Source organism: Clostridium sp. C2-6-12 (assembly GCF_009928485.1).
Classification (GTDB): domain Bacteria; phylum Bacillota; class Clostridia; order Clostridiales; family Clostridiaceae; genus Clostridium.
Genome location: NZ_JAABNP010000011.1, coordinates 52,092 through 166,642 on the forward strand (window position 1 = coordinate 52,092; position 114,551 = coordinate 166,642).

100 protein-coding genes, 1 tRNA gene, 1 rRNA gene, 1 other RNA gene, 1 pseudogene and 1 riboswitch are annotated in these 114,551 nt (G+C 29.6%); of the genes and pseudogenes, 78 read left to right on the forward strand and 26 right to left on the reverse strand.

Going from position 1 to position 114,551, the window contains the following annotated elements; genetic code table 11:
- Positions 1-624 (reverse strand): annotated as a pseudogene (locus tag GXK56_RS10930) (hypothetical protein); the annotation flags it as partial.
- Positions 625-929: 305 nt separating this feature from the next.
- Between GXK56_RS10930 and GXK56_RS10935 the strand changes: the two are divergent.
- Positions 930-1,904, forward strand: coding sequence for a phosphotransferase (locus tag GXK56_RS10935; protein WP_243156082.1), 975 nt, complete (start codon positions 930-932; stop codon positions 1,902-1,904).
- Between the two features lie 184 nt (positions 1,905-2,088).
- On the opposite strand, the gene GXK56_RS10940 is transcribed toward GXK56_RS10935, so the two are convergent.
- The 3 genes from GXK56_RS10940 to GXK56_RS10950 are packed head-to-tail and all read right to left on the reverse strand — an operon-like array spanning position 2,089 to position 5,541.
- Complete coding sequence (locus GXK56_RS10940; protein ID WP_160687502.1) at positions 2,089-3,582, reverse strand: oligosaccharide flippase family protein; 1,494 nt, start codon at positions 3,580-3,582, stop codon at positions 2,089-2,091.
- A 13-nt stretch (positions 3,583-3,595) separates the two neighbouring features.
- Positions 3,596-4,549, reverse strand: coding sequence for a phospho-N-acetylmuramoyl-pentapeptide-transferase (gene mraY, locus GXK56_RS10945; RefSeq protein ID WP_160687503.1), 954 nt, complete (start codon positions 4,547-4,549; stop codon positions 3,596-3,598).
- Positions 4,550-4,581: 32 nt separating this feature from the next.
- Positions 4,582-5,541: an MraY family glycosyltransferase gene (locus GXK56_RS10950; RefSeq protein WP_160687504.1), complete on the reverse strand. Its 960-nt coding sequence runs from the start codon at positions 5,539-5,541 to the stop codon at positions 4,582-4,584.
- A gap of 191 nt (positions 5,542-5,732) precedes the next feature.
- Between GXK56_RS10950 and GXK56_RS10955 the strand changes: the two genes are divergently transcribed.
- The 17 genes from GXK56_RS10955 (at position 5,733) to GXK56_RS11035 (ending at position 25,996) form a co-directional block, all read left to right on the forward strand.
- On the forward strand, positions 5,733-6,593 hold the full coding sequence (locus GXK56_RS10955) for a helix-turn-helix transcriptional regulator (RefSeq protein WP_160687505.1): 861 nt from the start codon (positions 5,733-5,735) through the stop codon (positions 6,591-6,593).
- A 305-nt stretch (positions 6,594-6,898) separates the two neighbouring features.
- On the forward strand, positions 6,899-7,372 hold the full coding sequence (locus GXK56_RS10960) for an EI24 domain-containing protein (RefSeq protein ID WP_160687506.1): 474 nt from the start codon (positions 6,899-6,901) through the stop codon (positions 7,370-7,372).
- A gap of 358 nt (positions 7,373-7,730) precedes the next feature.
- Positions 7,731-9,095, forward strand: a complete 1,365-nt coding sequence (locus tag GXK56_RS10965) for a sucrose-specific PTS transporter subunit IIBC (RefSeq protein ID WP_160687507.1) — start codon at positions 7,731-7,733, stop codon at positions 9,093-9,095.
- A 249-nt stretch (positions 9,096-9,344) separates the two neighbouring features.
- Positions 9,345-10,337, forward strand: a complete 993-nt coding sequence (locus GXK56_RS10970; RefSeq protein ID WP_160687508.1) for a LacI family DNA-binding transcriptional regulator — start codon at positions 9,345-9,347, stop codon at positions 10,335-10,337.
- A 110-nt stretch (positions 10,338-10,447) separates the two neighbouring features.
- Positions 10,448-11,908 carry a sucrose-6-phosphate hydrolase gene (locus tag GXK56_RS10975; RefSeq protein WP_160687509.1) on the forward strand — a complete coding sequence of 487 codons (1,461 nt, stop codon included), beginning with the start codon at positions 10,448-10,450 and terminating at the stop codon, positions 11,906-11,908.
- On the forward strand, positions 11,901-12,851 hold the full coding sequence (locus tag GXK56_RS10980) for a carbohydrate kinase (protein WP_160687510.1): 951 nt from the start codon (positions 11,901-11,903) through the stop codon (positions 12,849-12,851). The genes GXK56_RS10975 and GXK56_RS10980 overlap by 8 nt, the downstream gene beginning before the upstream one ends.
- A 282-nt stretch (positions 12,852-13,133) precedes the next feature.
- On the forward strand, positions 13,134-13,583 hold the full coding sequence (locus GXK56_RS10985; protein ID WP_160687511.1) for a nucleoside deaminase: 450 nt from the start codon (positions 13,134-13,136) through the stop codon (positions 13,581-13,583).
- 217 nt (positions 13,584-13,800) lie between these two features.
- Entirely contained in the window at positions 13,801-15,726 is a 1,926-nt protein-coding gene (locus tag GXK56_RS10990; protein WP_160687512.1) for a PRD domain-containing protein, read from the forward strand.
- Entirely contained in the window at positions 15,719-16,045 is a 327-nt protein-coding gene (locus GXK56_RS10995; RefSeq protein ID WP_160687513.1) for a PTS lactose/cellobiose transporter subunit IIA, read from the forward strand. Before GXK56_RS10990 ends, GXK56_RS10995 begins: the two co-directional genes overlap by 8 nt.
- 50 nt (positions 16,046-16,095) lie before the next feature.
- Positions 16,096-16,401 (forward strand): PTS sugar transporter subunit IIB, encoded by a 306-nt coding sequence (locus GXK56_RS11000; RefSeq protein ID WP_160687514.1) that lies wholly within the window; start codon positions 16,096-16,098, stop codon positions 16,399-16,401.
- 2 nt (positions 16,402-16,403) lie between these two features.
- Complete coding sequence (locus GXK56_RS11005) at positions 16,404-17,702, forward strand: PTS transporter subunit EIIC (RefSeq protein ID WP_160687515.1); 1,299 nt, start codon at positions 16,404-16,406, stop codon at positions 17,700-17,702.
- Between the two features lie 76 nt (positions 17,703-17,778).
- Positions 17,779-19,245 (forward strand): family 1 glycosylhydrolase, encoded by a 1,467-nt coding sequence (locus GXK56_RS11010; protein WP_160687516.1) that lies wholly within the window; start codon positions 17,779-17,781, stop codon positions 19,243-19,245.
- A gap of 15 nt (positions 19,246-19,260) precedes the next feature.
- Positions 19,261-20,679, forward strand: a complete 1,419-nt coding sequence (locus GXK56_RS11015; protein WP_160687517.1) for a glycoside hydrolase family 1 protein — start codon at positions 19,261-19,263, stop codon at positions 20,677-20,679.
- 147 nt (positions 20,680-20,826) lie between these two features.
- The gene (locus GXK56_RS11020; protein WP_160687518.1) at positions 20,827-21,747 is read left to right on the forward strand and encodes an AEC family transporter; all 921 of its coding nucleotides are present in this window, start codon (positions 20,827-20,829) and stop codon (positions 21,745-21,747) included.
- 83 nt (positions 21,748-21,830) lie between these two features.
- Complete coding sequence (locus GXK56_RS11025; protein ID WP_160687519.1) at positions 21,831-22,745, forward strand: AEC family transporter; 915 nt, start codon at positions 21,831-21,833, stop codon at positions 22,743-22,745.
- Positions 22,746-23,094: 349 nt separating this feature from the next.
- A riboswitch (M-box (ykoK) riboswitch) is annotated at positions 23,095-23,266 on the forward strand.
- A gap of 235 nt (positions 23,267-23,501) precedes the next feature.
- Positions 23,502-24,758, forward strand: a complete 1,257-nt coding sequence (locus GXK56_RS11030; RefSeq protein WP_160687520.1) for a CBS domain-containing protein — start codon at positions 23,502-23,504, stop codon at positions 24,756-24,758.
- Positions 24,755-25,996 (forward strand): Nramp family divalent metal transporter, encoded by a 1,242-nt coding sequence (locus GXK56_RS11035; RefSeq protein ID WP_160687521.1) that lies wholly within the window; start codon positions 24,755-24,757, stop codon positions 25,994-25,996. The genes GXK56_RS11030 and GXK56_RS11035 overlap by 4 nt, the downstream gene beginning before the upstream one ends.
- A gap of 58 nt (positions 25,997-26,054) precedes the next feature.
- Here GXK56_RS11035 and GXK56_RS11040 read toward each other — a convergent pair whose 3' ends face one another.
- The 3 genes from GXK56_RS11040 to GXK56_RS11050 all read right to left on the reverse strand — a co-directional run bounded on the left by GXK56_RS11040 (position 26,055) and on the right by GXK56_RS11050 (position 27,744).
- Positions 26,055-26,612 (reverse strand): hypothetical protein, encoded by a 558-nt coding sequence (locus GXK56_RS11040; protein WP_160687522.1) that lies wholly within the window; start codon positions 26,610-26,612, stop codon positions 26,055-26,057.
- Positions 26,613-26,708: 96 nt separating this feature from the next.
- Positions 26,709-27,227, reverse strand: coding sequence for a flavodoxin domain-containing protein (locus GXK56_RS11045; RefSeq protein WP_160687523.1), 519 nt, complete (start codon positions 27,225-27,227; stop codon positions 26,709-26,711).
- A 22-nt stretch (positions 27,228-27,249) separates the two neighbouring features.
- A complete protein-coding gene (locus tag GXK56_RS11050) occupies positions 27,250-27,744 on the reverse strand; it encodes a MarR family transcriptional regulator (protein WP_160687524.1) in 495 nt (164 codons plus the stop codon).
- 223 nt (positions 27,745-27,967) lie between these two features.
- Here GXK56_RS11050 and GXK56_RS11055 point away from each other — a divergent pair.
- Positions 27,968-28,057: transfer RNA gene (locus GXK56_RS11055), tRNA-Ser, on the forward strand.
- 139 nt (positions 28,058-28,196) lie between these two features.
- On the opposite strand, the gene GXK56_RS11060 is transcribed toward GXK56_RS11055, so the two are convergent.
- From GXK56_RS11060 to GXK56_RS11090, 7 genes are all read right to left on the reverse strand, one after another.
- The gene (locus tag GXK56_RS11060; protein WP_160687525.1) at positions 28,197-28,688 is read right to left on the reverse strand and encodes a PTS glucose transporter subunit IIA; all 492 of its coding nucleotides are present in this window, start codon (positions 28,686-28,688) and stop codon (positions 28,197-28,199) included.
- A 57-nt stretch (positions 28,689-28,745) separates the two neighbouring features.
- Complete coding sequence (locus GXK56_RS11065; RefSeq protein ID WP_160687526.1) at positions 28,746-30,083, reverse strand: 6-phospho-alpha-glucosidase; 1,338 nt, start codon at positions 30,081-30,083, stop codon at positions 28,746-28,748.
- A 6-nt stretch (positions 30,084-30,089) separates the two neighbouring features.
- Positions 30,090-31,634 carry a PTS transporter subunit EIIC gene (locus GXK56_RS11070; protein WP_160687527.1) on the reverse strand — a complete coding sequence of 515 codons (1,545 nt, stop codon included), beginning with the start codon at positions 31,632-31,634 and terminating at the stop codon, positions 30,090-30,092.
- A gap of 227 nt (positions 31,635-31,861) precedes the next feature.
- Positions 31,862-32,575 carry a MurR/RpiR family transcriptional regulator gene (locus tag GXK56_RS11075; protein ID WP_160687528.1) on the reverse strand — a complete coding sequence of 238 codons (714 nt, stop codon included), beginning with the start codon at positions 32,573-32,575 and terminating at the stop codon, positions 31,862-31,864.
- Positions 32,576-32,767: 192 nt separating this feature from the next.
- Positions 32,768-33,970 carry an MFS transporter gene (locus tag GXK56_RS11080; RefSeq protein WP_160687592.1) on the reverse strand — a complete coding sequence of 401 codons (1,203 nt, stop codon included), beginning with the start codon at positions 33,968-33,970 and terminating at the stop codon, positions 32,768-32,770.
- Positions 33,971-34,012: 42 nt separating this feature from the next.
- On the reverse strand, positions 34,013-35,023 hold the full coding sequence (locus GXK56_RS11085) for an ROK family protein (RefSeq protein ID WP_160687529.1): 1,011 nt from the start codon (positions 35,021-35,023) through the stop codon (positions 34,013-34,015).
- A gap of 180 nt (positions 35,024-35,203) precedes the next feature.
- On the reverse strand, positions 35,204-35,872 hold the full coding sequence (locus GXK56_RS11090) for an AraC family transcriptional regulator (protein ID WP_160687530.1): 669 nt from the start codon (positions 35,870-35,872) through the stop codon (positions 35,204-35,206).
- Positions 35,873-36,068: 196 nt separating this feature from the next.
- On the opposite strand from GXK56_RS11090, the gene GXK56_RS11095 reads away from it, so the two are divergent.
- From GXK56_RS11095 to ffs, 20 genes are all read left to right on the forward strand, one after another.
- Positions 36,069-37,292, forward strand: coding sequence for a maltose ABC transporter substrate-binding protein (locus GXK56_RS11095; protein WP_160687531.1), 1,224 nt, complete (start codon positions 36,069-36,071; stop codon positions 37,290-37,292).
- A gap of 134 nt (positions 37,293-37,426) precedes the next feature.
- Positions 37,427-38,347: a sugar ABC transporter permease gene (locus GXK56_RS11100; RefSeq protein WP_243156087.1), complete on the forward strand. Its 921-nt coding sequence runs from the start codon at positions 37,427-37,429 to the stop codon at positions 38,345-38,347.
- Positions 38,347-39,249, forward strand: a complete 903-nt coding sequence (locus GXK56_RS11105) for an ABC transporter permease subunit (protein WP_202127865.1) — start codon at positions 38,347-38,349, stop codon at positions 39,247-39,249. Before GXK56_RS11100 ends, GXK56_RS11105 begins: the two co-directional genes overlap by 1 nt.
- A gap of 40 nt (positions 39,250-39,289) precedes the next feature.
- A complete protein-coding gene (locus GXK56_RS11110; RefSeq protein ID WP_160687533.1) occupies positions 39,290-41,035 on the forward strand; it encodes a glycoside hydrolase family 13 protein in 1,746 nt (581 codons plus the stop codon).
- Between the two features lie 190 nt (positions 41,036-41,225).
- Positions 41,226-42,167, forward strand: a complete 942-nt coding sequence (locus tag GXK56_RS11115) for an AEC family transporter (RefSeq protein ID WP_160687534.1) — start codon at positions 41,226-41,228, stop codon at positions 42,165-42,167.
- 104 nt (positions 42,168-42,271) lie between these two features.
- On the forward strand, positions 42,272-42,712 hold the full coding sequence (mscL, locus tag GXK56_RS11120; protein ID WP_160687535.1) for a large conductance mechanosensitive channel protein MscL: 441 nt from the start codon (positions 42,272-42,274) through the stop codon (positions 42,710-42,712).
- Between the two features lie 304 nt (positions 42,713-43,016).
- Entirely contained in the window at positions 43,017-46,457 is a 3,441-nt protein-coding gene (locus GXK56_RS11125; protein ID WP_160687536.1) for a pyruvate carboxylase, read from the forward strand.
- A gap of 218 nt (positions 46,458-46,675) precedes the next feature.
- Complete coding sequence (locus GXK56_RS11130; protein WP_243156088.1) at positions 46,676-47,698, forward strand: AI-2E family transporter; 1,023 nt, start codon at positions 46,676-46,678, stop codon at positions 47,696-47,698.
- A 256-nt stretch (positions 47,699-47,954) separates the two neighbouring features.
- Positions 47,955-48,830, forward strand: coding sequence for a response regulator (locus GXK56_RS11135; RefSeq protein WP_160687538.1), 876 nt, complete (start codon positions 47,955-47,957; stop codon positions 48,828-48,830).
- Positions 48,812-49,279: a chemotaxis protein CheX gene (locus GXK56_RS11140; RefSeq protein ID WP_160687539.1), complete on the forward strand. Its 468-nt coding sequence runs from the start codon at positions 48,812-48,814 to the stop codon at positions 49,277-49,279. Before GXK56_RS11135 ends, GXK56_RS11140 begins: the two co-directional genes overlap by 19 nt.
- A gap of 105 nt (positions 49,280-49,384) precedes the next feature.
- Positions 49,385-49,984 (forward strand): TIGR01906 family membrane protein, encoded by a 600-nt coding sequence (locus GXK56_RS11145; RefSeq protein ID WP_279283101.1) that lies wholly within the window; start codon positions 49,385-49,387, stop codon positions 49,982-49,984.
- Positions 49,985-50,299: 315 nt separating this feature from the next.
- Complete coding sequence (locus tag GXK56_RS11150; RefSeq protein ID WP_160687540.1) at positions 50,300-50,989, forward strand: response regulator transcription factor; 690 nt, start codon at positions 50,300-50,302, stop codon at positions 50,987-50,989.
- 1 nt (position 50,990) lies between these two features.
- Complete coding sequence (locus tag GXK56_RS11155) at positions 50,991-51,926, forward strand: HAMP domain-containing sensor histidine kinase (RefSeq protein ID WP_160687541.1); 936 nt, start codon at positions 50,991-50,993, stop codon at positions 51,924-51,926.
- A 123-nt stretch (positions 51,927-52,049) separates the two neighbouring features.
- Entirely contained in the window at positions 52,050-52,601 is a 552-nt protein-coding gene (locus tag GXK56_RS11160) for a ferritin family protein (protein ID WP_160687542.1), read from the forward strand.
- Between the two features lie 189 nt (positions 52,602-52,790).
- Positions 52,791-53,699: an ABC transporter ATP-binding protein gene (locus tag GXK56_RS11165; RefSeq protein ID WP_160687543.1), complete on the forward strand. Its 909-nt coding sequence runs from the start codon at positions 52,791-52,793 to the stop codon at positions 53,697-53,699.
- Between the two features lie 44 nt (positions 53,700-53,743).
- Entirely contained in the window at positions 53,744-54,505 is a 762-nt protein-coding gene (locus tag GXK56_RS11170; protein ID WP_160687544.1) for an ABC transporter permease, read from the forward strand.
- 12 nt (positions 54,506-54,517) lie between these two features.
- Positions 54,518-55,228 (forward strand): ABC transporter permease, encoded by a 711-nt coding sequence (locus GXK56_RS11175; RefSeq protein WP_160687545.1) that lies wholly within the window; start codon positions 54,518-54,520, stop codon positions 55,226-55,228.
- Positions 55,229-55,262: 34 nt separating this feature from the next.
- Positions 55,263-56,519 (forward strand): peptidase S41, encoded by a 1,257-nt coding sequence (locus tag GXK56_RS11180; protein WP_160687546.1) that lies wholly within the window; start codon positions 55,263-55,265, stop codon positions 56,517-56,519.
- A gap of 55 nt (positions 56,520-56,574) precedes the next feature.
- Complete coding sequence (locus GXK56_RS11185) at positions 56,575-56,862, forward strand: ATP-binding protein (RefSeq protein ID WP_160687547.1); 288 nt, start codon at positions 56,575-56,577, stop codon at positions 56,860-56,862.
- Positions 56,863-57,243: 381 nt separating this feature from the next.
- An RNA gene (gene ffs / locus GXK56_RS11190) (signal recognition particle sRNA large type) lies at positions 57,244-57,510 on the forward strand.
- Between the two features lie 199 nt (positions 57,511-57,709).
- Here the strand turns inward: ffs and GXK56_RS11195 are convergent.
- The 3 genes from GXK56_RS11195 to GXK56_RS11205 form a co-directional block, all read right to left on the reverse strand.
- The gene (locus GXK56_RS11195; protein ID WP_160687548.1) at positions 57,710-58,582 is read right to left on the reverse strand and encodes a fumarylacetoacetate hydrolase family protein; all 873 of its coding nucleotides are present in this window, start codon (positions 58,580-58,582) and stop codon (positions 57,710-57,712) included.
- Positions 58,583-58,683: 101 nt separating this feature from the next.
- Positions 58,684-59,178, reverse strand: coding sequence for a dihydrofolate reductase (locus GXK56_RS11200; RefSeq protein WP_160687549.1), 495 nt, complete (start codon positions 59,176-59,178; stop codon positions 58,684-58,686).
- A 19-nt stretch (positions 59,179-59,197) separates the two neighbouring features.
- Positions 59,198-59,989, reverse strand: coding sequence for a thymidylate synthase (locus tag GXK56_RS11205; RefSeq protein WP_160687550.1), 792 nt, complete (start codon positions 59,987-59,989; stop codon positions 59,198-59,200).
- A gap of 203 nt (positions 59,990-60,192) precedes the next feature.
- Here GXK56_RS11205 and dnaX point away from each other — a divergent pair, with 203 nt between their 5' ends.
- The 6 genes from dnaX to GXK56_RS11235 all read left to right on the forward strand — a co-directional run bounded on the left by dnaX (position 60,193) and on the right by GXK56_RS11235 (position 65,129).
- Positions 60,193-61,836, forward strand: a complete 1,644-nt coding sequence (gene dnaX, locus GXK56_RS11210) for a DNA polymerase III subunit gamma/tau (protein WP_160687551.1) — start codon at positions 60,193-60,195, stop codon at positions 61,834-61,836.
- Positions 61,837-61,920: 84 nt separating this feature from the next.
- Positions 61,921-62,259, forward strand: coding sequence for a YbaB/EbfC family nucleoid-associated protein (locus GXK56_RS11215; RefSeq protein ID WP_160687552.1), 339 nt, complete (start codon positions 61,921-61,923; stop codon positions 62,257-62,259).
- A gap of 175 nt (positions 62,260-62,434) precedes the next feature.
- Positions 62,435-63,031, forward strand: a complete 597-nt coding sequence (recR, locus tag GXK56_RS11220; protein WP_160687595.1) for a recombination mediator RecR — start codon at positions 62,435-62,437, stop codon at positions 63,029-63,031.
- 267 nt (positions 63,032-63,298) lie between these two features.
- Entirely contained in the window at positions 63,299-63,577 is a 279-nt protein-coding gene (locus GXK56_RS11225; RefSeq protein WP_160687553.1) for a YaaL family protein, read from the forward strand.
- A gap of 22 nt (positions 63,578-63,599) precedes the next feature.
- Complete coding sequence (locus GXK56_RS11230) at positions 63,600-63,869, forward strand: pro-sigmaK processing inhibitor BofA family protein (RefSeq protein ID WP_160687554.1); 270 nt, start codon at positions 63,600-63,602, stop codon at positions 63,867-63,869.
- 399 nt (positions 63,870-64,268) lie between these two features.
- The gene (locus tag GXK56_RS11235; protein ID WP_160687555.1) at positions 64,269-65,129 is read left to right on the forward strand and encodes an alpha/beta hydrolase; all 861 of its coding nucleotides are present in this window, start codon (positions 64,269-64,271) and stop codon (positions 65,127-65,129) included.
- A 154-nt stretch (positions 65,130-65,283) separates the two neighbouring features.
- On the opposite strand, the gene GXK56_RS11240 is transcribed toward GXK56_RS11235, so the two are convergent.
- Together GXK56_RS11240 and GXK56_RS11245 are read right to left on the reverse strand one after the other, a co-directional pair.
- Complete coding sequence (locus GXK56_RS11240; RefSeq protein WP_202127866.1) at positions 65,284-67,233, reverse strand: insertion element protein; 1,950 nt, start codon at positions 67,231-67,233, stop codon at positions 65,284-65,286.
- Positions 67,234-67,509, reverse strand: coding sequence for a hypothetical protein (locus GXK56_RS11245; RefSeq protein WP_160687556.1), 276 nt, complete (start codon positions 67,507-67,509; stop codon positions 67,234-67,236).
- Positions 67,510-68,041: 532 nt separating this feature from the next.
- Here GXK56_RS11245 and GXK56_RS11250 point away from each other — a divergent pair.
- From GXK56_RS11250 to GXK56_RS11260, 3 genes are all read left to right on the forward strand, one after another.
- Positions 68,042-69,340: a CHAP domain-containing protein gene (locus GXK56_RS11250; RefSeq protein ID WP_160687557.1), complete on the forward strand. Its 1,299-nt coding sequence runs from the start codon at positions 68,042-68,044 to the stop codon at positions 69,338-69,340.
- A 134-nt stretch (positions 69,341-69,474) separates the two neighbouring features.
- Positions 69,475-71,511: a M13 family metallopeptidase gene (locus GXK56_RS11255; protein ID WP_160687558.1), complete on the forward strand. Its 2,037-nt coding sequence runs from the start codon at positions 69,475-69,477 to the stop codon at positions 71,509-71,511.
- A gap of 197 nt (positions 71,512-71,708) precedes the next feature.
- Positions 71,709-71,894: a hypothetical protein gene (locus GXK56_RS11260; RefSeq protein ID WP_160687559.1), complete on the forward strand. Its 186-nt coding sequence runs from the start codon at positions 71,709-71,711 to the stop codon at positions 71,892-71,894.
- An 84-nt stretch (positions 71,895-71,978) separates the two neighbouring features.
- Here GXK56_RS11260 and GXK56_RS11265 read toward each other — a convergent pair whose 3' ends face one another.
- The gene (locus GXK56_RS11265) at positions 71,979-72,233 is read right to left on the reverse strand and encodes a hypothetical protein (protein WP_160687560.1); all 255 of its coding nucleotides are present in this window, start codon (positions 72,231-72,233) and stop codon (positions 71,979-71,981) included.
- 505 nt (positions 72,234-72,738) lie between these two features.
- Here GXK56_RS11265 and GXK56_RS11270 point away from each other — a divergent pair.
- From GXK56_RS11270 to GXK56_RS11305, 8 genes are all read left to right on the forward strand, one after another.
- Complete coding sequence (locus tag GXK56_RS11270) at positions 72,739-73,665, forward strand: ABC transporter permease (protein WP_160687561.1); 927 nt, start codon at positions 72,739-72,741, stop codon at positions 73,663-73,665.
- A gap of 14 nt (positions 73,666-73,679) precedes the next feature.
- Positions 73,680-74,627: an ABC transporter permease gene (locus GXK56_RS11275; protein ID WP_160687562.1), complete on the forward strand. Its 948-nt coding sequence runs from the start codon at positions 73,680-73,682 to the stop codon at positions 74,625-74,627.
- A gap of 14 nt (positions 74,628-74,641) precedes the next feature.
- On the forward strand, positions 74,642-75,649 hold the full coding sequence (locus GXK56_RS11280) for an ABC transporter ATP-binding protein (RefSeq protein WP_160687563.1): 1,008 nt from the start codon (positions 74,642-74,644) through the stop codon (positions 75,647-75,649).
- Positions 75,649-76,629: a dipeptide ABC transporter ATP-binding protein gene (locus GXK56_RS11285; protein WP_160687564.1), complete on the forward strand. Its 981-nt coding sequence runs from the start codon at positions 75,649-75,651 to the stop codon at positions 76,627-76,629. Before GXK56_RS11280 ends, GXK56_RS11285 begins: the two co-directional genes overlap by 1 nt.
- Positions 76,630-76,742: 113 nt before the next feature.
- Positions 76,743-78,434, forward strand: a complete 1,692-nt coding sequence (locus GXK56_RS11290; protein WP_160687565.1) for a peptide ABC transporter substrate-binding protein — start codon at positions 76,743-76,745, stop codon at positions 78,432-78,434.
- A 987-nt stretch (positions 78,435-79,421) separates the two neighbouring features.
- Complete coding sequence (locus GXK56_RS11295) at positions 79,422-79,616, forward strand: hypothetical protein (protein ID WP_160687566.1); 195 nt, start codon at positions 79,422-79,424, stop codon at positions 79,614-79,616.
- 124 nt (positions 79,617-79,740) lie between these two features.
- Complete coding sequence (locus GXK56_RS11300) at positions 79,741-81,933, forward strand: peptidase domain-containing ABC transporter (protein ID WP_160687567.1); 2,193 nt, start codon at positions 79,741-79,743, stop codon at positions 81,931-81,933.
- A 13-nt stretch (positions 81,934-81,946) separates the two neighbouring features.
- Entirely contained in the window at positions 81,947-82,468 is a 522-nt protein-coding gene (locus GXK56_RS11305) for a hypothetical protein (RefSeq protein ID WP_160687568.1), read from the forward strand.
- An 89-nt stretch (positions 82,469-82,557) separates the two neighbouring features.
- On the opposite strand, the gene GXK56_RS28140 is transcribed toward GXK56_RS11305, so the two are convergent.
- The 3 genes from GXK56_RS28140 to GXK56_RS28150 are packed head-to-tail and all read right to left on the reverse strand — an operon-like array spanning position 82,558 to position 83,876.
- Entirely contained in the window at positions 82,558-83,037 is a 480-nt protein-coding gene (locus GXK56_RS28140; RefSeq protein WP_243156083.1) for a hypothetical protein, read from the reverse strand.
- Positions 83,038-83,052: 15 nt separating this feature from the next.
- Positions 83,053-83,535 carry a hypothetical protein gene (locus GXK56_RS28145; RefSeq protein ID WP_243156084.1) on the reverse strand — a complete coding sequence of 161 codons (483 nt, stop codon included), beginning with the start codon at positions 83,533-83,535 and terminating at the stop codon, positions 83,053-83,055.
- Positions 83,520-83,876: a hypothetical protein gene (locus GXK56_RS28150; RefSeq protein ID WP_243156085.1), complete on the reverse strand. Its 357-nt coding sequence runs from the start codon at positions 83,874-83,876 to the stop codon at positions 83,520-83,522. The genes GXK56_RS28145 and GXK56_RS28150 overlap by 16 nt, the downstream gene beginning before the upstream one ends.
- Before the next feature lie 993 nt (positions 83,877-84,869).
- On the opposite strand from GXK56_RS28150, the gene GXK56_RS11315 reads away from it, so the two are divergent.
- The 12 genes from GXK56_RS11315 to GXK56_RS11370 all read left to right on the forward strand — a co-directional run bounded on the left by GXK56_RS11315 (position 84,870) and on the right by GXK56_RS11370 (position 98,575).
- Entirely contained in the window at positions 84,870-85,445 is a 576-nt protein-coding gene (locus GXK56_RS11315) for an FtsX-like permease family protein (RefSeq protein ID WP_160687569.1), read from the forward strand.
- A 522-nt stretch (positions 85,446-85,967) separates the two neighbouring features.
- Entirely contained in the window at positions 85,968-86,876 is a 909-nt protein-coding gene (locus GXK56_RS11320) for a D-2-hydroxyacid dehydrogenase (RefSeq protein ID WP_160687570.1), read from the forward strand.
- 21 nt (positions 86,877-86,897) lie between these two features.
- Positions 86,898-88,154, forward strand: coding sequence for a DUF1015 family protein (locus tag GXK56_RS11325; protein WP_160687571.1), 1,257 nt, complete (start codon positions 86,898-86,900; stop codon positions 88,152-88,154).
- A 686-nt stretch (positions 88,155-88,840) separates the two neighbouring features.
- A complete protein-coding gene (locus GXK56_RS11330) occupies positions 88,841-89,953 on the forward strand; it encodes an alpha/beta hydrolase (RefSeq protein WP_160687572.1) in 1,113 nt (370 codons plus the stop codon).
- 226 nt (positions 89,954-90,179) lie between these two features.
- On the forward strand, positions 90,180-90,941 hold the full coding sequence (locus GXK56_RS11335; RefSeq protein ID WP_160687573.1) for a LuxR family transcriptional regulator: 762 nt from the start codon (positions 90,180-90,182) through the stop codon (positions 90,939-90,941).
- Positions 90,942-91,111: 170 nt separating this feature from the next.
- Entirely contained in the window at positions 91,112-91,459 is a 348-nt protein-coding gene (locus tag GXK56_RS11340) for a P-II family nitrogen regulator (RefSeq protein WP_160687574.1), read from the forward strand.
- Positions 91,460-91,597: 138 nt separating this feature from the next.
- Entirely contained in the window at positions 91,598-92,698 is a 1,101-nt protein-coding gene (locus GXK56_RS11345; RefSeq protein WP_160687575.1) for a spermidine/putrescine ABC transporter substrate-binding protein, read from the forward strand.
- 27 nt (positions 92,699-92,725) lie between these two features.
- A complete protein-coding gene (locus GXK56_RS11350) occupies positions 92,726-93,850 on the forward strand; it encodes an ABC transporter ATP-binding protein (protein ID WP_160687576.1) in 1,125 nt (374 codons plus the stop codon).
- Positions 93,851-93,862: 12 nt separating this feature from the next.
- Positions 93,863-94,726 carry an ABC transporter permease gene (locus tag GXK56_RS11355; protein WP_160687577.1) on the forward strand — a complete coding sequence of 288 codons (864 nt, stop codon included), beginning with the start codon at positions 93,863-93,865 and terminating at the stop codon, positions 94,724-94,726.
- A gap of 1 nt (position 94,727) precedes the next feature.
- On the forward strand, positions 94,728-95,531 hold the full coding sequence (locus GXK56_RS11360; protein ID WP_160687578.1) for an ABC transporter permease: 804 nt from the start codon (positions 94,728-94,730) through the stop codon (positions 95,529-95,531).
- Positions 95,532-95,575: 44 nt separating this feature from the next.
- Positions 95,576-96,949: an amidohydrolase family protein gene (locus GXK56_RS11365; protein ID WP_160687579.1), complete on the forward strand. Its 1,374-nt coding sequence runs from the start codon at positions 95,576-95,578 to the stop codon at positions 96,947-96,949.
- Positions 96,950-97,093: 144 nt separating this feature from the next.
- Positions 97,094-98,575, forward strand: coding sequence for an aldehyde dehydrogenase family protein (locus GXK56_RS11370; protein WP_160687580.1), 1,482 nt, complete (start codon positions 97,094-97,096; stop codon positions 98,573-98,575).
- 134 nt (positions 98,576-98,709) lie between these two features.
- Here GXK56_RS11370 and GXK56_RS11375 read toward each other — a convergent pair whose 3' ends face one another.
- The gene (locus tag GXK56_RS11375) at positions 98,710-99,042 is read right to left on the reverse strand and encodes a YddF family protein (protein WP_243156086.1); all 333 of its coding nucleotides are present in this window, start codon (positions 99,040-99,042) and stop codon (positions 98,710-98,712) included.
- Positions 99,043-99,055: 13 nt separating this feature from the next.
- The gene (locus GXK56_RS11380; protein WP_160687581.1) at positions 99,056-99,820 is read right to left on the reverse strand and encodes a helix-turn-helix transcriptional regulator; all 765 of its coding nucleotides are present in this window, start codon (positions 99,818-99,820) and stop codon (positions 99,056-99,058) included.
- Positions 99,821-100,190: 370 nt separating this feature from the next.
- Between GXK56_RS11380 and GXK56_RS11385 the strand changes: the two genes are divergently transcribed.
- The 7 genes from GXK56_RS11385 (at position 100,191) to GXK56_RS11415 (ending at position 110,428) form a co-directional block, all read left to right on the forward strand.
- The gene (locus GXK56_RS11385) at positions 100,191-101,546 is read left to right on the forward strand and encodes a putrescine aminotransferase (RefSeq protein ID WP_160687582.1); all 1,356 of its coding nucleotides are present in this window, start codon (positions 100,191-100,193) and stop codon (positions 101,544-101,546) included.
- Positions 101,547-101,851: 305 nt separating this feature from the next.
- Positions 101,852-103,156, forward strand: coding sequence for an extracellular solute-binding protein (locus GXK56_RS11390; RefSeq protein WP_160687583.1), 1,305 nt, complete (start codon positions 101,852-101,854; stop codon positions 103,154-103,156).
- Between the two features lies 1 nt (position 103,157).
- Positions 103,158-104,864, forward strand: coding sequence for a methyl-accepting chemotaxis protein (locus GXK56_RS11395; RefSeq protein ID WP_160687584.1), 1,707 nt, complete (start codon positions 103,158-103,160; stop codon positions 104,862-104,864).
- 204 nt (positions 104,865-105,068) lie between these two features.
- Complete coding sequence (locus tag GXK56_RS11400; protein WP_160687585.1) at positions 105,069-106,406, forward strand: potassium channel family protein; 1,338 nt, start codon at positions 105,069-105,071, stop codon at positions 106,404-106,406.
- Between the two features lie 216 nt (positions 106,407-106,622).
- On the forward strand, positions 106,623-107,207 hold the full coding sequence (locus tag GXK56_RS11405) for a TetR/AcrR family transcriptional regulator (protein WP_160687586.1): 585 nt from the start codon (positions 106,623-106,625) through the stop codon (positions 107,205-107,207).
- Between the two features lie 119 nt (positions 107,208-107,326).
- Positions 107,327-108,148 (forward strand): nitroreductase family protein, encoded by an 822-nt coding sequence (locus GXK56_RS11410; RefSeq protein WP_160687587.1) that lies wholly within the window; start codon positions 107,327-107,329, stop codon positions 108,146-108,148.
- Between the two features lie 276 nt (positions 108,149-108,424).
- The gene (locus GXK56_RS11415) at positions 108,425-110,428 is read left to right on the forward strand and encodes a methyl-accepting chemotaxis protein (RefSeq protein WP_160687588.1); all 2,004 of its coding nucleotides are present in this window, start codon (positions 108,425-108,427) and stop codon (positions 110,426-110,428) included.
- 54 nt (positions 110,429-110,482) lie between these two features.
- Here the strand turns inward: GXK56_RS11415 and GXK56_RS11420 are convergent, their stop codons facing one another.
- Positions 110,483-111,175 (reverse strand): 5'-methylthioadenosine/adenosylhomocysteine nucleosidase, encoded by a 693-nt coding sequence (locus GXK56_RS11420; RefSeq protein WP_160687589.1) that lies wholly within the window; start codon positions 111,173-111,175, stop codon positions 110,483-110,485.
- Between the two features lie 621 nt (positions 111,176-111,796).
- Between GXK56_RS11420 and GXK56_RS11425 the strand changes: the two genes are divergently transcribed.
- The 3 genes from GXK56_RS11425 to GXK56_RS11435 form a co-directional block, all read left to right on the forward strand.
- Positions 111,797-112,558 carry a tRNA threonylcarbamoyladenosine dehydratase gene (locus GXK56_RS11425; RefSeq protein ID WP_160687590.1) on the forward strand — a complete coding sequence of 254 codons (762 nt, stop codon included), beginning with the start codon at positions 111,797-111,799 and terminating at the stop codon, positions 112,556-112,558.
- 273 nt (positions 112,559-112,831) lie between these two features.
- Complete coding sequence (locus GXK56_RS11430) at positions 112,832-113,782, forward strand: GNAT family protein (protein WP_160687591.1); 951 nt, start codon at positions 112,832-112,834, stop codon at positions 113,780-113,782.
- Between the two features lie 384 nt (positions 113,783-114,166).
- Positions 114,167-114,551: ribosomal RNA gene (locus GXK56_RS11435) — 16S ribosomal RNA — on the forward strand; the annotation flags it as partial.

Here is a 114,551-nt window from a genome sequence, read left to right on the forward strand (position 1 = left end):
AATAGCAGCGACTTTTTCAGAAGTTAAAGTGCCAGCAGCAACTAAATTATCAAGAGCAGCTTTAGGACCACCTTTACCTTCGGTATTAGAAAGAGCATTAATTATAGCAGTTTCCTCATCAGAAGTAATAGTTCCATCAGAAACTAAAGCGTCAAGTTGAGTTTTGAATCTATCTTCACCTTTATTGCCATCATCATGTCTTTTACCCATAGCATTATCAATAGCAGCGACTTTTTCAGAAGTTAAAGTGCCAGCAGCAACTAAATTATCAAGAGCGGCTTTAGGATCACCTTTACCCTCAGTATTAGAAAGAGCATTAATGATTGCGGTTTCCTCATCAGAAGTAATAGTACCGGCAGAAACTAAAGCATCAAGCTGAGTTTTGAATCTATCTTCACCTTTGTTAGTATCATCAGGTTTTTTGCCCATAGCATTTTCAATAGCGGTTGCTTTATCAGAGGATATAGTGCCGTTTGTTACTAAGTTATCAAGAATATTTTTAAAGCCTCCTTTATGGTCACCATGTGCTTTTCCAAAAGTTTTAGTTCTATTTGTTGATGAATCAGTAGTTGAATTTCCTGTAGCAGCAAATACAGCAGTTGATGATATTATCATACTTGCCATAATAATTCCTGCAAGAATTTTGCTTTTTATACTTTTATTTTTCATATTGAACACTTCCTTTTTTATTTTTTAATAATACAAGTTAATGGCATTTTGTTTTTTTAATTACTAACATTTTTAGAAGTTTGAAAATCATGTTATATGTTTATTTAACTTGTTATATATAATTTAATACATTAACCTGTACAGTTCCTTAACAGAATAAACTTTTTTATAAAAAGTTACAGATGTAATTTAAGGTAAATAATGTTAGTATGTGATTATATGTATAAAATATAATGAAATTTGTATGTGGGGGGATTAACGTGGCAGAAAGCTTAACTAAAAATAGAAAATCAAATGAAGAAATAATTATGATGATACAAAAGGGGTTAGGAAATATAAAGGTAATAAAAATAGAAGAATTAACAGAAGGATTTTTTAACATTGCTTATCTTATAGAATTAGAAAACGAGAGATCGGTTATTTTAAAAATAGCACCACCATCAGAGACAATAATTATGACACATGAAAAGAACATAATGTACAGCGAAGTAACATCTATGAAAATGGTAGAGGAGAAAACTACTTGCCCTGTGGCTAAAATACTTTTTTATGATAATAGTCATACAATTTGTGACGTAGACTATTTTATTATGGAAAAATTAGAGGGAAAAAGTTTTAGTTCAACATTGGACACCTTATCTGAAGAACACAAATATAAAATAAATTACGAAATGGGTATATATAATAAAAAATTAAATTTTATATGTGGTGAAAGGTTTGGATATTTTGGTCAACCTGATAAACAAGGAGAAAATTGGTTTGAAGTTTTTAAAAGTATGATAAGAGATGTTATTTATGACGCAAAAAGACTTTCTGTTGACTTAAAAATTTCAGAAGAACATATTTTAGAACTTTTAGATAGAGATGAAAGTTATTTTGAGGAGATAAAGATTCCTAAATTCGTTCATTGGGATTTATGGGCTGGAAATATTTTTGTTTCAGATGGAAAGATAACAGGACTTATAGACTTTGAAAGATGTTTATGGGCAGATGAGCTTATGGAAGTTGGTTTTAGGACTTATGAATATAATGCCCAATTTTTTCAAGGATATGGTATGGATAATTTTAATAATAATCAACAAATAAGAGCTAAGTGGTATGATGTTTATTTATTTTTGATTTGGAGCATAGAAGGAGCTTATAGGAAATATGAAAACAATGATTTGTACAATTTTGGAACAGATATGCTAAAGAAATGGATTACTGAATTTGAAGAAAGAAGCATACATGAATAGCTCTAACAATATTATTTGAAATAAATAAAGAGCAACATATCATAGGGGAATATGAATGTTGCTCTTTATCTCTATAATTATTTATGGGGTAAATATTTATGAAAAAAAGTTTTATCAATGTTATAAGTATATTATATTTTATTATTGTGTCAGAATAATGACAATTAAAATAAAATATATTATTTTAAGAATATATTTTATTACCTTTAAAATTTCGATATATAAGCTTTACCTTATCTAATATAATGTTTAGCAAATCAAAGAATACACCATCTTTTGTGGCAACAAGTATTATTAAATAAACTAGACAGCATATAACTATATCAATGATACAGGAGAGAATTACATTTGGTATAAATTTATTTATAGTAAATGTTATTGGAATAAATATTAATGAATAATATAGATATTTAATATTTTCAAAAGCAAATAATTTTATATTGAGATTGAGTTCTTTTTTTAACAGCCTATATTCGAGTGCTATAACGACTAGATTTGCTATTAAAGTTGTTCCAATTGCTGTAGTTGGGGTGAAGGTATTGGTAATAACTAAAATTAAGTTTAATATTAAATTTAATACTCCACCAATTAAAACCAACTTTGAATCTTCTTTTTCTTTCCCAAAGATATAAAGTATTTGATCTGCAATAATACGATCGATTCCAACAGTAAGCATATATATTGAAAATACCATGAGTATTGGAGCAGCTGGAAGATAATTATCAGTGCCTCTTCCCATAATGAACATTACTTGATTAGATACACCAAGAAGGCCTATTGATGCTGGGAAAAGTAATAGAAAATATACCTTTATTATTTTGCTCAGGAGATTTAAATAAATTTCCTTTGAATGATTTTCTAAATAATTGGTAAGCCTTGCAATTGAAACTTGAACTATTGTGAACATTAAAATATCTATCATTGACATTACCTTTTGAGCTGTAGTGTAATATCCGGTTTCTATTGAACCTATTAAAGAAGTTATCATCTTTTTATCAAGCCAGGTATATAAAATATATGTATTAGTAAGAATTACAACTGAAAACATTGGTTTTAAATGTTTTTTAAATTCTAAATTTGAAAAATCAAATTGTATTCTTTTCTTAATATATAGAAAACTAGATATATTGTTAATAAAATTTATTCCACAGGTAAGGTAAATATAAAATAAAAAATCTGCTTCTGTTTTTACAAATAAGATGGTTAAAACGTTATAAATTATTTTAACCACCATTGTTTTTATTGTTATAAAATTATAATTTTCTAAAGCTTCATTAATCCATTCAACATTAAAAATATTGAAAATTATATTAAAGCCCATTACCATACAGGTATAAAAATAAGCTTTTTCTTTATCAAAGGAAATCAAGAAAAGAGCATATAAAACTGAAATTATTGTTGTAGTTACAGCTGTAATTACAAATAAACTAGTGATTGTCTGTTTTAGTTTCTTTTCATCATCGCGAACTTTGCTTACCTCTCTTAAACCATACTGGTAAATTCCAAAGCTTGCAAAAATCATAAAAAGTGCCGTGTAGTTTTCACCAACAGATATATATCCATTTAACTGAGGTTTAATGGCATCAAGTACAAAAGGCATAACTATGATGGGTAAAATTATATTAGATATATTTAATACTGTTTTAAAAACAGCGTTTTTTGATATAGATTTAGACATAAACCAATCTCCCTTAGAATAATAAAAATGCAACAAGACATAAAATAATTGTTGTTACTGAAAAAATTGTAACTATTTTAGTTTCGTGAAAGCCGGATAATTCAAAGGCATGATGAATTGGTGCCATTTTGAAAACTCGTCTTCCAAAGAGTTTAAAGGAAGCTACTTGAATTACTACTGATAAGGTTTCGATAACATATATACCTCCAATAATTATAATTATTAGTGGCAGCTTAAGAATCATAGCTACAGTGGCAACAGCTCCGCCAAGGGCTAAAGAGCCTGTATCTCCCATAATAATTTTTGCAGGAAAAGTATTGAAGATTAGAAAAGCTAATAAACAGCCAACTATAATACTGCAAAAAACAGATAAGGAAGAGTGACCTAAAGTATAACTTAGTATTAATAAAAATATCATTACAATTACAGTTACTGTACTACATAATCCATCTAAGCCATCAGTTAAGTTTACAGCATTAGTGGTGCAAAGGTAGTAAAATACTATAAAAGGTATATACATAAGGCTGAGGTCTAGAGAAGTATTGGTAATTGGTATATAAATAGATGAACCAATTGATGGATTCATATATGCATATAAAGTAAAAGGAAATGATGCAATTAATAATAAAAACATTTTTTCCATAGGTTTTAAACCTTCATTTTTTTTATGAAGTTTTTTTAATATATCATCTATTGACCCAATAACTCCAAAGAGTATAAAAGCATATAATGCTATCATTCCCTCACTTTTATAGTCTTTGCATAAAATAATCATCACAACCGCGCTAGATAAAATAAATATAATTCCTCCAAAGGTAGGAGTTCCAGCCTTAATTTGATGACTTTTTGGTCCATCTTCTCTTATGTTTTGACCTAAATTTAAAGATTTTATTATTGGTATAGATAGTTTTCCAATTAAAAATGTAACAAAAAAGCTACTTAGAATTCCTAAAATAATTAATTCCATAATTAATTTCTCCTCAATAAATAAGTAATAAATTAAACTCTTAATAGTAATAAAAAAATTGCACTTAAATTTAAGCAGGCACTAGCAAAGTATAGTAAGTAAACTACCTGCTTTTGAGTAAAGCCCTTTGAGAGCAGCCGAAAGTGTAATTGGCTAGCATCTCCAATGTAAATAGGTCTGCCTTCAGATAGTCTTTTTAACATTACAAATATGTTATCGAAGATAGGAAGACCAAGTATTAAAATTGGAATAAAAATTGATATGACAGTAACTTGTTTAAAAGCTCCATCTAAGGATATAATACCTAAAATAAAGCCTAAAAAAGTTGCGCCAGCATCTCCCATTAAGATTTTTGATGGGAACTTATTGTATTTTAGATATCCTAAGCATATTCCAATTAGGATTATAGCCATTAGTGCAGATGACATATCGTCTTTAAACAGGGCAACTATAAATAATGTACAGGAGGATATACCAGTTATGCCACCAGCTAATCCATCAAGACCATCTGTAAAATTTATTACTGTAGTAACTCCAAATAACCATAAGATAGTTAGAAGAAATTGCAGCCAGGTTGGAAGCAAAACATAGGAACCATCAAAGGGATTTGTAAAGCCTACAAATTTAATGTTTGCACTATATACTAATATACAAGCAAACAATTGAAAAAACATTTTAGGAAGTGCTTTCATATCTCTACCTTTGATTTTAAAGGTATCATCAATCATTCCTATAAGGAAAACTAAAAAAGAACTGACTAAAATAATTAAATTTTTAGTGTCATAAGTTTGACTAATGATAAAATAAGTAACCCAAAACGAAAAGAATAAACCTATTCCAGCTAAGTAAGGCTTAGCCTCTTTATGTATTTTTCTTTCATTATCTAATTGTGGCTTTTCAAGATAATTAATTTTATAGGCTAAATGCATAAGCTTTGGAGTTAAAAATAACATCATTAAAAATGAAAATGTAAAAGCGCGTAAAAAACTCATATAGTCCTCCTTGTTTGTAGTGAATCCCCTAATGTATTTTGAACTTTGCAATATTATGGTAATATAGTAGTTGAATTGTTTCAATTCATATATACAAATGTCTAAGATACTTGAAAAGTATATAATATAAAGTTGAATATAATTCAACTTACTTGATTATCATTAGATGATAACAATATGGAGTGGTGAATTTGAATAAAGATTTAAATGAATTTAGAGAAATAGATAAAAAGCTTAAAAACAAATTGAATTATCTTAAGAACAATCCTCACCTTATGTCAAATAACATAAATGCGATAAAAGCTGTGAAAAATAATATATATGAAAAAACTTCTAAAGTTTTTGTATATAATCTAAAGAAGTTAATTCAATTAGAATCAACGCAAAAAAACTTAGCAAATAAGATTGGAATATCTGAAGATTTGCTTTCTAAGTACAAATCTGGAGATGCGTTCCCTTCAATTGAAACTTTGCTATATATATGTGAAGTTTATAATATGGGAATTCAAAAGTTGATTTCCATACCATTAACTGCAGCAGATATTGAAAATTTAGAAAATAATAATGAAATTGAAATTAATATATTTGAAGAGAAGTATTATGTCTATTTTTTAGTGACTAACATAGCTAAAGAAGGATCTATTCATGAAGGTATTATGGAGATTAAAAATAACAATGTAAACTTCAAAATTTGTTCTCATGATAAAATAATAAAGAGTTTTACAGGGGATTATTCTATTTCTGATAAAATAATATTTTTTGATTTAAAAAGTCCAAGTGATGGAATTACTTATATAAATATGATTAAACCTAATGTAAATAAAAATAAGTATGTTGGAGGCTTGGCTATGATGATGCTGCCTTCAGATGCAAATAGTAAGCCATGTGTTCAAAAAATTTTGATTAGCAAAATTAAGCTGGATAGAGATGAATATTACAGTAAACTAAAGGAAGTCTTGAGTTTTTCAGTAGAAGGAATAAATTTTGGGCATGTTAAAGTATCCCAATGGGAAGATGAAGAAGCTTATAACTTTATATTAAAACATCTTTGAAAAAACATTGATTAAAGTTTATCACATACTGGTATTAGTTAACAGTTAAGCTAAAAAAGCCTTAAGGCTTCTTAATAAATCTAATAATATTTCCAGGGTAATATTGCATTAGATTTTTGATTTATGAATGACAGGCATTAACTTTATAAAAAGATTAGAAGTTCATATGAAATCGATGTGATATTTCACAAAAATATAAAACTAAATACCTTTTACTTTTAGGAAGAGGTATAATATACTTGATATTATTAGTAAATAATTTAAAATATTAATATAAAGCAGAAGTTAAAGAGAGGTATAAAAATATGGAAGTTATTTTAGAACAATTTATCCCATCAGACAAACCGAAGAGGATTAGTAATACACTTAAAAATGTAGCAATTATATTCGGAATACTTGCTATAATGACTATCTTTAACATTCCAGTAATTGGAATAGTACTTGCAGTGGTAGCAGTAATTCTTTTTTTAGGAAGTTATATGATGTATGTTGATTTTGAATATGAATTGTATAATGGCGATATTACTGTAACAAAGGTTTATAATGCTAGTAGAAGAAAAATTGCTGAAAAGATTAATAAAGACAATGTTAAAAGAGTATATCTTACTCAAAGAAATAATGAGTTAAAAAATGGTGCAACAGCATACTTTAACACTAATATAAAAGGATTAAACATATATACCTTTGAATTAAATAATAATAAAGTACTTCAATTAGCTTTAAATGAAGAAATGGAAAAGATAGTTAAGATAATCTATGTTCAAAAGATGACACGTTAATAGAAAAAGCATATATTAGAAACAAGGTGTAATAATCTAGTTATAATTCATAACTATGAAAATTACACTTTATTTTTTTATCTATTTTGTTATATATAAAAATAAAAAAATATGGAACTGATACCTTAAATGAAAGAAAAGTAATTGCCATAATCTAAGAAAATAACAAATCAAGTAAAAATGAATGGTGTGAAGTAAGTAAAGCCAACGAAATAAATAAATTTGTTTAAAAATATAATAAAAAATAAAAATATTTAAAAACATAAAAAAATAATCTTGACAGATATAATATGGAACTGGTATCATATAAACATGAAAACGGTTTAGAGTTTTTTGATGAAAAACTAGGAGGTAAATTATGAAAGAACAAATAGTAGCAAGAGCAATTCTTGAGCACATTGGAGGCAAAGACAATATAAAATCAATGGAACATTGTGCAACTAGGTTAAGACTTATTTTAAAAGATAAAGAAAAAATAGATGAAAAGGCCATTGAAGCAATAGACGGAGTAAAAGGGCAATTTTTTGCAGCGGCTCAATATCAAATAATTCTTGGGACAGGTTTTGTAAATAAAGTTTATGATGCAATCCTAAAAGAAAATGCAGACTTGAATACAGGTAATAACAAAGAAGAAGCTTATAGTCAAATGACAATGCTTCAAAAGATTTCAAGAACTTTTGGTGATGTTTTTGTTCCTATAATTCCAGTGCTTGTTGCAACAGGATTATTCATGGGACTAAGAGGACTCTTACAAAACTTAGGAATACAAATGAGTGACAATTTCGTTTTATTCAGTCAAGTATTAACAGATACTGCTTTCGCATTCTTACCAGCTTTAGTTGCATGGTCAACAATGAAAAAGTTTGGTGGAACACCAGTTATAGGTATAGTAATAGGTTTAATGCTTGTATCACCAAGCTTACCAAATGCTTATGCAGTAGCAGGAGGAACAGCTCAACCAATATATCTTTCGTTACTAGGATTAACTATTCCAGTTGTAGGATATCAAGGATCTGTATTACCAGCATTAGTTCTTGGAATTATTGCAGCTAAAATTCAAAAATCACTTAAAAAAGTGGTTCCAGATGTATTAGATTTAATAGTTACACCATTTATTACTTTATTGATTTCAATGATATTAGGATTACTAATAGTTGGACCAATTATGCACAATGCAGAACAAATAATCTTTGGTACAATTAAAGCATTTATGAGCCTTCCATTTGGATTAGGTGGATTAGTAATTGGAGGAGTTCATCAACTTATAGTTGTTACTGGAGTTCATCACGCATTAAATGCTTTGGAAGTTGAACTACTTGCAAGTACAGGAAAAGATGCATTTAATGCAATGATAACTTGTGGCATCGTAGCTCAAGGTGCAGCAGCTTTAGCAGTAGCATTTAAGACAAAAGATAAAAAGAAGCGTTCATTATATATTTCATCAGCTGTTCCAGCATTTTTAGGAATTACTGAGCCAGCAATCTTTGGTGTTAACTTAAGATTCATAAAACCATTTGCATTTGGTTGCGTTGGTGGGGCTGCTGGAGGTATGATAGCAGCAATACTTAAATTAGCAGGTACAGGAATGGGAATTACAGCACTTCCAGGTATGTTACTATATTCAAACAGTACAAGTAATTTAATTAGTTATATTATAGTAAATGTAGTAGCAATGGTAGTAGCATTTTGTTTAACATACTTCTTCTTCAAGGTAGAAGAATAAAATTATACGTTATGGTATGAAAGTCATTATAGGGTATATATAGGTAGATTTAGCTGAGATATGCTAAGTCTATCTCACTATTTATGCATTTAAAATTAAGAGTTAAGAGTTGAAGATGAAAAGCCCAAGGCTTTTAAGAAATTTAAATAAATTGTAGCTGAAAAAATCATATTAGCCAATAAGTTATTTTTAATAATACCCAATAATGATATATAATAATATTAATTAAAGCTTATGATGGAGGAAAGTATGGATAGAAAAGTTACAATTCAAGACATTGCAAATATGGTCAATGTATCAAAGAGCAGCGTTTCTAGATATTTAAATAATGGGTATGTAAGTGAAGAAAATGCAAAAAAAATAAAAGAAGCCATTGAAAAGACTGGGTTCCAAACTAACTTTTTTGCAAAGAGATTAAAAACTAAAAGAACTGGATTAATTGGAATTGTAATTCCAAGAATAGATTCTGTTACAGTAGGTAAATTTCTAAATGGACTTAATAAAAAATTAGAAGAAAATAATTATCAAGGTATTATCTTAATAAGTGAATTAAATATTGAAAAGGAGCTCGCTAACATTAATAGCCTCCACCAACAAGGTGTTGATGGAATAGTTATTAATTCTATGGCTATCACTAAAAAACATATCGAATTAATAAGTAAACTTAGTATTCCAACTATTTTTACAGGTCAAAAAAATGAATTCACTAATTATATAAAGATAGATGATTATGAAGCTGGCAATATAATGGGCAATTATATTAAGTCTATGGGCCACACAAATATTGCTTATTTGGGTGTAAACGAATGGGATAAAGCAGTAGGTGTTGACAGAAAAAATGGATTTATTGATGCTGTAAAAGAAAATAATCCAAAGTGTGATGTTAAATTTATAGAAACAGACTTTTCATTCATTAATGCATATAACAAAGCAGATGAAGTGTTAAAATATAAGCCAACAGCTATAATATGCGCTACAGATAATATATGTCTAGGAATACTTAGATATTTACATGAAAATAACATTAAGGTACCAGAAGAGGTATCCGTAGCAGGGTTTGGCGGCTATGACATAGGGACTGTTTCTTATCCAACACTTACAACAGTAGCTTTTGATTACGAATTAATTGGAATGAACACTGCTCAAGGAATTTTAGATTTAATTGAAGGAAAAGAATTACAGGAAAATAGTGAAACACTTCTAAGGCTTGTAGAAAGAGAAAGTGTTAAATCTATTAAATAAAATAGTTTTTTAGTGTTTTCTTAGTTCAATTAAATCGTATTTTCTAAAAAATAGTCAAAATCATTTGGCACTTGAAATAGAAAATTAATTAATAGGAGAAGAGGACACTGATGCAAAATGAAAAATCCTACGAAAAAATAGAAAAAGATTTAAATACGTATTATAGTAGTAATAGCAGCAATAATAGATGGAGAAATAATTTTCATATTGAAATGCCATTTGGTTTAGTTAATGATCCAAATGGTCTAAGCTATTTTAATAATAAATTTCATATATTCTATCAATGGAATCCATTTGGATGTGAGCATAAAACAAAACATTGGGGATTAATTACAACAACTGATTTTGTGAATTTTACTAAACCTGAAATAATCTTAAAGCCAGAAGATTGGTTTGATAAAAATGGCTGTTATTCTGGATGTGGATTAGTTAAAGATGATGAATTGAAATTATTTTACACAGGAAATGTAAGAGATGCTGAAGGAGAAAGAGAATCTTATCAATGTGTGGCAACATACTATAAAGATGGAACTCTTGAAAAGCATGGGGCAGTTATTGAAAATCAGCCAGAAGGTTATACAGCTCACTTTAGAGATCCCTTTATTTTTAAGGAAAATGATACTTATTATATGATTTTAGGCGTTCAAAATAATGATTTAAAGGGAAAGGCTTTGATTTATAAATCAGAGGATGTCATGAAGTGGGAGTTGCTTGGGGAATTAAAGACTGATCTTCCTGACTTCGGCTATATGTGGGAATGTCCTAATATGGTAAAATTGGACGACGATAAATATGCATTTATTTTCTCACCTCAAGGGTTAGAAAGCATGGAATTTAAATATCAAAATATATATCAATCAGGATATGTCATTGGAGAGTTAGATTTAAAGGAACTTGAACTTAGAGAACACAGCCAATTTAAAGAAATAGATATGGGCTTTGACTTTTATGCACCTCAGGTATTTAACCATGATAATCAAAATATAATGTTTGGATGGATTGGTATGCCAGATAAGGATTTTGAATATCCTACTTGTGATGATGGCTGGATGTATTCCTTAACTATTCCTAGAGTTTTAGAGTATAAAAATGATGTATTATATCAAAAGCCATTTGAAAAAGTAAAGAATTTAAGGCAAGCTGAAGTTATTAATGTTAAAGATTTTATTTGTGAAGAGTATTCATTAGGATTAGAACCCAGATGTGCTGAAATAAAATTAAATTTAAATATTGCTGAAGCTAATATTACAGAAGTTAAATTTAAATTTAAAGATGAATACATATTATTAGGTTATGACAAGAAAACCAAAGTATGTACTATAGATAGAAATAATATGTGTTTAGGTGGAAAAGGAATAAGAAAATTTATCCTTGAAGCAGAGGAAGAATTAAAGTTAAATATTTTCATAGATAATTCTGTTATAGAAATATACTATCAAGATGGATTAGAAGTAACAACGTTAATGTACTTTCCTAAGAATGATGAATTAGAAATTGAAATTAAAAGTGATGATAAAACTCAAATTAATGAGTTGATTGTATGGAAATTAAGGAGTGTGAAATATGAGTAATAATATTTTCTGTATTGGAGAACTTTTAATAGACATGGTTTGTGTTGATAATAAAGGTTTAAAAAATGGGGAAAAATTTGAAAAGAAAGCAGGAGGAGCTCCTGCAAATGTAGCAGCTAGCATATCGAAGTTAGAAGGAAATGCTTACTTTTTAGGTCAAGTAGGTGCTGATTTTTTTGGTAAATTTCTAATTGAGTTATTAGATAATTTAGATATAAATACTGAAATGGCAATTTCTAAAGGTAGCACGACAATGGCACTTGTTGGCATTGATGAAAATGGAGAACGTAATTTTGATTTCTTAAGAGGAAGTGATGGAGAATACTCTTTTGAAAATATTGATTTATCAAAGATAGATAAATCTGATATAATCCATTTTGGATCAGCAACAGGATTTTTAGAGGGTGAATTAAAGAAAACTTATTTCAAATTATTAGAACATGCAAAGGCTAATGATATATATATATCTTTTGATCCTAATTATCGTGATGCTTTAATCACTCCTGACAAATTGAAGAGATTTGTAGAAGACAGCATAACTTTTATAAAGGAAAGTGATTTCATAAAGCTTAGTGATGAAGAATTATTTCTTCTAACAAACGAAAAAGATACTACAACAGGAGTAAATAAATTGCATGAATTAGGTGCCAAGGTAATTACTGTTACTTTGGGTTCTAAAGGTACTTACTTGAGTGTAAATGGGCAAAATGAAATAATTCCATCTATTACAATAAAGCAAGTTGATTCGACAGGGGCTGGAGATGCTTTTGTTGGAGCTGTATTAAAACAAGTTTCTGATATTGATGATAAGCAAAATATAAGTTTTGAAAAATGGAAAGATATAATTGGATTTGCTAATAAGGTAGGTGCAATTACATGCACTAATTATGGTGCTATATCATCAATGCCTACATTGAGTGATTTGAACTCTTTAAATATGTAATACTGTAATTTAGTTCATTAAAAAATAAGCTAAAATAGTGAAACAAAGAATTTATTACAAATAATTAAATAGATTAAATATAAAACTTAAATATAAGGTGTATTCCTAGAAGATTAGGAATACGCCTTATATTTTTAGGTGTTTTTTAATCATTTTGAGACTATTAATGATACTAATCAATAATGGCCTATTGTTTTATGATTGAAGTGTATGTTACAGTGTTTTAAAAGTAAAAGATATATAGGATTAATTAATAAATTGTTTTATAGGAGTATAAATTATATGTGTGACTTTATGAAATTAGCAAAGGAAGAAGCTAAATTAGCGATGGATAAAGGAGAAATTCCTGTTGGAGCAGTAATTATAAAGGATGGAATTATAATAGGAAGGGCTCACAATTTAAAAGAAACTTTAAATGATAGTACAGCTCATGCTGAAATTCTTGCAATTAAAGAAGCGTCAAAGAATACTAGCAACTGGAGATTAAATGGTGCTGAAATGTATGTGACTTTAGAGCCATGTCCAATGTGTGCCAGTGCAATTTCTCAAAGCAGAATATCTAAGCTTTATATAGGAACCTTTAATAAAGATATGGGGGCTTGTGGTTCTGTAATAAACCTTTTAGATAGTAGAGGGTTGAATCAATTTGTAGAGGTTAAATGGGTCTATGATGAGGATTGCTCAAGATTATTAACAGAGTTTTTTGATGGTAGAAGAAAAAAGCATATATAAGTATAAAATTTTATATATGTAGACATAGAAATTACATTTTATAAATTCGAGAAAAAACTTCCACATATTAAAGTGGAAAAAGTGGTGATTGAGGTTAAAATTACTGGATGTTATTATATGCATATAAAGCAAAGGAAATTAAAAAAATTACGAGTAATATAAACGATATCCTTTGGATATATGGATTATCTCTTTATTTGAAAGGAGTATAGGTCCTATGTTAGATAAACGACTGATGAGCTTATTAAACTTATTATGTGAAAAAGATTATAAAACAGCAGAAAGTTTTTCTGAAAGACTAAACTTAAGCAGTAAAACAATACGAATATTATTAAAATCATTAAATGAAACTTTGATAGATAATGGCGCTCATATAACATCAAAGCACGGGTATGGATATAGGCTTGTAATTGATGATTTGGAGAAGATTAAGAGATTTAAGTTGTTAAATCAAAGACTGTATTTACCGGAAACATCTGAGGAACGCATTCAATATCTACTTGAGTATTTACTTAATTGTAAAGATTATATAAAAATTGAAGACTTAAGTGAAATGTTATATGTATCAAAGAAAACATTAACCAACGATATAAAAGAAGTTGAACATTTAATGGCAAAATATAACTTACAAATTGATAGAAAGCCATATCATGGAATTAGAGTTATTGGAGCAGAATTTGATTTAAGATTATGTATTGCAGAATTTACAGAAAAAAAGATCAAATTTGATTTGGATTATTCAAAAGGAATTAATGAAGAGCTAAAAGAGATAGCACAGATTATTTTAGAAGTCATTGAAAATAGGAGCTACAAAATATCTGATGTTGCGTTTCAAAATTTAATAGTTCATATTCATATAGCAATACAAAGAATTAAATCAAATTTTTATATTCCAGTAGGAAATAATGAAATGAGTGAATTAATTGATGATATAGAATTAAATATTGCTAAAGATTGTGCATGCATTATAAGTAAACGTTTTAATATTGAATTTCCTAAATCAGAAATGGAATATATTGCAGTGCATTTAGCTGGTAAGAAAATGTTGGAGGCTATTAAGGATGGAAAGGATAATATAGTAATTGATCAAGAAATAAATGATGTTGTTAAAGAAATGCTACAAGTTGTATATGATAGTTTTAAGTTTGATTTTAGAAATGATTTAGAATTAATGATGCTACTCGGGCAACACTTAGTTCCATTAAAAGTTCGAGTTAAATTTGATATGACAATGAAAAATCCATTGCTTAAGGATATTAAAGAACGTTTTAGTTTACCATATGTTATGGCAACACAGGCTTGTACAGTTATTACTGAAAGGTATGGAAAAATTTTAAGTGATGATGAAATTGGATACATAGCTTTGACGTTTGCATTAGCTCTTGAAAGGCAAAGAACAAATATTGAAAAGAAAAATATTTTGCTAGTGTGTTCTTCTGGAAAGGGAAGTGCCCAGTTGTTAGCATATAAGCTTAAAGAAGCATTTCAAGAATATATAAATGAAATTGAAATTTGTGATGTTAGAAGTGTTGATAAGGTTAATTTTAATAATATTAATTATGTATTTACAACAGTACCAATAACGGCAAAGGTACCTGTACCTATTCAAGAAGTAAAGTATTTCCTAGAATCTAAAGATATAAAAGCAATGGAAAAGCTTTTTCAATCTGACAAGGTTAGTAGTATTGCTAATTATTATGATAAATCTCTATTTATAGTGGATATAGATTTGCAAAATAAAAAAGAAGTTTTAAAGTATATGTGCAATTATATAAAGAAATTTAAGGATATTCCAGATAATTTTTATGATGCTATTCTAAAAAGAGAAAGGTTAGCAAAAACTGAATTTGGTAATCTGGTAGCAATGCCACATCCTAATATTGCACTTACTCAGGAAACCTTTGTTTGTATAGGTATTCTAAGGCATCCGATTAAATGGGATGAAATGATGGTACAGGTTGTATTTTTAGTTTCCATTGAAGATAAGAGAAATAAAAATTTGCAATCATTTTATAGAATTACTTCTAAATTGCTATCCAATAAGAATTATATAAATGAATTAATTAAGAAAAGAGATTTCCAAGTATTACAGGATCTACTTAAAAAAATACAAGAGGACATGGAGGATGAGAATAATGGATGAAAATAAATATAATACAGCATTTGAACTAATTTTAAGCGCAGGGAATTCGAAATCTCAATCTTTATTAGCGCTTGAAGCTGCAAGAGAATTTGACTTTGAGGAAGCAGAAAAATGCTTAAAGGAAGCAGAAAATGAATTAAGAGCAGCTCACAAAGCACAAGTGGATATGATACAAAATGAGGCGCAAGGAAATCCAGTGGAACTAAATATTATTTTAGTTCATGCACAGGACCATCTTACAATGGCAATGATGGCTAAAGATTTTACGGCAGAATTTGTAAATTTATATAAGACAATTAAAGAATTAAAAGACAAATAAGTTAATTATTAATATTCAATATAATTATATTTTGAAAGGTGGAAGATATTATGAGAATTATGTTAGCATGTTGTGCAGGGATGTCAACAAGTTTAGTTGTTTCAAGAATGGAGGAATCTGCAAAGAACCAAGGAAAAGCTTATAAAATATGGGCAGTAGATCAAACTCAAATTGAAGAGGAACTTGGTAATTTTGATGTATTATTACTAGGTCCACAAGTAAGACATATTTTAAGAAAGGTTACTAAAATTGTAGGAGATAAAGCGCCGATTGCAGTTATTGAAGCAGCTGCATATGGAAGATGTGATGGAGAAGCAGTTCTAAGACAAGCTGAAGAATTAATGGGAGGTGTGTAATCATGTCAAAGTTTTCGGAAAAATTTGAAGATGGACTATTGGTTATAGCTGAAAAGGTAGAAGAAAATAAATATTTAGGCAGTGTAAAAAATGCATTTACAATATTTATGCCATTTGTTATAGTTGGTTCTTTTGCAACTTTGTTCAATTCATTAATTACTAGTAATACAACAGGTCTTGCAAAGTGGATACCAATATTAGAAAAGATAAAACCAGCATTTACAGCAGTTAATTTTGCAACTATGTCTTTTATGACAGTACCAGTTATATTTCTAATTGCAATGCAGATGGCAAAATCAAATAAGGTTCCAGAATACATAACAGGTGTAGTTGCAGTTGCATCTTATATATCTGTAATCCCAGAAGTAGTAACAGTGGTTGTAGATAAAAAGACAGGAACTGCAGCAGGAATACCATCAGCAGCATTAGGTGCTCAAGGTTTATTTATAGGAATGATACTCGCAATATTAGTAGCTGAACTTTTTAGTAAGTTAACAAAAATTGAAGCAATAAAAATTAAAATGCCTCCTTCTGTACCAAAGGGAATTTCAACTTCCTTTAACACATTAATTCCAATAATGATTACTTTAACAATAACAGCTATAGCTGGAAATGTATTTTTTAACTTGACTGGAATGTATGTTAATGACTTTATTTATAAAGCAATACAAGCTCCTTTAGAAGTAGTGTTCCAAAGTCCAGTTGGTATTATTGCAATCGTTATCTTTTCTCAATTATTCTGGTTTTTAGGAATCCATGGCGGGCTTGTAATTTCTCCAATTAGAAATCCATTAATTGCAGCAGCAATTGCAGCAAATATAGCAGCAGTAAATGCAGGTGAAGTTGCAACTCAAGCAGTAACTTATGGATTTTGGTTAAACTTTATAGTAGCAGGTGGAGCAGGAATTACTTTGGCTTTAATATTTGCTATATTCATTTTCTCAAAAAGAGATGATCACAAAATGATTGCAAAGGTAGCTTTCTTACCAGGGCTTTGTGGAATTAGTGAACCTATAGTATTCGGATTACCATTAGTACTAAATCCTACTTTTGCAATACCATTTATATTCAATTCAGGAATAGCTACAGGAATTGCACTTTTTGCAACTAAAATTGGATTTATGCCATGCAATACTGTAGATGTACCTTTTGGAGTTCCAATTCTTATAGGTCCATTTATCGGACATGGCTGGCAAGGTGTGGTGGTTCAAATAATAATTTTTGCAGTATGTACTTTTACATGGGCACCATTTGTATTAATGTCAAATAGACAAGCAAAGGAAGAAGCAAATAAAGCGTAAACCTAAGTAAGAATATAGAATTAAATGAATTTAGGCGGGTTTTATCCCGCCTATTTATAGAAGGAGGAATATTATTATGAAACAAAATAGATTTCCAGAAGGCTTTTTATGGGGAGGTGCTACAGCAGCAAATCAATGTGAAGGAGCATGGAATGAAGACGGTAAAGGAATGTCAGTTGCAGATTGCAGTACATATAAGCCAAAGGTTGACCCCAAAGATTATGTAGCACAGCATGGAATTACAGATGCAGATATTAAAGTTGCCATGGAAAGTGATGATGTATCTCTTTATGGAAAAAGACATGGAATTGATTTTTATCATAGATATAAAGAAGATTTAGATTTATTTGCAGAGATGGGATTTAAAGTACTACGAGTATCTATAGCATGGACTAGAATTTTTCCTACTGGAGTAGAAGAAGAACCAAATGAAAAAGGTCTACAATTTTACGAAGACTTGTTTAGAGAAATGAGAAAGAGAAACATTGAACCATTAGTAACTTTGCACCATTATGAAATGCCATTATATCTTTCTAATAATTATGATGGCTGGTATCAAAGACCTGTTGTTGATATGTTCATCAAATTCTGTAAGGTAGTATTTAATAGATATAAAGATCTAGTTAAATATTGGCTTACTTTTAATGAAATTGATAGTGTTTTTAGACATCCTTTCACTACAATTGGTCTTGTAACAGATCGCTATCCTAAAGAAAAACTAGAAGAGATTATATATCAATCTTTACACCACCAATTTGTAGCAAGTAGCTTAGCAACAAAGTATATGAGAGAAATAATTCCAGGAGCGCAGATGGGATGTATGTTAACAAGAACGCTTACTTACCCAGAAAATTGTGATCCTAGAAATTGTATTCTTGCTTTAAAAGATAATAGAGATAATTACTTCTATGCAGACGTACAAGTTTTTGGAGAATATCCTAAGTTTATTAAGAAACAGTGGGAGAAAAAAGGAATCAATATAAAGATTGAACAAGGTGACGAAGAAATACTAAAGCTTCATACGGTTGATTTTGTGTCATTTAGTTATTATATGTCGTTAGTATCTAGTATAGATGCTGAGAAAAGAGAAAAAGTTAATGGAAATATATCGACAGGAGTTAAAAATCCGTATTTAGATGTAACTGAATGGAATTGGCAGGTTGATCCAATAGGGTTGCAATATTCTTTAATTGATTTGTACGATAGATATCGTAAGCCATTATTTATTGTAGAAAATGGTTTGGGTAATAAAGATAAAGTTGAAGAAGATGGAAGTATTATAGATGATTATCGTATTGCATATTTTAGAGACCATATTCAGGCAATAGCAGATGCAATTGAAGATGGTGTAGATGTAATGGGATATACTCCATGGGGGTGTATAGATTTAGTGAGTATGTCAACTTGCCAAATTAGCAAAAGATATGGATTTATCTATGTTGATGCAGACGATTTAGGAAATGGTACTTACAATAGAAAGAAGAAAAAATCATTTGAGTGGTATAAAAAAGTAATATCTAATAATGGAGCAGATTTATCATAGATTGGAGGAGAACGCATGTCAAAAGAGTTTCCTAAAGGATTTTTATGGGGAGGAGCAGTAGCTGCGAATCAATGTGAAGGTGCACATTTAGATGATGGAAAAGGTCTTGGAATTTGTGATGTTTTAGAAGTTGGAGCTGATAGATTCAAAAATATAAATTTAGAAATAAATGAAAATAAAAAATATCCATCTCACGAGGCCATAAATTTTTATCATCATTATAAGGAAGATGTTAAGTTATTTGCAGAAATGGGATTTAAGTGTTTCAGAACTTCTATTGCATGGGCTAGAATATTTCCAACAGGTGAAGAAGAGAATCCAAATGAAGCGGGTTTAAAATTTTATGATGATCTATTTGATGAATGCTTGAAATATGGAATAGAACCAGTAGTTACAATTTCTCATTATGAGACGCCGTTAGAGCTTACAAAAAAATATAATGGCTGGGCTAGTAGAAAATTGATACCTCTATTTGATAGATATTGTAATGTGATTTTTAATAGATATAAAAAGAAAGTTAAGTATTGGATGACTTTTAATGAAATCAACAATACCATAAGACTTCCTTATTTAGCAGGAGCAATTGACGTGACTGGTGTAGAAAATTGGTTCCCATTAGCGTTTCAAGCAAGTCATAATATGTTTGTAGCTAATGCTAATGCAGTTAAACTTTGTCATGAAATTATGCCTGAGTCACAAATAGGGTGTATGCTGTCTTTAAGCAACACATATCCAAATACATGTAAGCCAGAAGATGTTTTTGAAACCTATAATCTTAGAAGAAGATCTTTATTTTTCTCAGATGTTATGTTAAGGGGTGAATATCCAGGCTACGCAAAAAGATTGATGAAGGAATTGGGAGCTGAACTTGATATTAGAGAAGGCGAATTAGAATTAATAAAAGAATATACAAATGATTATTTAGCTTTCAGCTATTATAGGACATCTACCTTTATTGCAGGATCTACTATGCAATTTAATACTGGTGGCGGAATTGGCTCTGAAAATCCATATTTAAAGAAATCAGAATGGGGTTGGCCAATTGATCCAGTAGGATTTAGATATACTTGCAACGAACTATATGATCGATACAAAAAGCCATTATTTATAGCAGAAAATGGTTTGGGTATGGTAGATAAGATAAATCCAGATGGAACTATTAGTGACAAAGCTCGTATTGAGTACTTAAGAGATCATCTTTTGGCACTTAGAGAAGCTATTGATGATGGATGTGATATTTTTGGATACACTTGGTGGGGACCAATTGATATAGTTAGCGCTGGTACTGGCGAGATGAAGAAGAGGTATGGATTTATTTATGTTGATAAAGACAATGATGGCAATGGAACTTTAAAACGTATGAAAAAAGAATCTTTTTATTATTATAAAGAAGTAATTGAAACAAATGGTAGTCTTCTAGATAAGGAACTATAGTATACATGTTTTGATCAATGTGTTACGCTATAATCAGATATAGTGTATAACATATATGCTTAGCTATTGGAAAATAAATAAAGACATTAAAATAAAGATATAAGATCTAGGTGAGGCTTATCCTCACCTTTTTAGGATGGATGAGATATGGGAGAAACGTTGCTGAAGGCAGGAAGTTTTATTTTAATAATAATAAGTGGCTATTTACTGAAAAAGAAAGGTTTGTTTAATTGCAATGATAATAGAACAATTATGAAACTAATCATGAATGTAACTTTACCAGGTGCTGTAATTGCAAGTTTTTCAAATTTTCAAAGAGATAATAGTTTGATTTTTGTAGCAATGCTTGGATTAGGAATGAATATATTAATGATCGTAATTGGATACTTAATTGCATTTAAGAAAGATAATTCGGAAAAAGCCTTTAATGTTATTAACTATTCTGGCTATAATATCGGTACTTTTGCAATGCCATATTTGCAAAGTTTTTTAGGGCCAACAGCAATTATAGTTACATGTCTATTTGATGCAGGAAATGCACTTATGTGTACTGGAGCAACTTATGCAGTAGCATCAAATATTGTAGGAGGAAAGGATAGTGGAGGTATAAGAATATTCCTTAAAAAAATATTTTCCTCGGTTCCATTTGATGTTTATACAATTATGCTAATTTTTTATTTTGCTGAAATCAGAATGCCACCAGAGGTGTATAAAATAGCAAGTGTTTTTGGTAGCGGCAATGCTTTTCTTGCAATGTTTATGATAGGAGGCGCATTTGAATTAAGCTTTAATAAAAATTTATTAAAAAAGGTAGCAACTAATATTGTAGTAAGATACATATGTGCCGCAATAGCTTCTTGCCTGTGTTATAAATACTTACCATATTCAATAGAAGTAAGACAAGCTTTAGCTATTATTATGTTTTCACCAATAACAGCAATTTCAGTTATTAATACAGTAAGATGTAATGGAGATCATGAAAGAGCTGGAATCACTAATTCCATAACTGTATTGATTAGTTTGTGCATTATTACAACGTTAATTACATACTGGGGATTAGGTAATTAATTAATAAAGTTACATAAACAAAATATAGTTGATAGAGGATAAATTAAAGCCTATTAAATTTTTGGACGAAAGGATAAAAGGATATGGAGATTATTTCTACAATTGCAGGGCAAATAAGTATAATGTATGTATTGATGGTAATTGGTTTTATTGTATATAGAAAAAAATTGATTGATGATGAAGGAGCAAAGCAATTATCTAATTTGCTAGTTTGGATAATCAATCCTCTAATTATGTTAACCAGATATCAGATGAATTTTTCTATGGATAAACTTATTGATCTTGGAATTTCGTTTATAGTATCACTTTTTGCGATGTTAATAGGATTTTTTGTAGGAAAGACTATATTTAAGAAGGAACAGAAAATTGATAAGTTTGCAGTTGGATTTGCTAATGCAGGATTTATTGGTATCCCATTAGTCACCAATATTGTTGGTTTGGATCAAGTTTTCTTTTTATCTGCATATTTAGTTTGTTTTAATATTTTAAGCTATACCTATGGAATTTATCTAGTATCAAGTAATAAAAAATTAATTACAATAAGAAGTATATTATTTAACCCAGGAATAATTGCTGTTGGAATTGGAATTATAATTTTTATATCGCCAATAAAGTTGCCTAAGTTTATTTATGATGCCTTTAATTTAGTAGGACAGACCAATACACCAATAGCCATGATTCTTTTAGGTACATATATTGCAAAAGCCAAAGTTATTACTTTGTTTAATAACAAGTATGCCTATTTTGTGTGTTTTATAAAATTAATTGTCATTCCAATGATTGTGTTGATAATATTTAAATTTCTGCCAACAGATTTGGGAGAAATTAAAAAAGTTGTACTAATAGCTGTTTCAACACCAGTTGGACTTACTGTGCCCATGTTTTCTCAAATGTATGGAGGCGATTATGAATATGGAGCAAAACTAGTAGGACTAAGTACATTATTATCATTGATTACAATTCCCATAATATTATATTTAGCTAATATAATTTGGTAGAAATTGAATTTATATAACGGCATAATAAGTTTTTAAATATGATTATTTGGATAACCAAGGTTAAAATAATATAACTTAAGAAAGAAAATTAGAATTATTGGTAGAAGAAATGGAATATATGTATAACAGATAATCTAGAATTAATATTATCTGCATGAATAATGAAAAATATTTCGAATATAATTAATAATGACAAAATAGTTTAATAGAGATGAGGTAATAGATAATATTGTGTTAGTGTTAGGATATGAACATTTGGAATAAATAAATTTAATCTTTAACATTCGAAAGAAGAGTTTTTTATTGACGTAGCATATATTAGCGTAGTAGAATTAGTATGCAATTAAATATAAGATTTTGTTAGGTGAGGCTCCTATATAGATACATGCTGCTGCCCGGAAACGTCGAGAGACGCCAATGGGTCAACAGGTATTGCCGGATTAAGGTTCTACTTAATGTAGCCGAAAACCCGAAGGTTTTCTATGCTATATAGTGCTAAAACTCAACGAGTGAAGAATGAAATGTAAATATGCTAGGACTATATCTACGTGTATTTGCAATGCAATATTGTGTTTATATCCTTCACCGTGAGTGAAGGATTTTTTTATTTTATTTAAAAGGAGGTGCATCCAATGGAGGGTGACGGTAGTACGGATAATTATTATATGCATTTTTATTTGAATTCAATTAATACTATTTTTATGGGCATTAAATTGGATGCACTTTTTGGTGCCCTAAATTGAAAGGGTGAAGTAAATGGAAAAAGTAACAAATTTCTTTTTTAGCAAAATTCTTAATAAAGAAATTTACAATATTTCAGGGCAAATAATAGGTAAATTAAAAGATGTTATTCTTGATTTTACTAAGGAAAGTCCTACAGTAATGTATATACAAATTAGAAATGGAAGAAAATCCTTTTATGTATCAGCTGAAGCGCTTGATATATCAAAAGATGAAAGAGAAAGATATAAAATCAAAATAAATAGTGAGAGTCTTTTAGTAAAGCTTCCAAATGAAAAAGATATTTTTTTAGTAAGAGATTTTTTAGACAAACAAATAGTAGATATAAATGGTAGGAAAGTAGAACGTGTTAATGATGTAAGACTTGGGCTTATAAACGATAAGTGGAAGCTTATAGCAGTTGATATAGGAACTAGAGGGTTATTTAGACGTCTTGGTGTGGAATATCCATTTATTCTATTGCTAAGCTTATTTAAATATCAACTTAGAAATAAGCTTATTATATGGGATCATGTACAAACTTTAGCTACAGGAATTAATAATTTACAACTTCATATGCCTGCAAGCAAGATTGAAACTCTTCATGCAGCAGATATAGCAGATATAATTGAAGATCTTGATAATAAGAGCAGAGATATATTATTCCACAGCTTAAATAATCAAAAAGCAGCAGAAGTTTTTGAAGAAATTGAAACTGATGTTCAAGTTGACCTTTTAAAATCCATGTCTGATGAAAAGGCCTCAGATATACTTGAAATCATGCCATCTGATGAAATAGCTGATATTTTAGAAGAAATAGAAGAAGATAGAGCTGAAAAATTATTAACTCATATGGATGAAGAAAGTCAAGATGAAATAAGAGAACTTATGGAATATGAAAAAGAAACTGTAGGAAGTATTATGTCAAAAGATTTTATAACCTTCCTTCCAGATGTAACAGTAAAGGACGTTTTTTCTTGGCTAAAAGATAATGCACCAGATGAAGAAGAAAGTTATTATGTATATATTACTAATGATAAAAGCAATCTTATAGGTTCCGTTTCTTTATTTTCACTTATTATGTCTAAGGAAGAAACTAAACTTTACAATATTATGACCACAAGACCTAAGAGTTTAAAAGATACTGATGAAGTTGAAGATGCTATTAGTTTAATGCACAAATATAACCTTGTGTCTATACCAGTTATAGATGAAGAAGATAATTTGGTTGGAGTTGTATCGTTAAATGATAGTATTCATGAGCATAAACTACTAAGGAGGGTTGCAATATGAGAAAAGTATTACCTAATAAATTTAAAAAGTTATTTTTCATAATGACCATCATTGGACCAGGCTTAATTACAGTAAATGCAGGTAATGATGCTGGTGGAATCACAACCTATGCTACAGTTGGTGCTTCATATGGATACAAAATGTTATGGGGATTACTCCTAATTACCTTTAGTTTAGCTGTAATACAAGAAATGAATGCAAGAATGGCAGTTGTAACTGGTAAAGGCTTATCAGATTTAATTAGAGAAAAATTTGGAGTTAAGCTTACTTTTTTTGCTATGTCTATTTTGCTAATTGCAAATATGGGAGTAGTATTTGGAGATTTTGCAGGTATAGCAGCAAGTTTAGAACTCTTTGATATAAGTAAATATATATCAATACCTATTGTTTCTGTAGCTATTTGGTTTCTTGTAACCAAGGGATCTTATAAAAAAGTAGAAAATATATTTTTGTTATTTACCTTTGTATTTTTTACTTATATTATATCTGCATTTTTAACTAAACCTGATTGGGGATACGTTGCTAAATCAATGATTTCACCATCTATTGAGTTAAAAACAGGATTCCTTCTTACTTTTATAGGAATGATTGGAACAACAATTACTCCATATATGCAATTTTATCTTCAATCATCAATAGTGGATAAGAAGTTAAGCATAGCCGAATATAAATATGAAAAACTAGATGTTTATTTAGGTTCTTTTTGGGGAAATGCAGTATCATTTTTTATAATTGTATGCACAGCAGCTACTCTCTATAAAGCTGGAATCACTATAACTTCAGCAGAAGAAGCAGCAATGGCCTTAAAGCCACTAGCAGGAGAATGGGCATTTATACTCTTTGGAGGTGGATTATTTGGAGCTTCTGTTTTAGCAACAGCTGTTATTCCTCTTTCTACATCATATGCAATTTGTGAGGCTTTTGGATGGGAAAGTGGAGTTGACAATGACTATAAAGATGCACCAGCCTTCTTTGGAATATATACTGGAATAATTATATTAGGAGCATTATTTATATTAATACCGGGAATATCGCTTATTAAAATAATTCTTATAACTCAACAAATTGCGGGAATATTATCTCCAATAATATTAACCTTTATGATAATTTTAATTAATGACAAGCGTATAATGGGTGAATATGTTAATAATAAAACCCAAAATATAATATCTTGGGGAACTGTTATATTTATTATAACTTTATCCATAATTTTATTTGTATCATCATTTATAGCATAATTAAATTATAAAAATAAAACATGCATTTAAGTGTAATTGCACTTTTGCATGTTTTTTATTACTTACTTCCAAAATCCTCACCTAAAGATACAGCTTTAGTTTTACTGTTTTCTTTATCTGAATAAAGGAATTTCACTTTTTGTTCAGGCTTTTTGCTTAATAATACTTCTAAATTATTCAATTCATCTAGATTATCTAGTCCTGCACCAGTTGAATATAAGAAAACTTTAGCATTTCCGAAGCTTTGAATGTCTTTAGCGTATTCTTGTAAGGGTGTACCAAGGTTTCCAGCAAGAACAGCACCTCCTAAAATTACTACATCATATTTCGAAACATCTTTTGGTAAGAAATCTCCAGCAGTATTTACTGTAACATTGAAACCTTTATTATTTAGTCCTGTTGCAAAGGAAGCAGCAATTTCTCTTGGAAATTCTGATCTAGAATTTTGAAAGATTACCAAAGCTTCTTTTCCATTAGGCTTTTCACTTTTCATAATAGTTTCTTGGTTAGGTCGCTTACTATCAACACCATTTTTAAATATAATTATAGTGGAAATGGCACATACTATTATCAATAGGATTATAGTAACAATGCTTAATAATATTTTTTTAAACATATTTTATTTCACTCCTCTAAATTGGATCTAAAGCTAATATAGATATGTTAAATATATTGAATAAAAAATCATGGAATCTATTGATTTAGTAAAAAATTATGGATTTAGCATATTGGCAAATTTCGCAATTTTGTCGTTTGAAATAGCTAAAAAATTAGTTTTTCCATCTACTTTAATAGCTGATTCACCTTTTTTATTTTTAGATTTTACAACCATTTTAATTATGAGTTTCTCAAAAAAATTCATCTTGCTGAAATTGAAACCATAGCCTAGGGAATCAATAACAGTTGCATGATTAATTAATTTATTAGAAAAGGATCTTTCCATATATGATTTGATTTCTTCCTCGCCATTTGACATACATGATAGAAATAATGCAAAAGGTTTAGATAAAAGTAAATTAGAATTATCAGCGCAAAAGTTTTTTACTTCGGCTTGTATACTGCCTGCATAAACAGAAGCACCAACAATTATTTTGTCATAATCGGAAAAATTTATATTTTTGTTTTCTTTTAGATTTATGACTGTAACATCGCCAGTCAATTTTTCGGAAAGCAGGTTAGCACATTTCTCTGCTGCACCATATTTTGATGCAAATAATATTAAGAATTTCATAATTAAAATCACTCCTTAAAATTTAAGATTCTAATAAATTTTCTAATTTTCCATAATTAAACCCTACTTTTGATTTTTCATCCATCTCTGTTATAGTATTTAAAAGTTTTGAGAAACATGAATATAAATTAGAAATATCAGTTTTAGTTAAATCTCTAAATAAGTCATCAATGAACGCATTTTCTGCACTTTTTCTTTTTTCAAAAAAAGTACCACATTTTTCAGTGAGTGCTAACTTTACAGACTTTGAATCAGTGGTCATAGTAATTAAATCTTTTGCTTCAAGATTTAAAGCTAATTTTTTTACATTTTGTCTAGAACAGCCCATAAATTCTGCTGCTTCACTTAAAGTTGGTGAACCTGTTTCTGAGTTCAAGATGCAGATGATTAGAAGCCATTGCTTCATAGTTATATCTTTATCAAATCTATCGCCTATAGTTTGAAGTTTATTTGCAAATAAGAATATGCATCCAAATATGAATTTTTCTTTTTCTAGTTCTTTATTTAATGGTTCCATTTAAATCTCCTTTTGTAATTTTTTTATAGGTAATATATTACGGTAACTAGTTACCTATATTGTAGTTTGAAAGAAAGATAGTGTCAACTATAATATTGATATATAAGAAAATATTAAGAAATAATATTCAGTTGAATTGTAAAAATATATGTGCTATCATAAAAAAGCATAAAAGGAAACTCGACTCAAAGAGTAAGTAACCATAATAGATGCATAGACGTATGGAGAGATGTCCGAGTGGTCGAAGGAGCACGCCTGGAAAGCGTGTATAGGGGCAACCCTATCAGGGGTTCAAATCCCCTTCTCTCCGCCAAATGAAAAAATACCTTTAAACTTAGTAAGGATAAGTTTAAAGGCATTTTTATATTTGTGAGTTTTAAATAATACTTCAAAATATTCTTTATAATTTTTAATATCATACGTGTGAAATTTTGGGCCTCATACAAATAAAGTTATTTTAACTGAGTTTCCAATAGTTTTGTTTCTCCAGCTTTAACTTTATTAATATTTTCCCACTTAAAATCAAAACGATTTTCATTACTATTTGTAACAACCATAGGAATAATAGTGCTGCTTGCATTTTCATTAATGAAATCTAAATCAACGTCAACAATGATTTGGCCCTTTTTTACTTTGTCACCCAATTTTACAAAGAAATTAAATCCTTGCCCGTTTAGATTTAAAGTTTCCAGTCCAATATGAATAAGAATTTCTTCTCCAAGAGCAGTTCTTAATGCAAAAGCATGTTTAGTCTCTGCAATTAGTATAATTTCTCCATCTACAGGTGCAAGAATTTGACCATTTGAAGGTAAGATTGCAACACCTTCTCCCATAAGTTTTTTGCTAAAAACAGGATCTGGAACATCTTCAATTTTTACAAAATCTCCAGAAGCATAAGCAAATATAGATTCACGAATATTTTTAGAAAATAATTTTTTAAACACTTATCTTAGCCTCCATTATCACCCTGAATTAGTTATATGATATAAATCAACTAAAATCTAATGAAGTTCATTCCAATATCCTTTGTTTGCTTCCATTAAATCTTGCAATAATTCTTTAGCAATATTAGTATTTACAACTGTACGATTTAATACAAGTGCTTGTAATGCCTTTTGATAGCTTCCTTCTAAGCAGGCATCTACTGACAATTTTTCATACGCATATTGATTTTCCATAAGTCCCTTGTAAAATGCAGGGATACTTCCAACGGCTAATGGCTCAACCCCATTGCTTCCAACACGACATGGAACTTCTATCATCATTCCAGATGAAACATTTTGAATAGCTCCATTATTCTCTATGATTGTTAGAAAAATTTCATTTGTGTTATTAGCAATTGCTGTTGCTAAATCAACTATATACTCTGCGTGGCATCCTACGTCAGTGGTGATTTCAAATTTAGTACCACGCATTTTACCTAGAGATATAATTTCATGTAATCTATCATAAGTTTCTTTTTCGTTTCCATCCATTACTTCGTTAGCTCTTGTGTATTTTGGATTTTCTTTATCTCTCATTTTATTTGGATATAAATAATATTGTAAATATGTGTTAGGTAAATATTCATCATAATCATTAATCATTTGACTCATGAATTCAAATGTTGCTTTCCATGAAGGCTCTTGGAAAAGAGGTTCTGTTTGTACATCTACTGGAGTTTTTAATATTTCTCTTAATTTAGGTAAATAATCTTCTCCAGTTTTTTTGTCTAAAATATGAGTAAACCAGCCAAAATGATTTAAACCAAAATATTTAGGCTCTAAATCGCATCTCTTTAATCCAAGTACACTTGCATAAATGTCCATAATTGCAATTGGCATATCGCAAATGTTGATGATGCGATAATCCCCAGGGAATATTCTTTTTGTTGCTTCTGCAACAATTGCAGCTGGATTTGAATAATTTAAAATCCAACATTCTGGAGAATAAGTACGAATACTTTTTATTAAATCAATAACGGCAGGAACGCTTCTTAATCCATAAGCAAATCCGCCGGCACCACATGTTTCTTGACCAAGGCACCCATGCTTTAATGAAATTTTTTCATCTCTTTCACGCATTTTTAATCTTCCTGCACGAATTTGCATAAGCGCAAAATCTATGTCTTTGAATGCTTCTTTTTCATCAGTAGTATATATAACTTCTTCTAACTCTGGATAATATTCTTTAAGTAGTATTTCAGCATATTTTCCAACTATATTTTGGCGTTCACTTTCATTATCATATAAGACAATTTTCCTTAAAGGGAACCTATCTTTTTGATTACATAACATTGCAAGCATATCGGGTGTATAACGACTACCTCCACCAACGATACAAATTGAATACTTTTTCATTTTACATTACTCCTTTTTTATGTTTAATACATTAACAAGTTTTTCTTTTTCGATTTCTACAGTCATTCCAATAATAATCTGTACGTTATTTCCTTTGATAACAATACCTTTTTGTTTTGCTTTACTAATTATTTCTTTATTTACTTTGTTAATGTCATTTACATCGATTCTTAAGCGTGTAAAGCAGTTGTTTACTTCTACAATATTTTCTGCACCACCTAGCCCTTCAATAAACAATTCAGTATTTTGGTTATCAGAAGCATTAGTTGAAGAGGAATTAGAGTTTGTCTCATTATTAACAGAATTTTCTTCTCTACCAGGTGTTTTAATGTCAAATTTTTTAATTAAGAAAATAAAAGTGAAATACCATACTATAGCCATTACAATACCAACAGCAAAGAAAATATATATTTTGGATAATTTTGGATCTATAACGGAATTACAAATTATAGTATCAAGTAAGCCATAAATCGAATATGTTCTTGAACCTAATACCCAAAGCAACATTTCTGAAAAACCTGTAAGTAACCCATGCACAAGCCAAAGTAATGGTGATATGAAAAGAAATGCAAAATCAAGAGGTTCTGTAATACCTGCTACCATTGAAACGAAGAGTGCTGGTATAAGCAAGCCTTTTACAGTACTTTTATTTTCTGGTCTTGCAGTTTTTATCATAGCAAGAACTATACCTAAACTTGCAAAGATTTTTGCAAATCCAAAAGTAGCAAATCTAATTGAAGGATCAATAGCTGTCAAATTAGCACCACTGGCCATTTCAGCGTAGAAAATGTTTACAGCACCTTGTACAGTAGTTCCATCGATTTGGGTACTTCCTCCAAATCCAGTAAAACAAAATGGCATCCATAATAAATGATGTAATCCTGTTGGAATTAAAAATCTGTTGCCAAATGCATATACAAATACTCCTAATGGACCTGCATCCTTCATGAATACAGATAAACAAGAAATACCGTAGTTTATAACTGGCCATACATAACTAAGTACAATTGCTAATATTAAAGTAATTGGGATCATAATTATGAATACAAGTCGTGATCCGCCATATACTCTAAACATTTCTGCAAATTGTATATTACAAGCTTTGTTGAATACATATCCAGTAATGCATCCGAGTATTATTCCTAAAAATACATTCATGTCTACTACCTGGAATCCTAGAACAAGATTTTGCCCAGTTCCAAATAACCCCATAGCACCAGGTTGAGCTAGCATATTTTGTGAAGTAAGCCATGCATTGTTACCAGCTAAAAAGATAATATACACAATCAAACTAATAATAGCGGCATCTACTTTTTTTGTTTTTGCAAATGCGGTTGCTAGTCCAACACAGAAGATGATGGAAAGATTATTTAGCATAGCATTCATCATAGTCTTTAATAAATTTCCGATGAAAATTACAAATGATGGCATAAAACTGAGTTGCATGATGACGGCAATAGCAAGACCAATTCCCATAATTGCTAAAAACATTATAGGTTGTACTGCAGCTTGCGAAAATTTTTGACTTAATGATAATAATTTTTCTTTCATAAATATGTACCTCCTTTTATTTGTACTAAATATAACCTAGATTATATTTGGTATCAATGGATTTACCGCATCTATGATAATGTTTACCTTTAGTGAAAAAGTTCACTGAGCTGCAAATATAAAAAGGGCTGTTATGAGAGATTTTTGTGTAAATAATTTTACACAAAAATCTACTGTTAACAGACCTTTTATAGCATGTATACTGTATTTAGTTTAGTTCATAAGTATTACTTATGTATATGTGATAAATATTTATTAGAATATTTGCTTAATGCTAATTCCAATAATATTATTAAATTTGAAGTGAAAAAGTTAGGAATATAATGCTCTTTGTCTGATTTTGTTCCAGCAACTTCTATTGTCATATGAGCTGTTTTACCCAATGGTGAATCCTTAGTTGAAGTAAAAGCTACAACCTTAAAATTGCTCTGGATAGCTACGTTAACCTTTTCAAGTATTTCTGACCTTGCCCCAGAATAAGAAAGGAAAAAATAGAGTCCGGATTTATTTTTGTTAAAGGCTTCATAATGATAGCAGCTAGCTGCATCGAAGCCAAATGATAATAATTTTTGTAAATAATATTCCTTAGCACTATCGCAAAAGCCTAGAGAATCAAGATAAATTCTTTTTTCACTATATTCTCTTAGTAATTCTACAAGCATATTAATATGAATTGTTAAAGAGTCACTTTTATATATATCAACTATATTATCAGAAAAGTCTAATTTAAGTGCATGATTAGTAGATGCAAGAGTCGTATAATACATTTCACTATATCCGCTGTACCCCAATTTTTTTGACAATTTTATAATTGCTGCTTTTGAAACAAAACATTCCTGTGAGATTGTGTTTATTCCAACTTTTTCATTTCGGCTAATGTGATCATGTATTTTATTTAGGATTATCTTCTCAAGCTCTGAGAGACTTGTATTGCCTTGCATTTAAAACACTTCCTTCCTGTAACAATAATGCTCATAAAGTTACTTTTTCTTATAGTATATCATTATGCTTGAGTTAAAATCTATATAGCAAGCAAAAAGAGTGTCACAGATAATTATTAGAGCTGTGAAGAATGAAAATGCCTAGAACTTTAAATTTACTAAGGTTCTAGGCATTTTCATATTTAATAAAATTTATGTTTCATTTTCGAAGGTAATCTCATCAATGGATTCATTAGATTTTCGATCGTTTAAAAATAAATTGATCTTTTCTGACCCTATTAGCATAACTATTATACATAAGAATAGGAAGTATGGGAAAATAAAAATGCTTGTTCTAGAAGCAATGAAACCTAAAATAGGAGGCATGAAAGTACTTCCTATATATGCAAAAGCCATTTGCATTCCCATAATTGATTGTGATGCACCTTTTCCGAATCTGTTGGGGGTTTCGTGGAGCATTGCAGGATAAATAGGGGCACAACCAAGTCCTATAAGGATTAATCCAATCAATGAAAAGTAAGTTGGTAATAGTAATAGAGCTGCTCCAGTAATACACATGATTTGTCCAGCTCTAATTAATGTCCGATTAATGAATTTCATAGTGAGAAAACCAGCTAGAAATCTTCCAAGAGTAATGCCGCCGTAAAATAAAGAAATTCCTCTTGCTGCAGCATCAGCAGATAATCCCTTGTAATTTACCAGATAACTGCTTCCCCATAATCCAGCAGTGGCTTCTGTTGCACAATAACATACAAAAGAAATTAAAGCTAATTTAACACCAGGAATTTTTAGTGGATTAATTTTTTCAGTATTTGCTTCTTGATTATAAGAAGATGTTTGATCGTGTTCAAGGTGTTTCCATAATGGTAGTGTTATAAGTAGTACAAGTACTAAAGAAAACTGTATTATAGAAATTGTAAGATAACCTTTTTGCCAACCGTTTTTATTTGCTAAAAATAGAGACATGATAATTGGGCCAGAAGTCGCTCCAATACCCCAAAAGCAATGAAGCCAGCTCATATGTTTAGCTTTGTAATGCAAGGCTACAAAGTTATTTAAAGCAGCATCAACAGAACCAGCTCCAAGACCTAGAGGAATAGCAATTATGCATAGCATTATAAAGGAATGGGAAATAGAGAAACCAAGCAAAGCAAAAGCAGTCATTGTAACGCTTATAAAAGTGATTTTACCAGTCCCAAAGCGATTTATTAATTTCGCGCTAAATAGACTTGAAATAATAGTTCCACCGCAAATTAGCATTGAGATAATTCCAGCACTTGAAGTGCTTACAGATAAATCAGACTGCATAACAGGCCAGGCTGCTCCCAAGAGGGAATCTGGCAAGCCAAGACTGATGAAGGCTAAATATATAATTATTAAAAGTAGTGTTATCATCATATTCTCCTTTTAAACTTGTTAAAATAGTTTTTGTTTGATTTAGTTATTTATAGCTTCTAAAGTTATTGAACTTAAACCGTTTAAATAGTATTTAAGTGTATTATTTTCTAATATAATTTGAGGAATATGTCTTTTTGGAATTATTTCCCTAACAGAATCCTGTATTTCATCTAAAAGAGAATCTGTGAGTAATGTTCCAGTCACAATAATTGTTTGAGGATTAATGATTGCAGATAAAGAACATATGGTTTTTGATACAATTGGGATAATACCTTCTCTATAACTTAAAATTTTCTTTTGCTCTTCGTGAGTACATCCCAAGGGTAGATAAGATACTTCACCAGCAAAGTTTGTGTTTCCGTGGATAATATGTCCATCTACAATAATTCCTGAGCCAGGCCAATTATCTTTAAAAAATGCGACTACAGCTATAGATGCATTTTCGTCATAGTCTCCTGCTTGATAAAAACCATAAGCAGTTAAATTCATATCATTTTCTATCACAACAGATTTACCAAATCTATTTGTTAATTGTTCAGCTAAAGGACAGCCAGATAATTCTTCAATATCACAAAAGTCAATAATATTAGATTTTGTTACAACACCGGGAATACCGATTCCTATACCCTCAATATTAGGATACTTGGCTATAAGTATTTCAATTAAATTTTCAATTTCAGAATAATCGATAGTTTCTTTTTCTATGGATTTTTCTTCTATAACGGTGCCCAATAGATTTACCATAGCATAATTTAAGATTTTTTTATTATTTTCATAGACCATATAAAGGCAGCAGATATATGAATAGTTTTCATTGAATTTATAAGCCTTAGCAGGTCTACCTACGCTACTGGAAGATTCGATTTCTACTTCTAAAATTTCTCCTGAAGCATCTAATTCATTTAAGATGGTATTGCAGGTAGCAACACTTAGTCCTGTAATTTTAGAAATAGTATTTTTAGTTCCGCTTGGAAGAGCTTTTAATGCGTTTTTAATTATTCTTGTATTATAATTTTTAACGTGAGCAGTATTGCTAACAATAGGTTTCATAGAATTACTCCTTTATTATAATAATTATTATAAAAGTTATTATTACAATTATTATAATAGTTATAATAATTAACGTCAATGTGATTTATGGATGTTTTTTGGAAAAAGAATCGAGGATTTATTAGAAGTGAATTAAAATTTTAAATAAACTTAGCTGTATTTAGTTATTTATTTAATTTACTAATGATGAGTATTTCTATACTCCATAGGAGTCATTCCAACTGTTTTTTTAAATACCTTTGAAAAATTTCCTTGATCACAAAAACTAAGCTGGGATGAAATTTCTAAAATTGTTTTGTCTGTACTTTTTAATAAAGTCTTAGCCCTATCTATTTTTATATTCTTAAAATAAGTCATTACCGATACATGCATATTCCTTTTAAAGCATTTTGATATATATCCAACAGAAACATTTAATTCTTCTGATATATCTTGAAGTGTTAAATGATCTTCTAAGCGAATATATAAAAGCCCAATAACCTTGTTGATTACAAAATTATCTGTTACCTCTACAAAATCAATCAGTATGTTTAGATAGCAGGTTGCAATGTCTATTTCTAATTTTTGGAGCTGCTCTAAGTTATTAAGGGTTTGGATGGTCCTATAATACTTGTTATAGATAGTATGAATAAATTGCTTAGAAGAACCTTGCTTGATAATTTCTCGTACAAATATAACATTCCACATAAGAAGATCATTCTTTTTAGTAGTTATAGGGATGTATTCTTTATTTTCTTCTATATGTTTTGATTTGATTATATGGAGTATGGCTTCTTTATTTTTTTGTTCTAATAAAAAAGCTATTTCATTACTAAAAAAATAACTATCTGAATCATATGCATCATACATGAAAAATATCCCCCCATTAAAGTAAAAAATTTTCTTTGGTTAAATTATACAATAACTGTTAGAAGTTTGTACATTTAAAAACAAAAAAGATTAATTTTAAACAAATTAAGAAATATAAAGTTGCTATAATATGCTTGTAAGGGTTGCAACCGTTTACCGATGAAGTTTATGTTTATAAATATTTGGAGGGGTTAAAATGCGTAAAAAATTAAAACTTATAAATATGTTAATTGCAGGTATTTGCTGTACTTCGATGTTTGTTGGATGTGGAAAATCAAGTCAAGGTTCAACAGAGAAAGAAAGTAAGGAAATAGTAGTTTGGTCATATTTAATGGACAATGAAGTTGAAGAATTAAATAATATTGCTCAAGAATGGGCAAAAGAAAATAATAAAAAAGTAAAGGTAATTAAAGACAATTCACAATTTCAATCTTTTTTGCAAGCAGCAAATTCATCAAAGGGTCCGGATTTAGTTTTTGGATTAACCCATAACAACTTAGGAACATTTCAACAAGCTGGATTACTTTCAGAAGTTCCACAAGATTTTGCTAATAAAGAGGACTATATAAATAGTGCTGTATGGGATGCTGTATCCTATAATGGAAAGGCATATGCGGTTCCGTTATCCATGGAGACTTATGCTTTATTTTATAATAAAGATAAAGTTAAAGAGATTCCTAAAACAATGGAAGATTTGGTAACACAAGCAAAAGCTTATGGTCCATCAGGATTCCAATTCTCAATGAACGAGTTTTATTATGGTGCAGCTTTTGTTCAATCATATGGTGGATATATATTTGGAGGAGAGAAAGGAAATATTAAAGCAGATGATATAGGGCTAGCAAATGATGGAGCAATAAAAGCTTATAAGTTTTTACAAGATTTAGTTCAGAAGGATAAGCTTATGCCGGCAGATATAACAGCTGATATAGCTAATAGTTCATTTAAAACAGGCGATGCAATATTTTATATAGGTGGTCCTTGGGATATTAGTGGTTTTAAAGATGCAGGTGTAAACTTTGGAGTTACTAAACTTCCTAAAATAAATGGTGTAGAAGCAAAAACGCTCATGGGAGTACAAGCTGCCTTTGTAAGTAGTAAATCGCCAATACAAGATGATGCATGGAAGTTAATGAAGTATTTGGCTAATAATTCAGGAGAAAGATTATATAAAGTGGGAAATAGAATACCTGTGCTTAAGACAGAAATAAATAAAGATCAAATAAAGAATAATGAATTTACACAAGGATTCATAGCTCAAACTAATTCAGCAATTCCAATGCCTAATGTACCTGAAATTGAAGCAATATGGAAGCCTATGGAGAATATGACAAGAATATTGCAAGGAGAAGATCCGGCAAAAGTAGCTAAGGATATAAAGCAAGCTGTTGAGGATGGTATTAAAGTTAGTAATAATTAATAACACTGCTGAAATTCCAAGGTTTAGATAAAATATAGTCTTTGCTAAGTCTTGGAATTATCAGAATGAAACTAGTTAATAAAGAAGGTGAAATTTTGGCTAAAGCAAAAAATAATATTACATTAAGAGATAATATGAGAAGTTATAAATATCTTTCACCAGCTATAATAAGCATAATCATATTATGTGTGTTACCAATGCTTTACACAATATTTATAGCATTTACTAATTACACATTGAAAAATCAAAATTATGGATATGGTACCGCTAATGGTTGGAGAGTAGTTGGTCTTTATCAATTTCAACAGATATTAGCAGGTTCATTAAAGGATGAGTTTTTCCCGTTGCTTGGATGGACATTGATTTTTACAATAATATCTACACTAGGAGCATTTTTCTTAGGACTTATATTTGCAATGGCATTAGGAGATAAAAATATGAAAGAATCTTTTATATATAAAGGATTCTTAATAATTCCTTGGGCATTGCCAGGAGCAATAACAATAATTTCGTTTAAGGGATTATTCAATAGTCAATATGGTGCTATTAATGGAATCTTAATGCAGCTCCATTTAATAAATGATCCGATCTTATGGCTTACAACTCCATTAGCAGCTAGAACAGCTGTGATTTTGGTGAATTTATGGCTTGGATTTCCTTATATGATGAATGTATGTATTGGTGCATTATCAGCTATACCAGATACGTATTATGAAGCAGCCAATATTGATGGAGCAACAAGGTGGCAAAAGTTTAAGAAAATAACTTTACCATCATTGGCTAATGTGTCATATCCACTTTTAATATCCAATTTTGCATTTAATTTTAATAACTTTAATTCAGCGTTCTTATTAACAGATGGAGGACCATCAAAAGCAGGATCATCTTTTGCAGGATGGACTGATATTATTGGATCTGCAACTTTTAAAATGTCAGTAGATAAAGGTAATTTTGGTCTTGGTGCGGCTATGTCCATATTAATATTTGTAATAATAGCCACATTATCAATAATTAATATGAAAATGTCAGGCCAATTTAAAGAGGTGGAGGATTAATGGCAGAAATTATAATTGATAAGAAGGAACATACTTCGGAGATAGAAGAAAAATTAGTTTATAAGAAGAGAATTTCCAAAAGGGAAAGATTAGAGTTATGGGGAAAAAGAATATTTTTAATAGTGTCAATCTTAATAATAATTTTCCCTATATTTGCAATAATATCAGCGTCTCTTTCTACTGGGACAAGTTTTATGCAAAAAAATCTTATACCTACAACTATAACCTTTGAAAATTATACGAAAGCATTAAGTGAAAATGTTGGATTTGTGAAATGGATGATAAATACTACTTTTGTTGCAGTATTAGTTTCAACTATTCAATTAGCAATGACATTGCCAGCAGCATTTGCTTTTTCCAGATTAAAATTTAATGGAAGAAAAAAAGGTTTGATGCTATTGCTAATACTTCAAATGTTTCCAACAATAATGAGTGTGCCAGCAATATTAGCAGTTGCGTATAAATTACCTTTTGGTATGGATAATTTAATATTTTTATCACTGATTCTTTCTGCAGGAAGCGCTTATAATATTTGGCTTATGAAGGGATATATTGATGGACTTCCAAAGGAATTAGATGAAGCTGCAAGGGTTGATGGGGCTACTATCTGGCAGGTGTTTATTAAAATAATATTGCCATTAACTAAGTCCATGTCTGTAGTAATATTTTTCTTTTCTTTCATAGCAATATACGGAGAATTTGTATTTTCAGCATCATTGCTTAAGGATAAAGATTTGAAAACATTAGTAATAGGCTTAAAGTCATTCACGGCAGGAAAATTGACAGACTGGCCTATGTATTCAGCATGTTCAATAATGGTATCCATTCCACTTGCAGTACTTTTTGTAGCAATTCAAAAGTTTATTTCAAAGGGATTAGTTTCGGGAGCAGTAAAAGAATAATACTATTTATAATAATATACAAAGCAGGAGGATTAAAAAATTGAATAAACATGCAATATATCATATATTAGATACACCATATGCATATGCAAAAAATAAAAATACTTTATCAGTAATGTTAAGAACTGCTAAAGATGATATAAAAACATGTCTCATACATTATAAGACTAGATATGATTGGGAAAATAATTTTTATATAAAAAAGATGGAGTTAAAGGACTCGAATAGTTTATTTGATTTCTTTAGTGCTAATATTTCTGTAGAGAGAAATAGGTATAGATATTTCTTTGAGTTAGAGGATCATGAAGGAAATAAAATTTTTCTTGATGAGAGAGGAATTAGAAGTGAAGAAATACCAAGAAAAGAAGCAACAGCTTTTCAATATCCGTATATAGCAAAACCAGATGTGTATAAAGAAGAAAAGTGGCTTCAGGAGGCAGTTGTTTATCAAATTTTTGTAGATCGTTTTAGGAATGGAGATGAGAGTAATGATCCTAAAAATGCATTGCCTTGGGGAGAAGAAGTAAGTCAGACTTCCATGTTTGGAGGTGATATTCAAGGAATAATTGATAAACTAGATTATTTAAAAGATCTAGGTGTTGATATTCTGTATTTAACACCTATTTTTAAATCTTCATCAAACCATAAATATAATACTGCTGATTATTATGAAATAGATCAGCAATTTGGTACTGTGGAGAAAGTAAAAGAATTAGTAGAGAAATGTCATGAAAGAAATATGAAAATTGTTTTTGATGCAGTATTTAATCATTCGGGAGCAGATTTCTTTGCATTTGAAGATATACTAAAAAATCAGGAAAAATCTAAATATAAAGACTGGTACTTTATAGATAACTTTCCGGTAGAATTTCAAAAATCAAATTATTATACTTTTGCAGATCATGTACCAACTATGCCAAAATTTAATACGGCTAATGAAGAGGTGAAAAAATATTTATTAGATGTAGCTAAGTATTGGATAGATGAAGTGAAGATTGATGGATGGAGACTGGATGTATGTGATGAAGTTGATCATAGCTTTTGGCGAGAGTTTAAAAAGGTTGTAAAAAAACATAAGAAGGAAGCTATAATTATTGGAGAAATAATGCATGAAGCTAGCTCATTTTTAAAGGGAGATCAGCTTGATGGTATTATGAATTATCCGTTTAAAGGAGCTATGGTGGACTTTTTTGGAAATAGGATAATAGATGCAAAAATGTTCAGTGAAATATTATCAACAAATAGGAATGTTTATATGGACAGTATAACAAAACAAATGTGGAACTTAATTGGAAGTCACGATACAAAAAGATTTTTGACAGAGTGTGATGGAAAAATAGAAAGAATAATGTTAGCAATTGCATTTCAATTCACATATTTAGGCGTTCCATACATATATTATGGAGATGAAATTGGACTTTTTGGAGGAGAAGAGCCGGAATCCAGAAGGTGTATGATATGGGAAGAAGAAAAGCAAAATAGAGAATTATATTGTTTGTATAAAAAATTAATTTATATAAGAAAAAATAATCTTGAATTAATTCATGGAAGATACAAAACGCTATTTTGTGAAGGAAATGTATTGATATTCGAAAGAAATTATAATAATGAAAGTATAATTGTTTTTATTAATAACGAGGAAATAGAAACAGAAGTAGAATTGTCGATTAATAAGTATGTTAGAAATCTTATTACATTAAAAGAAGAATATATTGGTAAAAGCGTATGTTTAAAATCAATGGAATTTAGAATATATAAAGTAATAACTGGTGAAAATGTACATTAAGAGCAGAAAATTTTGAATTAAAGGTATATATATTTATTTAATTTGATTAGATTAAGTATATATACCTTTATTTTTTTAGATTATTATAAAAGTTATTAAAAATCCATTATGGTAAAATGTGATAAAATATACTATGAAGTTATAGAATAAAATAAATAGTTTAAATTAACGACAGGAGAAGAAATTTGTAATGGTTATTTTTAGTGCTGTGGGCAGTGTGCTCAGTATAGTTATTATGATTTTTATGGGTTATGTATTAACTGCAAAAAAATGGTTTGATGAAGGCGCCTCAAAATTATTTTCAAAAATAGTGTGCAATATAGCACTTCCTTGTTTAATGGTGTCTGATTTAGTTGGGAATTTTGATAGAAAAAAATTAGAAGGATTAAGTAGCGGGTTAATAGTACCTTTTTTATCAATGGGGATATGTTATTTTATCGGAATTTTGGTGTCAAAATTAATTAAGGTTAAAAAGAACAGAAAAGGAACCTTTAGATCTATGTTTTTTGTATCCAATTCAATATTTATAGGATTACCTATTAATATGGCTTTGTTTGGAGAAAGCAGTATACCATATGTATTGCTATATTACATTGCAAATACAACTTTCTTTTGGACCATTGGAGCTTATGGGATAAGTAAAGATGGAGATGCTAATAATAGTAATAAAATATTTTCAAAAGAGACTTTAGCTAGATTGGTTTCACCTCCATTATTAGGATTTGTATTTGGTATTATTCTTATAATCTTTAATATTCAGCTACCAAAGTTTGTGCTTAATACATGTAAATATTTTGGGAATTTGACAACTCCTCTATCAATGCTTTTTATAGGAATAATAATTTTTTCAGTAGATATTAAGAGAATAAAACCTAATTTAGAAATGGCAGCAATTTTTGTAGGGAGATTTTTAATTTCACCTATAATAATCTACTTTTTTGGGAAACATATTGGGATACCTATACTTATGGAAAAGGTGTTTGTAATACAAGCAGCTATGCCCGTCATGACAAATACCTCTATTGTGGCAAAGCAATATAATGCAGATTACGAGTATGCAGCAGTTATGACTGTAGTTACAACTATTAGCAGTTTAATATTCATACCTATTTATATGTACTTATTAGGGTAAGCTTTTGTAATATAATAATTTTAGTTATATATGGGAACTAGTGATTAGCTAATAAAAATCAATATTTTAGGAATATTAAGATTAACAAAAGGAGAGATTTAAATATGTTAAAAGAATTTAAAGAATTTGCAATGAAAGGTAATATAGTTGATTTGGCAGTAGGTGTTATTATTGGTGGTGCTTTTGGGAGAATAGTTACATCTTTAGTCAATGATGTTGTAATGCCTCTTGTTGGTCTACTATTAGGTAAGGTTGATTTTTCAAATTTATTTATTGCTCTTGGAAGCGGAGATTTTAAAACAATACAGCAAGCAAAAGAAGCAGGTGTAGCTACTATAAACTATGGTTTGTTTATAAATAATGTAATAGATTTTTTGATAGTAGCATTTTCTATTTTTATAGTAATAAAACAAATTAACAAATTTACAAAGAAGAAAGAAGAAAAACCAGCAGAAACTAAGAAAACTTGTCCTTATTGCTATAGTGAAATTCATACTCATGCAAAAAGATGCCCCAATTGTACATCAGAATTAAATGAAAAGTAAAAAATAAAATGTAAAAATATCCCACAGAAATGAAAGAAAAAAAAATAAGAATTTCATATTTTGCAAAAAAAATATCTTGTCATTATGGTGAAAATCGTGTAAAAATTAATAGGAAACATAAATAATATCTGTTAAATACGATGAAATATGTTATAATCTAATAAGTTAGATTTGAATAAATAAAATTTAAATTATGACAAAGTATGAGTTATAAAAATTGCATTAATAAGTTTTGTTGAAATTTAGTTGGCAAGTGTAATTCATATGAGATATAAAATAAAGATTTAAAGGAGTTGTATTTTAATTGGGGAAAAAATTTAAAAGAGTGCTGGTTGCCAATAGAGGCGAAATAGCAATAAGAATTTTCAGAGCATGTCATGAACTTGGCATAAGAACAGTGGCTATATATACAGAAGAAGATAAGTTCGCATTATTTAGAACTAAGGCTCATGAAGCATATCAAATAGGAAAAAATAAGGGGCCAGTTGAAGCGTACTTAAACATTGATGAAATAATAAGCCTTGCATTAAAGAAGCATGTAGATGCTATACATCCAGGGTATGGATTCTTATCAGAAAATGCTGACTTTGCAAGAAGATGTGAAGAAGCAGGAATTGAATTCATAGGACCAAAATCAGAAATGATGGAAAGTTTAGGAGATAAGATTCAATCCAAGATAGCTGCTAAAAAAGCAGGTGTTCCAGTAATACCAGGTGTTGATAAAGCAATAGCTTCAGAAGAAGAAGCAATTGAAGTAGCTAACATGTGTGGATACCCTGTAATGGTAAAAGCTGCTGCCGGTGGTGGTGGTAGAGGTATGAGAATTGTAAGAAGTGAAGAAGAACTCCTTACTGCCTTTAGAAGTGCTAAAAACGAAGCTAAAAAAGCTTTTGGTATAGATGATATGTTTATTGAAAAATACATAGAAGGTCCAAAACATATTGAAATCCAAGTGTTAGGAGATAAATATGGTAATGTAGTTCATCTTTATGAAAGAGACTGCTCTATTCAAAGAAGACATCAAAAGGTTATTGAAATTGCGCCAGCATTATCTTTAACACAAGAAAAAAGAGAAGAAATATGTGAAGATGCATTGAAGATAGCTAGATCTGTAAGTTATAGAAGTGCAGGAACTCTAGAGTTCTTAGTTGATATGCATGGAAACCATTATTTTATAGAAATGAATCCAAGAGTTCAAGTTGAGCATACTATTACGGAAATGACTACAGGAATAGATATTGTTCAAAGTCAGATATTAATAGCTGAAGGATATAGATTAGATTCAGAAGAAATCGGAATAAAATCTCAAGCTGATATAAAGCCAAGAGGATATGCTATTCAATGCAGAGTGACAACAGAAGATCCATCAAACAACTTCTCTCCAGACACAGGAAAGATTGATGTTTATAGAACTGGATCAGGTTTTGGTATAAGACTTGATGGTGGTAATGGATATAGCGGAGCTGTAATCAGTCCATATTATGATAGTTTGCTTGTAAAGAGTACAGCATATTCAAGAACTTTTGATGATGCTGTTAGAAAATCTATACGTGCAATTAAAGAATTAACTATTACAGGTGTTAAGACTAACGTAGATTTTTTAATAAATGTATTAAATAATGAAAAATTCCAAAAGGGTGAATGTGATACTAACTTTATATCAGATAACCCACAATTATTTGATATAACTCCAAGAACTGATGAAGAACAAAGAATTCTAAGATTCATTGGTGAAAAAATAGTAAATGAAACTAAAGGTCTTAAAAAAGAATATGATGTTCCAGATATTCCAATCATAACTTCTTTAGATGGATTAAGTGGTACTAAGCAAATATTAGATGCAGAAGGTCCAGATGGAGTAGTTAAATGGATTAAAAATCAAAAGAAATTACTTCTTACAGATACAACAATGAGAGATGCTCAGCAATCATTAATGGCTACTCGTGTTAGAACTCAAGATATGAAGAATATTGGAAAGGCAACAGCTGTTTATGGAAATGACTTATTCTCTCTTGAAATGTGGGGAGGAGCTACTTTTGACACAGCTTATAGGTTCTTAAAAGAATCACCTTGGAAGAGACTTGAATCATTAAGAAAGAGAATTCCAAATGTTATGTTCCAAATGCTTATTAGAGGAGCAAATGCTGTAGGTTATAAAAACTATCCAGATAATGTTATAAGAGAATTTATCAAAGAATCTGCTGAAAGCGGAATAGACGTATTTAGAATTTTTGATTCACTTAATTGGTTAAAAGGGGTAGAAGTATCCTTAGATGAAGTGTTGAAATGTGGAAAAGTAGCAGAAGTAGCTTTATGTTACACTGGTGATATCTTAGATGAAAGCAGAGATAAGTATAACTTACAATATTATGTAAATAAGGCTAAAGAAATTGAAAAAATGGGTGCTCATATACTTGCTATAAAAGATATGTCAGCATTACTTAAACCATATGCAGCTAAGAAGCTTATAACTGCTTTAAAGGATGAAATTTCAATTCCAATTCATCTTCATACACATGATACTACTGGTAATGGTGTTGCTACAGTATTAATGGCAGCAGATGCAGGGGTTGATATAGTTGATACAACCTTCAACAGTATGTCAGGACTTACAAGTCAGCCAGCATTAAACTCAATTGTAGCTGCTCTTGGAAATACAGATAGAGATACAGGAATTGATTTAAGCGAAATTCAAAAGTTATCTGACTATTGGGATACAGTAAGACCAGTATACAGCCAATTTGAATCAGATTTAAAATCAGGAAGCGCTGAAATTTATAAGTTTGAAATTCCTGGAGGTCAATATTCAAACTTAAAGCCGCAAGTTGAAAGCTTTGGGCTTGGGCATAGATTTAATGATGTAAAACATATGTATAAGAAAGTTAATGATATGCTTGGAGATATAATAAAGGTTACACCATCATCAAAAATGGTTGGTGATATGGCTATCTTTATGGTTAAAAATGATTTGACTCCAGAAAATATACTTGAAAAAGCTAAGAATATGGCATTTCCAGATTCTATAGTTTCATACTTCAAAGGAATGATGGGTCAACCAGAAGGAGGCTTCCCTAAGGAATTACAAGAACTTGTTTTAAAGGGTGAAGAGCCTATAACTGTTAGACCAGGAGAACTATTGCCACCAGAAGACTTTGATAAGATTGCAGAATACTTAAAGGATAAATATAAATTTACTCCATGTAAGAAGGATATAATAAGTTATGCATTATATCCAGATGTATTCGAAGCATATATAAAATTTGTTTTAGAATTTGGTGATGTAAGTCGTATGGGTAGTGATGTATTCTTCCATGGACTTGCAGAAGGAGAAACTAGCGAAATCGAAATAGCTGAAGGAAAGACTATGATTGTTCAATTAATTGAAATTGGAAAACTTGATGCAGAAGGTAACAGAACTTTAGATTTCGAAATTAATGGTAATAGAAGAGAAATTAAAATAAAAGACAAAACAGAAAGAATTACAGGTGGGTTAAAAGAAGATAATAATTCTAAGATGGCTGATCCAGAGAATAAATTAGAAGTTGGAGCAAGTATTCCAGGTACTATAATTAAAGTGCTTGTAAATGAAGGGCAAGAAGTTAAAGAAGGTGAAAGCTTGCTTGTAATAGAAGCAATGAAGATGGAAACAAACATTGTTGCTGCTACTTCTGGAATTGTTGAAGCTGTACTTATAAAAGAAGGTCAACAAGTTAAGACTGGTGAATTGTTAATGAAACTAAAATAAATATCTGAGTTTTATAAGTTAAAATAATATAGCACGATTTACATTACTATAAAGAGTTTTAAGAAATGTAAATCGTGCTTTTATAGAAGGTAAAATCATTTACATACCAAAGTAAAACTGATAGTATAAGTATATAGATGTTCATAAGAAAATTTTAACAAAAGAATACTAAAAAAAATTAAAATATACGAGGAGTAATAGTTTAAATGGCCAATATGATGCATATTTTTAAAAGTCACGGATTTAAAAGATTTCTAACATTATTATTTATTTTTGTATTTTTGTATTTAATGCGAGGCATGCTTAATTTAATGCTTTTAACTTTTGTCTTTATATATTTAATTAATAGTGTTTCAAAGTTTTTAATAAAAAGGCTTGAAGGAAAAATAAATTTGAATTATAAAGTAATGATAGTAATTGTAGCCTTATTTGTTACAGCAATGTTGTTTATAATAATAATAGATTTCTTACCATTAGTTACAGGTGAGTTTAATCAAGTTGTTAGCCAGATAAGAGAATTATATGTTAAAGTTCCTAATAATGAGATTATTAATATGGTAAAGGATAAATTAGATCAGGTTTATGCACATATATTTTCAGCAGAAGGTATAACTTATATAGTTCAGTCTATTTCCAATATAAGTAAATTAGCGATTAATATTATGATAGCTCTAATTTTAAGTATTTTCTTCCTTTTAGAAAAAGATAAGATAAGTGATTTTACATATAAGTTTAAGCAAAGTAAGTTAGCTGGAATATATAGCGAGTTTGAATTCTTTGGAAGAAAATTTCTTTCTTCTTTTGGAAAGGTTATAGAAGTTCAAATTGTTATAGCTACAATTAATGGATTGCTTTCAACCATTGGGTTAGCTATAATTGGGTTCCCTCATTTGTTGGGTTTTGGAATGATGGTTATGCTTCTAGGACTTATTCCTGTAGCAGGAGTTATAATATCTTTAGTTCCATTAAGTATTGTTGCTTTCAGTACCGGAGGAATTATGAGGGTAGTATATGTGCTTGTAATGATTGCATTACTTCATGCTTTTGAGGCATACATATTAAATCCTAAGTTAATGTCGGATAAAACTAAGCTTCCAATATTTTATACGTTGAGTATACTTATCGTGTCAGAGCATATAGCAGGAGTTTTAGGATTGGTGGTTGGAATTCCTGTATTTATGTTTATATTAGATATTGTAGAAGTTCCATATGGTAATATATCAAAAAAGGATGGCGAATAATGTTAAATTTAGTTTGTAATCATAGTATTTAAACATAGAAATATTATTATAACATTCTGAAATTTGTTGAATAGTAGTGGATTTTAAAATATAATAATATTAGGGTTAATTTATAATAAATAGATTTATTGGCTTTTGGTGGAAGAAGTATATTTATTATGAAGAGAATATTGTTGTGAAGAGAATAATTAATAGAATGTATCAACAAGGTATATGAATTAATTATATTTCTATAGATAAAGAGGTAGGTGGAATTATGAAAAAAGTAAATATTGTTATAGTTGATGATTCGGCTTTTCAAATTGCTTTGTTGAGAGATTTGTTAACTGAAAATGGGTTTAATGTTGTAGGAGAAGCGAGTAGCTTGGAAGAAGTAATTGAAGTGGTTGGTAATACAAAGCCTGATTTAGTGACAATGGACATGACCATTCCAGGGACTGATGGATTTGAATGTACTCAGGAAATACACAAAATTGATCCAAATATAAAGGTGATAATTGTAAGTTCTATGATGGATGATGAAATTGTAAGAAAGGCTAAAAAGCTTCATGTATCAGGATATGCACAAAAACCTGTTGACGGAGAAGAGTTATCTCTGTTAATTAATAGAGTTATGGCTGATGTGGAATTATTTTCTGAATTAAATGAAATATATTCATCAATTTTTAAAGAAGCATTATTAGATGTATTTAATAAGCTTACTAAGACGCTTCCAGAGATTACTGGAGAGAGCAATATTAATGTTGAAACATCTAGTCATGGAATTTCAATTGTAATGGGGATAATAGGAAAGTATTCAGGAAGAGCAATCTTCGATATGTCATTTGATACTGCAAGTGCTTTAGCAAAAGTTTTACTAAGAAGAGATCCAAAAAATAATGATGAAATCCTTAATGTTATGTCTGAATTATCAAATATGACAGCAGGAAATGCATGTTCGATGATTAATAAGAAGAATAAGATATTCGGATTAAGAGTTGCACCACCAACAACATTTCATGGTGAGTCAATTAGTATATCCAAAGCTGTATTAGAAGCAGTTTATTCAGCAAATGCAAAGACTCAGTTTGGTGATTTATCAATAAGTATAGGATTTGGAAGAGGTGAAGGGGAATGGATGTCAATTATATAAATCCTATTTTAGCTTCTTTTGCCAACGTATTACCACAATTGGGGATATCAAAGGTAGAAAAGAAGGGAATAAGCTTAAAGGGAAAATTTATAGAGAGTCCTGGTGTTGTCATCATAGTAGGTATAGTTGGTGATATTAAAGGAAATGTTATATATGGAATGAGCGTAGATGACGCTAAAAAAATTGCATCGGCAATGATGATGGGTATGCCTGTAAATGATTTTGATGAATTAGCTCAAAGTGCAATTTCAGAACTTACTAATATGCTTACTGCCAATGTGGCAACAAATTTTTCAAATGATAATATAATTATCAATATATCAACACCAACACTTATACATGGAAAGTTTACTGCAAATGCAACTACAGATAAAGTTGTTTGTGTTTCGATGGATGTAGGTGGAATGACTGTTGAAGTTAACATATCTATGGAAAAGAATACACTGTAAATCCAGCTATAGGTATTATTAAGGAGTGAAGACAGAATTTTTAAACATGATTATTTTAAGGTTCCCATAATAATTCTTAAGCTTTTTAGAGATATATTTTATTCGATTTCAATTATTTCAATTGTAGTCCTAAGCGTTTTAAATACAACAATTGTATATAGATATGTTATAGATAAATATGAGTTAGAAAAGTATACTTTATTACCCAAAGATGTGTTGATGGATAATTATCAAAGAGTAATTTCTTATGTTCAAAATCCATTAGATCATGAGTTGATTTTAAATAGATTACCAATGAGTGAATTTGGGAAAACACATTTCTTTGAGGTGAAGAGAATTTTTATTGCATTATATATTTTTGGCATTGTTTTTATTATTATGATGATTTCGAAAATAGTAATGAATAAAAGAAAAGATTTATGGAAAAGACTTATAGAAAGTTTTAATAGATGTGTAAATATAATAGCTATAGTATTTATATCTATTTCTATAATGATGATGATAAATTTTTCTAAAGCATTTTATTACTTTCATAAAATATTCTTTAGAAATGATTATTGGATTTTTGATCCTAATAAAGATCCTATAATCAATGCATTACCAGAAGAACTTTTTATGATTGAAGCAATATTGATAATAATTTTATTGTTAATATTCACTGTAATAATTAAAATTCTTTATTTGAGAAATAAAAAAGTAAAATAAATTTAAGGGATAAGCTTTCGCTGCAAATTTTTTATCACAACCATATGATAGAAAATTGAAATGAAAACTTATCCCTTTGTTTTTAATAATTTTTTTCCTTAACTAATAATTTTATGAGTTTTTAAAAACTATAAAAAAATTATCATTATTTTTATTTGTTGGAAACTTAAATATATAGGTGAGTTGAATTTAGTGATTTACATATCGTGATTTATGGTAAAATAAATTGTAAGTAAATAGGAATTATATAAGTTTGTATACATATGTGGAATATTGCACTACAAGTTTATTAAAGTAGCTTTTGGAGGAATAAATATGGACATACCTAACATATTAATTGTGGAAGATGATAAGGAAATAAATAATTTGATTTGCGAAGCATTAAAAAAAGAGAATTACAATATTATTCAGGCTTTTGATGGGAAAGAAGCTACTGAAAAATATAACGAGAATATTCAGCTGATAATACTAGATTTAATGCTTCCATTTGTTGATGGAATAGAAGTATTAAGGATTATAAGAGAAAAGAGTAATTTACCAGTAATAATTCTTTCTGCAAAGGAGGAAGAAACTGATAGAATAATTGGACTTAGTATGGGTGCCGATGATTACATGGTAAAGCCATTTTCAGTAAGGGAATTAACGGCAAGAGTAAAGGCTCAGCTTAGAAGATATATAAATTATAATGAAAAAAAGGAAGAAAATTCTGTTTTACAATATAATGATTTAAAATTAGATACTTTGAACTATAAGGTATATAAGGCAGAGGAAGAAATAAACTTAACTAAAAAGGAATTTGAACTTTTAAAGTTATTCCTTTCAAATCCTAATAGAGTATTTACAAAAGCTAATATATTTAATAGTGTGTGGGAAAATGAATATTTAAATGATGATAATACTGTAATGGTTCATATAAAAAGACTTAGAAATAAGATTGAAAGCGATCCTAATACTCCAAAGTATATAATCACAGTGTGGGGAATAGGATATAAACTTGGTGAATAGTATGAGTATATTAAATTATATTTTTATAGTCATAATATTAATTCTTATAGTAATATTAATATCTTCATATAAAAAAATAAATTATATAAGTACAATATTAGAAGAGATTTTTGAAGGAAACTTTAATCAGAGGGTAAGACAGCAAAATCATATAAAGCCGTTAAAGATATTAACTATAAATATAAATAAAATAATAGAAAGACTTCAAAAGATTAATGAGGAAAACAAGAGGAGTGAAGAATCACGAAAGAAAATGATATCTAATATATCCCATGACCTTAGAACTCCATTAACATCAATGTTAGGATATTTAGAACTTATCTTGGAGGATAGAAATATAGACATTAGTGATACTTTGAGTGAGAAACAAAAGGAAGAATATCTAAGGATAGTATATAATAAGGGGAATTATTTGTATGATCTTATGGAGGAGTTTTTTCAAGTTTCTAAGCTTGACTCAAATGATATTAGACTAGAAATAAAGAAGGTAAATATATCTGAAATTATTAGAGAAAATATAATTTCCTTTTTTAATGAAATAAAGAAGCTTGATATAAAGCCAAAAATAAATATTCCAGATGAAGATGTTTATGTATTGGGAGATGAAAAAGCTCTAAATAGAATTTTTACAAATTTAATTAATAATGCATTAAAGCATGGGGTGAAAGCAACTATTATTGGAGTAGAACTCAATTACGATGAGAAAAATATTTCTATAGATATCTACGATAATGGTGCTGGTATACCAGATGATGAAATAAACTATGTATTCGATAGATTATACACAGTTGAAAAATCAAGAAGTTTAAATGCAAAAGGTAGTGGACTTGGCCTTACTATAGTTAAGAAATTAATAGAAGCTCTAGATGGTAAAATTACTGTATCCAGCAGTTCTTTTGAAAAAACCACATTTACAGTCATATTTCCTAGATTGTGATAGAGACAAATTTATGAAGCAGCCGCTTTTTGATATATATTTGTTTTGTAATGTCTTAAGGCAAATTTTCAATTAGAAATATATATGTTAAAATGTATATGAAAAATAAAGGCGGTGGATTATTTGAAGTGTAGAATTTGTGGTATGGAAATAAACGAAAAAAATTATAATTTTAACGAGGCAGCTTTTACAAGTAAAAACTCTATAGATAATATTTTGTATTGTCCATTTTGTGGAGTTGGTAAAGAATATTTAAGTAAGAATAATGAAATTATTGCAATTGAGACAAGCTTACTTGATGAGAATACATTGAAAATTTTAGATCATGCTGTTAAATTAGAAATGTTTAACGGAGATTTTTACAATACAGCAGCTAAAATGGCAAAGGATTCTGAAGTTAAGAAAATATTTGAAGCTTTATCGAAGATAGAAATATTCCATTCAAAGCTTCATCAAAGGCTAGGAGGATTTGATAAAGCTCCTGAATTAAGTAAAGTTAATTATGATAGATATGATAGTGATAATGCTCTTTTAGATTTAGCAAGGCAAAAAGAAGAGCATGCAGTAAGCTATTATGAAAGATATAAAAAAGAAGTTAACGATGAGACTTTGGTTAAGGTTTTTGAAGCTTTAGCAGCAGTAGAAAGAGAACATATTATTCTTGTTGAAGAGTAATTAGTAGCTGGCAATCATATATTGAAATATGAAATGCTTACATAATTTAAATCTTAAAAAGTTAAGGAATTTGTAAGAACATATTAAAAGTGGTGTAAGGACTATGTTGTATATTTAAAACATAGTCCTTTGTGTTGCGATAAAAAATTAATTAATTTGCGATAATAAAGATTTATGGAGGAGATAGATATGGAATATGTTTTAAGAACTCACAACCTAACAAAAGAGTTTAAGAAGTTTTCAGCAGTGAACAATGTTAATATGAACATTAAGCAAGGAGAAATATATGGTTTTTTAGGAGAAAATGGAGCTGGAAAAACTACAACTATAAGAATGATTATGGGACTTATGAAAGCTAATTCTGGTGAAATAGAGTTGTTTTCTCAAATGCAATCTAGAAAGAGTAGGGAGTTATACAAAAGAATAGGATCTATTATAGAGTATCCAGGCTTTTATCCCAATTTAACTGCACAAGAAAATTTAGAGATACATAGAAGGATGATGGGAGTGGAGGACAAAGAAAGTATTAGAAATTCTTTAAAAATAGCAGGAATAGAAGAGGTAAAGGATAAAAAGGTTAAGGAATTTTCCCTTGGTATGAAGCAAAGGCTTGGAATAGCAAGAGCAATTTTGCATAATCCAGAATTTTTAATTTTAGATGAGCCTGTTAATGGACTTGATCCAAGTGGGATAAAAGAGATTAGAGAATTAATATTAGATTTAAGAAATAAGCATGGAATTACGTTTCTAATATCAAGCCATATATTAAGTGAAATTCAGCAAATGGCAACAAAAATAGGAATAATTCATAAGGGTAAATTACTTGAAGAAATAGATTATGACGAGCTTCAAAAGAGAAATAGGCATTATATTAATATAAAAGTAAATGATGATAAAAAGGCAGCATTTATATTAGAACAAAAATTAAATATAAAAGATTATGTGATATGGGAAAAAAATAACTTGCGAGTATACGAAAATTTGCAAGGGGCAGCTGAAATAAATAATACTTTGATTTCAAATGATATAAATATTGATGAGCTTTGTGTAAGAGCAGATAGTTTAGAAGATTACTTCTTAAAGCTTACAGGAAAATAAAAAGAAGAATTTTTGTAATATATCTTTAGCATAGGAGGATGCAAATGTTTAATATAATATATTCAGAATTTTTGAAATTAAAAAAATCATATATTTTAATTATAACTTTAATTAGTGGATTATTAATGCCAGGAGTGCAATTTGCAGGAACATGGGGAAATGAAATAGCTAAAGTTCCAGAGGAATTAAAAGAGAGACATTTGATGAATCATATATTAAATATAGAAATGATGTCATTTCACTTTATATATATTGTTATATTTTCATTAATAGTAGCTTATATATTCACAAGAGAATTTACAGATAAAACTACTAACATTTTATATTCATATCCAATTGATAGGGTTCAAATATTAATCGGGAAGTATATAGTAGCATGCGTATTAGTGTTGGCTGTATATGTAATTCAATTTATAGCCTCATATTTAGGTTTGTATATAGTTTGGAGGCAGCTGCCTTCAGCAGGATTTATTAGTAATGATATAAAAGTAAATATGTATTCAGCGTTATTACAATTTATTTTAATACCTATTCCAATATTTATTGGGAATATTACAAAGAATATTATATTTCCAATTGTCTATGGAGTTTTAGGCGTAGCGGCAGGAATGGTATTACTTCTGTTTATGTCTAAAGGAAGTATATATGGACAAATTTGTCCGTTAATATTGCCATCATTACCACTATATTATTATCATATTGGAGATCCAATTGATTATGTTATAGCAATTGGAAGTGGAGTAATTACTTTTGTTTTATTTACATTTTTGTGTATTTATAATTGCAGAAATGTAGATGTGAATTAAGGAGGGAGCTATTTGTTAAATTCAATATATTGTGAATTTTTAAAGTTAAAAAAATCCTATATTTGGATTGTAATTTTAGTTAGTGGACTAGCTGTGACATCATTTTTAGATTTAATTATATTAATACTTAAGGACAAACGAACCTTTGAAAGTTATGCATCTAATACAGAAATGGCCAATTTTTTACTGCTCTATACCATTTTATTTTCTTTGATTGTAGGATATGTATTTTCTAGAGAACATGAAGAAAAAACTTCAAATATATTATTTTCCTATCCAATTCCTAGAATAAAAATTTTTATGGCTAAATTTATAACTATAGATATATTAATTTTTTGCGTTTATTTAATAGAACTTATATCTATATATTTAGGATATTATTTTTTGTATAAAAAGTTACCAGAAAGTACTTTTATAGTTAATCATATTATTCAAAATATATACTCCTTAATATTTCAGTACTTATTAATACCTATTCCAATATTAATTACAAATATAAGTAGAAATATTATGGCTCCAGTAGTGTATGGAGTAATAGTGGAGATACTTATGGGAACTATAGCAAATGAATATTTCCCATTTTTTGCACCATATTATTTTGCTTTGGAAACATTTAAGCCTAAATTAACAAATGTAACTTACAGTGCAGTTGGGAGTGTTATTTGTTTTATCATATTTATGAGTATAAGTATTTATCATTATAATAAAACTGACATTATCTAAGGCATAATTAAAATTTTAGGTTAAGGAGATAAACATGAGGAAGATTATAAATATTTGTGTAGGTTCATTTTTAGTCTTTTTGATATTGTGGACAACTGGCTGTGAAAGTCAGTATTTAGGTGGAAATAGAAATTCTAAATGGGTAAAAGATTTGAATTATCTACAGAAAGCATTACCTAAAAAACATGCAAATTTATTTTTTAGAGTTAGTGAAGAACAATTTAATGATCAAATAAATGAATTAAAAAAATCAGTAGACAATTTAAACGATGATGAAATATTGGATGAGATTTATAAAATAGTTGCTTTAATAGGCGATGGGCATACAAAAGCTCAAAGAGAATTTTCACGTTCATATCCATTTCAATTTTATTATTATAAAGATTCAATATATGCAATTAATACAATAGATGAATATAAGCAAGCTTTAAATTGTGAACTTATAAAAATAAATGGACAAGATATTAAAACAATTGCAAATAAACTTTCACCATTAATTTCCCGGGAAAATGAAGTGACTATTAAAAAAGTTTTGCCTAATTACTTATCAAGACCAGAAATTCTCCATGGAGCAAAAATAATAGAAGATATAGATTCGCCAATTAATTTTACTTTTAAAGATAGAAGTGGAAAAATCTTCGATTTAAAGGTAGACGCCTTAGACGCTACTATAGATAATGGAAAAAACTTTTTAATAAGTAGAGAGTATGATGAAACGTATCCCCTATATATGCAGAAATCTGATTTAAAATATTGGTATCAATATTTAGAAAAGGATAAAATGGTCTATTTGAAATATAATGCATGTTCTGAAGATGAAAAAGTTGGAAGGCTAGAGGATTTTAATAATGAGATGTTAAGTTTTATACAGAATAATCCTGTTGATAAATTTGTGATTGATATGAGAAATAATTCTGGTGGAGGAGAAAACAGACTGGATGGAATAATAGAAGGAATAAAAAATAGTAATTTAAATGATAAGAAAAGATTTCTTGTTATAGTAGGAAGACAAACATTTTCAGCTGCTATAATAGATGCAGTTAAATGGAGAAATGAAACTAATGCAACTTTTATTGGAGAACCAACTAGTGGTAAGCCTAATCATTATGGAGCAGTTAAGAATTTTTTACTTCCAAATTCAAATCTTAAAATTCAGTATTCAACTACTTATGCAAAGACTAGTAATGATGAAAGAGATTCATTTATACCAGATAAGACAATTGAATTATCAATAGATGATTATGTTAATAAAAAAGATCCTGTATTAGATTATATTATAGGTGAAAATTAAGAAAAATTCGAAGATAGATTGATTTTTCAAGATCAATCTATCTTCGAATTAAACAATGGTTATATTTAGCAATGAAAATGGAGTTATAGAGTTAAGAACAGAGGAAAAAGATAATTCAGTAAGTATTTCTGCAATAGATAATGGAATAGGAATAGATAAAAGTTATATTGAAGATATTTGGGGAAGGTATTATAAAAATAAAGAAAGTGGAGGTATGGGCATAGGGCTGGCAATATGTAGTGAGATATTAAAACTGCATAATTTCCAATATGGCGTTATTAGTGAAAAAGGAGAGATGACAGAATTTTATTTTATAGTTCCAAAGATAAAGAAGTATTTGTAGAAGAAGGTAAGAATGAACATATTATTTTTTCTGACAAAAGTTATTTATAACCCAATCAATACATTTAATATGAAAAATAGAAAAGATGTTTTTGTTTTTTTAGTTGTATAATGAAGTAAAAATTTACTTGATTTCTATCTAATATAATAAAAAAGCTAATTAGGGAAAATGAAATAGTAGTGGAATAAATTTAATATAAAGACAAATAGAATACCCTTGTATTTCAAGTTTTTATATGGTATTATAAACAAGTATCGAAAAAGGTACTTGTTTTGAGTATTTTTATCGAAGCAATGATTAATATGGTTTGGCGTCCACTGGGGACGAGGATTTTCCAATATGAAAATCTTAGAGGTTCAATGCCTCAGCAATCCACCATTGCCATGCTAGATGGGGAGTCAGCGGTGCCCTGTAACCTGCAATCCGCTATAGCAGGATTTAATTCCTCGCCTAGATATTAGTAATCTGTAGTCTGCCTTTTGTAAGTGGTGTTGATGACTGGGTCCCACGCAATGGAAGCCCATGAACCTCGTCAGGTCCGGAAGGAAGCAGCGATAAGTGGTCACTTTCATGTGCCGTGGATCAATCTGGTCTGAGCTAACTGCAGAAGTAACGTATGGAGAGCTAATAACAAAGCGAGGTGCATGGTTTATTTTGATGTTTGATTATATAATCAAGAAATTAAATTAGGTTATTCTTCAATAGGATTAACATAGGACAGACAATAGGATAAGAAAGTGAGGGCATTTCATTACGAAATACCCTCATTTTCTTTTGTTTTTTATTTTAAAGGAAATTTGATTAGGGTTTATTAACTGATAAGTTGCCCAAAACAAAAAATCTTTTATTACTTAACGATGTTTTTTAAGATTCCAATACCCTCGATTTCGCATTCAACTATATCACCAGCTTTTAAAAATTTTGGCGGATCAAAGCCCATACCTACACCAGCTGGAGTACCCATCGCAATTATAGTGCCAGCCTTTAAAGTAACTCCTTGAGATAGCTCATGAATTACATCTTCAATAGACGTGATCATAAGATCAGTTGTACTGTTTTGTCTTAATTCTCCATTGACTCTTGAGCAAATTTTGAGTACAGGTGGATTTGAAAATTGGTCTTTAGTAACTATACAAGGCCCCATAGGAGTGAAACCATCTAAGCTTTTACCGAAGTACCATTGTTTATGTCTTGTTTGAAGGTTTCTTGCACTTACATCGTTCATAATAGTATAACCAAATATATAATCATAAGCATCTTCTTTAGCTACATTTTTAGCATCCTTTTTAATTATAACAGCTAATTCAGCTTCATAATCTAGGCTGTCAACAATGTCAGCATAACTTGGAATAAAATCACCATCAGCAGTTGCTACATTCACTCTTTTTGAAAAATAAACTGCATAAGGTCTATCTCCGTCAAAGGCTTCCTTTTTATATCTTGCGGATTCTACCGCATGAGCCATGTAGTTGATACCTAAACAAATAACATCTTGTTTAGGATTTGGAATTGGAGCCATTATGGTGACAGTTTCAGTTGAAATAATTTCTTTAGACCCTGATTCAACAGCTGATCTTAAAAGATCCATTTCTTTATCAGTTATATTTTCTATTAAATCATTCATACAATTATAATTTTTTATTGGATAAATACCTTGCTCATCTTTTGTTAAAATTCCTATTTCCTCTTTGTTGTTGTGTTTAAAAGTTAAAAGTTTCATAATGCCCCCTTTTAATTAGTTAAGAGTTCACAGTTAACAGTTTTGGAATTTATAGTTTCTGATTTCCTGATTGTTAAGTGAACAATTAATTATCTTATTACTTATTTTGTTCTTATTAAGTCTATAAATGTGTAGTGAAGTCCGTTTTTTTCATCAGTGAATTTTTCTGATGTATATTCTGGTTTGAATTCGTTGTAGTTGATTTCTGGAAAGTAAGTGTCACCTTCGAAGTTTTCTTCTATTTGTGTTAAATAGATTTTATTTATGTAAGGAAGAAATTGTTCGTAAATTTCAGCTCCTCCAATTACAAACACTTCTTCATCGCATTTTGAATATTTTTCAACTAAGGAATTTAAATCATATTCAATTTCTACCATGTTTGAATCAACTTTGAAGTTTTGGTTTCTAGTTATGATTATATGTTTTCTATTTGGCAGAATTCCTGGTAGTGATTCAAAGGCTTTTCTTCCCATTATCATTTTTTTATCAGAAGTTATTCTTTTAAACCTTTTTAGATCTTCTGAAATATGCCATGGTAAGGTATTATTTATGCCTATTACATTATTTTTTGCAACAGCAACACTTATTGATAACATTAATATTCCTCCTTAAGAATTATACTGAGACTTCCATTTTTATTGCTTCATGATGTTTGTATTCTTCAAGCTTTATATCATCAGGGGTAAAATCGTAAAAGTCTTTAATTTCAGGATTAATCCATAACTTTGGTGCTCTATAAGCATCGTTTTTTCTGCTTAGCTGAATTTTCATTCCTTCAACTTGATTTTTGTAAATATGAGCGTTATTTATAACATGTGTAAATAATCCAGGTTTATGACCAGTAACTTGAGCTAGTAAATGAACTAATACAGCATATTGGCTTGTATTAAACGGAACACCAAGAGGCCAGTCTCCACTTCTTTGTACAAGCATACAGTTAAGCTTTCCATCTGTTACATCCCACATTGTAAGGAAGCAGCATGGATAAAGAGCACCGCCATCTAAATATGGTATTTGCCATAAATTAAGCATCATTCTTCTATCTTGAGGATTGTTTTTTAAAGCATCTATTAATTTATCTATTTGATTGAATTTTTTTACTACCCAGCCATAAGAAGTTCCAATGGTTCCATCCTCCATCATCCATTCATCCCAAATCTTTACGTTTTGTGCTTGAAGATCTTTTACACTATTTGATTGATCTTTAAAAATCCATAAAAGTTCTTTAACAGCAGTTTTAAAAGCTACAAATTTAGTCGTTAATATAGGAAATTCTTTTTCTAGATTAAATTGCATAATTTGATGTGGTAATTTATAAGTCGGCATTCCAGTTCTATTATTGTCGAAATATCCATTTTCTAATATATCATTAGCTATAGATAAATATTTATCATCATATAAGCTCATTTTGTGTATTCCTCCTATTTATTTGTTCTTAAAACTATAAAAAACAAGTTATTCTTCAATTATTTTAGCATATTAATATGAAGTTAACAAAGTTAATATTAAGTATATAAATTAATCCATTTACATGACATTATACTAATTGTGGTGTTAATGGTGTATAATAAAGTTATGTTTAATTTAAGAAAATAGAGAGGTGAAAGCCTGTGAGTTATAAAGCACTATATAGAGAGTGGAGACCTAGGATTTTTGAAGATGTTGTTGGCCAGGAACATATAACCACAACATTAAAGAATGAGATTATAAATGATAGAATAGCACATGCATATCTTTTTTGTGGAACAAGGGGAACAGGAAAAACTTCTACAGCAAAGGTAATGGCAAAGGCATTAAATTGTCTTAATCTGCAAAATGGTGAACCTTGCAATGAATGTGAAATGTGCAAAAAGGTAGATGAAGGGTTAGCGATTGATGTAACAGAACTTGATGCAGCTTCAAATAATGGTATTGATAAAATCAGGGATATTATAGATGATACTAAGTATCCTCCACAAGAAGCTAAATATAAAATATATATAATGGATGAGGTTCATATGCTTTCTGTAGGTGCGGTAAATGCATTTTTAAAGACATTGGAAGAACCTCCTAAGAATGTAATATTTATATTAGCAACAACAGATCCGCAAAAATTGCCTATAACAATTTTATCTAGATGTCAAAGATTCGATTTTAAGAGAATAAATCAAAAAGAAATTTCAAGTAGATTAAAGAAAATTACTGAAGCACAAAATATAGATTATGAACAAAAAAGCTTAGATTTAATTTCAAGAGTTTGTGATGGGGCTTTAAGAGATGCTGTAAGTATACTAGATCAAGCAATTGCAATGGGTGAAAATGAAATTAAATATGAAGATTTAGTAAGTATATTAGGCCTTGTAACTAATGAATATTTATTTGATATAACTTATGCAGTCATAGATAGAAGTATTGAAAAAGCAATGCTCATAATCGATAAATTAATGTATGCAGGTAAAGATATGCAATTGTTTATCAAGGATTTAATTGCTCATTTCAGAAATCTGCTCATGGTTAAAGTTACAAGCAATCCAGAGGAAGTTTTGGATATGTCCTTAGAGAATATAGCTATGGTTAGGGAACAAGGGCGTAAAATTAGAGTAGAAGAAATAATGAGGGCTATTAGAATACTTCAGGAAGCTGAAATAAATTCAAAAGCAAGTAAGCAAAGTAGATTATATTTAGAGCTTGCTATAATTAAAATGTGTAAAATTGAATATGATACATCAAATGAAGTAATATTATCAAGAATAAATAAATTAGAGGAAAATTTAAAAAACGGAAATATCCAGGTGGTTCAATCTGAAGGGGCAGATCAGGCTGTAAATTCCATAAATAAAACAGTTGATTCTAAACAAAGCAACGTAAGTCAAAATAGGATTACAGAGGCTGCTGCAAATAATGAAAAACCTAAATTTGCAGGAAATACGAATTCAACATTAACTCTTGATGATGTTGGAAGAGCTTGGACTGAAATCATAGAAGCATTTAAAGCAAAGCGTGCAATGATAGTTTATGCTTCAATTGTTACAGCAAAGCCATATAGTATTAAAAATGGAGTAGTTACTTTAGAATATGAAGCAATGTATGCCTTTAATAAACAAAGACTTGAAAAATCTGAATATAGGGAAGTTGTAAATAGTGTATTTTCTGAAATACTGAAGGAAAAAATAATGGTAGATTACATAGTAAGGAAAGATAATGAACATAAGGATAATGAAGAATTGTTAAAACAAGCTATAGATGGAATACCATTTCAGGTATATGAAGATTGATGAACTGTCAATTGCAGATTGTCAATTAAATAAAGTTGTTTTATAATTAAAAAATGATATTCAAGAAAGAGGAGGAATTTTTTTATGGCAAAAGGTGGATTTCCAGGCGGCTTTGGCGGAGCTAATATGAATAACCTTATGAAGCAAGCACAAAAGATGCAAAAGCAAATGGAAGATATGCAAAAGGAACTTGAAACAAAAGAATTTGAAGCATCAGTAGGTGGTGGCGCTGTAGTTGTTAAGGTAACTGGTAAAAAAGAAATAACAGCAATTAATATAAAACCTGAAGTTGTAGATGCAGATGATGTTGAAATGCTTGAAGACTTAGTAATGAGTGCAGTTAATGAAGCTTTAAGAAAAGCAGAAGAAGAAACTGCAAGTAAAATGGGTAAATTAACAGGTGGAATGCCAGGATTATTCTAAGAATTTTAGAAATAGTTATAATTATTTAGCATACAGTATTGTTTGGTTATCCTTCAAGCTGTATGCTTTTTATAGTATATATTATTATTCTATTAGTTAAAGATGAAACTGATATTTTTTCAGAATGGATACATAATAATTAATAATAAAGATTAAAGGAGAAATTCAAAATATGATGGACTTTTATCCAGTAGCCATAGAAAAATTAATTGAAGAGTTTGCTAAATTGCCAAGTATAGGGCAAAAGACTGCTCAAAGATTAACATTGCATATTTTAAATCTTCCAGATGAAGAAGTAAAAGAATTTGCAAAAGCGTTAATTCAAGCAAGGGGAACGATTAAATATTGCTCTATATGTGGAAATTTTACTGATAAAGATCCTTGTTCATTATGTTCTAATCCTAACAGGGATAAAAGTATTATATGTGTTGTTGAACAACCAAAGGACATTATGACAATGGAAAAGATTAAAGAATTTAATGGAGTATACCACGTATTACATGGAAATATATCACCAATGCAAGGAAGGGGACCTCAAGATATAAAAATTAGGGAGCTTGTTGCTAGAATGAATGAAGAGGTTAAAGAAGTGATACTTGCAACTAATCCTAATATTGAAGGAGAAGCAACTGCAATGTATATATCTAAAGTTCTTAAACCACTTGATATAAAGGTTACAAGAATAGCATCAGGAATACCTGTAGGCGGAGATTTAGAATATGCTGATGAAGTTACATTGTCTAAGGCATTAGAGGGAAGAAAAGAGATTTAAGAATTATTGTCATTATACATTATTAATTTTGTTCAAAACTTATGTCCAAATGAAGTTTAGGGACCTAAAATGTTAGGCCCCCGAAAAAGTGTTACACAGATGGGAGTTAGAAGTTTTATCTGATATGAGTGAAAAGTTTCTTATATGATATAGTATATGAAGCAAGTTGAAAGTTGATACAATTTTTTAAATATATATAAGCAAACATATGTATAATCCTTCCTTTATGTGGATAAAATAGTAATAAGAAGTTTTGGAGGGATTTACATGAATAAAAAAAATATTCTAGAATACCTGATGTATAAGACTGATAATCCGGTTATGTATGAAAAGTTATTGGAAGATATGGAAATTGCTAAGATGGAAATAAATGCAGCTAGAAGTATGTTTAACAATGTTAATGATGATGATTTAATAGAAGTAGCTATTTATTCAGAAAATGTTGCAAGAAAAAGATATGATTACTTATTATCTATAGCAAGGAAGAGAGGTATAAGCGTAGGAACTGATTATATAGTTGAAAGAAATGTACAAAGTATTAGATAAATAAAATATTGGGGGATTAAAAATGGAGGGACAAATTTTAATATATGGATTAATAGGAATAGCAATACTATTCTTAGTTACTAAATTGTTAAAATGGCCAATAAAAATAATCATAAATGGAATTGTGGGAGTTATTATATTATATGTAGTAAATTTCATAATTGCAAAGCTTAATTTACTTGGTATAAATATTAATTTTTCATTGGCAATTAATCCAATTACTGCTTTGATAGCAGGATTCTTTGGAGTTCCAGGTGTTATTGTATTAATTATAATTGGAGCATTTTTATAGTTTTCATTAGAGTAAACTTTAAAATTATAATATAAAAAAGGTCTGTATAAATTTGTAACGGGTTTACTTTAGAGGTGCAAACTTAAAAATTACAGACATTTTTGCAATGATTTTTACAACAAAAAACCTATGCTTTAACAACAGTTTTAGCATAGGTTTTTACATTTATTTAGTTACTGATGGACAATATAAGAATGTTGCGTCTTATCTTCATATACATTAACGTTTTTAATAAATAAAAAAAGCAGGCTGTACTCCTGCGTATTCTTTCAATATTCTATTGACTTTTACTATTATATTGCTATAATATTTCTGTATAACTATAACATATTAAATTTAATTATAACATACTATTGACTATAAGTCAATACAAATATTGATAATGAGGTGAGAAGAAAATTGAAGGAAAAGTTTTTTAATACTGGTAAAGTCAATCTTAATTATGCAGAAGGGCCCCAAAACGGGCCAGCATTATTATTGCTTCATGGTGGTTCTTCACGTTGGCAGTCCTTTGAACCTTTAATACCTGATTTACAAGATTCATGGCATATATACGCATTAGACTTAAGGGGACATGGTAAATCTGGTAGGATTCATAATGGTTATAGAATTCAAGACTATGTTCCTGATATAGAAGTATTTATTAAAGATTGTATCAAGCAACCCGCTATTATCTTTGGGCATTCTCTTGGGGGTATGATAGCCATAATGGTTGCATCAAGTAATCCAGAGGTTACTAAAGCAGTAATAATTGGCGATTCACCAATTTCAATTGAAGTTCTTAAAGAACATTCAGAGAAGCAGAAGGAAATGACCATTCTCTGGAGAGAGTTAGCAAAAACAAAATCCACAGAACATGTTATTACTAAATTAAAACAGATGCTTATACCAATTCCTAATAAGGAGGAGTTAGCACCTGCTTACAAAGTTTTTGGAGAAGATAATCCATGGTTCACATTTATGGCAGAAAATCTATCTCAAAATGACCCCGACATGTTAACTGCAATCATAGACAATTTTGACGATACCTATGCCCAATACCAGATAGATGAATTATTACCCCAAATAGAATGTCCTGTTTTAATACTACAAGGGAATCCTGACCTTGGTGGGTTAATAAGAGATATAGATATAAAACGCTCATTAAACTTATTACCAAATGTCCAACACATGAAAATAAATACTGTTGGACACGCTCTGCATATGCAAGACAAAGAGACTGTAAAAGATGCTATAATACCTTTTATGAAATCTTTATAGAATCACTATCGTCTATATCATAAGTGTAAGTATTTATTAATTAAACAGGGGCATTCTGTGCAGGTGTCCCTGTTTGCTTCGTAATAGATTACTATTGTATATATATTATAAACTAAATCTGTAGTCTTTTCCAATATAATGAAACAAATAAGAGTTAAGAAAAATATATTATATCATTGTAGTTAAACTGCTTATCCGTAATACCTATTCTCTGTGCAGGAGTTAGTACATCACCGTTACCACTCTTGAAAGCCCAACAGAAGTTATAAAATGTTCTTAAAATAGTTATGGCATACTGGGCGTATTTTGGATTGTAGTTAGAATATATGTAACTCTTTCCTTCACCTCTTGCTGTAACAAGTGGTCTTTCAAGTATGGATATGCTCCTTCTTATCTGATTGAAGAAAGCATTAATTGAGTGGCTGTTTACTCTTGCCAAGTAGTCGGCTACTTCATTTGAAGATTTATCTGCCAAATCAGTTATACAGTCCACATATCTAACTCCTTCATCAATGGAAGGTAAGGGGTGTTCTATGGGATTTTTACCCCATTTAGGATACCTCTTTCCGTCTTTAACTACATAGTCATAAAGGCTATGATAGTCTAATACTTCTGCTATCATTTGTTTTTGTATTTCAAAGGAAGATAGTCCTTTCTTTCCGTTATCCTTAACCCATTTTTTAAGTTCCCTCATAGCCTCCGTAAATAAGTTATAAGCCTCCCTTTTGGTTAAACTACGGTCTAACTTACAAAGGAAATAGTGAGATTGCTTATCTTTTATGGACTGCGTAAAAACCCTCATAATAGCGTCTATGAGTGAATTATCTTCATCAGAGATGAAGTTCCACTTGTTGCAGTTTATCATCTCTTTAATAAGCCAATAGTGTGCTACAGAGGTGTATTTTGAATTAGTGTGCATACCTTCTATGTAGTCTTTTCTTCTATTAAACTCGGAGAGCCTTAATTCATACTCTGATTTAGTTTCATCATCATTAGGGGTAGGAGGCTGTGGGGCATAAGGAAATCTCAATCTCTCATTCTTCCTTGCAAAACCGTATAGGTGGTCATCATGGTACTTAATTGTATCAGCCTCAATCTGCTCCTGTGTAATGTTAAAATCATAGGCTATGTCTGCTCTAAATACATACCTTGAATGCAGTTCGCTACTTGCTACAAGAAAGGTCTGAAATTTAGTGTCCTCAATGTCATAGTGAAGTCCACCTTTGCCTTTTCTTCTAACATTATTAAGGTAATATATCATCTTGTCAGTATTGAGCCATATCTTATCAAATTCTTTATTCTTAAAGGCTTTAGTTTCGTATTTTTCAAGAAATTCAAGGCACTTCCTATACAGCCACTCTAATTTGTGGTAATAAGTCTTTGGGCTTATATCAAGTATCTCACAAGTACGCTTAACAGGAGTTCTGCTTACGAGCAGTTCTGTAAATAAGGGTAGTACATCATTCTTATTTTGATTATAACTAAAATTTTCTCTTGCAGTAGGCAAGACATTAGTTATCTTCTTACAAGTCTTACATTGATACTTTTGTGAGTTACCTGTGCTTTTTCCTCTGCTATAAAAGGCTTTTTTATTATCAAAAGGGTTTTTATCAAAGTCTGAACAACCATCTTTATGAAAGATGTATTCTTCTTCTTTATCAACTACAGCATTTATAGTAATGAGCCTTTTAATTTCTTCTGCGATAGACCAGTTTGATACGCTTTCAGTTATGCAGTTCATGCTTATACATTCTGTATCTTTCACAACATCTTCATTACAGGCAAGACCTCTACTTACTCCACTACGGACACCAACTATCTTATATCTTGATGGTTTACTCTTAACATTTTCAAATTTCTGCTGTGGCATACCAAACCATTTACAGAAAGGATTGTTGCAGTAGTTCATTTGAATAGGGAAGGATTTTGACTGCTCTACAAGATGGGAAGGTGAAAAGATTAAATATCTATACTTCTTTCCAAAGTCTATAGGAGATAGAGCCTTATAGTCTTTATCCATCTGTTCTAATTCCTTATCGGGATAAGGGCATATCGTACTTACATCTAAAGAGGCTTCATTTGCTAATTCCTTTAGTTTAGGCAATTAAAAATCATCCTCCTCCACATCAGTAGTGTCCTTTGAGGCTTCATCACTATTAATACCAAATATAATTTCATTTATTTTCTTCTTGCTCCTACGACTATTGAGCCATTCTACAAAATCACTATCTTTTAATATGTTTTGTAGGAACATATCTACTACTTCATCTTCCTCATATTCAGTATATTTAGCATAATATTCAACAATAAGTTTAGTCTTACGAGAAATCTTGTAAGAAACATTCTCTTTATTAGTGTTTTTAGGCTTAATAAAATCCATAAGATACCTCCAAATGGAATATATGTTCCTATTTATATTATACCCTATTTGAAGAAAAACAACCAGTTTTTCAATCACTTTTGCATACATTTTTACACGCATTTTTGCAGGTGTAATAAATTTATTACATTAGTTTTTTCTGTTGCAAAAACCTATGAAAAAATGAGCATATTTTTATAACAAATTATCTTCAATCCATTGATTTAAGCCAAAACAAAAGAGTGCAAAAATTAATGTAATTTTGCACTCGAAATTTATTGTATTTTTTGTTTTTGCACCTCTAAAGTAAACCCGTTAATAAATTTGCAGATCTTTTTTATATTATATTTGTTAATTAAGTATTTTTGAGGTAATATTTAAGGTAGAAGGATTAAATTTCTATATTTAAAGTGAATAAGTATATGATAATTATCTAAATTAAGATAATTAATGTATTGTAGTTAGTAAATAGTTTTGATTTAAGTTCTTACAGTAAAGTCACATAGGATAAATGAATTATAAAAGAATAATTTATAAGAAGGGGCAATAGGAAGTGAAGAAGGAATTTATTAAAAAGCTTATAAGAGTATCGGTATTAGCATTAATAATAACAAATATGAGTTGTTTACCAGCATCTGCTAAGTGGGTAAAAGATTCTAAGAGTAATTGGAATTGGTTGGAGAATGATGTTAAGGCAACCAGTTGGAAGGAAATTGATAACAAGTGGTATTATTTTAGTGAAGATGGTGTAATGAAAACTGGATGGATTAAATTAAATGAAAAATGGTACAATTTATCAGATAGCGGAGTTATGGAAACAGGTTGGAAGAAAATTGGTGAAAAGTGGTATCATTTTAATTCAGATGGAATTATGAGTACCGGTTGGCTTAACGATAATGGTAATTTGTATTATATGAACTTTGCTGGCCAAATGGAAACTGGTACACTTGGGATTGATGGACAAGTTTATACCTTTTCAGAAGATGGAATATTAAAAAGCGGAAAGGAAACAATTGAAGTTAATTCAAAGGAGTTAAATAATGTAAAGACACTAGAGCCTAATAATTCAGAAAAAAATGATGATAAAAATCGCATTGGTTATGTTGTTACTAATGGTGATTTACTAAATGTTCGTTTAGAAGCGTCTACTACATCGGATATTATAGGTACTATAGCTAAAAACAAAGAAGTAAAAATTACAGGTGAGCAAAAAGATGGATTCTATCCTATGATTTTGAATAATAAAAGCGGCTGGGTAAGTACTCAATGGATTACTTTTGAAAAGCCAAAGGATTCACCAATGGTAGAAAATTCTGATTCAAAAGATAAACAATTAGATGCAACTCCTAAAGTTGATACATTTAAAGATTTAGAGGATGCTTCTTTAGCCAAAGGAGTAATAAGAGATAAAGCACCTGATTTAACTGATAAGCATTATTATTCGGATGAAAATATTTTTTATAAAGCAAAACTTTCTCCGCCATTCACTAGTGGTGGAAAAACTATAGTAGGAAACTGTACATGGTATGCATGGGGACGTGCATGGGAGATTACTGGTAGCAAACCAACTGAAGCAGGCTTTACAGGTGATGCTTGTGAATGGTGGAATGCAAATAAAAAAAGTGGAAAATATGAATATGGCTCTGAACCTAGAGTTGGTGCTATTGCAGTGTGGAAATCCACTTTGCCAAATTCTGATGGCAGTGGACACGTTGCAGTTGTTGAAAAGATTGAAAATAACAAAGTTTACATATCAGAATCTATGTGGCATGGTGTGACATTTAAATATAGGGAGATATATGAAACTAATCACTTATATGGATATATTTATCTGGACAAGCCTCAGCGCTAACATGTAATTTAGATTTTAGTAAAACTGAAACTTTAGATATTGAATAATATTTCAAAGGGGAGATAGATTAACTTCTTGAGTTTATAGCATGTTATGACTACTTTAAAGAATCATAGTGAAAAGAGGGTAAAATAATGAGTAAGATTAAAAGCTGGGGAATTATAGCAAGTATATGTGCGCTAATATTAACAATGACTCCAACATCATATGCTTATGCTAGAACAGCAGAAGTAAATATTCAGACTACAAGTAATAGTGAAAAAGTACGATTACAAGATGATTTTTATGAAGCAGTAAATAACGAATGGATGAATGCTACAAAAATTGAAGATGGGAAGTCAACAAATTCTACTTTTGATGAAATTCAAGAAAAAGTTAATAATCAAACAAAAGAAATAGTAACTCAGCTACTAAAGGATAAAGATAAATATCCAGTTAATAGTGATGAAAAGAAAATAGTTAATTTATATAATAATATTTTAAATGTAGAAGCTAGAAATAGTGAAGGGATAAAGCCAGTTCAAAAGATATTAGATGAAATTAGAGCTGTAAAAACAACGGAAGATATTGCAAAGTTATGGGAAAATAAAAATGTAGTTAACTCTACAATAAGATTTATGGTAGAAAGAGATATAAAAGATGCAAAAACTAACATATTGTATATTGACAGTACAGGGCTTAGTTTAGGTGATTCTGATGAGTACACAGATCCTACAGAGGAAACGGTAAAAAATAAAAAGTTAACTGAAGAGTACTATAATAAAATATTAATATTAAGTGGGTATTCAAAAGAGGAAGCAAAAATTAAAGTTGATAATATGTTTAAATTTGAAGGAATGATAGCACCATATATAATGGGAAAAAATAAGAAAGCAGCATCTTCAAATTTAACTGACGCTATGTATAATGTTTATACTATGGAGCAGCTTAATGATTTAGCACCTAATTTAAATTTGCCGTTAGTAATGAGTTCTTTAGGTATAGACAAAGCAAATAAAATTATTTTAGAGGAACCCAAGTGGTTAGAGGCTTTAAATAACATATATACACAGGAAAATGTACCAATTATAAAAAACTATATTGAAATAGTCAACTTGATTCACGCAGCAAATTATATAAGTGAGGATTTTGAAAAGGCAAATAAAGAATATGAAAGTAGTCTTTTAGGGATAAAAGGAACTGTTTCAAAGGAAAATGATGCTATTGATACAATAAATTCTTCTATGGGAATGGCTATTGGAAAGTTATATGCAGAAAGATACATTTCTCCTAAAGACAAAGAAGATGTAGAAAACATAACAAAAGAGATTATACAAACCTATAAAAAGAGAATTAATAATTTAGACTGGATGAGTTCATCAACCAAGAAGAATGCAATTGAAAAGTTAGATAAAATGAAGGTAAAGATAGGATACCCTGAAAATTGGCTTAACTACTCAAAAGTAAATATTAAATCCTATGAAGAAGGCGGTTCACTATTCGAGAATATGATGAATTTAAGAAGTTTTTCTAATGAACGTGTGTTTAGCAAAATAAATAAGCAAATGGATCAATTAAAAGAAAGCTTTACGCCACAGACCGTCAATGCTTTTTACAGTGCAAATGAAAATTCAATCATAATTCCAGGAGGGCTTATTCAAGGACATTTTTACAATCCTAATGGAAGTGTAGAAGAAAATTTAGGTGGAATCGGGGCTATTATAGGTCATGAAATCAGTCATGCATTCGATAATACAGGAGCTTTATATGATGCAGATGGAAACTTGAATGATTGGTGGAGTGCAGAAGATTATGCCAAGTTTAAGGAAAAAGCTATAAAAATAGCGCAATTCTATAGTCTTATAGAGGCATTACCAGGAGAAAAAATTAATGGTTATCGTACTGTGGGAGAAAATATTGCAGATATTGGAGGAGTATCTTGCCTAATTGACATATTATCTACTATGGATAATGCAAATTATAAAGTATTCTTCGAAAGTTATGCAGCAACTTGGCGTCAACTATCAACAAAAGAGTATGATGAATACGTACTACTCTTAGATGATCATTCTCCTAATAAATTTAGAGTAAATGCAGTTTTGACACAATTTCAAAAATTTTATGATACCTATGGAATAAAAGAGAATGATGGAATGTATATTAGCCCTGAATATAGGTTGGGAATTTGGTAAAAAGGTTTAGATATAGTAAGAATTTAAGTATAGATAATTTTTATTAAGTGTCTATACTTAAATTATTTTAAGTGAGCTTCATCTACTAAAAGAAGTTTATATTTTGTTTTTAGATATAATATATTAATTTGACATAGATATATTTTAAGTTAATATTAAATATAGAAATTAAAAGTTAAAAGGAGCAGTGAATTTATATGCCAGCTGGGAATGGAGTAAATTGTGCAGATTGCGTTGAATTAAAACAAGAAAAATGTGATGGTAAAGATTTAACTTGTTTATGTTATAAGTGTCCAAGACAATTAGCGCAGTGTATGTGTGTTAAATATTGTAGAGAAACAGAATCAGTATTGTATTTCGATGATTATGACAATAATAATTAAGTTTTTTTGGTTAAAATACTAAAAATGAAAAGAAATTAGCTTTAAAATATATAAAAATTAAGAACTGTTATTTATTGAACAAGTTTAAGTTTTCAATGAATAACAGTTTTTAGCTTTTGAAATTATAATCCAAGTTGTGTACCACATATAATTCTTAGGATTACTTTTTACTCCTTGTAATCTTAAACCGTAAACATATTTTTCTCTGCCTCCTACATTTTTATTTGTAGCAGTTAGATTTAGAATTTTTTGCATTTTATTGAAATTACCTATGGCAAGTTCTAGATTGGTTTTATTTAAAGGTGAAATAATCAATCTATCAGTATCTATTTTTAACATGACTAATGCCTCCTTTTTATTCAATATTATACTATGAAGAGAATTTATTTAGGTTATTTCGAGGATTTGAATATTTATATAAAATATTGTTCTGTTAACGTATAATGAGATTCATAATAAAGAATGAAAATGCAAATTATTAACAAAATATAACGTACAACATGTTATTTTCGTTAATTTTATTTTGCTTAATTAAAAGAAAATATTGACACTCGTCGATAATAATATTATTATTATAATATTAAATTATGAATAAGTTAAATATTATTGAAAAAAAATTAAATATTGATAAAATGAAGAATAACAAAGGAGTTATTAGGCAGTTGAAGTGTGTTTAATGACTCCATTCGTATGTGAAACATTTTTAGAATTATGGAACCGCTTTCTGCAAGTGGCTATATATGGCGGAGTTTGAAATAAATTTTTTAGTAATTTAAGTTTTATGTTAATTATTAAAATTATTATAAATATATATATTATTATAGACAAAGAAGGAGAGAAACACATGTTAAAATATATTGGAAAAAGATTTTTCGTAAGTCTGCTAACAATATGGGTTGTAATAACAGCAACGTTTTTTCTAATGAGACTTATGCCAGGAGGTCCGTTTGATGGGGACAAGTTAACTCCACAAGTTAAAGCAAATATGGAAGCTAAATATGGAATAGATAAACCATTAATCGAGCAATATACCATGTATTTAGGAAATTTAGTTCAAGGTGATTTAGGTGAATCGATGGTTTTTGAAGGAAGAGGGGTAGCAGATACAATAGGAAAATCGTTCCCAGCTTCAGCAGAGTTAGGTATAATTGCAGTAATTATTGCTATAGTGGGCGGTATACTTTTAGGAACACTTGCAGCACTTAAAAATGGAAAATGGCCAGATAAAGTAGTAGTATTTTTGGCAACACTTTGTATTACAATACCTAGTTTTGTAATTGGTGCAGTTTTAATCTATGTTTTAGGTGTTGAGTTCGAATTATTACCTCCAACAGGTTTTGGTGAGTGGAAAAATGATATAATGCCATGTATGGCCTTATCAGCAGCATCATTATCATTTATTACAAGACTTACAAGAAGTAAGCTTATAGATGTTTTAAAATCAGATTATATAAGAACTGCAAAAGCCAAGGGATTAAGCAAAAAGACAATTATATTTAAACATGCATTAAGAAATTCATTAATCCCAATAGTTACATATGTTGGACCATTAGTAGCTAGTATATTAACAGGAGGATTTGTAACAGAAAAGATTTTTGCAATTCCTGGACTTGGTAATGAATTTGTACAATCAGTTACTAACAGAGATTATAGTATGTTGCTTGGAGTAACAATATTCTATTGTACTATGCTTATATTCTTTACTTTCTTAGTAGATATATTATATGTTCTAATTGATCCAAGAATAAAATTGCAAGATGCGGAAGTTTAGGGGGGAAAATAAAAATGGAAAATGGATTAAAAATCGATAAGGAATTATTTGCTCCTCTAAGTGCAGAAGAAAAGAAAGTTAATGCAATGGTTAGACCGAGTGTTGGCTATTGGAAAGATGCTTGGAATAGATTAGCAAAGGATAAAATAGCACTAATATCATTGATAGCAATAATAGCTATAATTGGAGCAGCTATTTTTGTTCCAATTTTATCTAAATATGACTATGCAGCAAATGATTTAACACAAACTTATTTAAAACCTTCAGCAGAGCATTGGTTTGGAACAGATAATCTTGGAAGAGATTTATTTGTTAGAAATTTTTATGGAGCTAGATATTCACTAATTATTGCTGTTTTAGCAGCTGTAATAAATTTATGCATTGGAGTTATATATGGTGGAGTTGCTGGTTTCTTTGGAGGTTTAGTAGATAGCATATTAATGAGAATAGTAGATGTTTTATCTTCAATTCCAATGACTATATATGTAATAATATTTATGGCAATTTTAAATAAGCCAGGAGCAGCTGGAGGCGGAGGTCTTCTTACAATTGTATTAGGACTTTCTATAACATATTGGATAGGAATGGCGAGAATCGTAAGAGGAGATGTACTTCAATTAAAACAACAAGAATTTGTTCTTGCTGCAAAATCATTAGGTGCATCAAATGGTAGAATATTAATAAGACACTTAATTCCAAACTGTATCGGATCAATAATGGTTACATTAACATTGTTAATTCCAGAAGCTGTATTTACAGAAGCATTTTTAAGCTTTATTGGGCTTGGAATTGCAGCACCAAGAGCATCTCTTGGAACATTAGCTAATGAAGCAATGCAAGGTATTTATACATATCCATACCAATTATTTTTTCCGGCTGGAATAATATGTATCATAATATTAGCATTTAACCTTTTAGGTGACGGATTAAGTCAAGCATTAGATCCTAAGAACAAGAGATAGGAGGAAGAAAGAAAATGGAAAAGATATTAGATGTGAAAAATTTACAAACCTCCTTCAAAACTAGTGCTGGTGAAGTGCATGCAGTAAGAGGTGTATCATTTGACCTAGAAAAGGGAGAAGCATTAGGTATAGTTGGGGAATCTGGTTGCGGTAAAAGTGTTACTATGATGTCAATAATGAGATTACTAGCTGACAATGGAAGACTTGCAGGTGGAGAAATACGCTTCAATGGTAAGGATATTTCTAATATTAAAGAATCAGAAATGGAAACTATAAGAGGAAATGACATAGGTATGATATTCCAAGATCCTATGACATCATTAAATCCAGTATATACAATAGGAGACCAATTAATGGAGCCCCTATTAAAGCATAGAAAGATTAGCAGAGCGGAAGCCAAAAAGGAAGCTATAAAAATGCTTGGATTAGTTGGTATACCAAGTCCGGAAAAGAGAATGAAGCAATATCCTCATGAATTTTCAGGTGGTATGAGACAAAGAGCAATGATAGCCATGAGTTTAATTTGTAAACCCAAGCTTATTATAGCTGATGAACCAACAACAGCATTAGATGTTACAATTCAAGCTCAAATTTTAGATTTAATGAAGGATTTAAAAGAAAAACTTGATACTGCAATTATATTAATAACTCATGATTTAGGAGTTGTTGCAGATGTATGTACTAAAATAAATGTAATGTATGGTGGAATAATAGTTGAAAAAGGAACTGCAGAAGATATCTTCTACAGAGGAAAACATCCATATACTTGGGGACTTTTAAGAAGTGTTCCAAACCCTAAGGAAGATGTTAAAGAAAAACTTATTCCAATTGAAGGACAACCACCAGATTTATTAAATCCACCAGTTGGATGTCCATTTGCAGCTAGATGTGATTATGCAATGAAGATTTGTATTCAAAAGCAGCCACCATTATTTGAACTTGGAGAAAAACATCAAGCAGCTTGTTGGTTATGTCATGAAGATTCACCAAAGGTTGAATCACCTATAAGGAGGATGGAGTAGTGGAAGATAATAAAGATATAATTTTAGAAGTAAAAGACTTATGCAAATACTTCCCTGCCAATAAAGGTTTATTTAAAGGTAAAAGTTATGTTAAAGCAGTAGATAGAGTTTCATTTACATTAAAAAAAGGGGAAACTTTAGGTCTTGTAGGTGAATCCGGTTGTGGTAAAACAACTACAGGAAGAACTATATTAAAGCTTTATGAACCAACATCAGGTCAAATAATCTTTAACGAAAAAGATATAACAAATAGTTCAAAACAAGAAATGGTTCCTTTAAGAAAAGAAATGCAAATGATTTTCCAAGATCCATATGCATCATTAGATCCAAGAATGACTGTAGGAGATATAATTGGAGAAGCAATTGATATACATAAATTACTAACAGGTGAAAAAAGGACAGAAAGAATAAGAAGTTTATTATCAAAAGTAGGACTTGCAAGTGACCATATAAATAGATATCCTCATGAATTTTCGGGAGGACAAAGACAAAGAATAGGTATTGCAAGAGCATTAGCAGTAGAACCATCATTGATAGTTTGTGATGAGCCAATATCAGCTCTTGACGTTTCAATTCAAGCACAAGTTATAAATATGCTTGAAGAACTTCAAGAAGAATTGGGATTGACTTATTTATTTATAGCTCATGACCTTTCAATGGTTAAGCATATATCAACTCATATTGGAGTTATGTATCTTGGAAGAATGGTTGAAAAGGGAGAAAGTAATAAAGTATATTCAGAAGGATTACATCCATATACTCAAGCATTACTTTCAGCAGTTCCAATACCAGATCCAGAAGCAGCTAAAAATAGTAAAAGAATAGTTCTAGAAGGAGATATTCCATCTCCAATAGATCCACCACCAGGATGCAGATTTAAAGGTAGATGCAAATATGCAAAACCAATTTGTTCTGAAATTGACCCGGATTTAAAAGAAGTTAAACCAGGACATTTTGTAGCATGTCATTTATATGATTAAAGAATGCAATAACAATAAATTTAATTTGAATAGTACACTGTTAACAAAGTTTTAGCAATAGCAACTTAAACAGTTATTATATAATAAACAATTAATTAAGGGGGAAAATATTAATGAAAACAAGTAAAGCAAAACAATTATGTGCAGTAGCTTTAGCAGCGACACTTGGACTTTCAGTGTTAACTGGTTGCGGTGGCTCTAAGACTTCTGACAAAGCAGGAACAACTGCAAGTAAAAGTAAACAAGAATTAGTTTATAATTTAGCAGCTGATCCTAAAACTTTAGATCCAGCATTAAATCAAGCAGTTGACGGATCTATTGTAGCAGCAAATATTTTTTCAGGATTATGTGATTTAGATGATAAGGATAAAGCTATTCCAGGTCAAGCTGAAAAGTGGGAGGTATCTCCAGATGGATTGAAATATACTTTCCACTTAAAGAAGGATCTTAAATGGTCAAATGGGGATCCACTTAAGGCAAGTGATTTTGAATATTCATGGAAAAGAGTTTTAGATCCTAAAACAGCATCTGTATATTCATTCCAATTATTATATATAAAAGGAGCAACTGAATATAATAAAGCAAAAAATAAAACAGAAGAAGAAATGAAAGCTTTAAAAGATGCCGTTGGAGTTAAGGCGACTGATGACACTACATTAGTAGTTGAATTAGCAGCACCATGTCCATATTTCTTAGAATTAACAGCTTTTACAACATATTTCCCAGTAAATCAAAAGGTTGTTGAAGCTAATAAAGATTGGGCAAAAGATGCTAAAACTTTAGTTTCAAATGGACCTTTCAAAATGACGGATTATAAGATCAAAGATCAAATTGTATTAGAAAAAAATGAAAACTATGTAAACAAAGATAAAGTTAAACTTGATAAAATAACAATGAAGATGGTTACAGAAGATACATCAGCATGGGCAAGTTATAAAACAGGTCAATTTGATATGATAGATAAAGTTGCGTCATCAGAAATTGTGCAAGCAGTAAAAGATAAGACTGCAATTACATTCCCTAATTTAGGAACTCAATTTATTGATATTAATGTTTCAGAAAAAGCAAAAGAAATAGATCCAAATGTTGCAAAGGTATTAAGCAATGCAAAGTTTAGACAAGCATTAGCTAATGCTATAGACAGACAAATAATTGTTGACAATGTACTTAAGAGTGGACAAACTCCTGCATTTAGTTTTGTATCAACTGGAATTAATGATCCAGAAGGAAAAGACTTTACAAGTAAAAAGTACTTTGAACCAAAAGGTGACATAGAAAAAGCTAAGAAGTTATTAGCTGAAGCTGGATATCCAGATGGTCAAGGATTACCACCGCTTGTAGTTCTTTATAACCCAGAAGGTGGTAATGGAGAATTATATCAAGCAATTCAAGATATGTGGAAGAAAATTGGAGTAAATGTTGAACTTCAAACTCAAGAATGGAAAGTATTCCAAGCAACAAGAAATGATTTAAAATATCAAATGGCAAGAGGTGCATGGAGTGCAGACTATGCTGATCCAATGACATTTATAGATATGTGGGTATCTGATTCTCCTAATAATGAAATTGGATATAACAATTCAGAATATGATAAATTAGTTGCTTCAGCTAAAGCAGAAACAGATGCTAAGAAGAGATTCGAAATGATGCATAAAGCAGAAGATATTTTAATGGAAGATATGCCAATCATTCCTTTATATTACTCTACTTATACAAAGGGTATAAAAGACTATGTTAAGGGTGTAAGAGTATCTCCACTTGGGCCTGTATACTTTGATAAAGCTTATATAGAAGGTAAAAAATAATTTGTATATTAATTAAAACATAGAAGAAGTCATTTTAAATGCTGAATAAGCATTTAAAATGACTTCTTTTATGCTTTCATGTTAAGAACTCCACTTCTAAGCATGTGACTGGCGTATAGTTATGACATTAAAAAATACTAGTATTCTAGGAAGACCTTACCGGAAATTTTGTGTAGCCGTTAAACTAAAAATAATAATTCAAAACTATGAGTTGAGAAAAAATTTATTTTTTATAACTGCATTTAATATGTGGAGTAATAATATAAATAAAGCAAAATTAACTAAAGAAACTTTGTCCATTGGATAACGCTTGTATAGAGTAATTTCATACATTTATAAAAATGGAGTGATTAAATAAATTTAAAATTTTAGATTGTAATTATGCCTATAGATTGGTTGCTAACCATATAGATGCTTTTTTACAACATTTTAAGATTACATAGTTGTTGTGGATATTCATCTCCTAATCAATATGAGGCTAATTACGAAAATTAATTAGTGAATTTATATAAAAATGTTAGTTAATTTATTATGAGGAGAAATAGTAATGGAAAACCTATATTTAACTTGTACTTTTTCTTGACATAGTAATAGATATATAACCACGATTGGAAAGAATGGTTAAAAGTAAAGTCTATTTTTACCAACAATACAATTGACCATACTTTAGTTTAAATAAGATAATAATGGGATTAAGTGCGTTAATACTTCTTATTGTTATAGCTAAATAATTAGCAATAGTTTTATTAGTGCGATGCTTTGGATTATTAATATAAAAAGGAAAAAGTAATTCGATTATCGTAAAATGCGCATTTTTTATCTTAAAATGATTATTTAGGGAAAATATTAAAAAAATTTCTTTTAAAGATAAAATTCCCATGCTTTAGGCATAAGTACTTTATTTTGTTCAACATTGTGGTATCCTATTAATTGAAAGTAGCTTAATTGTTACAATGTTACTTATAAACATAAAAGGAGGATATTAAAATGTTAGAATTATCACTTAAAGAACAAAAACAAATCAATGGTGGAGTAAGTTACGTAGTTAAATTGTATACTAGTGATGGAACTTTACAAGAATCAATCTATGCTGAAACCTATAAAGATGCAATATACCTAAGAACAGTGTGGGTGAGAACACATGGTGGGTATGGAGTGCTAGTTAGAGGATATAAAGACTAGTTAGAAGTTATATTTTATCTATTAATAAAAAAAGCTGATTTCTAAGAGAAATCGGCTTTTCTTAAAAGTTAAATTATGATAAATAATTAATTATAGTAGAAAATACAATATAAAAGGTGGAAATATGGATATACTAAAAAAATATTATTGTGTAAAACAGCATGACATAAAAGATTGTGGTCCTGCATGTATAGCTACTATCGCAAAACAATATGGATTAAATATACCAGTATCAAAAATAAGGGAAGTAGCAGGAACAGATTTAGAAGGTACCTCAGTTTATGGTTTAGTACAAGCATCAGAAAAATTAGGATTTAGTACAAAAGCAGTAAGGGTATCTAATAAAGAAGAGATATTTGATAATTTGCCGACACCTCTAATAGCGCATGTTATTATTGATGATATATTATTGCATTATGTAATAGTACATAAAATTTCTAAGAAATATATTTTAGTTGCAGATCCTTCTAGAGGCATGATTAAATACACTCCAGAAGAATTTTTCAAAATATGGAGTGATATATTAATTTTAATGATTCCTACAGCTACATTCAAAAAAGGTGATGAAAGCAAAGGGCTTTTCAAAAGATTTTGGGGACTAATAAAAGTTCAAAAAGGCTTGTTAATAAACATATTTATATCGTCTCTATTAATAATTATATTAGGTATGGCAGGAACATTTTATTTCCAATTTTTAATAGATGACATCTTGCCTAATAAATTAAATAGCAATTTATTTTCAATCTCTATAGCAATGTTGATTTTAATTATTTTTAAGATTGTAACAGAATTTTTTAGAAGTATATTACTTATTTATATGGCTCAAAATATAGATATTCCATTATTGTTAGGTTATTACAAGCATGTAATAAGATTACCTATGAATTTTTTTAGTACAAGAAAAGTAGGAGAAATTATTTCTAGATTTAATGATGGAAATAAAATAAGGAATGCAATTTCATCAGCAACTATAACTTTAATGATTGATGTTATAATGGCGCTTGTTGGAGGCATAATTTTATATCTTCAAAGTTCAAAGTTATTCTTTAGTTGTTTAATTCCGATAATTATGTATTTAATTTTAGTATTCGGATTTAAAAATAAATTGAAACAAATCAATAGAATAGTCATGGAAGATGATGCTATATTAACATCTTATCTAGTGGAATCTTTAGAAGGAATAGAAACAATAAAAGCTTTTAATGGTGAAAATTTAGTAGAAATAAAAACTGAAAATAAGTTTTTAAAACTTATGAAAAGTTATTTTAAACATGGATACATTTATAATCTTCAAAGTACGTTAAAGAGTGTGGTAAGTGGTATATTTAGTATATGTTTATTATGGTTTGGAGGTAGTTTAGTTTTAAAAGGAGATATAACTATTGGAGAATTAATAAGTTTTAATGCATTGCTTGTCTATTTTATTCAACCAATAGAAAGGTTGATAAATTTGCAACCACAATTACAAGAAGCAGTAGTTGCTAGTGATAGATTAGGAGAAATATTGGATTTGGAGTTAGAAAGGTCAACAAATGGAAAAGTTAAACCCCAATCATTAATTGGCGATATAAGTTTAAAGCATGTGAACTTTCAATATGGAGTTAGAGATCCAGTATTAAATGATATAAGCATGAATATTAAAAAGGGAGATAAAATAGCCTTAGTTGGAGAAAGTGGTTCAGGAAAAACAACCATTGCAAAACTTTTAATGGGATTTTATAAATTAGAAGATGGTGAAATAATTATAAATGATTATAATATAAAAGATATAGATAAGGAAATATTAAGAGATAAGGTCAGTTATATATCGCAAGATTCATTTTTGTTCTCTGGAACTATAAGAGAAAATTTGGAATTTGCTAATAAAAATATAACTTATGAAGATATGACTTATGCTTGTAAGAAAGCACAAATTCATGAATATATAGAAAATTTACCTTTAAGATATGAAACACCTTTAGAAGAAAAGGGAATGAATTTATCTGGTGGGCAAAGGCAAAGATTATCAATTGCTAGAGCTTTGTTAAAGAAACCAGAAATATTAATAATGGATGAAGCAACCTCTAATCTTGATTCTATAACAGAAAAAGCAATACAAAAGACATTGGAAGAATGTGCAGGAAATTTAACTACAATAATAATAGCACATAGGTTAAGTACAATTATGAAATGTAACATGATATATGTTATAGATAAAGGAAATATAGTAGAGTCAGGTACTCATAAAGAACTATTGGTAAAAAAAGGTTATTATTATAACTTATGGAGAGTACAAAGTGTTGATAAATTAGATAATATACTTGTAAACAATGTATGAAGGTGGTATCGCAATGAAATATAAGATTGAAAATTTAGATGATGTTACAGATGCCAAAGATATAATGAATGCTTATTTAGATTCATGTTCATATAAATTATTAAAATATATATTTTATATAGTAATGTTATTGTTAATTTCCACTATAATTTGGTCTATATATGCAAAAAAGACTATAGTAATTAGTGCACATGGTGAAGTATACCCCAAAGATAGCATTTGCAATATATATATTAAAAATACAAGTTTTGGAACTATAAAAGAAGGAGACAAAGTACAATTAGAAATTATACCTTTTTCACAAAAAGAATATGGAGTAATAATTTCTAAAGTAGAAAATATAAGTAATGATATTGTGATAGATGAAAAATCAGGAGAAAAATTTTATACAGCGACATGTAAATTATATGCTAATATACTTGCGGATAAAAAAGGGAACAATGTAAATATAAAAAATGGAATGGAAGCGAATGTGAGTATAATAAGTTACGAGACACCCTATTTTGAATACATATTAAATAAAATAATCAAATAGCCTGAAATTTTAAATTAATAATTGTAAAAAATGTTTTGGTTAAATTTAATTATTACTGGACAGTCAAAACTTCTTTATCATTAAGAAACCTATAAGTCCTCATAAAATGAAGAGTCTACCTGTTTATTTTTAATTATTTTGATTATGCTTAAACTCGCATTTTTAGCCATAATGCGAATAATGTTTTTTCGTAAGTAGCATGCTACAGTTGTTTCTGAAACTATATTTTTTGATGGTGTTCGTAAATATCTAAAAATTTTATTATTTAATTCAGTTGATGAAAAATTTAATGCTATTATTTGTAATAATCCTATGGCAATACAACTACACATAACATACATTTCAATAGCATCAATTTCAGTTTTTTTCTTAAATCTATTTAGCTTTGGCATTGATTTATTCCAAAACTGATAACTAAAAGCACCAATAACTTGTTTTAGTTCACGAAATGTACACTCGATTTTAAAACGATAGCTGTACAGCCTTATTATTACTTCTGGATTTAGATTAAGATCTGTGCTAACCAATATAGAATTTATACCGTTGTAACTGACAAGTACAAAACGCAACGCTTGGTATAATTTTTATCCCCAAAGAAGATTTATACAATAGTAGCTAACTTCTTGCTCCTTGCCATAAATCTTAACTGTAGTTGTTTTAAAAGATTCCTTTTTTTCTTGTAAGTAATCTTTTAACTTAACAGAAGCTCCTTTTTTATGGTATGGTCCTCGTCCACTATATTCGCCTGGTTGTTCATAAGTGGCACAAGATTTTTTAGCTTTTGTTACAATTTGTAGTGTACTGCCATTTTTTTTATTTAGATTGCTTAAGGCTATAAGTGCAGGAACAGAAAGAAAATATCTATCTAAAAGCAGAATTGATTTTTCGCCCAATTTTTTTGAGATCGAAAAGCCATTATGAATCATTTGAACAATATGTGATTCATGTTTTTCTTCTGGCTGTACCAAGCTTCGGATAGTTTTTACACCATCTTGAAGATTAATTAAAAGAGGAATACAAAACATCTTTGAGTTATTTCCTGCAAGTACTCCTATACCACCAAACATATAACCAAAAATATATTCTCATTTTGAAGAATTTTCAGATTCTTGGTGTAGTTTTTTTCGCCTGGCATCTTGCTAGCCTCTTTTGAAGCTTTAACACCATCGCCTACAAGAATTGTTATACCATCTTCTTTATAAATCAGAGCAAAGCTTTTAACAACTTGAATCCATTTATTTGCTATAGTTTCAAGGGTCCATGATGAAGCATGAAAAAAATGTATCAGCGTAGCATAGCTACTATGCGAAAGATTCAAATCACGAATTATGGATGTTAATCCAAATGAATCTGAACGTAGCATAAGACCAATTATAATAATTACAAACCAGTTAAATGAAGCTTGCATTGAAAAACATTCTTTAAAGTTGGCTAAAATTTTATTTAATAAATTCCACATAAATCTATATTGTCTCTACCAATATTATGATAAACTAATTTTAGTTAATTCTTTTGGTAGAGTGTATCTCCTTTTTTATTAAGCAATTAAAAGGATACTATAAATTTATTCAAAAGGGTTAACTTTTTTTATAAAACTTTTGACTGTCCAGAATTATTAAAATTATCAAATTTATTGCTTTAAGAGAAATGACTTTAGCGACTTGTTAAGTTATTAGTTAGAGAAATGGATTGTAAAGAGTAAATAATTAAAAGTAGACTTAATTTATTCTTAAGTAAAAAATAAAGAAACCATCTTTTTACATAGATGAAAACACAGCCTTAAATATTCATGAAAGAGAATATGTTGTTTTTTAGTAAGTATAAAATTGTTTCATTCGTATATAGAAATAATTTAAGAATATATTTATAGCTACCCCAAATAATAAAGCATTATAGTTACTAGAGATGAAATTCTATATATAGTGGTCTTTGAAAAATAACTTATAGTTTAGCTTTAGATAAACAGAATCGTCAATATTCGGAACTAGGAAAAAGATTTTAAATATTATCATTAGATAAAGTAAAGCTTATAACTATAACTGGAGATTTAGGTTGTGCCCCTAAAATAAGGCATGGGTTCTTCATGAAGTTTTAAGTAACTGATCTAAATTTGAAGATGCTAATTTTTGGTAGGATTTGAAAATAATCATGATGCGTGTGTATATAAATAAGATAAACGATGATACGATAGCAATTCAAACAGCCGGTTTATTTCTAGAAATGGTTGACGATTCTTGTGCTTTCGGACAGAATTCACTAAATAATACTCTTAATGATATAAACATGGAATTGGTAAAAGTTCTGTTACCGATATTAATTTGCTTCACTTTCCATCTTGCCTGGATAGGCACCTGTTTGTAAGATTTATTAAGCCAGTGATTAAGAAAGGTAATGGTACATTATGAATACATTTAAATTTTTATTCTTTCACGCAGTCAAAAACTTAAAGAGAAATTTTGCAATAACTATTTTTTCTATAAGTACTGTATCTGTAACGTTTTTTATTGTTGGAATGTTTTTACTGTATTTGCTGTCGGTTAATAATAGTTCAGAAACTCTTTTTAAAGGATATAATGAAATTAGTACTGTCTTAAGAATGGCCGAAATAGGAATATTTTTGATATTACCGGCTATTTCAGTATTATTAATCGTAAGTGGATTTAAGATGGCTGTATTTATTAGAAGGGATGAAATAAATATAATGAAGCTTATTGGAGCTACTAACTGGTTTATTCGCTGGCCGTTTATTATTGAAGGATTAGTTGTAGGAACTATAGGAGCTTTTGTTGGAAATTTAGCTCTATTTATTTTATATAGTTTTATTTCCACTGAAATGTTGGAGTATAATTCCCAATTAAGTTCTGTACAAATTATTTTTATAATAAAAGTGTTTTTGTCATTTGGAATAGCAGGTGCATTTATAGGACCTATAGCCAATATTATCGCCTTAAGAAAAATTCTTAATTCTGAAGTTTAAGAAAATTAGAGATATAATTAACAAGTTAGAACTTAATCTAAGTAAAAGCAAAACAAGAATATTTTCATTATAATAATATTGTCGATTGGTGCAATGTATTTACAATAAATCCAGGCCCAAAATAAAAAGTTAAAATGCATTAGCTAGAAATGCATTATATTAAGATTTATAGCATAGAATGGATGAACGGAATGTTAAAATAGTTAAAGTGAGAAATTACTTATAATCATTTAATTTATTCTACATTTATAAGCTAAGGAATCATACTTTGCTATATTTATAATTAGTTAAATAAATATATGTTTTACAATTAATTTAGTATTTGTATTGCCTCCAAAATGCAAATTAATTTGTAAAATCACGATTATAAATAACAAAGTATTGAATTGGTAATAAATAAGTAGTAAAATATAAAAAATAAGTATAGCGTCCACATCCAGTGAAACTGTAATTCAGATAGTTTTGATGGGATTTGGGGATTTTAGCAATAAGCATATTTATAATTAAGGGGGATTTTTTAAAATGATTAGAGTATTAACAAACGACGGATTAGAAAGTGCATCAATTGAAGCATTAAGAACATTGGGGGCAGAAGTTATTAATGAACACATTGAGCAAGATGTATTAGGTGAAAAATTAAAGGATTTTGATGCAATAGTTATCAGATCAGCTACTACACTTACTTCTGATGTATTTAAAGCAGAAGAAGGCGGAAAATTAAGATTAGCTATTAGAGCTGGTGTTGGAATAGATAATATAGATATTCCAGCAGGAGAAAGTGTTGGGGTAACAGTAAAAAATACTCCTGCAGCTAGTTCAGATTCAGTTGCAGAGCTTGCAATTGGACATATGTTTGCATTAGCAAGATTTATTGCTATTTCTAATTACACTATGAGAAATGGTGAATGGAATAAAAAGAAATACCAAGGAACTGAAATTGCAGGTAAGACTCTTGGTATTGTTGGAATGGGAAGAATTGGTCAATCATTAGCTAAGAAAGCTGAAGCTTTAGGAATGAAGGTTGTATATTATACAATTGAAGGGAAACATGACGATTTGACTTATGATTTTGTATCATTTGAAGAAGTTTTAAAGAATTCTGACTTTATATCACTTCATGTACCATATGATAAGGTTGCTGGATCATTAATTGGAAAGAAAGAATTAGAATTAATGAAAAACACTGCATACCTTATTAACTGTGCTAGAGGTAAGGTTGTTGATGAAGCAGCATTAATTGAAGCTCTTGATAAAGGTGAAATTGCTGGGGCTGGTATTGACGTATTTGAACAAGAACCAACTAAAAATGAAACATTGGTTAATCATCCTAAAGTAAGTGTAACACCACATATTGGAGCAGCAACAGAAGAGGCTCAAACAAGAATTGGTGAAGAGGTTGTTTCTATAATTAAAGAATTCTTTAATCTATAATTGTTTGGGAGGAATAATTTAATGGCAGTAGTTAAAGCGTTTAAGGGAATAAGACCAGTTAATGAATTAGCTTCCAAAATAGCTGCTTTACCTTATGATGTAATGAGCAGCGAGGAAGCAAGAGAAATGGTAATTGGAAATCCGCATTCATTTCTTCACGTTGATAGACCTGAGATAGATTTAGATCCAGCAATAGATATACATGATCCAAAGGTGTACGAAAAAGCTAGAGAAAATCTTGATAAAATGATATCAGATGGAGAATACATTCAGGATGAACAACCATGTTTATATATTTATAGACAAATAATGAATGGAAGATCTCAAACGGGTATAGTATTTTGTGCATCTATTGATGATTATATCAATAATGTAATTAAGAAGCATGAATTTACTAGAGCTGATAAGGAAGAGGACAGAATTAATCACGTAGATTATTGTGATGCTAATACAGGTCCTATCTTCTTAACATATAAAGAAGATCAAATTGCATCAGAAATAATAGATGCGTGGATTCAAAATGAAAGTAAAAGAAAACCTGTATATAATTTTGTTGCTGAAGATGGCATAACTCATATTGTATGGGTAATTGACAATGAAGTTATAATAAGCGAATTAATTGATTTGTTTAAAGAAATTGATTATTTATATATTGCAGATGGACATCACAGATCAGCATCTGCTGTTAAGGTTGGACTTAAGAGAAGAGCAGAAAATCCAAATTATACTGGTGAGGAAGAATTTAATTATTTCTTAGCAGTTGCATTTCCAGACAATGATTTGATGGTTATGGACTATAACAGAGTAGTTAAAGATTTAAATGGTTTAACTACGGATCAATTGATTGAAAAGCTTCAAGAAAAGTTTGTTGTTACTGAATCAACTAGTGAAGAACCTGTTAAACCTGCTAAAAAGCACACTTTTGGTATGTATGTAGAAGATAAATGGTATCTATTAGAAGCTAAAGATGGAATATATGATGCAGAAGATCCTATAGATAGTCTTGATGTTGCAATTCTTCAAAACAATGTACTAACTCCTATTCTAGGAATTGAAGATGTAAGAACCTCAGATAGAATAGATTTCATTGGAGGTATCAGAGGTCTTAAAGAACTTGAAAAAAGAGTTCATAAAGATATGAAGATAGCATTTTCAATGTATGCTACTGAAGTAAGTGATATTATGAGTGTTGCAGATATAGGTGAAGTAATGCCGCCAAAATCTACATGGTTTGAACCTAAGCTTAGAAGTGGCTTGTTTGTCCATAAATTAAAGTAGGTGTCCCTGTCAAAAAAAGATTGATTACGTGGCGAAGTATTATTAACAGAGAACAAAAAACAGAATATAATCCAGAGCATAAAAGCGGGAAAAGAAGATCCTTTGAATGGACTTTCTTAATTCGAATTTATGCTCTTTTTTTCGTTTGGAATTAGGATTTTATTTTAGAATTGGATGTAAAATTTTTCCTCATTAACTTAAGCCTTCTGATAAGTGAAATTCAAAAGTATTGCCGTAAGGTTATATTCACGAAAAGAAGAAACAAAAATATTTATATTTGAGCATAAGTTAATTATAATAAGTATAAAAATTAATATAAAATAAATAAAAAAATTTGTGTATATATTTTTAGAACCTATGATAAGATTAAAGAGGGAAAAAGCATTAAAGATGATTATCGCATTGATTATATTCCTAAGCATATGAACAAGCAAAGCTTGTAATTACAGATGGGATAAAACTTTTTGGATATTGACCATGGTTTGCAATTGATCTTGTAAATACACATGAAGGTTATGGTAAACCATATTGCTTTGTATATGCTAATCATAACGAAATTTGATTTAAATGGCATTAAGAGATTAAGAGAATTAAAAAGAAGAGTTTTACTGGTATAAAAATGTAATAAAGAATAATGGAGAAAAATTATAATTTAAACAGTAAAATTATAAAAGGAGGAATGTAAATTGAGAAAATATGATGAAAAAGCAATTGAAAAACTTCAAAAGTGTACTTCTATAATTGAAAATAATGGAATTGAAGTTATTTTAAAGCCAATACCTGGAGAAGAACGGGAAGGTTATTTAGATCCTGTAGAATTTGGTTTTATGAAAGGCTTTTGGGTAACTAACATAGATGAAAAGCCATCTGTAGAGCCACCTCCATTAGAAATAATGGTTCCTATGATGAGAGATAACATGGGGTTTCCCAATTATAACTTGAATACAGTTGAAATACATACAAAATATGAAGAGCTAACTAGCAGCGGTAATAAGGTTGGATTATGGCGCTATTATCCTAGAAAATCTGAAAAAAATAAAAAGCGTCCTGCATTTGTATTTATTCATGGTGGCGGATGGATAGGAGGAAGTGTCTATACTGTAGAAAACTTTTGTAAATTACTTGCTGAGCTTGCAGATGCAGTAGTATTTAATGTTGATTATTCTTTAGCACCAGAAAAACCATATCCAAATGGCTTAAATGACAATTATCATGCAATTAAACATGTTTATGATAATGCCGAAGCTTATGGAATTGATAGTGATAAAATATGTATCGGTGGAGACAGTGCTGGAGGAAACTATACAGCGGCAGTGTGTCTAAAGGCAAAAGATGAAGGAACACCGAAGATAGCTATGCAAGTCCTTATATATCCAGCAGTTACAATGGCAGATGCTAAGGTTGATGGATATGAATGGAATGAAGATTTCTTCAAAATGTGTGATGAACAAAAGGATATTATTAAAAATTGCATTGGTCTTGGACGACCAACAAAGTTTGAAGATGATATGTTATTGAAGACTTACATTTCAAATGAAGAAGAAATTTATGATCCTTATGTTAGTCCTATGCTTGCGAAATCTCATGAAGGTCTTCCAAAAGCAATTTTGGCAGGAGCAGAATTTGATGGCTTACGCTTGCATACAGAATTTTATGCTAAGCAACTTTCAGATGCAGGAGTTGATGTTAAGGTATTTCGTTATAAAGGTATGACTCATGCCTTTATAGATAAATTAGGACATGTTGCTCAAGCAGAAGATTTATGTATAGAAATAGCAAATGCTATGAAAATGTTATAAAAAAATTTAATATCCTTAATGGATATACTCCTAAAGTAGTATATTATGATAAAAAAATAATCAAATCATAATCTTGAAAGTAATAAAATTAGCGAGTAAAATATAAATAATAAAATAATGTGCAAAGAGGCATATGCATTCTCTTATTGATGAGAGAGGCATATGCCTTTTGATTTTTAATACATATATATTTGGGAGTTAAAATATTAGGGGAGGGGTTTTAGTCATGCGCAGTTTAGAAACAAATGACTGGATGGTTATTAACAACATTATTTATCAAATTAATTCTATTGAAGATTGTGTAACTATGAGGAAAAATTTTCTCACTCAAATGGGTTTGATTTTGGATTTTGATAGTGCTGATTTTTATGTTGCAGCTGAATTAAATAGCCATACTTTAGCTAATCCAGTATTTTATAATTATGAACCAAGACCAGATGAAGATTATATGGACAAGTACGATAGCATAGACTATAGCAGGGGATTAATGTTTGGTGGTAGAAGCAAAGTATATAGAGAAAGTGATATTATTTCAGAAGAAAAGAGAGTAGAAACTGAATATTATAAGAAATATTTTGAACCTAATAATTGGCATCATACATTAAATATGATTTTGTCATATAGAAATCAATTTGTTGGAGTAGTATGTTTCTTTAGATTTAAAGGTAAAAGTGATTTCGTGTATGAAGATACCTTTGTTTTAGACATTATAAAAGAACATTTAGCTTTTAGGTTATACCAAGACTTAAATAATAGTTCAATTAAAAATGAAAAGATATCTGTTTCTGAATGTACAGAAATATATGGTCTTACTAAAAGAGAAGAATCAGTTTTACATGAATTGATGAAGGGTCTCGATAATAATCAAATTAGCGACAAGCTATGTGTTACAACTAATACCTTAAAAAAACATATCTTAAATATATATAGAAAATTGGAAGTTAAAAACAGAGTTCAATTGTTTAAAATGATACGAGAAAAGGAATAGAAATCTTAATTACTACTTTATGAGTATATATATCTTAAAAAGTATAATTAAAATGGTGTTTTTGGTCAATTGTTATGAAAGGACATTGATATTATACTATTCACAAGAAGTAGTAAGAAAACAAATTAGGTAAATTTAATATAATTTAATGAGTAGAGGGGGCAAGTTTTATGAAGGAAATAGTTTTAATAATTAGACCAGAAAAATTAGAAATAGTTAAAAGTATTTTAGATGAATATCATTGTGGAGGTATGACAATTTCAACCGCTATGGGGTGTGGCACTCAAAGAGGTGCTTCAGAAGGAGTAAATGAAATTAAGGGGTTAAAAACAAACATTAATTTACTACCTAAGATAAAGGTTGAAGCAGTTGTAGAGGATAATAAGGTTGAGGATATACTTTTGGCTATAGTAGAGAAGGTTGGAACAGGCCATGTTGGAGATGGAAAAGTTTTTATAAGAAATGTTGAAGAGGCGCTTCGTATAAGAACAGGTGAAAGAGGAATTAAGGCTTTATAAAATAATAATTTATATGCAAAGGTGCATGAAGATGAGGAAATCTTTATGCATCTTTTTGTTTATAACGAGGAAAAGAAAATTTAAAGATATTGAGTAAAGATTAATACTTAGAAAAAATTATTGTAAGGAGTGAATTTTATGGTTAAAAGAGGAAAGTTAAAAAAGTTTATGTTAAGTATAATGATTGGGACAATAGCGGCTATGAGTTTAGTTGGATGCGGAGGTACAAGTGCAAAACAGGCGTCTAGTGATAGTGGAAGTGCCGCTATTACAGGCAGTAAGGAGTTAAATGTTATCTGCTGGTCAGAATATTTACCAGATGAAGTATTAAAAGGATTTGAAGAAAAGTATGGAGTTACGGTAAACCTAACTACATATACTGATCCAGATGAAATGTTAGCAAAAGTAAAATCAAGCAGTAAAGGTACTTATGATATGATCATTGGACCTGCTCAAGATACACAAATATTAAAATCTCAAGATTTAATTCAAAAGTTAGATATAAGTAAGATTGAAAATTATAAAAATATTGATGAACAATATTTAAAGGAACCCAATGATCCTAAAAATGAATATACAATTCCGTATTTAGGAACAAGCATACTTATTGCAGTTAATACAGATAAGATTAAAGATGATATTAAATCATATAAAGATTTATTAAATCCTAAATATAAAGACACAATGGTAGTTGTTGAAGATGCTAGACCAGTAGTGGGAATTGGATTAATGGCTAATGGATATAAAATAAATGATACTAATGATGAAGGATTAAAGAAAGCAGAAGAATTTTTAACACAACTTAAGCCAAATATCCACGCTTTTAATGGGGACAGTCCAAAGACATTATTATTAAATGGAGAATGTTCCTTAGGTCTTGTTTATGGTGGAGAATGTGCTCTGGCAGCAAAAGAGAATCCAGCTATTAAAGTAGTATATCCACAAGAAGGAATTTATTTTACCTTTGATATGATGATGAAAACAAATGGTGGAAAGAATAGTGAAAATGCAGATTTACTAATGAATTATATTTTAGATCCAGAAGTAAGTGCTACCATTTCTAAAAATTTCCCATATGTTAACCCTAATAAAGCAGCAAGAGATATTTTAGGTGATGAATTTAAAAATAATAAAATAATGAATATTCCAGCAGAAGAGGTTAAAAAGAGTCAAGGTTTAGTTGATATAGGAGAAAATGTTTCTAAGATAGTTGATTTATGGACTAAATTCAAAGGCTAAGTATAAAAAAGACTTGGGGGGATCAATTTGGAGGCTATAGTAAAAATAGATAATGTGAATAAAAAATATGGAGATAATCATGTAGTAAGAGACTTATTTCTTGAAATAAAAAAGGGCGAATTTTTAACTATGCTTGGCCCATCAGGTTGTGGTAAAACCACAACTTTGAGGATGATAGCAGGTTTTGAAACACCAACAAGTGGAAATATTTATATTGAAGGTAAGGAGATTCAAAATACTGAACCATATGAGCGTGAAGTAAATACTGTATTTCAAAATTATGCTTTATTTCCTCATATGACTATTTATGAAAATTTAGCTTTTGGCTTAACTGTAAAAAAAGTAAATAAGGAAGAAATTAAAAAACGTGTTGGAGAAATACTTGAATTAGTTCAATTAGTAGGATTTGAAAATAGAAAGCCAGACCAATTATCAGGAGGACAAAAACAAAGAGTAGCAATAGGAAGGGCTCTTATAAACAAGCCTAAGGTTTTATTGTTAGATGAACCTTTAGGCGCATTAGATTTAAAATTAAGAAAGCAAATGCAATTTGAACTAAAGCGACTTCAAAAGAAACTTGGAATTACTTTTGTTTACGTTACACATGATCAAGAGGAAGCTCTCACCATGAGCGATAGAATTGCAATTATGTATGGTGGAGATTTAGAACAGATAGGAACACCTAAAGAAATATATGAAAAGCCAAAATCCAAATTTGTAGCAGATTTTATAGGTGAATCAAATATTTTTTATGGAGTTGTAAGTAAAGAAAATGATAATGTGTTAAAAATTAAGCTAGAAACAGGAGAGGTTTTGGCAGTAGATTCACAGGTTAAAGATAATGAAATAATTTATGTTTTAGTAAGGCCAGAAAATATTAAATTATCAACAATTCCAATAGAAGGATTTACAATTGCAGGGACAGTTAAAGAGCATGTTTATATTGGAAATGTAAATAAAACAATCATCTCACTTCCAACAGGAATGGAAGTAAAAATGAATAGTAATCCTAAAAATGAATTATTACCAATTGGCTCAGAAATATGCGTTTATTGGGATAAGGAAGATGCAGTGGTTATTAAATCAGAAAACCAAGAAATTTTCAGTGTTATAGATAATCCTGTATTTACAGCAGAAAACCAAATAAAGTAAGGAGGTAGTTAAATGGAAAGTAAAAAGAAAATAAAATTACCACTCCTTGTTACAGTTGGTCCAGTTTCAGCTTGGATGATATTATTAGTAGCTATTCCATTTATTTATGTATTTATTATGAGCTTTATGAAGAAAGGAGCTTATGGTGGAGTTGTTCTTGGATTTACATTAGATAATTTTATTCAGGTATTTGATCCACTTTATTTAAAAGTGTTTGGTGAATCACTTATAATTTCAGCATTTACAACTATTGTTTGTATATTAATTGCTTATCCATTTACTTATTTCATAGCTCAGAAAACTACTATAAAGAAAACTGTGTTTATGGCTATGGTAATAGTCCCATTTTTGGTAAGTTCATTAATACGTCTTTTCGGGTGGATTAATCTACTTAGAAAAGATGGAATTATTAATTCAATCCTTATAAAATGGGGAATAATTCAAGAACCCTTACAATTAGTGTATAACACAACAGGGGTTATGATTGGACTTGTATATATGCTTTTACCATTTATGATTCTGCCGTTGTATAGTTCAATTGAGAAGTTAGATAAGTCACTTTTAGAAGCATGTAGCGATTTAGGTGCAAAACCAGCTAAAGCATTTTTAAAAGTAACATTACCTCTAACAATGCCTGGTGTATTTGCAGGCGGCATTTTAGTATTTATTCCTGCATTAGGATATTTCTTTGTAACTGATTTACTTGGAGGAAATAAAACTCAAGTAATTGGTAACGTTATAAGGAATCAATTTATAACAGCAAGAAACTGGCCTTTAGGTTCAGCAATTTCAATATTTCTAATAGTAATAACCCTACTACTTGTATGGTTATATCAAAAATCAGGTGGAAATATGGATGATTTAGGAGGGATATAAAATGACAAAAACTCAGAAAAAAAGAATATCTGGAGTGTTTAAAAATATTTATATTTATCTTGTTTTCTTATTTTTATATCTTCCTATATTTTATGTAATTATTTTTTCATTTAATACTTCAAAGTTAAACATTACTTTCGAGAGTTTTACTTTCCAATGGTACGGAACCTTCTTTAAAAATAGAACTTTAATGGAAGCTCTAATTAATACTTTGATTGTAGGTATTTTAAGCACTGTGATTTCAACAATTATTGGAACAATAGGTGCCATAGGATTAAGTAAATATAATTTTAAAGGGAAAAATGTTATAGATAAGCTATTATATATACCTATAGTAATTCCAGAAATAGTACTTGGAGTAGCACTGCTTTCAATATATTCAGTTTTAAGCATTCCATTAGGGCTCATAAGTATTACTTTATCACATATTACTTTCAGCATACCGTTTGTTGTAATAACAGTAAGAGCAAGGCTTGCTGGATTTGATAAATTTTTAGAGGAAGCAGCTATGGATTTAGGAGCTAATAGAATCGTAACTTTTTGGAAAGTAACTCTTCCTATTATACTGCCAGGAGTTTTATCAGGAGCAATGCTTGCTTTTTCATTATCTATTGATGATGTTGTAATCAGCTTTTTTACAAGTGGGCCAGGAAGTACTACCTTGCCTTTAAAGATTTTTTCTATGGTAAAGACAGGGGTAACACCAGAAGTAAATGCATTATCAACAGTTATAATGCTAGTTACAATTTTAATTATTGTTATAAATACTTTCTTCCAAGTAAAAAAACTAAAAGCTAAAGCATAGAGCAGTTATAAATATGTACCTTGAAATAGAAAAGAGGATTTTATATGAAATATGATGTGGTTATAAAAAATGGCACTATAATGGATCCTAAACGTTGGAAAAGTACTATAGCTAATATAGGAATTTTAAAGGGTAAAATTGAAAACATTACAAGAGAAGAGATAGAGGGAAAAGCTGAAATAGATGTTAGGGATAAAATAGTATGTTCAGGTATTATAGATATTCATGCACATGTTGAAGGAAATTTAGATTGCGCAAGTATCATGGCTGCTATGGGAGTAACTACTGTATATAATGGTAATTGTGGAATGTCTCCAGAGAATCTAAAGATATTTTATGATAAAAATGAACATTTTTTAATCAATCAAATAGAGCAGATCGGACATACGAATCTTAGAGAACAAGTTGGAGTTAGGGATAGATATAAGGCGGCAAATGATGAGGAAATTGAAAAAATGAAAAGCCTTTTAACAGATGCGTTTCAGGATGGAGCTTATGGATTATCCTTTGGACTTGAATATGTCCCTGGAAGTTCAAAAAAGGAAGTTTTAGAATTAGCTAAAATTGCAGCTAAATATGGAAAGTTAGTATCTATTCATACAAGGTCAGATTCTTATGGGGGACTTTCAACTTTGAGAGAGGCTATTGATATAACTAGAAAAACAGGTGCAGCAGTAAATATTTCTCATTTAACATATCAATTTGGAATGGGGATGGCAACTGAGGCACTGAATATGATAGAAGAGGCTTTGGCAGAAGGGTTAGATATATCAGTGGATAGCGGCTTATATAGTGCTTTTGCAACTGCTATTGGAAGTGCTGTTTTTGATGAAGGGTGTTTGGAGAAATGGGGCTGCGACTATAACAGTTTAATTGCAGGAACCGGTAAGTATAAAGGTCAAAGATTAACTAAAGAAATTTATGAAGAACTTAGGCGTGATTCGCCAGAGGATACTGGAATTGGTATGGTAGGAGAAGAATATGAAGTTTTTGAAATTTTGGATAAGCCTTATGTGATGATTTGTACAGATGGAGGAACTTTATATGATAAGGGTGTTCCAGGTCACCCTCAAGATGCAGGAACATATCCTAAATTTTTTAGAACCATGGTAAGGGAACAACATAGAATCTCATGGATGGAGGCTATTAATAGATGCACTTATCTGCCAGCAAAACGTTTGGGTTTAGAAAGTAAAGGGACTATTGAAATTGGAGCTGATGCAGATATATTGATATTTGATCCTAAGATAATAGAAGATAAGGCAGATTATCCATGTTTTGGACTAACTGAAACAAGGCCAGAAGGAATTGAATATGTATTTGTTAATGGAGTGATGACTGTAAAAGGAAAAGATGTTTTAGATGTAAAAGCAGGAAGTGTTATTAAAGGAAACTATGATTTATGGAAATGGAAATAAGTTTTTTAAGATTTTTATAGATATATGTTTCGACTAACAATGAAATTCTTTCGGAATTTCTGGACTTAACAAAATATTAACCAGAACTTATAAAGTTAATAAAAACTGTTCTTATAAATTAAATAAATGAGAGGAAGCGATGGCATGGAAATAAAGAAAATGTATATTAATGGGGAATGGGTAGAAGCAATTTCTAAAAGAACAAGAGAGGTTATAAATCCTGCTAATGGACAAATAATAGCAAAGACTACAGAAGGTGACATAGAAGATACTAAATTAGCCATTGCAGCAGCTAAGAAATCCTTTTATGGCAAAGGTGAATGGAGGCGAATGAATGCTCAAGCGCGTGCAGATATTCTTCTTCATATAGCTGATAAGATAGCAGAAAAAAGAGATAAGTTTGCTATGCTAGATACTATTGATAATGGAAAACCACTTCGTGAAGCAGAAGGTGATGTTGATGATGGAATTCATTGCTTTAGATATTATGCAGGATTGATTACAAAGCCGTATGGTGGAGTTTATGATGTAAATGATGGTTTTGGACAAATGCATTCATATACAGTTCATGAGCCGGTTGGTGTATGTGGGCAGATTACTCCTTGGAATTATCCATTTTTAATGGCGGTGTGGAAACTAGCTCCAGCCATTGCAGCTGGGAATAGTGTGGTTTTTAAACCAAGTTCTAATACGCCACTATCTACAATAGCGTTATTTGAAATTTTTCATGAAGTTGGCCTACCAAAAGGTAGCGTAAATTTAGTATTGGGATCAGGGGGAACTGTGGGTCAAGAGATTGCAGAAAGCAAAGATGTTGATATGGTTACTTTTACAGGAAGTACAGAAGTAGGTCAAGGAATTGCAAGAGCAGCCGTTGGAAATCTTAAAAAGGTTGGATTGGAACTTGGAGGGAAATCTCCTAATATAATTTTTGCAGATGCAGATTTTGAAGGCGCTATAGAATGGGCAATGGTTGGTATTTTCTTTAATCAAGGTGAAGTTTGTTCAGCTGGTTCACGTATAATCATTGAAGAATCTATAAAGGATAAATTCGTAGCTCGTCTTGCAGAAAAAGCAAATGCAATGACTATTGGAAATCCTGTAAATAATCCTGATATGGGTCCGTTAGTTTCAAAGGAACATATGGAGACAGTTTTAAGATATATTGAAATTGGTAAAAATGAAGGGGCTACATTAGTTTGTGGCGGTGAAAGATATACAGAGGGTGAATGTGTAGAGGGATATTATGTAAGACCAACTATATTTGATAACTGTACATCAGATATGACAATTGTTAAGGAAGAGATATTTGGACCTGTTGTAACTATTCAGACTTTTAAAACTGAAGAAGAGGCTATAGCTTTGGCTAATGATACTATATATGGACTTGCAGGTGCTGTATTTACTTCTGATGGTACAAGGGCTTTAAAGGTAATAAGAGAAATTAGAGCGGGAATTACATGGATTAATTGTTATAATCCAACCTTTAATGAAGCACCTTGGGGTGGATATAAAATGAGTGGTTATGGTAGAGAATTAGGTGTTCATGGACTAGAAGAGTACCAAGAAATCAAGCAAATAAATATCAATTTAACACCAGGCCCAATTGGATGGTATGAACACTAAAATAATAATACAATACTTAGACAATAATTTTAAATCATTAAAAAATATAAAAATAGTAACTTGAATAAAGTTCAAGTTACTATTTTTATATGCATTATAACATTGGAATTAACTGCTAAAAATGAGTATAGCAATTATTCTAACCGCTCCATTAATTTAAAAGAATAGCCTATTTCATCTATTTCAGCTCTGCACAAAATACTACCTTCAGGAGGTCTTTTGTTTAATTTAAAAACAATAGCTTTTTGACCAATTTCTTGTTTGAAGTCTATACGATTCATAGGTATATTAATATTAAAGGTATCTGATATACATTTAGCAGTTGCTTCATGGCCTATTGCAGAAATAAAACCATTTTCCAATACAAGTTTTTTCGCATCATCAACAGTTATGTCACTAATTCTATATAAACCATTTGTTGTTGCGATTGTTCCATTAAATATTCCAATCTTCATATTATTAGACATTATAACATCACCTCTAAAAATCATTTTCTTCTCTGAATTTCAATAAGTTCCATTTAGTAGAAACATTAAATTTGCGGTATAAATTTTGTATATGCTTTTTTAAGGTATATCCACTTATATAGAGTTTTTCTGCTATTTCATCGTTATTCATATCTTGAAAAATAAGTTGTAAAACTTCTACTTCGCGATTTGTTAAATTATATCGTGAAGCCAGATTTGCTATTGAATAGGATGGATTTAAAGAATTTTTTGAGTCATTTGTGTAATATTCATAAAAACGAAAATTAAGATGATCACTAAAAGCTTTTATTATAAACATTTCCTCATCATTAAAATCGCCTTCTTCTTTTGTTCTATATAATGTAAGCACACCTAAAAATAAATCATTATAAACAAGGTTCAATTGTAAAGAATAATGGAGTCCAAATGGTTCATAGCATTTCTTATAAAGAATAGTTTTTATTCTCTCCTCTTCAGGCATTAAATCGCTTTCTCTAATTAATAAGCATTGACCACTTAACATGACCCATTTAGCATAATCTTGATCTTGATTCAATAAATAACTTTTTTCAACTTCCGAGTAAATTTCAGGTATACAAACTGGCTCGTAAAGAAGATTGTCTGAATCAGTATGATCAGCCATTAATATACTAGAAGCTGTGTTTGGAATAATCATCTTTAAAAGATTTAGGAATGTTATTTTCATAGTATTGAAATCAAGCATACTATGAATTTGATATATTATATTATTTATTAAGAGAAATTCATTGTTTTGCATATAAATACCTCTCATTATAATTAAAATTAAGTATTCCTCATTAAAAAATAGTGTATCATAATCGAGAGCTATTGTATATATTTGTTAAAATACTGAAGGTAGACAAAGCAAGCTTTCATAAGATTAGCAAGTTTATCCCAAACACTTATTAAGTATTATGAATTATGTATTAAAATTAAGATTAAAGGTACTTATAAAGTAGTATATATACTCTTAAAATAATGTTATAACCATACCTCAAGAGAATTGTATATACTACATTATTTATCTTATAATAATAGCAATAAATGAAATAACGCAAATACAACGGTGTATTATTGGTTCAAAAATCAATTAATATGCCGTTTTAATTTTAGGGAGGAATAAAATTATGAGAGAAAGAAAGCAAGTTATAGAAGATTTAGAAAAAGTTATAGGTTTCATTAAATCAGATGAGTTAACAAATGATGAAAAGGAACAAATTACAAAGGATACAGTAAATTATTTTGATAACTATGTAAGTCCAGGCTGGCTTAAATATAGGAAATCGGTATCAACTAATGCAGCAGTGGTAGAATGGACAGATAAAGGTGCTTATTGTACAGGCCTTTATGGGGAAAAGTTTATTGATTGCTTAGGTGGTTTTGGTATTTACACATGCGGACATAGAAATGAAGATATACTTGATGTTGTAAAAGCACAACTTGATCACCAAGCATTACATTCACAAGAATTACTAGATCCGTTGAGAGGATATCTTGCAAAAGCAGTTGCAGATATTACTCCGGGGGATTTAGAATATTGCTTCTTTACTAATGGAGGAGCTGAAGCTGTAGAAATGGGACTAAAGCTTGCAAGAATTGCAACAGGTGGAAGATGGTATATATCAACAGTTGGAGCCTTTCATGGTAAATCAATGGGGGCTGTTTCTATGGGAGGAAAAGGCACCTATAGAATTCCTTACACACCAATGGTGCAACAAGTTCAACATGTGGAATATGGTAATTCAGAAGATATGAGAAAGGCAATAAGAAATCTTCATGCAGTAGGAGAGAAAGTCGCAGCGGTTATATTAGAACCAATACAAGGAGAAGCAGGAATTATTGTCCCTCCAGAAGGATATTTAAAAGAAGTTCGTAAAATATGTGATGAATATGGGGTTGCATTAATATTTGATGAAATTCAAACTGGTATGGGTAGAACAGGAGCTATGTGGAGATGTGAAGCAGAAGGGGTAACACCTGATATCATGACTTTTGGAAAAGCCTTTGGAGGAGGAATAATGCCAATAACAGGTATTATATGTAGACCTAAAATGTGGACAGAAGAATTAATTGATAATCCATGGCTGCTTGGATCGCCGACCTTTGGTGGAAATCCAGTTTGTTGTTCAGCAGCAATAGCAACAATAAAGTATATGCTTGAAAATGATGTACCAGGACAATGTAAAGAAAAAGGGGAGTACTTAAAAGCGGGATTAGAAAAGTTATGGAAGAAGTATCCTACAGTAATTAACGATGTCAGAGGGATTGGACTTATGTTAGCAGTTGAGTTCTGTGAAAGTGATATAGGATATTCGGTTGCTAAGGGAATGTTCAAAAGAGGTGTAATGACAGCAGGTACCTTAGTAAATGCAAAATGTGTTCGTTTTGAGCCAGCAGCCGTTATTACAAAAGAAGACATGGATAATGTGATTGAAAGAATGGATGCTGCACTGGATGATACAAAGAAAGAGTTTAGCTTATAAGAGTTTTAAGAAGAGGTGCTATATATTTAATATATAGCACCTTTTTTATATTTAATAAGATGAATGTTCATGAAACAATTAACGTTAAATACAACTATATATAAATATGATGAATGCAAGATTTATAAAATAAAAAAATAATAGTCGTTTTATAAAGGAAAAAGGGAAAAAAAAGAGAATATTATAAGATATTAGGTGACAATAAAATATAAAATTTTATATATTATATTCATAAGCAATTTATAAAATGTAATAAATAAAATACTGTAAAACAATTTTAAATTTTAATGTAAGGAGAGGTTAGGATGAAAAAAATATTAAGTTGCATTTTTTTTATGATTTTTCTGATAACGATATCATTTGGCGGGATTGGATGTAGTAAATCTAATGAAGTATTAAGTGATAAAGCTGATGATGCTCAAACAGTAAAATTGAAAATGATATGGTGGGGGAATAATCAAAGAAAAGAATTAACAGAAAAAGCAATTCAATTATTTCAACAAAAGCATCCAAATGTAAAATTTGAAACAACAAGTTATGCAAATACAACGGATGTAAAGGTTAACTTAGCTATGAATACAGCAGATGAGGACATGCCTGATATTATTCAAGCTAATTATGATTTTGTTCATGATTATGCAAATAGAAACTTATTTGAATCATTTGAACCATATGTTGAGAAAAATATTGTGAATTTATCTGATGTTGATAAATCAAGCTTGGAGGCTGGAATTGATAATGGACAGCTATATGGGCTTCCATGGGGAATTAATGCGTATTGTGTGGCCGTAAATCCATCGATGTTTGAAAAGGCTGGAGTAGATATACTTAAGTCTGGATATACATATGATGAATTATATGAAACTCTTAAAAAGCTAAAATCTCAAATAAATGATCCGAATTTTTATCCATTAGCTAATTTTGTTGATTACAATAATTTTGTTAGGGCATATGGAAGCACATATTTTAATTCAGAAGGAACAGCATTAGGTTATAAAGATGATCAGATTTTTATAGATTATTTTAAATTTTATAAAAAATGTCTTGATGAAGGTTTAATTGCACCAGTTACAATCACAGATAAGAATACTTTGATTTCATCTGGAAAATCTGCACTTTGGTGGGGAGTTACTAATCAAGTATCTGGTCTTAATAAATCTACTAATACAGTTATGAAAATAGTATCAGTGCCTTCAAAAACAAAAGGAAAAATTACGAGCTGTATTAGACCATCAATGTATCTTTGTGTTTCGTCATATTCTAAGCATAAAAAAGAAGCTATGGAATTCATTGATTTTTTAACAAACGATTTAGAGGTTAACGACATATTAAAAGCAGAAAGAGGAGTATCAACTTCGACAAAGGTAAGTGATAATTTAGAAAAGAAAGCAAGTGAAGCTGATAAGCAACAGTATTTATTTCTAAAATATATTAAAGAAAATCCAAGTCCTCAAGATCCACCAACACCAAATACAGCAGGTAATGTTAATGCACTTTTACAAAGATTATCTGATGAAATTTTGGCTGGCAAACTTACACCAGAAGATGCTGCTAAGCAATTTAGAACAAGTGCAAACAAAATTCTAAGTGGTGTGAAAGGAGGAGAGTAATATGAGAATTACTATTCGTCAAAAACTATATGGTGGATTTACGGCTGTACTGCTATTTTTAGTTATTGTTGCTGTAGCTAATTATATATTAACAAGCAAAGTAAATGATAAAAATACAAATCTGATAAATAATAATACTAAAATTGTAAGTTATGTTAAGGATTTAAACAATGCTATTAGTGATGAGCAAGCTAGTGTAAATTACTTTCTTTTAACAGGTGATGCTGCGTATTTAAAGTCATATCAAAGAGCATTTGATATGTATAATGAAAAAAGTAAACAAATTAGTGAACTAATAAAAGGCAAAGATAGTTGGCAGATTTTGCAAGGATTAGATTTAATTCAACAACAATACGTTATTGCAGCTGACCAAATGATTGATGATAAAAGAAAAAATAGCATAGATAAATACACAAAAAATGCTGAAGCTCAAGGACCATTAATTCAAAAGTTTACAGAAACAGCAGAAAAGTTTATTAATAACGAAGAAGAAGTCTTAAATAAAGAAATTGAAAGCACAAAAAAAATAGTTAATTCTACAAAAATTCTTATTACAGCTATAACAATTATTACATTATTGTTAGGATTGAGCATTGCATATTGGATTAGCAACTTAATTTCAAAGCCAATTAAATTATTATCAGAAACAGCATCTAAAATTGCTGAAGGAGATCTTACGACCAATGAAATACAAATTAAAACAAAGAGTAATGATGAAATTAGTGAATTGGTTAAGGCTTTCAATAAAATGACTAATAATTTGCGAAAGCTGATTTTAGAAATGAGCACAGCAGCTTCACAAGTAGCAAAGTCAGCGGAAGAAATGACAACAGGTGCCGCGGAAACTACTAAAGTTACTAAATATGTTGCTAGTATTACTCAAGATTTGGCAAGTGGAACAGAACGCCAAGTTACTAGCGTTGAAGAAAATGTTAATTCAGTACGTAAAATGGATGATGAGGCAAATGAAATTAATTTAAGAGCACAGAATGTAAATGACCAAGTAGTAAAAACGTCAGAGCTTATAATAGAAGGAAATACAGCAGTTCAAAAGACAATAGAACAAATGAATTCTATTAAAAATATCGTAGCAGATATTGCACAAGCTGTTAATGAATTAGGAGATCAATCTAACAAAATTAATCAAATAATAAGCATTATAACAGATATTGCAGATCAGACAAACCTTCTTTCATTAAATGCATCTATAGAGGCGGCAAGAGCAGGAGAAGCTGGAAAAGGTTTTGCAGTAGTAGCGTCTGAAGTAAGTAAATTAGCAGAACAGACAGCTGCATCAGGAAAACAAGTATCAGATGTTGTAAAAACAATATTAGATAAGACTAGAAAAACTATAAGTATAGTTGAAGAAGGCGAAAAAGAAGTTGAAGATGGAATAGAAACTGTTTATGCAGCTGGAACATCTTTTGATATGATACAAAATTCTATTAATGAGGTTAGAAATACAATTGAAGAAGTTTCAAAAGCATCAAAGCACATGAGTGAAGGTACAGATAAACTGGTTACAGCCTTTGATACAATTCAAACAATTTCTAAAGCAGCAGCTGATGGAACTCAAAATGTATCTGCATCTACTGAAGAGCAGTTAGCAACTATGGAAGGTGTTGCAAATTCAGCAGCTTCTTTAAGCGTTATGTCAGAAGAACTACTAAATTTAATTAGTACATTCAAGGTTAATGGCAGTAAATAATATAAAATGGTAAACTACCCACAATATATACTCACTTTATAGTAGGAAGCTAAAGGAAAAAAGCTATCAACTAAAAAGTGAGTATTTTTTCTATAACATAATTTTAAGGTAATATATGTTATAGTAAAAAAATAATGTATAATTATATTAACCTTAATTATATAGAATAGTATATTTAAGGTTACATAAGAATGGGGCAGGGGAATGGGAAAAGAGGGAGTAATAATAGAATTTAACGAACTATACTCAACGCAAATTGAAGAAGGTATAGAAGTAGTATCCATAGCAAAAGATGATAAAATACAAACATATAGGATTATAAACACAGAAGAGAAATTATTGAAATATGTGTCTAATTCCATGGAATATGCAGAAAAACAACTTAAGATATTAGTTACTTTTGAATGTACAAATATATGTGGTAATTTTTACAATGCTATATTTTTGAAAAAATTTAAAATTGATAGTTACTGTGAGCCTAAAATAGAGGAATCTTTATACCTGAGTTTTACCAACTGCTATTTCTTCGAAGATGTAGAACTTTGGGGTGGAGATTACAGAAGAATAAAGATTAATGATTCCACGTTGGAAAAGAATTTATTTGTAAGGTTTGTAAACTGTGAAAAAGCAAGAATTACTAATGTAACATATAAAGAAAATTTAGTAATGGAGAATTCTGAGATTGGGAAACTTTATATTAATACTTCCAAATTTCAAACCGACATACTGTTTCAAGAAGTAACTATTTTAAATGATTTTATATTAGATAAAGTAGTAGGAATGCAAGATTTAATTTTTGTTGATTCCAGATTTGAAGGATTGAGCAAATTAGAGTTAGAGGTTAATGGGGAATTGAATTTTTATCAATGTTCTTTTTATAAAAACTCAGAGATTAATTTTGATGAGTTAAATGGTAAGTTTAGTCTATATAAAACTAATTTTTCTGATAAGTGTTATTTAGAATATGAGCTATTGGAAAATAAAGAATATGAACCTTTAATATTTGAAAATGATTTGAAAAAGACTAAGTGGAATTTTTTGATTGTATCTGATATATATAAATCCAGTGGAAGAATAGAGCAATATCTAAAAACCTTTTATTATTTCAAACGCTATGAAAGACTCGAAAGAAAACATAAGAGAAAGGGAAAGTACAACTTATTAGAGTACTTAATTGAAATAGCTACTAAGTATTATACGAGTTGGGAAAGAACTTTATTGTCTATGGGATTAATATTAGTTGCTTTCTTTTTAGTATATAGTATGTTCCCAAATTTATTGATATATAAAGATACATTGATAGCTCCTAAGAGTTTATTCAGTATAACTTTCGAAATGTTTAAAACATCTACTTTCGATATGAAATTTTTGATTAGTAAGTTTGGGAATGTATTATATTTTACTATAATAACATTTACTACTGTTGGTTATGGAGATATAATGCCTCTTAATTGGATGAAGTTAATTGTTAGCTTGGAATCACTATTAGGTGTGTTTTTTTGTGCAAGCTTTGTAGTAACTTTATCAAGAAGATTTTTCTAAGATATTAAGTTGTCGCTGTATTAATCTTTGATGAAGTTTTAATAATAAAAATTATATATGTTTATTGTTTAGCAGGATTTTTTAGTTAAAGCAATCTAAGAAATCCTGCTTTTATTATTGATAAATAATAGGTTTAAAGCTTGACAAATACATCTTGGATGATATACTGTATGCTGTACAGTATGTCGTTCGAATTAAAAAGATGGAGGTGAAAGTATGGGTGAAAATGATGCTAAAGAGAGGCTTATAGATGTGACTATCAAGATGATTTGCCAGGGGAAAAAACCCAGTGAAATCACTGTTAAGGATATTACTGAAACAGCAGAGCTTGGTAATGGAATGGTAAATTATCATTTTCAAAGCAAAGATAATTTAATCAGGTTAGCGGTGAAAAAAGTTATGAATTGTGCCACAAACAAATTAAGCGAAAAGATGAAAACTAAGGAAAATGAATCTCCCATTAAAAGGCTTACCATTATATTAAAAGAAGTTGTAAATTTTATTGCAGACAATTCTGAAATCTCAAAGATTGCAATTTTAGATGATCTAGAAAATAACAAAGGTACAGCCCATTTGTTAAGTTCAGAAGATGCTTATAATAAGTGTCTAAAAGATCTTTATGGAGATGATAGGCACAAACTTTTAATTAAAAATTATTTAATTGCGGGATACATAAATTATATATTTTTGAAAGCTGAAAAGATAAAAAATGAAACTGGTTTTGATTTTTATAATAAGGAAGACAGAGAAAAGGCAATTGAAACTTTAGTAGATGAATTAGTTAATTGTAAAAGAGTTTAGATAAAATTACTTGCGTATGTTCAAGGTTTAAAGTTGTTTACTATATTCAAATTAGATATTGTAAGCAAATTTATTAAAGATATCTACAAATACATAAATTTGAAGGAGTTAATAAAATTATGATGAATGTAAATAGTGAAAAATGTATTGGATGCGGACTTTGTGTTAAAGATTGCTTTCCTAATTGTATAAAAGTTTCTAATGGAAAGGCAGAGATTAATAATATTACATGTATGAAATGTGGGCACTGCATAGCTGTTTGTCCAAAAGATGCAATTTCTACAGATGAATATAATATGGACGAAGTAAAAGAATATAATGAAGCTGAATTTGAAATAGAATCTGATAGACTTCTTAATTTTATAAAGTTTAGAAGATCTGTAAGACAATTTAAAGATAAAGACGTTGAAACAGAAAAGCTGCTAAAAATAATAGAAGCAGGAAGATTTACTCAAACAGGAACTAATGCTCAAAATGTTTCGTACATCGTAGTTAAAGATAATATTAATCTACTAAAAGAAATGGTATTAGAAAACCTTAAGAATAGAGGAGAAGAATTGCTAAAAAATTTAAATCCTCAAACAATGCCTTTTAAGAGATATGCACAAATGTGGATAAGGATGTATAATGAATATAAAGAAAATCCTGAAAAGAATGATAAATTATTTTTTAATGCTCCAGCTTTAATCCTCGCAGTATCTGATTCTCAAATTAATGGAGCATTAGCATCTTCAAATATGGAACTAATGACTAATGCACAAGGGCTTGGAACATTTTTTAGCGGTTTCTTTGTAATGGCTGCACAAGGAAATGAAAAAATTAGAGAATTACTTGGACTTGAAGGAAATCAAGAAATAATAACTTGTATGGTTATAGGTTATCCAAATGTAAAATATTCTAGAACCGTTCCAAGAAAAGATGCAAGTATATCATGGAAGTAATAAGTTTATAGTATAAATAAATTTTATTAAGCTACCTGAAATAAAACGTTTTGTTTCAGATAGCTTTTTTATCCTTTTCTTTTGTCAAAAAATACATGAATTAATGAGGATATTAACAATGGTGAGAGAAAAAATAAGGAGATAACCTTTACAGTGAGCAAATTCGACTAAATAATGTTGGAAAATGCAATATTTATACAGTAAAATTATTTTATTACTAAGTCTAGGTATTATAAAAACGCAAAAAAATTAAAAATTTTATTAGGAGATGCATCTATGAAGAAAAGCAGCAAATTATTTAGGAAAATAGTTATTGGAATTGTTATTATGATTGTATTACCAATATTGGTTACTGGGGAAATTTCAATATTAAAATCACAATCTGTATTAGAGAACAATTTAAAGACAACGAGCATTCAAACAATTAAAGAAGTTGATAAGGGATTCACTGAGTATTTAGATGTTTTAAACACTGAATTGGATATACTATCAAGAAATTCTGACATAAAAGACTTGTCAAATCCTCAAGCAAATCATCAACTTACAACACAATATATTCAAGGGGTTTTTAGTGATATAAAGGATTCTGTTGATGGAGTTATTAATGTAGGTTATGCAGGAGAATATGGTGAAATAGTGTTAGATAGCAGTGTTTTGAGCTTGAAGGATTTTAATTATAAAGAAAGAGAATGGTACGTAGAAGCAAAAAAAGCCAATGGAAAAGTCATATACATAAAGCCATATACAGATAAAGTTACTGGGAAACAAGTTATGACGCTTGCCCAAGGAGTAAAAGATGAGAAGGGTCAATTTATTGGCGTTATAGTAATTGATATGTCATTGGATTCATTAAACAAATATGTTGGAGATATTCAGCTATTAAATACAGGTTTTATAATGTTAGTAGATAAAGATGGTGACATTATAGCTAATAATGAGAAAAATGTAGACATAGAAAAAACAGTTAGTGATTTAACGTTTTGGAATTCAGCTAAAGGTGAAGATAGAGGAATATATTCTTTAGAATATAAGGGTAAATCTTCTTATGTGTGCCAACAAACCAATGCTATAACAGGATGGAAACTAATAGGTATAATTGATAGTAAAGAAGTAACAGATAATGTATCCATCATGAAGATAGCAATAATTAGTTCTGCAATAATTTGTGCAATTGTTGGAATAGCTGTTGGAATTTTCGCCACATTATATTTAATGAAGGAAATAAATAAAATAAAGAAATCTCTTAGTCAGGTTGCATCAGGTGACTTTACTGCAAGAGTAAATGTTACAGCTAAGGACGAATTTGGTGAATTAGGACAAGATTTTAACTTTATGATAGACAATGTATCTGAACTGATGAAGAAAGTTCAAAGTACATCATCAGATTTACTTGAAGCCTCTGTAAGTATATCAAGTATGTCACAAGAAACTACAGCTTCAATTTCAGAAGTAGCAAATGCAATACAAGAAGTAGCTAGTGGTGCAACCAATCAAGCTCAATCATCTACAGAGGTAGCAGCAAGTGTTGGAGAATTGTCAGATAGAATTGATGAGGTTGGAAGACATACAAGTCACATAAATAAATTATCAAATGAAACAGAAAAATTAAGTAATAAAGGAATTATCATAGTTAGAGATCTAATAGATAAAGCAGGTAAAGCTAAAGAAAATGCTATTGAATCAGCAAAAATGGTTAATGAAATGACTAAAAGTATAGATAAGATAAACTATATGTCAAATGCAATAGCTGGTATTACAGAACAAACAAATCTTTTAGCATTGAATGCAAGCATAGAAGCAGCAAGAGCTGGGGAAGCAGGAAAAGGCTTTGCAGTTGTGGCAGATGAAATTAGAAAGCTTGCAGAAGAATCTAAAACATCTACAGATCAAATAAAGGCCATTATTTCTGAAATTAATACTAATGCTAATAATGCCCATGTAGCAATGGAAGAAAGTAAAGAAATGTCACAAGAACAAGGTAAAGCTATTAGAGAAACAGAAGATATATTTAATAAAATAGTTGATTCTATAATTCCATTAAGTGGTGCTATAGACCATATTAATATTTTAAACGAAAAGATGCATGCTAATAGAGAAGAAGTAAATGCTCAAATTCAAAATATAGCAGCAGTTTCAGAAGAGTCTGCATCCATATCAGAAGAGGTAACAGCATCCGCGGAAGAAGTGAATGCTACCATGGATGAACTGACTCAACATGCTGGTGATTTACAAGATATATCAAATAAACTACAAGATGAATTAAGGAATTTTAAATTATAGACAATAAAAATCATGGTTTCAATCTATATACAGAATTGAAACCATGATTGATTTTTACATCATTTCAAGCATTTGTTTTAAAATTCTAGTGGAATTTTTAACTGCAATAGGAATGAAGTTTTGGTAATCCATATGTGCTCCATTGTTTGCATTATCAGAAATTGATCTTATAACTACAAATGGAATTGAGTTTAAATAACATACTTGAGCTATACTTGCTCCTTCCATTTCACAAGAAATTGCTCCGAATTCCTTATCAAGCCATTGAATTTTTTCAACATTTGCAATAAATTGATCTCCAGAAACAATTCTACCTATAAAACTATTTAACTCTGAAATTTCTTCGCAAGCCTTTTTTGCAAATGCAACCATTTGCTCATCACATTTAAAATCAAAAGTATCAAGTCTTGGAATTTGTCCCATTTTATCGCCAAAAGCCGTAGTATCCATGTCGTGTTGAACTAGGTTTTCTGCAACAACTATGTCTCCTGGATAAATATCCTTACCAATTCCTCCTGCAACTCCAACATTGATAACTTTATCAACATTGTATTCAGAAGCTAATATTTGAGTACAAACAGCTGAATTAACCTTACCAATTCCGCATACTACAGCCACAACTTTTTTGCCATATAAATTACCTTTATGAAAAGTCATATTAGCTTTTTCTCTTTTTTCTTCAAGTGATAAATCTTTTAATAAGATTTCTAATTCTTCTGCCATAGCGGCAATTATACCAATAGTCATATAAAAATCCTCCTAAAATTAAACTTATATATTTTTCATACTGTTTTGTAAAATTTTTAGTATATTAATAAACTAAAAGCATAAAATAATATTTAATTAAAAATTATTTATATTAGAGTATGTTCAAAAAATATACATGACATTATTTATATTATAATCATTAATTCTCATTTTTAATAGATTAAATATTAAAATTGTAGTCATAAGGATGGAGTTTTTATAGTTTTATATAAAAATATTGTTTAGATAGAAATATTTAAAAGTCATATAAAAAAGAATCCACAAAAACATAAAAACAAAGCAATATTATTAACAATATACTTAATAAATTTGTGCATAAAATCTAAAAAATAATAATTATTGTGGATAAAATATTTGAATTGTACAATTGTAAGTAAAAAAGAAACAATATAATATTATTAATAGGATAAGTTTAAATTTTTTTATGCTATAATATCAATAAATATTAATAATATATTCAAATGATTAAGTTAGGCATATTAATTGTATAGATGAAACAAGAGGTGTTCGGTGTAGTTTATACAAATCAATATGGTAAAATAATGCCATGGCAGGGGGCGAAAATACCTTGTACATAATATGTTTAAAGGAGAGAAACTTATGGCAGCACAACATTCTTTATCGAGAACAGAACTTTTAATAGGTAAAGATGGATTAGATAAATTGAAAAATAGCAAGGTTGTTGTTTTCGGTGTTGGAGGAGTAGGAAGTTATACTGTTGAAGCACTTGCAAGAGCTGGGGTTGGAGAATTAATTATTATTGATGATGATACTGTTTGTTTAACAAATTTAAATAGACAGGTTCATGCCACATTTGATACTATAAGTAAACCAAAAGTAGAAGTGATGAAGGCAAGGATAGAATCCATAAATAGAAATTGTAAGGTTATAATACATCAAATTTTTGTTACACAAGAAAATATTGCAGAAATAATACCAGATGATGCTGATTACGTTGTTGATGCAATAGATACAGTTTCAGCCAAATTAGGACTTGCTGAATACTGCTATAAAAAAGAAATAAGAATTATTAGTTCTATGGGAACGGGTAATAAGTTAGACCCAACTCAATTTAAAGTTACAGATGTATTCAAAACAAAAGTTTGTCCTTTAGCAAAGGTTATGAGACATGAGCTAAGGAAAAGAGGAATAGAAAAATTAAAAGTTATATATTCAGAGGAAGTTCCAATAAAACCTGAATATGATGATGTGGTTACTTGTAAGACAGGATGTGTTTGTACAGGAGGAACTAAAAAGTGTGCAGTTAAACGTCAGATACCTGGAAGTATATCTTTTGTTCCGCCAGTTGCAGGTATGATAATTGGAGGAGAAGTTATTAAAGATATATTAGGAGTGAATTAAACTGGCTAATACTTTAAGAATATAGTAATATAATGATCCTGTGGTAGAATTGATATTGAAATTACCATAGGATTATTATTTTGTGATATTTTATTGTTAAAGTAGTTCATAATTTATATATAATATTGTAATGTTAAACTTAAAATTTAGAAGAAACAACAAAGGAAAATTTCTGTTAAATGTTGAATCGTTATTGTGTGATTGAAAACATTCTTGTTTTCAACAAAAATAAGAGCTTTAGTTAAAATACTTATATATTTAGGAGAGAAATGTATGGAATCAGATTTCAGTGTAAAAATACATTCACATAAATCAAGTGAAACGGAATATTTGATAAAAGACAAGAATGATATTGTTATAGGCAGGTTTATAACATCAGAATTAAACAATCAAATTAGAACTTGTAATATAAATCTTAAGTTCTATAGAGAAAATGATTATACTTTATTAATGGATACTTTGATTCTTATTTTGAAAGCAACTTTTAAAGATATTAATATTTCTAAGGTAAATATTATAGTTAATGAAAAAATAGAGATTAATCCGTTTATAGATTTGGGATTTACATTGGAAGGAATATTGAGCCAAAATCAATATTTTAAAGGTGAATATTTTGATGAATTATCATTTGGCATAACAAAAAAAGAATATAATTTGATGAGTAAGTATTCTTTAGTAGAGTTAGTTGGTGAAAATGTAGTTCTTAGAAACTTAACTTCCGGGGATGCTGAAGAATTATTGAAATATTATAAAAAAAATAAAAAACATTTAGAACCTTTTGAACCTGTTAAAGATAGCAATTTCTATACATTAGAAAGTCAAAAGAAAAATTTAAATAAGAGTTATAGAGAGTTTTTAAATGGAGTGACCATTGAGTTGGGGATTTTTAAAGAAAAAAGATTAATCGGAAAAATAAAACTTTCAAGGATTTTACACGGATCATTCAAAAATGGAATGTTAGGATATTCAATAGATGAAGAAGAACAAGGAAAAGGATATATGAAAGAAAGTGTAAGGCTTTTCTTGAAGTATGTTTTTGATGAATGTGAACTTCATAGAGTTGAAGCGTCTGCCTTAGTAGATAATGAAAAATCCAGAGGTGTATTAGATGGATGTGGCTTTAAAATGCTTGGCGTAAATGAAAAATATCTTTTAATTAATGGGAAATGGAGAGATCATGCAACATATTATATTTTAAAAGAAGATTTTGAAAAACATAATTAACTAAACCTGGTGTATCAATAATAGAATTGTGGAGAAAAGTAGAGAAATATAAAGAAATATAGAATCAAATTCGATAAATTATGTTTTTTGAAATTATTTAGAGAATTAGATATGTTAAGATAAAACACGTCGCTGAGAGACGCAAACAACTAAAAGAAATCAAATAAAAACCTTTTTTGAAAGAGTTTTGAAAAATTTGAAAAAAGTTGTTGACAAGATTCAAATCAAGTGATAAACTAAGTGAGTTGCTTGAGTGTGACAATAAAAAACAATAAGTTACAACGAAAGTTGTAGAAAGAAAATGGTCTTTGAAAATTGAACAGAATAAGATAAATACATTTAAGTAAACCAGCAATTTTTTTTGAGTAAGCTAAGATTAAACTTTTTATTGAGAGTTTGATCCTGGCTCAGGACGAACGCTGGCGGCGTGCTTAACACATGCAAGTCGAGCGATGAAGCTCCTTCGGGAGTGGATTAGCGGCGGACGGGTGAGTAACACGTGGGTAACCTGCCTCATAGAGGGGAATAGCCTTTCGAAAGGAAGATTAATACCGCATAAGATTGTAGTACCGCATGGTACAGCAATTAAAGGAGTAATCCGCTATGAGATGGACCCGCGTCGCATTAGCTAGTTGGTGAGGTAACGGCTCACCAAGGCGACGATGCGTAGCCGACCTGAGAGGGTGATCGGCCACATTGGGACTGAGACACGGCCCAGACTCCTACGGGAGGCAGCAGTGGGGAATATTGCACAATGGGGGAAACCCTG

What these genes read in the sequence shown, in the direction of transcription:
- GXK56_RS11370 (WP_160687580.1), top strand. Translation starts at nt 97,094, where the DNA reads ATGGAAATAAAGAAAATGTATATTAATGGGGAATGGGTAGAAGCAATT.
- GXK56_RS11040 (WP_160687522.1), bottom strand. Translation starts at nt 26,612, where the DNA reads ATGTTTAAAAAAATATTATTAAGCATTGTTACTATAATCCTATTGATA.
- GXK56_RS11385 (WP_160687582.1), top strand. Translation starts at nt 100,191, where the DNA reads ATGAGAGAAAGAAAGCAAGTTATAGAAGATTTAGAAAAAGTTATAGGT.
- GXK56_RS11180 (WP_160687546.1), top strand. Translation starts at nt 55,263, where the DNA reads ATGAGGAAGATTATAAATATTTGTGTAGGTTCATTTTTAGTCTTTTTG.
- GXK56_RS28145 (WP_243156084.1), bottom strand. Translation starts at nt 83,535, where the DNA reads ATGTTTGGTGGTATAGGAGTACTTGCAGGAAATAACTCAAAGATGTTT.
- GXK56_RS11020 (WP_160687518.1), top strand. Translation starts at nt 20,827, where the DNA reads ATGGGAGAAACGTTGCTGAAGGCAGGAAGTTTTATTTTAATAATAATA.
- GXK56_RS11115 (WP_160687534.1), top strand. Translation starts at nt 41,226, where the DNA reads ATGGTTATTTTTAGTGCTGTGGGCAGTGTGCTCAGTATAGTTATTATG.
- GXK56_RS11095 (WP_160687531.1), top strand. Translation starts at nt 36,069, where the DNA reads ATGCGTAAAAAATTAAAACTTATAAATATGTTAATTGCAGGTATTTGC.
- GXK56_RS10970 (WP_160687508.1), top strand. Translation starts at nt 9,345, where the DNA reads ATGGATAGAAAAGTTACAATTCAAGACATTGCAAATATGGTCAATGTA.
- GXK56_RS11015 (WP_160687517.1), top strand. Translation starts at nt 19,261, where the DNA reads ATGTCAAAAGAGTTTCCTAAAGGATTTTTATGGGGAGGAGCAGTAGCT.
- GXK56_RS11410 (WP_160687587.1), top strand. Translation starts at nt 107,327, where the DNA reads ATGATGAATGTAAATAGTGAAAAATGTATTGGATGCGGACTTTGTGTT.
- GXK56_RS10980 (WP_160687510.1), top strand. Translation starts at nt 11,901, where the DNA reads ATGAGTAATAATATTTTCTGTATTGGAGAACTTTTAATAGACATGGTT.
- mraY (WP_160687503.1), bottom strand. Translation starts at nt 4,549, where the DNA reads ATGGAATTAATTATTTTAGGAATTCTAAGTAGCTTTTTTGTTACATTT.
- GXK56_RS11010 (WP_160687516.1), top strand. Translation starts at nt 17,779, where the DNA reads ATGAAACAAAATAGATTTCCAGAAGGCTTTTTATGGGGAGGTGCTACA.
- GXK56_RS10985 (WP_160687511.1), top strand. Translation starts at nt 13,134, where the DNA reads ATGTGTGACTTTATGAAATTAGCAAAGGAAGAAGCTAAATTAGCGATG.
- GXK56_RS11050 (WP_160687524.1), bottom strand. Translation starts at nt 27,744, where the DNA reads ATGGAACCATTAAATAAAGAACTAGAAAAAGAAAAATTCATATTTGGA.
- GXK56_RS11405 (WP_160687586.1), top strand. Translation starts at nt 106,623, where the DNA reads ATGGGTGAAAATGATGCTAAAGAGAGGCTTATAGATGTGACTATCAAG.
- GXK56_RS10995 (WP_160687513.1), top strand. Translation starts at nt 15,719, where the DNA reads ATGGATGAAAATAAATATAATACAGCATTTGAACTAATTTTAAGCGCA.
- GXK56_RS11000 (WP_160687514.1), top strand. Translation starts at nt 16,096, where the DNA reads ATGAGAATTATGTTAGCATGTTGTGCAGGGATGTCAACAAGTTTAGTT.
- GXK56_RS11090 (WP_160687530.1), bottom strand. Translation starts at nt 35,872, where the DNA reads ATGTATGATGCATATGATTCAGATAGTTATTTTTTTAGTAATGAAATA.
- GXK56_RS11005 (WP_160687515.1), top strand. Translation starts at nt 16,404, where the DNA reads ATGTCAAAGTTTTCGGAAAAATTTGAAGATGGACTATTGGTTATAGCT.
- GXK56_RS11255 (WP_160687558.1), top strand. Translation starts at nt 69,475, where the DNA reads ATGAGTAAGATTAAAAGCTGGGGAATTATAGCAAGTATATGTGCGCTA.
- GXK56_RS11340 (WP_160687574.1), top strand. Translation starts at nt 91,112, where the DNA reads ATGAAGGAAATAGTTTTAATAATTAGACCAGAAAAATTAGAAATAGTT.
- recR (WP_160687595.1), top strand. Translation starts at nt 62,435, where the DNA reads ATGGACTTTTATCCAGTAGCCATAGAAAAATTAATTGAAGAGTTTGCT.
- GXK56_RS11135 (WP_160687538.1), top strand. Translation starts at nt 47,955, where the DNA reads ATGAAAAAAGTAAATATTGTTATAGTTGATGATTCGGCTTTTCAAATT.
- GXK56_RS11355 (WP_160687577.1), top strand. Translation starts at nt 93,863, where the DNA reads ATGGAAAGTAAAAAGAAAATAAAATTACCACTCCTTGTTACAGTTGGT.
- GXK56_RS11195 (WP_160687548.1), bottom strand. Translation starts at nt 58,582, where the DNA reads ATGAAACTTTTAACTTTTAAACACAACAACAAAGAGGAAATAGGAATT.
- GXK56_RS11045 (WP_160687523.1), bottom strand. Translation starts at nt 27,227, where the DNA reads ATGAAATTCTTAATATTATTTGCATCAAAATATGGTGCAGCAGAGAAA.
- GXK56_RS10965 (WP_160687507.1), top strand. Translation starts at nt 7,731, where the DNA reads ATGAAAGAACAAATAGTAGCAAGAGCAATTCTTGAGCACATTGGAGGC.
- GXK56_RS11420 (WP_160687589.1), bottom strand. Translation starts at nt 111,175, where the DNA reads ATGACTATTGGTATAATTGCCGCTATGGCAGAAGAATTAGAAATCTTA.
- GXK56_RS10950 (WP_160687504.1), bottom strand. Translation starts at nt 5,541, where the DNA reads ATGAGTTTTTTACGCGCTTTTACATTTTCATTTTTAATGATGTTATTT.
- GXK56_RS11290 (WP_160687565.1), top strand. Translation starts at nt 76,743, where the DNA reads ATGAAAACAAGTAAAGCAAAACAATTATGTGCAGTAGCTTTAGCAGCG.
- GXK56_RS11270 (WP_160687561.1), top strand. Translation starts at nt 72,739, where the DNA reads ATGTTAAAATATATTGGAAAAAGATTTTTCGTAAGTCTGCTAACAATA.
- GXK56_RS11265 (WP_160687560.1), bottom strand. Translation starts at nt 72,233, where the DNA reads ATGTTAAAAATAGATACTGATAGATTGATTATTTCACCTTTAAATAAA.
- GXK56_RS11280 (WP_160687563.1), top strand. Translation starts at nt 74,642, where the DNA reads ATGGAAAAGATATTAGATGTGAAAAATTTACAAACCTCCTTCAAAACT.
- GXK56_RS11030 (WP_160687520.1), top strand. Translation starts at nt 23,502, where the DNA reads ATGGAAAAAGTAACAAATTTCTTTTTTAGCAAAATTCTTAATAAAGAA.
- GXK56_RS10940 (WP_160687502.1), bottom strand. Translation starts at nt 3,582, where the DNA reads ATGTCTAAATCTATATCAAAAAACGCTGTTTTTAAAACAGTATTAAAT.
- GXK56_RS28150 (WP_243156085.1), bottom strand. Translation starts at nt 83,876, where the DNA reads ATGCAAGCTTCATTTAACTGGTTTGTAATTATTATAATTGGTCTTATG.
- GXK56_RS11315 (WP_160687569.1), top strand. Translation starts at nt 84,870, where the DNA reads ATGAATACATTTAAATTTTTATTCTTTCACGCAGTCAAAAACTTAAAG.
- GXK56_RS11075 (WP_160687528.1), bottom strand. Translation starts at nt 32,575, where the DNA reads ATGCAAGGCAATACAAGTCTCTCAGAGCTTGAGAAGATAATCCTAAAT.
- GXK56_RS11415 (WP_160687588.1), top strand. Translation starts at nt 108,425, where the DNA reads ATGAAGAAAAGCAGCAAATTATTTAGGAAAATAGTTATTGGAATTGTT.
- GXK56_RS11335 (WP_160687573.1), top strand. Translation starts at nt 90,180, where the DNA reads ATGCGCAGTTTAGAAACAAATGACTGGATGGTTATTAACAACATTATT.
- GXK56_RS11430 (WP_160687591.1), top strand. Translation starts at nt 112,832, where the DNA reads ATGGAATCAGATTTCAGTGTAAAAATACATTCACATAAATCAAGTGAA.
- GXK56_RS11150 (WP_160687540.1), top strand. Translation starts at nt 50,300, where the DNA reads ATGGACATACCTAACATATTAATTGTGGAAGATGATAAGGAAATAAAT.
- GXK56_RS11380 (WP_160687581.1), bottom strand. Translation starts at nt 99,820, where the DNA reads ATGCAAAACAATGAATTTCTCTTAATAAATAATATAATATATCAAATT.
- GXK56_RS11375 (WP_243156086.1), bottom strand. Translation starts at nt 99,042, where the DNA reads ATGTCTAATAATATGAAGATTGGAATATTTAATGGAACAATCGCAACA.
- GXK56_RS11365 (WP_160687579.1), top strand. Translation starts at nt 95,576, where the DNA reads ATGAAATATGATGTGGTTATAAAAAATGGCACTATAATGGATCCTAAA.
- GXK56_RS11035 (WP_160687521.1), top strand. Translation starts at nt 24,755, where the DNA reads ATGAGAAAAGTATTACCTAATAAATTTAAAAAGTTATTTTTCATAATG.
- GXK56_RS11225 (WP_160687553.1), top strand. Translation starts at nt 63,299, where the DNA reads ATGAATAAAAAAAATATTCTAGAATACCTGATGTATAAGACTGATAAT.
- GXK56_RS10990 (WP_160687512.1), top strand. Translation starts at nt 13,801, where the DNA reads ATGTTAGATAAACGACTGATGAGCTTATTAAACTTATTATGTGAAAAA.
- mscL (WP_160687535.1), top strand. Translation starts at nt 42,272, where the DNA reads ATGTTAAAAGAATTTAAAGAATTTGCAATGAAAGGTAATATAGTTGAT.
- GXK56_RS11130 (WP_243156088.1), top strand. Translation starts at nt 46,676, where the DNA reads ATGCATATTTTTAAAAGTCACGGATTTAAAAGATTTCTAACATTATTA.
- GXK56_RS11345 (WP_160687575.1), top strand. Translation starts at nt 91,598, where the DNA reads ATGGTTAAAAGAGGAAAGTTAAAAAAGTTTATGTTAAGTATAATGATT.
- GXK56_RS11080 (WP_160687592.1), bottom strand. Translation starts at nt 33,970, where the DNA reads ATGATAACACTACTTTTAATAATTATATATTTAGCCTTCATCAGTCTT.
- GXK56_RS11140 (WP_160687539.1), top strand. Translation starts at nt 48,812, where the DNA reads ATGGATGTCAATTATATAAATCCTATTTTAGCTTCTTTTGCCAACGTA.
- GXK56_RS11325 (WP_160687571.1), top strand. Translation starts at nt 86,898, where the DNA reads ATGGCAGTAGTTAAAGCGTTTAAGGGAATAAGACCAGTTAATGAATTA.
- GXK56_RS11165 (WP_160687543.1), top strand. Translation starts at nt 52,791, where the DNA reads ATGGAATATGTTTTAAGAACTCACAACCTAACAAAAGAGTTTAAGAAG.
- GXK56_RS11070 (WP_160687527.1), bottom strand. Translation starts at nt 31,634, where the DNA reads ATGAAAGAAAAATTATTATCATTAAGTCAAAAATTTTCGCAAGCTGCA.
- GXK56_RS11395 (WP_160687584.1), top strand. Translation starts at nt 103,158, where the DNA reads ATGAGAATTACTATTCGTCAAAAACTATATGGTGGATTTACGGCTGTA.
- GXK56_RS10975 (WP_160687509.1), top strand. Translation starts at nt 10,448, where the DNA reads ATGCAAAATGAAAAATCCTACGAAAAAATAGAAAAAGATTTAAATACG.
- GXK56_RS11245 (WP_160687556.1), bottom strand. Translation starts at nt 67,509, where the DNA reads ATGGATTTTATTAAGCCTAAAAACACTAATAAAGAGAATGTTTCTTAC.
- GXK56_RS11065 (WP_160687526.1), bottom strand. Translation starts at nt 30,083, where the DNA reads ATGAAAAAGTATTCAATTTGTATCGTTGGTGGAGGTAGTCGTTATACA.
- GXK56_RS11155 (WP_160687541.1), top strand. Translation starts at nt 50,991, where the DNA reads ATGAGTATATTAAATTATATTTTTATAGTCATAATATTAATTCTTATA.
- GXK56_RS11295 (WP_160687566.1), top strand. Translation starts at nt 79,422, where the DNA reads ATGTTAGAATTATCACTTAAAGAACAAAAACAAATCAATGGTGGAGTA.
- GXK56_RS11230 (WP_160687554.1), top strand. Translation starts at nt 63,600, where the DNA reads ATGGAGGGACAAATTTTAATATATGGATTAATAGGAATAGCAATACTA.
- GXK56_RS11320 (WP_160687570.1), top strand. Translation starts at nt 85,968, where the DNA reads ATGATTAGAGTATTAACAAACGACGGATTAGAAAGTGCATCAATTGAA.
- GXK56_RS11205 (WP_160687550.1), bottom strand. Translation starts at nt 59,989, where the DNA reads ATGAGCTTATATGATGATAAATATTTATCTATAGCTAATGATATATTA.
- GXK56_RS11085 (WP_160687529.1), bottom strand. Translation starts at nt 35,023, where the DNA reads ATGAAACCTATTGTTAGCAATACTGCTCACGTTAAAAATTATAATACA.
- GXK56_RS11200 (WP_160687549.1), bottom strand. Translation starts at nt 59,178, where the DNA reads ATGTTATCAATAAGTGTTGCTGTTGCAAAAAATAATGTAATAGGCATA.
- GXK56_RS11185 (WP_160687547.1), top strand. Translation starts at nt 56,575, where the DNA reads ATGGTTATATTTAGCAATGAAAATGGAGTTATAGAGTTAAGAACAGAG.
- GXK56_RS11170 (WP_160687544.1), top strand. Translation starts at nt 53,744, where the DNA reads ATGTTTAATATAATATATTCAGAATTTTTGAAATTAAAAAAATCATAT.
- GXK56_RS11360 (WP_160687578.1), top strand. Translation starts at nt 94,728, where the DNA reads ATGACAAAAACTCAGAAAAAAAGAATATCTGGAGTGTTTAAAAATATT.
- GXK56_RS11105 (WP_202127865.1), top strand. Translation starts at nt 38,347, where the DNA reads ATGGCAGAAATTATAATTGATAAGAAGGAACATACTTCGGAGATAGAA.
- GXK56_RS11100 (WP_243156087.1), top strand. Translation starts at nt 37,427, where the DNA reads ATGAGAAGTTATAAATATCTTTCACCAGCTATAATAAGCATAATCATA.
- GXK56_RS11215 (WP_160687552.1), top strand. Translation starts at nt 61,921, where the DNA reads ATGGCAAAAGGTGGATTTCCAGGCGGCTTTGGCGGAGCTAATATGAAT.
- GXK56_RS11025 (WP_160687519.1), top strand. Translation starts at nt 21,831, where the DNA reads ATGGAGATTATTTCTACAATTGCAGGGCAAATAAGTATAATGTATGTA.
- GXK56_RS11300 (WP_160687567.1), top strand. Translation starts at nt 79,741, where the DNA reads ATGGATATACTAAAAAAATATTATTGTGTAAAACAGCATGACATAAAA.
- GXK56_RS11275 (WP_160687562.1), top strand. Translation starts at nt 73,680, where the DNA reads ATGGAAAATGGATTAAAAATCGATAAGGAATTATTTGCTCCTCTAAGT.
- GXK56_RS11400 (WP_160687585.1), top strand. Translation starts at nt 105,069, where the DNA reads ATGGGAAAAGAGGGAGTAATAATAGAATTTAACGAACTATACTCAACG.
- GXK56_RS11425 (WP_160687590.1), top strand. Translation starts at nt 111,797, where the DNA reads ATGGCAGCACAACATTCTTTATCGAGAACAGAACTTTTAATAGGTAAA.
- GXK56_RS11390 (WP_160687583.1), top strand. Translation starts at nt 101,852, where the DNA reads ATGAAAAAAATATTAAGTTGCATTTTTTTTATGATTTTTCTGATAACG.
- GXK56_RS11305 (WP_160687568.1), top strand. Translation starts at nt 81,947, where the DNA reads ATGAAATATAAGATTGAAAATTTAGATGATGTTACAGATGCCAAAGAT.
- GXK56_RS11260 (WP_160687559.1), top strand. Translation starts at nt 71,709, where the DNA reads ATGCCAGCTGGGAATGGAGTAAATTGTGCAGATTGCGTTGAATTAAAA.
- GXK56_RS10960 (WP_160687506.1), top strand. Translation starts at nt 6,899, where the DNA reads ATGGAAGTTATTTTAGAACAATTTATCCCATCAGACAAACCGAAGAGG.